A 104,082-nucleotide genomic window follows, 5' to 3' on the forward strand; every position below is an offset into this window, starting at 1 on the left:
GTGGCCAAATGCGCGTATCTCTGTGATGGGCGGTGAGCAAGCAGCCTCGGTATTAGCAACCGTCAAACGTGACAACTTCGACCGCAAAGGCGAGGAATGGAGTAGCGAGGACGAAGCAGCATTTAAAGCCCCAATTCTCGATATGTATGAAAAGCAAGGTCATCCATATTATGCCACTGCCAGACTATGGGATGACGGCGTAATTGATCCTGCTGATACCCGTAATGTATTAGCATTAGGGCTGAGCGCTGCCTATAACGCATCGATTGAAGAGACAACCTTTGGTGTCTTTAGGATGTAGCATTAAATGGAATATGAGCAAACATTTCACGTTTATAAAAAATAGAGAAGGTTATGCAAAAAAATCTGAATAATTATAAAAGCCTATTGGTTAATGTTGAGCAGCACGTTGCGACGGTAACGTTAAACCGTCCTGAGATACGTAATGCCTTTAATGATGAAATGATTGCCGAGCTGACGGACGCATTTGATAAGCTTGGCGCTGATGATGATGTACGTGTTATCGTCTTAGCGGCTGCAGGTAAAGCGTTTTGTGCTGGCGCGGATCTTAATTGGATGCGTGCGATGGCAGATTATAGCTATGAAGAAAATTTAGCCGATGCTGATAAACTCGCGCAAATGCTCAAGACCATTTATGAGTGCCCTAAGCCAACGGTTGCTGCTATTCAAGGTGACGTCTATGCAGGTGGCATGGGATTGGTGGCCGTTTGTGATGTGGCCATTGCGGTTAAGATCGCCAACTTCTGTCTCAGTGAAGTGCGTTTGGGATTGGCGCCAGCTACTATCAGCCCTTATGTCATTCGAGCGCTAGGTGCTAGAGCCTCGCAGCGTTATTTCTTAAGCGCGGAAGTGTTCGATGCCAAAAAGGCGCGGCAGTTAGGTTTTATTCATGAGCGTGTTAGTGAGGAATCACTTGATGAGGCAGTCGCTCTATTCTGCGCGACAGTGGTCAAAAACAGCCCAGATGCGGTTAAGACCTGCAAACGTTTATTGCATGAAGTCGCGGGCGCACCGATTACCGATGAGCTAATTGCTGACACCGTTAAAGGTATTGCTGATATTCGTTCATCACAGCAAGGCAAAGAAGGTGTGCAAGCATTTTTACAGAAGCGCAAGCCTGATTGGCTGACAGCAGATTAATAGTAGAAGAGACTTTCGGCAAATAGACGATAAATTAACAATAAATACCATTTAATTTAAACCAGTCGTATGTGAACATCAGCATATATTTTTATTATTTATCAATGTAAAAAACGATAAAAATGACAAGACACAGGGATAGTTATGTTTTCTAAAATTCTAATCGCCAACCGTGGTGAAATTGCTTGCCGAGTTGCCGCGACTGCCAAGCGTTTGGGCGTAAGTACCGTTGCTGTTTATTCTGATGCTGACCGTGAGGCTAAGCATGTCGCTGTCTGTGATGAGGCTGTTTATTTGGGTGGTTCGGCGCCTAAAGATAGCTACCTCAAGGGCGATGCTATCATTGCGATTGCCAAAGCAACTGGCGCACAAGCGATTCATCCAGGTTATGGTTTTTTAAGTGAAAATGCGGATTTTGCGCAAGCTTGCCAAGATGCTGGTTTGGTATTTATTGGTCCATCGGCTGACGCTATTCGCGCCATGGGCGGAAAATCTGAGTCTAAGCGCCTGATGGAAGCGGCTGGCGTGCCACTGATACCTGGCTATCACGGTGAAAACCAAGAAGCAGAATTCTTACAGCAGCAAGCAGACAGCATCGGCTACCCCGTATTGATTAAAGCCAGTGCCGGCGGTGGTGGTAAAGGCATGCGTATCGTCGAGCAAAGCAGCGATTTTATTGACCTACTAGACTCATGTCGCCGCGAAGCAATTACCAGTTTTGGTAATGATCAAGTACTGATTGAAAAATACGCCCTAAAACCACGTCATATCGAAATCCAAGTATTTGGTGATACCCATGGCAATTATGTGCATCTGTTTGAGCGAGATTGCTCGGTACAGCGTCGCCATCAAAAAGTATTAGAAGAAGCGCCAGCACCGGGTGTTGACGCGGCGATGCGTGAAGCAATGGGCACTGCTGCCATTGAAGCGGCACGTGCAGTCAATTATTTTGGTGCAGGCACGGTCGAGTTTATCGTTGAGCAACGCGCGGGTTCTATGAACTTTTATTTTATGGAGATGAATACCCGTCTGCAAGTTGAGCATCCGGTTAGTGAAGCCATCTCTGGGGTGGATTTGGTCGAATGGCAGCTATTGGTTGCGGCAGGTTTGCCATTGCCGAAAAAACAAGAAGAGCTAGCGATTAATGGTCATGCGATTGAGGCACGTATTTGTGCTGAAAACCCTGATAATGGTTTTTTACCAGCGACAGGTACTTTATTTACTTATCAGAAGCCTGAGCATAGTACTTTCGCCATAGATAAGAACAGCGCAGACGTGCGTATCGATGACGGCGTACGCGAAGGCGATGTGATCAGTCCGTTCTATGACTCGATGATTGCAAAGCTCATCGTTCATGCGCCCACGCGCGAGCAAGCATTAGCCAAACTTGACCGTGCACTCGCTCAAACGCGCATCGTCGGTCTGCCAAATAACGTCGCATTTTTGCGCTACATTATAAATACCGAGTCGTTTAGGCAGGCCAATCTTGATACGGCATTGATTGAGCGTGAGCATGATGAGCTCTTTAATCAGCATCCGCTTAAATTATCGACGCTTGCTGTGACAGCCATTGCTCAGCAGCTTGCCAGTGAAGCGACAACGCAAGGGTCAGATCCGTTTAGCAAACCGACGGGTTTCCGTGCTTATAGCGACTACACAAGATCGTTTGGCCTGGTTTACGATGAGCAATCTTACACTGCTCGTATTAGTCATTGGCACAATGCAAGTTGTTCTGACGGCAAAAAAGCTGCTGAAAATCTGAGTAGCTTTACGCTGGTCATTGAAAAAGAAATCGCTCACACTCAAGAGAATAGCAATGCTAATGTAGCCGCCCAAACAGCAAGGGTTTATGAAGGGCAAGTGAGTTATGCCAGTAGTGATGCACACAATCATACGTTATGGTTAGATGAGGCACGTATCAGTGCCCAAAGCTGGGTACATAATGAGACCGTCTATGTGTTCACCGATAGCGGTCGTGACGAAATTACGCTGATCGATATCATGGCGCACGTCGGCGAAGAGAGTGCGGCGGTTGGCAGTTTAAAATCACCAATGCCAGGTCAGGTCGTTGCGTTTAAAGTTGCCGTTGGCGATAGCGTGAAAAAAGGCGAGCCACTTGCGGTTATCGAAGCAATGAAAATCGAACATACCATTACCGCCCCGACTGATGGTGTGGTGGCAGAATTGTTATTTGTCGCCGGTGACTTGGTTGCCGATGGTGATGAGTTGCTGCGCATCGACAGTGAAAGCTGATAACTGAAAGGTGAATGATAAAAAGGATAATAAGCATGAATCACTCGTACCCAGAACACGTCACCATCGTCGATGTCAGTCCACGTGATGGCTTACAAAATGAAGCCATGACGGTACCAACGGCGGTTAAGCAAAGGCTTATCGATGATTTAATCGCAGCAGGTGTCAAAAAGCTTGAGGCGACTAGCTTTGTATCGCCCAAATGGGTGCCGCAAATGGGTGATAATCGCGCGCTGCTAGAAGCATTGGCGCCCACACGCCATGCGGACGTTTGCTATTCGGTATTAGTGCCCAATATGCGCGGTTTTGAAAATGCCATCATGCATCGTCCTGATGAAATCGTTATCTTTGGCTCTGCAAGCGAAACCTTTAGCCAAAAGAATATCAACTGTAGTATCGATGAGAGTATTGAGCGTTTCGCGCCTGTTGCTGCCGCTGCAAAAGCACAAGGTATCAAAGTGCGAGGCGTTATCTCTTGTACGGTCGGTTGCCCCTATGAAGGCGAGATTGACCCAAGCCAAGTGGCTTATGTCACTAAACGTTTGGTTGAAATAGGCTCAGAGCAGATTGGCATTGCCGATACCATTGGCGTAGGTACGCCGCTCAGGGTACAGCGCGCGCTGCAAGCCGCACTGGAGTACGCCGATATCAGCATGCTATCAGGACATTTTCATGACACCTATGGTCAAGCAGTCAGTAATACCTTAGCCGCCTTACAAATGGGGGTCAGTGAATTTGATACCTCAGTGGCGGGGCTTGGTGGTTGTCCATACGCCAAAGGTGCAACAGGTAATGTCGCCACTGAAGACGTCGTCTATATGCTGCATGGTATGGGCATCAGCACCGGCATTGATTTAGATAAGCTGGTCATAGCTGGCGAGCGTATTAGTGAGTTTCTAGGTCGTCGCAATGGTTCAAGCGTGGCTCGTGCGTTAATTAATAAGCGTCAGGCTTAACGAATGTTACTTTAAAAAATAAATCAAAATTCAAGATTTAAAACATCAAAATACAAGGAATGGTTATGAGTTTACCTGGATTGAATTTTCAGCTTGGCGAAGATATCGATGCCTTACGTGATATGGTGCAGCAGTTTGCGGCAAAAGAAATTGCCCCACGTGCTGCCGAGATTGACAGCAGCGACGATTTCCCAATGGATTTGTGGCAAAAAATGGGCGAGATTGGTCTACATGGCATCACCGTTCCCGAAGAGTACGGCGGCTCTGATATGGGTTACGTCGCACATATGGTCGCGATGGAAGAGATTAGCCGTGCCTCTGCCTCTGTAGCGCTGAGCTATGGTGCGCATTCAAATCTGTGTATCAACCAAATTAAACGTAATGGCAGTGACGCTCAAAAACAAAAGTATCTGCCAAAACTTATCAGCGGTGAGTTTATCGGTGCACTCGCCATGAGTGAAACTGGCGCTGGGTCAGATGTCGTTAGTATGAAGCTGAAAGCCGAAGAGAAAGACGGTTATTATGTGCTAAATGGTAGCAAAATGTGGATTACCAATGGTCCTGATGCTGACGTAATGGTGGTATATGCTAAGACCAATCCAGAGCTTGGCGGCAAAGGCATGACCGCTTTTATCGTTGAAAAAGGCATGGAAGGCTTTGGCACGGCGCAAAAGCTCGACAAACTTGGCATGCGCGGTAGCCATACGGGTGAGATGACCTTTAACAATGTTGAAGTACCCAAAGAAAATATCTTAGGCGGCCTCAACGAAGGCGTTAAGGTACTGATGAGTGGTCTCGATTATGAGCGCGCAGTATTAGCCGCCGGTCCTATCGGTATCATGCAAGCGGTAATGGACAATGTCGTGCCTTATATCCACGACCGTAAGCAGTTTGGGCAAGCGATTGGTGAGTTCCAGCTTATCCAAGGTAAAGTGGCCGACATGTATACCATTTTGCAAGCAGGGCGCAGCTTTTTATATACCGTTGGTAAAAACCTCGATATGCTAGACAAACGCGGCGCCGGTCATAGCCGAGAAGTACGTAAAGATTGCGCCAGTGTCATTTTATGGTGTGCTGAAAAAGCCACTTGGATGGCAGGCGAGGGCATTCAAATCTTTGGTGGTAATGGCTATACTAATGAGTATCCACTTGGTCGCTACTGGCGTGATGCCAAGCTGTATGAAATCGGCGCAGGTACCAGTGAAATTCGCCGTATGTTGGTTGGTCGTGAGCTATTTAACGAGACGAAATAGAAAATATTTAGGTAAAAGTATTTAGGTATTAGTTATAACAAAAAAGCAGTACGTTTTAAGCGTACTGCTTTTTTGGTTCTGTTTTATAAAGACTTTTAAGGAATTATGCCTGTTTACTATGGTCAAAATAGCGTGCCAGACCATTTAATAATAAATCATCACGGATACGCACTGGGCGATTAACGTGTTGGGCGATAATGGCTGCATCGCCACCGGTCATAATGACTTCAAAGTTGGGATGGCGATGGCTAATCTCGTTTATCGCGCCAACGATAGATAGTAATATGCCGCGATGTACCGCATCTTGCGTGGTAATGCCCTGACTGACACTATCAAAAGTGCCGTTAGAGATGGTGATTTGCTTGGTACCAGAAAATAGTGACTCACGCTGCAGGTAGATGCTAGGGAAAATATAACCGCCTAAATGCTCAGCGTGGTCAATCAAATCAATGGTCACCGCTGTACCGCAGCCTATCACACATTGACGTTTGGTTTTGTCCACCGCGCCCAGCATCTGCAGCCAACGATCACAGCCGAGCTGCTCTTCATTATAAGCGCTTTTCATCAGCGGATAATTGGCATCGACATGGACAAATTCAAACGGGATGTTAAGGCGACTTAAAGTCTCTGAAACTTTAGCATTGAGATCATCGCCTAGCACTGATGAGATACCGATAAAGTCAGGTGCATAACGCTCAAAGCGATCGGTCAGACCCATAAGTAATTCTGCTGGCGCTTGCAAATGTTGCTTGGCATCATGCGCGACTATCTGCCCGATATCGTCGGTCAGCCAGTATTTAAGACGGGTGTTTCCCAGATCTAACCAGAGCATAAAAATCCCTTTATATAGTGCCCGTTGGGTCTTTAATTTAAGCCTTATTAGTAACGTCAATGCGTCCGGTAAAAAGCGCAGAAATCTTACCGTTATCTTGACGCAATTGCAAACATCCGTTTGTATCAATACTGCAGGCGTCTCCGGTGACCACATGCGCTTTATCATCATGGTCTTGAGTGACCTGTAATCGCAGATCTGCTAGTGCATCCATCGTCGCAAACTCTTGCAAAAATCTATCCAAATAATAGGTATGTCCGGTCGGCTTCTCTATATCAAAGTGCTCAAAGCGCGTCATCGCTGCTAGTAATGCCTCACTAATTTGCTGATAAAGCGTTTGTAAGGTCGGTAGGCTATTAGTATTATCTGATTCCAGCACATGGTAAATATCTTGTAAGCTGATCGCTTGATAACTCATTCCTTCGCAAGTTTCTGCCGTCAGCTTTGGAGTGGCTTGTACATTGAGTCCAACCCCCATCACCACACCAACCAATTTTCCTGCCTTCCATACCGGTTCAATTAAAATACCAGCAAGCTTATTAAATTGAATAATTTGCGTATGCAGTTCAGCGTCATCTGATTTAGGTGGGTTTTGATAAAAGCCCAAGTCATTGGCCCATTTTACGCCAATAGGCGTTAAACCTTGTACGCGTAATTGCTTATTTAAGATTTGGATAACAGGCATTTTTGCCAGTTCAACGCCGATAACTAAGGACAACAAACCGCTTATCGGCATATGCACTGGATGATATAAGGACAGATACACATTGCCGCGCGGTGATTGCCATGAGCGTCCTCGCTGCCCCCGTCCTGCGCTTTGGGACTCAGCCGTTAATAGATGCAATTCCGTGGCGTTCAGCGTACCATCCTGTACCGCTTCTATCAGCTCGCTATTGGTAGAAGCGCTGCTAGTGACGTGACGATGGGTAAGCTCAGATAAATGGACAGATGGATTGGTTGGTGACGGCATAGATATAGGTAACGGCATAAATTTAGTCGCTGTGGTTCATATAATGTTTGATAGAGTCTTTGTTATCGCTTTTGATATACTAACGCGATTGTTAAGAATGATAGCCATCGGCAACATTGTCACGACTTGGATACTAATGACGTGAAGGCGTTAGTTATTATCATATAAAAACAGCCATAATAAAAGGTAGCGCTATGATGTTGTATGTGTGGTTTGTGATTGCAGGGGCATTTGCTGGGGTTAGCGCAGGTCTATTTGGCGTAGGCGGTGGCATGATTATCGTGCCTGCTTTGGTATGGATTTTTACTGCCTATCATTTTCCACCAGAAGTGGTAACTCATCTGGCAATCGGCACGTCACTGGCGACTATCGTAGTAACTTCTATTAGCTCGTTGACTGCGCACAATAAGCGTGGCGGTGTACGCTGGGAAGTATGGCGCAAAATGGCGTTGGGTTTGGTTATCGGTAGCCTCGTTGGGGCGGGTATTGCTGATATGATTGATGGTAAAGTATTGCAAGCTATCATCGGTATTGGCGCGTTATTAGTCGCTTTAAAGATGTTGTTCTTTTCTAATAAAGAGCAGTTAGGTAAACCATTACCATCAGCTGGCGTGCAATTTGGCGCGGGTACGGGCATTGGTATGGCATCGTCTATTTTTGGAATTGGCGGCGGTAGTTTGACCGTACCGTTTTTAAACTGGGCGGGATTGCCGATGAAACAATCGGTCGGCACTTCAGCAGCTTGTGGCTTGCCGATCGCATTGGCTGGCGCGGCAGGGTTTGCATGGTTTGGTCAAGACGTGGTCAATCTACCCGAGGGCACGATAGGCTTTGTCCATATTACGGGTTTCTTATTTATTTCCGTCGCTAGCTTTGCAATGGCAAAAGTTGGCGCTAAGCTTGCCCATGTATTGCCTGCGCTAACGCTTAAACGTGCTTTTGGGGTGTTGCTATTATTTGCAGGTGGGCAGCTATTGTTAAGTGGGCTTGGGGTGTTGTAAAAATCATCTTTTATGGAAAGTATTATTAACAATTAAGGATTAAAAATGGCTGTTTTTGATTTATTTCATAAAAGGCAGAAGAAGCTTCGAGGCGAATATCCTGATGTTTACCAAGATGAGGAGCTGTCTCAAACTATTAGAGTGCAAATAGTGCACCTCTGGAAAGAATCAATAGGCGAAGATTTTTCAGGAGGACAATGGAACCCAAGTAGTGAAAATCGGAAATATGTTGAAAAATGCTATAATATTTTGTGTAAGGAATTAGGTGTATTTGAGTTGGGCGAGGACGATACTTCGTTTGGAGTAACCATTAGCTACTTTAAAAATATTTCTAATTATTTTTTAAGAGAGAAAGATGTTGAAAAAGCGCTAAGCATTATCGAATTAATGTTAGGGATTACCAAGCTTTTTGCTAAAGATTATCGAAACAAAATCGATATTGAGGATGTTATAAATGAACTTAATCAAAGATTTAGTGAACATGGGATAGGTTATCAATACGAGAATGGTCAAATCATTAGAGTAGATTCTGAGTTTATCCATGCTGAAGCGGTTAAACCTGCTTTACAGTTATTGAGTAATCCAACATATAAAGGTGCACAAGCAGAATTTTTAAAAGCACATGAACACTATCGCCATGAAAGGTATAGTGAAGCCTTAATAGACTGTCTTAAAGCATATGAAAGTACATTAAAAATTATTCTAGATAAAAATAAATGGGAGTATAGCCCTAATGCAACCGCTGACGAGCTTACAGGTCGACTCATGCAATCGGGATTAGTTCCCGAGTTTTGGCAACAGTATTTTAAGTCGTTGAAAAATACTTTAACTTCAGGTGTTCCTACTGCTCGTAATAAATTGGCAGGTCATGGTGCTGCCAATGAAGTTAGAGAGATACCTGAGTATTTAGTTAGTTATATCCTTCATATGACAGCCTCTAATATAGTATTTTTAATCAGAGCAGATGAAAGCTTGAGATGATTACTTCTTATCAATCGCATCAAGCCCCAAACGCATCCACTTTCTTGCTACTTCATCATGGTCGCTGAGCATACTCCACAGCGCATCTTCACTAAAGATAGAGTACTCTTTACCCGAATGCTCAATGGGCAGATCCGCTTCACGGTCTGTCATCCATTGCGGGTTGAGGTAGTAATCTTTCAACTCATTTTGCAAGGCTTCAGCGCGCAAAAATTGCTGCTGCGCCTCAAGCTGTTGACGATGCAGCTCACACCATTCTTCATATTTTTGCTGTAATTCTTGCGGATTATAATCGGTCATTGTAAGGCCCTTAATTGTTATTATTTAGATGAATGGTGCAAATTTTCAGCCCTATTATAGCATCCTTCACAAACCCTAAAAACCTAGCCCAATTTCAGGTAGAATAGCCGCCTGTTTTTGCTAAGTTTATCGATTCTTCATGCGTCTAAAATCTCTCAAGCTGGCAGGCTTTAAATCCTTTGCCAATCCTACGACTTTTACCTTTCGCCATGGCATTACCGCCATTGTCGGGCCAAACGGCTGCGGCAAATCCAACGTCATCGATGCCATTCGTTGGGTGTTAGGCGAAACCTCTGCTAAGCAGCTGCGTGGTGGGGCGATGAGTGATGTTATCTTCGCCGGTACGCAAGATAAAGCGGCCAAAAGTGTTGCCAGTGTCGAGCTGACTTTTGAACATACGCAAGATGAGCAGACCGGTATTCGCCATGAGTTTAATCTCTATCAAGAGCTGTCTGTACGCCGTCAGGTCAACAAGGAAGGGCGCTCGGATTATTTCATCAATGGTACGCGCTGTCGTCGCCGTGATGTGGTCGATGTGTTTTTGGGAACGGGGCTTGGCGCGCGCAGTTATGCGGTCATCGAGCAAGGTATGATTGGGCGTATTGTTGAATCTAGCCCGCTGCAGCTGCGTGAGTTTATCGAAGAGGCGGCTGGCGTTTCTCGCTATCAAGCGCGCCGTGAAGAAACGCAAAAGAAGCTCGAGAAAACTCAAGATAATTTAGCCCGTCTGCACGATATGCAAAGCGAGCTGGTCAGCCAACAAAAACGATTATCTAAGCAAGCGGCCAGTGCTGAGCGTTATGAGGAAATAGCGGTAACGCTTGCTGATATCAAGCAGCAACTTGCCATTCAGCAGTTATATCAAGCTAAGCATAATCAGCAGCAGCAAAAAATAGCTTATGAACGCAGCGCTAATGAGGTCGCCACACTACAAACGAGCTATGAAACGCTAAAAGCTAAACAAGATAAGCTTGCTGCCCATATCAACCAAGAGCAGTGGCTCAAAGACGATGCTCAAAGCAACCATTATCAGCAGCAGCTAAGCTATCAACAAGCTGAGCATGAGCTTAGCGATGCCAAATCACAATTAAACGTTATCGCACAGCAACTTACGAGCTTAGAGCAGCAGCGTCAGCAAGCCGTGACTGAAATTGAGCGCTTAAAAACTGAGCAAGCTGAGCAGCAGAATATATTAGCAGAGTTGCGTCCGCAGCTGATTGAACTTAGCAACAAACGTGAATCGCACAAACGCAACGAGCAACCATTGCAGCGCGCTTACCATGACGCGCAAAATCAGCTATCAAGGCTGCAAGATACTGCTCGCTCGCTAGAACAGCAGCAAGCCATCAATAACCAAGCGCAAAAACGCCAGCAGCAAAATCATGAGAAATGGCAGCGCCGCCAGCAAAATTGGCAGGATTTATGGCAGCAATTACAACAGTCTGTATCTCTGAATAATAGTACTGATGGACAATCGCCAACGGATGCAAAAAACTTAAAGCAGACGTTAGAGACGCAAGTTACTGAGCTTAATAAACAGTTGCAGCAGATTGAACGCCAACAAGATAGTATCGATGAACGACTGTCTGAGCTACAACCGCAAGCGCATGAGTTACAGCAGCGTCTAAACACGCAGCAGCGCGAGTTAAGCGAGGATGAAAAACGTCACGCGGTATTGGCAGGTGAGTACGATACGCTACATAAGATATTGCATCCTAAGCCACTACCAAAATCGCAACAGCAAGCATCTATTTCAGGAACTGACAATTTAAAAGCTGATTTAGAAAGTAGCCACGTCAATGACTCTGTAAATAGCTCTAACGAATTAGAATTAGCCATTACCACCTTACGTGAACAGATTGAACTAAGCACAAAAGGGCAGCAGCACGCAGAATTACTCGATAGCGTATTGGCGTTATGGCTAGATAGTCATGTGCTGGTTTCTAGCCAATTGAGTGATGAGAAAACTAATGATGACTCTCAAAAGATAAATAGCTTATGGCAAGTGCTTGAATATGACTTAACAGATTTATTGACTTATCAGACTGCACAAAATGAGCGTAGTAATAGACAAGAGAATTCTTCAATAGAAACTGGTCATAGCTTATGGTTATCTGCTAAGCAAAGTGAGATTAGAGACCATTCATTTGTTAGCGAATTGCCAGATAGCTTAATTGATAAAGTATTTCCTTTATCAGAGCTGATTACTGCCCCTCACTTAGCGCTTTGGCAGCAATGCTATTTATATATTGTGCAATCTGAAACGAATAATCAGCAAACACTTGAATTGCTCACTGATATTTTAAAAGTATTGCCATCATCAGCTATTTTACTAACGACTGACGGTTGGCTTATCAGTCGTCAAGGTACGATAAATCTCAGCAAGTTTGCTAATGCGCAAAATGGGAGCAATAGTCAATTCTTAAGCCAGCGCTTACAGCAACGTAGCCGTCTGCAAGCGTTAGAAGCGTTGCTTGATGAGTTTGAGGTCAAAATACAAGACCAGCAAAAGGTGATTGCTGATAACCAGCGTAACTATGATGCCTTGACGGTCAGCTTAGAAGAAACGCGCGCGCAAGCGCAGCAATTGACCCGTGATAAACACCAATATCAGCAAAAGCTGACCACCGAGCGCGCCAATGTTGAGCGCATCCAAGCGGATAGCCAACGCCTCAATGCTGACAAAGTTGCCCTTGAACAAGAGCAGCAAGAGCTTGCGCAAGAGCAGCAAACGCTCAATCAAGAGCAGCAACATATCCAAAGCAAGATAGCATTATTAACGCCACAGATAGCGGATGCTCGTGCATTAAGTCAGCAATTGCAGTCCGAGCGTAGTGAACTAAATCGCGCGCGGCAGACGGATGATGATGCTTGGCAAGCTTTGCAGCTTCGTATTCAAAAAATCGAGATGGGCTTAGAACACAGCTTGAGTAGTCTTGCGCGGGCAACCGAGCAATATGAAAAATCACTACAAAGTGAGCAAAGTCTAAAAGCGCAGCATGAACAGCAGCAAAATAAATTGCCAGCACTGCAAGCCGAATTGCAGATAACACAGACAGCGCGTGATGAGCAGCAGGTTGTATTAACGACACGCGAGGAAGCATTAACGGCGCTTAAAAAGGAATATAGTCAGCAACAGGTCGAGTTAGATACTTTGCAAAATACTTTGCAAAATCAACAAAGTGAGCTTGCCCATCTTGCTACCGAGTTAGCATTAAGCGCGGCGCGATTAGAGGATGCGAGTAATCATACCCAAGAAGCACTAGATGCCTATTATAAAGTCAGCCATAAATATAAAGTGCAATCGGAGGTGTCGCAGCATCAGGAACAAGTGATGAGCGTCTCAAATTTATTGGCAGATTTTATTGCTCATGATCGTCGTGTGCGTCCAGATAAAATTGCTGAGTTTGAGTCTGAACGTATTAAGCTTGAGCAGCAGCTGGGTAAAGTTGGCGCGGTCAATCTCGCTGCTGTAGCAGAACTGGCTGAAGTTAATGAGCGCTTAGAACCACTCGCGCAGCAGACAGCCGATATTGCTGCCAGTATGCAGACGTTAACGGAAGCGATTGCCTCGATTGATGAAACCACCAAAACCCTATTTATGCAGACGCTCGATGCGGTCAATAACGAGCTTGCCAATTTATTTGCCAAAGTTTTTGGCGGTGGGCAAGCAAGCTTAACGCTAAATACTGATGATATACCTATTAATGCGCCAAAATCAGAACAGTGGCGTGCAGGGCTGACTTTAATGGCACAGCCAAAGGGCAAGCGTAATAGTCGCCTCGCTGTACTGTCAGGTGGTGAGAAAACCTTGACCGCGCTGAGCTTAATTTTTGCGATATTTAAGCAGCATCCAGCGCCGTTTTGTGTGCTCGATGAAGTCGATGCACCGCTTGATGACGCCAACGTCGCCCGCTTTACCAGTCTTATTCACGAGTTAGCAGACGATTTGCAGTTTATCTTTATCAGTCATAATAAGCTGACGATGCAGATTGCTGATGAATTAAAAGGCGTCACCATGCCAAGCGCGGGCATTTCTACTTTGGTTAGCGTCTCGCTTGACGAGGCGGCGCGTTACCTTTCTGATTAAGAGCAGCGCACAGTAGCAAAATAATTAATAACTGCAAGCGATTGTCAGTGGTATAGTTAGGTCTAGAATTTAAAGTCACGTAAGTAGTCAGTCAAGTATTTGGGGCTAATGATAAACGATGACTATATGGTGACGATATTCATTAGCCATGCTAGACTATTGCCATTTATTCCCTCTTATCTATTCCCTTTTGTCATATATTAGGATGTATTTCTCATGACCGCTATCCAGTTTATCTTGATCGCCATTGCCGCATTTATCGTGCTTGCAGGGCTATTTATGGTCATTCGCAGCTTTAAACGGCGCAAAACTGCTGAGGCTGCCGCGGTCAATTATGATAAAAATGGTATTCCCATTATTCCGCGTCATGAGCGTAATATCGTCGAGCAGCCAGACTTGGATGATACGGTCGCAGGCGAAACCAGTATCGCCCCTGATCGCAGTTATCTTAATGCCGTCGTTGAAGAAGAGCCTTTGACGCAAGCGCATAGCCCTGTCGATGCCCAGCTAACGGCTGCCCGCCATGATATTAATGATGATAGTAGTGGCATGATAGATGACGCCGACTATGCACGCTGGCAGGACGAACAGCAGCGCACTGACAACAGCGAGTTCACGGAAGTAGCTGAACACATGCATATCGAGCAAGAGCCTGATGCATTTTCAAGCCTCATGTCAGCTACTGACAGTCTGATGCCAGTGATTGATACCGCAGACGAGCCAAGCTTTGATAATAATAGTCCGATACTCGATCAGCATCTCTCAGAGCCGGTTGATGATGCGCAAAACGGTCCATTAATTAACGCTAAAGACAATATCAATATCACCATTTTGCCGCACCAATACCGTGACCGTCCAGCTGCGGTAATTCGTGGTCGCGATTTATTAGCGTTAATTGATAAATACGGTCTGCGTTATGGCGCGATGAATATGTTCCATCGCTATGAGCAAAAAGACGGTACAGGCATGCTGTGGTTTAGCATGATGGGCATCACTGATAGTGGTATCGCACCTTTTGATCCGCATAGCGTGGCGACCAATAATTATAATGGTGTAGTGGTATTTTTATCATTGCCACATCCACAAGCCTTGCGCAGCTTCGATAGTATGATGAGTATTGCTTATATGATGGCAAGCGATTTAGACGCCGTTATGCTAGATGAAGAGAATGATCCAATCACCCCTGAATACAAGCAACAACTACGCAACCAAGTGCGCGATTATGAAGGTTAGTTTTAACTGATTAACATAAGCTAAGTAATATTAATAGCAGTGAAAAAGGCAAATAGCGCTTGACGTTATTTGCCTTTTTTAGCTTTTGGTTTATGTGCGTTTCATTCGCCTGATTTTCTATAAACTTGGTTTTCAACAGAATCGGTTTTCAACAGAATTAGTTTTCAACAGAATTAGTTTTCTACAAAATGATATCCGCATATCCTGCAAACTTGTTATCATATCGGCATCTTGAATCGCAAAAAAAAAGACGCTGACTATGACTGATCCTATCGCACCGCTTGCCTCTAAAGACATTAATAAAGACATCAATACTGCAAAATCTGCAGACAATAATGCTGCTATCGTTACCCAAATGCGCACGTTTATTGATAATTTAAAGACGCATAATTATGCCTATTATGTGCTCGACAATCCGATCTTAGAAGACAGTGAATACGATCAATTACGTCGCTCATTGTTTGAGCTTGAAGAACAATATCCAGATTTGGTACAGCCAGATAGCCCTATTAATCAAGTCGGCGATATGCCACTGTCTGCCTTTACTCAAGTTACTCATGATATTCCGATGTTATCACTGGGCAACGTTTTTGATTATGACGAATTACATGGCTTTATGCGCCGCGTCAATGATCGTCTTAATGACGCGCAGAAAAATCCTGAATATGAGATGGAGCTAAAACTAGATGGTTTGGCAGTGTCACTCAAATATGCTTATGGAAAATTTACCCAAGCAGTGACACGCGGTGATGGTCAAACGGGCGAGGATATTACCCAAAATGCCAAAACCATTCGCAATTTACCGCTTTGGCTAGCCGCTGCCGCTGATATTGAGCTGTTAGAAGTACGCGGCGAAGTGCTGATGCCCAAAGCAGGTTTTGAGCGTCTGAATCGTCTTGCAGAGGAAAAGGGCGATAAAACCTTTGCCAATCCACGCAATGCTGCCGCTGGCAGTCTGCGTCAGCTTGACCCAGCGATTGCTGCCAGCCGTCCGTTAGCTTTTTATTGCTACTCAGTCAATCAAGGTCTACCTGAGACCATCGACACCCAATCAGCGGCATTGGTTTGGCTCGGTGACATTGGTTTTAGCGTCAGCGCTGTGAGAGTGGTAAAAAACCCACGCGAAGCACAAGCCTATTATGAGTCGATGATTGAAACACGTAGTAAGTTGCCGTTTGAAATTGATGGCATGGTGATTAAGGTCAATAGTTTGGCATTGCAGCAGCAGCTTGGTTTTTTATCGCGTGAGCCGCGTTGGGCAACCGCTTATAAGTTTCCGGCAGAAACTGTCATGACGCGTCTGCATAGCATCGATTGGCAAGTTGGGCGCACTGGCGCGATTACGCCCGTTGGTAAATTAGAACCCGTGAAAGTCGGCGGCGTCACTGTCAGCAATGTCACCTTGCATAACTTTGGTGAGATTCAGCGTTTAGATGTGCGTGCAGGCGATATGGTCAGCGTCCACCGCGCAGGCGACGTCATTCCCAAAGTCACTCGAGTTTGGACAGATCAGCGTCCAGCAGATTCAGAACCTGTTAAATTGCCATCGACCTGTCCGGTGTGCGACTCACCTGTGGTATTGCCCAAAGATGAAGCCTTAGCACGCTGTACGGGTGGACTGTTTTGCCCTGCACAGCAGCAAGAAGCACTTATTCATTTTGTCTCACGTCGGGCGATGGATATCGATGGCTTAGGCGCAAGTTGGTTGATTAGCTTTTTTGAGCACGGTTTGGTCAAGACTGTCGCCGATATTTATCAGTTGCATAAACATCAAGAAGAGCTGATTACGCTTGAAAAACTAGGGGAGAAATCGGTACAAAACATCCTCAGCGCTATCGAAGCCAGTAAGCAGACGACGCTCGCACGCTTTATCTATGCGCTGGGTATTCGCGGTGTTGGCGAAACCACGGCGCAGAATTTAGCGCAGCAATTTGGTGACCTCGATAGCCTCATGGCAGCGGATATCGAAAAACTACTGCAAACGCCTGACGTCGGTGCAATCACCGCTGAGCTAACTTATAAGTTCTTCCGTGCACCGCATAATATTGAAGTCATCACCGCACTGCGCGAAGCAGGCGTGCATTGGGATAAAGTCGAGCAAGTAGCATCAGAAGGCTTGCCGCTCGATGGGCAAACATGGGTCATCACTGGCGCGCTCGATAGTATGGCGCGTGATGAAGCCAAAGCCAAACTACAAGCACTCGGTGCCAAAGTTTCAGGCAGCATCTCAGCAAAAACCACCGCGCTACTGGCAGGCGATAAGGCTGGCTCGAAAATGGTGAAGGCGGAAAAGCTAGGCGTGAAAGTGGTGGGTGAGGAAGAGTTTTTGGTGTTGATAGAAAACTCTTAAATTTTGATTGATAAGGTGGGTTAGCGGTAGCTTACCCCATCTTATTAATTTAGCAAAGAAGCCGTATAATGCGTTTTGCGCACTTTTTAAAATATATTATTCTAATTTATTAACGTAATTTTCTTAGAATTTTACAAGATCAGTATTTTCATCTGACACATAAAAATCTTCTTTTACATACCACTGAGAAGTAAGATAGTGTTTGAGATACATTATTTCAATTCAGTGTTCTATCTATATCTATGTGGTGCATGAAGCATACCTTACCACCTGACCAAATTCATCAATTAATATGACGCGAGATATCTAAGCTATGGAAGATCTAATTGAAGAATTGAGAAAAGAATTACAGCGGGCCTTTCTAACTAAAACCTCGTATTGGAAAGATGAGGTCTATGATTCTCAACAATATCAGCAAGAAATAAAAAATATTCAAACAATTTCAATGGACTTTATCAATGCTGTTAGGCTCATTTCAATGTATTCAACAAGATATGCAGATATTTACGATAATTTCTTATGTATAAGGACTATTGACGATTTGATTCAATCAGCTATTGGAATTAAGGTAATGATTGAAAATGGCATTCATAATACAGCTAGAAGAGAGCTTAGATATTTAATTGAAATGACTACTAAGTATGTAATCGTTGATTATGCAAAAATGGGGTGTAGTTTCGACTCTAAAACAGAGTACTTAAAAGATAGTGTTCCAAATTCATCAATAAAAATTATAGATGACTACTCAACACCATTCTTGGGTGATTTAAAAAATACTTTCCGAAGTGAGGTTAAAGATTTTTTTTATGACGCTTGTGCTTATGTCCATCCATCAAAGAAACAGATAGACGAACAAATGAAAAACTACGGGAGAAATAATACAATTGGGTTTGAATCAGCTAAAATGTTTACGGATATAAATAAAGTGTTATTCAGAGCCTATGATATGATTTTGGTTATGACTTTTCATAGCTTCGGTCACTCAATGAGTAAGGATTTATTTGAGCAGGCATTTGATGAGAATCCTAGCTGGAAATTTCATAAAGGAAAATATGTTAAGGAATTTAGGAAAACACTTTTTAGCTAGATATCGAATAGCTAGCGTTAGGAATACCCTGCAGGATGTAAGTTTTCCTAGCATACATTTAAACTATTAGACTCTCTATTCCACCACCTCGCCATGCGCCTTAACCTCACCCTTCTTACTATCTGGCTGAATCACGATAGGCAATACCAGTCCTTTAGCAAAGTCATCGGACAGCACATAATCATAGCTACTGGCAGCGACATCAGGCGTGGTATGAATGACAAGCTTCATGTCTTTACTATCAATGATTTCATGTGAGGTATAGCTCTCGCTAAGCTGGTCGAGCACCTTTGACAGCGCTTCATTGCTTGCCATGCTTATTGTCAGGTTGTGCTGAGCAGTGGCGTTATCTAATTTAAAGTATTCCGCATAATCGCGCACATTTTGGCTATCAGGCGCAAATGGATATTTATAATTCGTACGGTCAACAGCTTTTTCGCCGCTTGCGACCAGTGACCAATCAATGGTGTTAGCTTTTGCCGCCTCAGACGCTGCTGTGACTGAGGTTTTATCAGAGCTATCAACGCTATCAGTGCCATTAGAATTGTCAGCGCTATTATCGCAGCCCGTTAGTGTCATCATGCCTGCACTAGCTATTATCATCATACTTAATAAGCGCTTTATCATTGAGTTACTCTCTTTATTAGTAGGTCATGAGCTGTTTTTATAGATGAACTATTTTGACAGCTTTTAACGTGCTTCTCTAGCTAAATGCTGCAAAAGGCGATTTCTTATTAATAACGAATGACAGTCGACTGATATAAAAGAAAAAAGGCATTAAGTAAGTTATTAAACAAGGCATTAGCGATGATACTGTTTGATTTTTGGCGATAAAAAAACAGCCATCAAATGATGACTGTTTATAATAATGCTAAGTTTAACAATGATAGGTTTATCATTATCAATTAACGATTAAACCAAAATCATTATCTACCTACCTGACAGTTTACTTGATATTCTTTACCGTTTGCCCATTTCATTGCAAAGATACCTTTGTCTTCTTTCATGTGCCATGCATAGACCACTTCAGAGTTTGATTCGTTGACATAGCTTGCCGTATCACCTTGGACGCCGCCATTTAAGATGATTGGCTGATTTGCCCAGTTCACTTTAGGTAAGGTCGCGTCTAGCATAACTTGTTTTTTATTGATTGACTGCTTTGCCAAGATCTTGCTGCCATCAGTACAAGTATAAGGTGCTGGTGCCATGCGATCATAAGCGACATCGGTTACGCTTTCTGAAGCAGGGGTTTTGTTTGGGGTAGTAGGTGCGGTAGTGGCACAGGCGCTTAGTAGAGCAAGAGTAGGTATGGTAATAGCGAATTTAGTTAGGGTGTTCATGGTTTTCTCCAAAGGTGTAAAAAATTTATGTGCTTTTTTGGCTGGGCTTTTTCTAATAATGTGCTTTTTAACGATGCGTTAAGCATATAGCGCATATGTTAACGAAAAGCCTTTCTAGATAATGTTAGAAATTGTTTGTTACATGTTCGTTAAGTTACTTAAACACTGACTAATGTAACGCTCCCCTTAAAAGCCTTTGTAAAATAGCTAAGCTTAAATGAGTCAAATGGCAAGTAGGTAGGCAGTGATGCAAAAAAGAATTAAGCCAACAAGATCAATATAAAAAATATAAAAAATCGCCTATCGACTGCTGAGCCGATAGGCGCTTTGGTTTGAGCATGGTTAAGACATAAAAGGGTCGACAGTAACTTAACCTATTTGGTCTTACGCGGTGGCAGACCAGTATGCTGAGTTTGGAAGTTGCCTTTGCTGACTCTTTTGCTATTTTTACCTAAAGTATTGTTGCTGGAGGTGTTTTTTGCAGCGCTAGGACTATTGTTGCTGCGTTTCACCGAGTCATTACCCAAGCGGCTATTCTTTTTACGCGCCGATTGATAGCTGTCTTGCGCGGCGTCGCGACCTTCTAAACTGGCGTTAAATGGCGGTATTAAACAGCCACGACCTTTACCAATCAAATCACTGCGTCCCATATCTTGCAGCGCTTTACGCAGCATTACCCAGTTTTTTGGGTCGTGATAGCGTAAGAAGGCTTTATGCAATTTACGCTGTTTGCCAGATTTGACGATATCCATATCACCTTCGTCACGGCTGATTTTATGCAGCGGGTCTTTATGGGTATGGTACATGGTGGTCGCGGTCGCCATCGGGCTAGGATAAAACGCCTGAACTTGGTCAGCGCGGTAGCCGTGACCTTTTAGCCACAGCGCAAGATTCATCATGTCCTCGTCTCTAGTGCCGGGGTGAGCGGCGATAAAGTACGGAATCAGATACTGCTCTTTACCGGCCTCTTGGCTGTACTGCTCGAACATGGCTTTGAATTTGTCATAGTTGCCCATGCCAGGCTTCATCATTTTTGACAATACCGCTTCTTCAGAATGCTCAGGGGCAATTTTTAGATAACCACCGACGTGATGGGTCACCAATTCTTTGACATATTCAGGGTCTTTAATCGCTAAGTCATAACGCAAACCTGACGCAATCAGGATTTTTTTCACGCCTTTGATATCACGCGCTTTACGATATAGCTGGGTCAAATTACTGTGATCGGTAATCAGATTATCGCAAACGTCAGGATAAACACAAGACGGCTTACGGCAGTTCTTTTCAATGGTTTCATCTTTACAGTTGAGACGATACATATTGGCGGTCGGACCACCAAGGTCAGAGATGACGCCGGTAAAGTTCGGCGCGGTATCACGAATCGCTTCGACTTCGCGCAATATAGACTCTTCTGAGCGGTTTTGGATAATGCGTCCTTCGTGCTCGGTAATCGAGCAAAAAGTACAACCGCCAAAACAGCCACGCATGATATTGACTGAAAATTTAATCATGTCATAAGCAGGAATGCGCGCATCGCCATAGCTTGGATGCGGCAGACGAGCGTACGGCAAGTCAAAGACGTAATCCATCTCTTCGGTTGAGAGTGGAATCGGTGGCGGATTGAGCCAAACGTCAATCGAGGTGTGCGAGTTACCAGCGCCGCTACTATGACGCTGTACCAAAGCACGCGCATTACCGGGATTGGTTTCAAGGTGCAAGATACGGTTGGCATGAGCGTATAAAACTGGGTCAGCTTTGACATGCTCATAATCAGGCAGGCGAATCACCGTTTGCTCACGCGCTGGCATTTTAATTTTATGCTTACGGGCAGTCATCGGCTTGTCGAAACCGCGCATTTGCACTACTTGCGTGTCTTCATCGACTTGGTCAGCATTCAATATTTTATTGGTCACTGGCTCAGATACGAAGCCCGGATATTGTGAAGCCATTCCTGAAAGTGCTTGCCCAACGGGTGAATCAGATGGCTTTTCTTGTTCGATTTTGCAGCTGTCAACGTCTTCAGTCATCACATACGGGTTAATAATCGGATCAACGCGGCCAACGGTATCGACATCATTACTGGCAACTTCCACCATGCCCGCTTGCCAATGGCGACGGGTTGGGGTCAATAGATATGACGTACCACGTAAGCTACTCATTTGCTCAAAGCTGTAACCTTTTGATAAACCATGGACCACATCGACGATGGCGCGCTCAGCATTACCATACAACAAGACATCGGCACGGGCATCCATCAAGATACTGCGGCGGACTTTATCTGACCAATAATCATAATGGGCGATACGGCGTAAGCTGCCTTCGATACCACCTAAAATAATCGGCACATCGGGATAAGCTTCGCGGCAGCGCTGGCTATAAACGATAGCAGCGCGGTCAGGACGTTTGTCAGCCACGTTACCGGGCGAATATGCATCATCGCTACGGATTTTGCGGTCAGCGGTATAGCGGTTAATCATGCTGTCCATGTTGCCCGCGGTCACGCCATACGCGTAAACCGGTTTACCAAGCTCCATAAAGGCGTCTTTGCTCTTCCAATCTGGCTGGGCAATGATGCCGACACGAAAGCCTTGCGCTTCTAATAAGCGTCCGATAATCGCCATGCCAAAGCTTGGATGGTCGACATAGGCATCGCCTGAGATGATGATGACATCACAGGCATCCCAGCCCAAATCGTCCATCTCTTTGCGGCTCATTGGCAAATAAGGCGCGGGCTCGTAGCAGCTCGCCCAATGTTTGTCGTAGTCGTAAAGTGGTTTGGTGCCTTGTTTAAAGGCGGTGCGGGCGATGGTATCGGCAGACATGAGCGGACCTGTTAATTAGAAAATGGCACTAAAAAATAGCCGTTATTGTTATTCATTAACAACGGCTTATTTAAAAGCGCTCATTTTAACATGAATTACGCTCAGGATGTGATAAACGCTGATAAAGGATTAGCGATAAGTTATTGATAGCGTGAGGTAATCTATATAAAAGAAGGATTATTAAAAGTTAAAAAATCCTTCTCTATTGATGCCGTTATTAATTGTAGAAATTATTGTTCTAATAGTTGGAAGGGAAAGGTAATAACATCAAAGGCTAAGGCAAAAGGCAGTAACACCAGCTTTTGAGCGGTATTGGCACCGCTACGAGACACTTGTTGTTGCTGATTTTGAGTATAAAAACTGACCATATAAGGTTTGCTCAAAGCGCGGTAATTAGATTGAATCAAGCTTAAATTACTGACTTGTGGATAGATAGCACCTTTGACAGGAACGCTAAAGCAAAAGCGCTGAGCGTTGATACGTAGATCGCTGGCTGAAGTACAATCGCGGCCATTATTTTGCAAAAAGAATTGATAATCTGAGCGTTGGAACTCATCTTTTAATTTGGCATAAGAAAGCTTCATTTCACCCTGAAAATAGCCATCGTTATTGGGTACAGAAAAACTCATGTCATTATCAACGTGGATGTTCTTTGGCGTCAGATTGCTTAATAAGGCAATCATTTCCGTCCCGCCTTGGGTCAGCACATAGCTGTTCTTTTCACCGACGATAACCATGGTCGCATTTGGCGTTTTTGGCAATGCTTGGGCAGGACGACCAAAGGCGACAATTTGGTCTTCAGATAAGACTTGCTTGCTACTGGTGGTGCTGACGTGATTATCACCTTCTAATAAAGAGCTGGTTGCGCAACCCGAACTGGCAAGCAATGCCGCAAGTGACGCACCCGTTAATAAAATTTTTGGATTTAATAACTTTGATAGGGTCTGAGTATTCTTATTTGTATCGATAGGCTGTATCTTTTTACTCATAATCAGGCTTCCTTGTCTGCTATACGGTTGATGGTTTATCTAGCATTTAATGCCAAACTTTCGTTGCTATCGTACCTGTTTTAGAGAGCACTTATCCACTCATAATTGATGATAAAAATTGAATTGGGTCTATAGCTATTATTAATCGAGCAAAATCTTAGTGCCGCTCTTAGTAAAGTTCATCACAAACTGGCTTTTAAAGCTGCGCACATTGTTCTCGTAAGTCAGCAAATTACGGGTAAATTCGTGATAGTCATTCATGTTTTTCGCATTGACCATGAGCATAAAATCGGCATCTCCTGACACTTCATAGCAGCTCATTACTCGCGGTTGCTCATGCATCAAGCGCTCAAATCGATGCTGCATCGAGGTATTTGAGCGCGACATCTCTATCATTACCACCGCGGTAAGCCCGTAACCGACCTTATTTGGGTCGACGATAGCGACTTGTTTGGTGATTATTCCGTTATCTATTAATGCCTGAATGCGCCGTTGGGCAGTAGCGATAGAAACGTGCACGCGTTCTGCTACGGCCTTTAGCGGCAAAGTCGCATCGTCCTGTAGCAAGTTTAAAATGGCTTTATCGGTATTATCTAAAATGTGGCTCACAATATATCATTCCTAAAAAAACATCGTTACTCAAGATTTTATTCTAAGATTCGATTATAAGTATTACCGTTATAACTCTAAATATAAGAAAAAATTATTACTTTGGTAGAAATTTAGATAAATTTATTCAAAGAAACTGTTAGATAGAAATAATATCTCATAAGACCTTAGTAAAATAGAGGCTATTAATCAAAGCTTGTTAATAATTGCTGTTAGCAAAAATAAAAATAATCGCTAACGCTTCTAACGTCTATTTATATTTACGGTGCTTATCATGTCCAACTCAACCCTATCTCAAGTTTTTGCTAGTACGTTAGAAAATACGGTTTCGCGTCTGCCATTGCCTGCGATATGGACAGCAGGTAGTGCTCAGCAACGGACAGTGATAATGGGCGTGGCGTTAGCGATATTATCAAATCTATTGTTTGGCGTGCTTTACACCTATAGCAGTTTTTTAGCGCCGCTATCTGGCACGCAGGTTTTTATCTGGCGGATGCTAGCAATGTGGGCAGCACTCATAGGATATTTGCTCATTAGTGGGCGCTTGGGTTTGCATCTTGATAAGTTAAAGGCGCTCCAAACCGTTAAGCAGTGGGCGTGGCTATTATTGCCAATACCGATATTTCTCAGTCAGTTTTGGCTGTTTATGTGGGCGCCAGTCAATGGTCAGGGCGTACAAACCGCGATGGGTTATTTTCTATTTCCACTGATGATGGTGATATTTGGCTGTGTTCTTTTTGGTGAAAAGTTAAGCCGTCTACAATGGTTGGCCGTTGCTTTTGCCGCTGTCGGCGTAGGCAGTGAGATTGTGCGCACGCAAAGTGTTTCTTGGGCGACGCTTTGGGTTTGTGGGACTTATCCTATTTACTACATTTTACGCCGCCTACAAGGTATTGGCGCTATTACAGGTTTGTTGGTCGATTTAACCATCTTTGTACCTTTTGCTGTAGCCTATTTATTTTTGTTTGCACCGAGTAGTCTAAGCTTGGTTGGCGGTTCAAAATTCTTTATTATGATGCTTGCAGGACTAGGTGTGCTTAGTGTGCTGGCAATGAAAACCAATGTTGATGCCAGTCAGATGCTGCCAGTAAATGTTTACGGTATGATGAGCTATATAGAGCCAGCGCTATTGTTTATCTTAGCAATTACCGTTTTGGGCAATCCTTTTGAGTCAGCGATGATTTATAGCTATGGCTTGATTTGGCTAGGAATTGCTTGCTTAATTGCGCATGGTATTCGTCAATTGCGCCGCGCTCATAAACACTCGAAAATGACAAAAATTTCTCATGCAGCTTAGTACTTTATACAGACAACAAGTGATGCAAATAAAAAAAGGACGATGCAGCATAAGTTGCATCGTCCTTATAAGTTGCATCGTCCTTTTTTATCGCGCTAAAAATAATTAATTTAAGACAGTAGTCTTAAACCAATGAATTTAGTCGGCATTTTTAAAGCCGCGCTGCTTATCACGTTCCCAATCACGGTCTTTCAATGTTTTACGTTTATCGTGCTGTTTTTTACCTAGCGCTAAAGCAATTTGGCATTTCACCAAAGAGTTTTTCCAATAGCAAGATAACGGCACGCAAGCATAGCCTTTTTGATTGACCGCACCCATGAGTTTTTCGATTTCTCGGCGATTGAGCAGCAGCTTACGCGTACGAATGCTATCAGGACTGACATGTGTTGAGCTTGAGAGCAGCGGCTGAATATGAGCGCCAAATAAAAATGCCTCATTATTACGGAAGATAATATAAGCCTCCGTAATGGTCATTTTGCCCGCACGAATAGCCTTAACTTCCCAACCTTGTAACGATAGACCTGCCTCAAACGTCTCTTCAATAAAATACTCGTGACGAGCTTTTTTATTGGCACAGATTTGATTTTCCGGTTTTTTTGATTTTTTTGACATAATTTCTCCGTAAGGACTGCAATATACATTGTTTGTATAAACTGTCCCAGTCTAACTGTTCCTCATCCTAACCCTCAAATATAGAGAGTTTTTTCGTCATGCTGGTTTGTCATATCAAGCACGGCAAATCAAGCATGGCAAAAGGGATGAGTCGAACCGACTATTGTAGCAAAGCGCACAGCGAAAAGGTAAATCGGCTGTTAGGACAAATGTAGCAGATAAGTATGAAGTTTGAGTAAAATTTGCTAGCATATGGGTCATTATCATTAACTACATTAGCCCTGTTATGAGCCCTTCTGCTACTTCTTCAAAATTGCATACTAAAATTTTATACCCGGGTACCTTTGATCCCATTACGAATGGTCATGTAGACTTGGTTAAACGCGCAACGAAACTGTTCGATGAGGTGGTCATTGCAGTCGCCTCAGGTCATCATAAAAAGCCTTTATTCGATTTTGAAGAGCGTGTTGCCTTGGTCGAAACGGTATTTGCTGATTTACCGCAAGTGTCGGTGATTGGCTTTGAAGGGTTGTTGGTCGACTTTATGCGTGAAAAAAACGCCACCGCAGTCTTGCGTGGTTTGCGTGCGATGTCAGACTTTGAGTATGAGTTTCAATTGGCGAATATGAACCGCGAGCTTGATGAAAACTTTGAAGCGGTATTTTTAACCCCGTCACAAAATTACTCGTTTATTTCGTCAACGATGATTCGTGAAATCGCCAAACTTGGCGGTGATGTGACGAAATTTGTGCCACCTTGCGTCTCAGAAGCTTTTATAAAAAAACTCAGCAGCTAAATTTAGTTAAACGCTTAGTAAGTTAAGCTTTAAATATGGGCTGATTGTTCAATATTAAGTGTAATAATAAACAACAGACGTACTCATTTATTATCAACTGCTAGCAAATAAGGAGCAGTTTATGGCTTTATTAATTACTGATGAATGCATCAATTGTGATGTGTGCGAGCCTGCTTGCCCAAACGAAGCGATCTCAGAAGGCGATGATATTTATGTCATTGATCCTGATTTATGCACGGAATGCGTCGGTCATTTCGATGAGCCGCAATGCGTGGTCATCTGTCCTGTCGACTGTATTCCGCATGACCCAAACCACGTCGAAACCCAAAGTGATTTGATGTCAAAATATAAGCGTATCACTGGTCAATAAAACATGACAATATCCAACCTCTCAACGAGTAATTTCTCAACAAACGACTTCGACCAGCACCATCTTTGGCATCCTTATGCCAGCTTGCCGCCCACCTATCCAAATATCATTATTGATGAGGCCGAGGGTATCTATATCGTCACTAATGATGGCACGCGCCTGATTGATGGTATGTCGTCATGGTGGGCGAGCGTGCATGGTTATAATCATCCAGTGCTCAATGCAGCGATGATTGAACAATTAGGCAAAATGGCGCATGTGATGTTTGGTGGTTTGACCCATCAGCCAGCGATAGATTTGGGTAAAAAGCTGCTAGCTATTGTACCTGCTGAACTGGATGCGATATTTTATGCTGACAGTGGCAGTATCTCGGTAGAAGTGGCACTAAAAATGGCACTGCAATATCAAATTGCCGCTAAGCGTCCGCAAAAATGTCAGTTTGCCTCAACGCACTCTGGTTATTATGGTGATACCTGGCACGCGATGAGTGTCTGCGATCCGCTTGCTGGCATGCATAGCCTTTATGGTAAGCAATTACCTTTACAGCATTTTGTGCCTGCACCACCGTTAGGGTTTGAGCGTCAGCTAACTCAAACTACGCGTGATGAATTAGCCGCATTTTTTGCTAAAAATGGCCATCAACTTGCCGGTTTTATCATTGAGCCCATTATTCAAGGCGCAGGTGGTATGCGCTTTTATAGTCCTCAGTATTTACAATTATTGCGTCAGCTGTGTGATGATCATGAAGTGCTGCTCATTGCTGATGAAATCGCTACTGGCTTTGGTCGTAGCGGCAAATTATTTGCTTGCGAGCATGCCAATATTAGCCCTGATATTATGACCATTGGTAAGGCAGTCACAGGTGGCTATATGACTTTTGCGGCGACATTATGTACACGCAAAGTCGCCGACACCATTCATGACAGTGATTATCCGGCGCTCATGCATGGTCCAACCTTCATGGGCAATCCGCTGGCATGTGCCGTTGCTTGTGCCTCGATTGATTTAATTCTGTCCTACGATATCGAAGTCCGCACAGCAAATATGCAAGCCGTGATGGAACAACAGCTTGCGCCTGCAGCGACGTTAGCTGGCGTTAAAGAGGTACGTTGTTTGGGCGCAGTGGCTGTCATTGAATTAGAGGCAGCCGTTGATATGCCGGTTTTCCAATTATTATTAATTGAACATGGCATTTGGGTGCGACCGTTTGGTAAATTGGTCTATATTATGCCGCCATATGTGATTACGGATGAGGAACTGGTGACGTTATGTCAGGCGCTAATAACCGTCGTCACTGCTTATTTGAATCAAATTTCTACTACCAATAGAGTTTCACTATGAGTGTGCTATTTATTTCAGGCATTGATACCGATATTGGCAAAACGTATGCCACTGGCATGATAGCAAAAGCTTTAATGCAACAAGGTGTTAATGTCATTACCCAAAAATTGGTGCAGACTGGTGTCGCAATAAATCTAGATAACGGTGAAATGAATATTGCCTATGATATTGTCACTCATCGTCAGTTGATGGGGATGGCGATGCAGCCTTGTGATATTGATAGCACTACTTGCCCGTATCGCTATGAGAAACCCGCGTCGCCGCATTTGGCAGCGAAACTTGCTAATGGAGTGTTAAATCCTGATGTGATTACCAGCGCCACAAAAAGTATGCAAGCGGATTATGAGGTGGTGTTATTAGAAGGGGCAGGTGGCTTGCTTGTGCCTATTACTGAGCAGCTATTAACCTTAGATTATATTGCCACTCAAGGTTATCCGGTCATTTTAGTCACATCAGGTCGGCTTGGTAGCATTAATCATACCTTGCTTAGCTTGGAAGCAATCCGAGCGCGCGGTTTAACGATGCATAGCGTGATTTATAATCATATTCATGATACTGCTGGTAATACCGATACTGAGATTGCTAATAGTAGCATTGATTATTTAAAAAACTATCTGGCGCAAAATTATCCAAATGCCCATTGGTTGCAGCTACCGTATCAAAATGAAAATAAGTCTGAAGAAGAAATGAATGATGATTTCATATTGCCGCAGCGTTTTATTGAAGCCGTTATTTAAATTATTTGGTATAAAATCGAAATAAGCACAAAAGACATCCCCACGCCGCCTTTAGGTTTGCTATACTAGCGCGCTTGGTAGACTAGGCGATCGCCGCTGCACACTGGCAACAGATGAGCAGGGGAGGAAAGTCCGGGCTACATAGGGCAGCGTGCCAGCTAACGGCTGGGCAGGGTAACTTGACGACAAGTGCAGCAGAGAGGAGACCGCCTTTGGTGTCGCAAGACATTATCGGTAAGGGTGAAAGGGTGCGGTAAGAGCGCACCGCGTGGCTGGCAACAGTTCACGGCATGGTAAACTCCACGCGTAGCAAGACCAAATAGGCATCGGCATGGCGCGGCCCGCGTTCGATGCGGGTAGGTTGCTTGAGCGTATCAGCGATGATACGCCTAGAGGAATGATCGTCCACGACAGAACCCGGCTTATCGGTCTACCAACTTTTTTATTGTTCGTTTTTATCGTTAGTATTATGCATATTTGCTATTAATTTGAATAAAATTCCTATTTTTTGCAAATAAACGATAATTAGGGGTTGACGACAGTCATCTCTATCGGTATTATACCGAGCCTTAAATGGCGATGTAGCTCAGCTGGTTAGAGCGCATGACTCATAATCGTGAGGTCAAGAGTTCAAGTCTCTTCATCGCCACCATTTATAGTAAGACTAGCAGTATTAAAAAATGCCAATCATTCTGTGATTGGTTTTTTTTTGCCTAATTTTTGCCAAGTAGCGTCTAGCTCAGCGGCTTTATCTAGCTTCTCAGTGAGCAAAGTTTTTTGTATTTTAAGAGTAGCTTATTGCCATCATATATCACGCAACATCTTGCTAATAAAATCGCCTTACTTTACAGTGGAAAACTGCTAGAATACCCTCACATGCCTGCGCGTATTAATCACTAACCAATTGAGTTAGTCAGTAGTAATAAGCGCCATGAGCTTTTACCTTAGATATGATAGTTTACTTACTTATTACAACGATATTGGCGTATTGGCTGATACCGTAATATGAGTAAGCATTTTATTGATTCTATCTAACAGCATTTATTTTCGTTATTCAATCCTCCATTATTTAGTAGGCGCTTTGTGACTGCATTAGCCAATATTCGTAACTTTTCTATTATTGCCCACATTGATCATGGCAAGTCGACCCTTGCCGATCGTTTTATTCAAATGTGCGGTGCGCTGCAAGATCGTGAAATGCAGGCGCAGGTCCTCGATTCTATGGACATTGAGCGTGAGCGCGGCATCACTATTAAAGCCCAGTCCGTGACCTTGTTTTACGACCATCCTAACGGTGAGCGTTATCAGCTTAACTTTATTGATACCCCTGGTCACGTCGACTTCTCCTACGAAGTATCGCGCTCACTAGCCGCTTGTGAAGGCGCGCTATTGGTCGTTGATGCTGCGCAAGGCGTAGAAGCGCAATCGGTTGCCAACTGCTATACCGCAGTAGATCAAGGCTTGGAGGTGATGGCAGTCTTAAATAAGATTGACTTGCCACAAGTTGAGCCTGAGCGTGTGATTCAAGAGATTGAAGACATCATTGGCATTGATGCCGTTGATGCACCGCGCGTATCAGCTAAGTCTGGTCTTGGCGTCGATAAGCTGCTAGAAGCCTTGGTCGAGTTTATTCCTGCGCCAACTGGCGATCGTGAGGCGCCGCTACAAGCATTGATTATCGACTCATGGTTTGATAGTTACTTAGGCGTGGTCTCGCTCGTACGTGTGCGTGAAGGAACGGTCAAAAAAGGCGATAAAATTTATATCTTATCGACTAAAGAAGCGCATTTGGTCAGCTCGATTGGTGTCTTTACGCCGAAGCCTCTAGATACGGGGATTTTAGAAGCCGGTGAAGTTGGCTTTATCATTGCTGGTATCAAAGACATCGCAGGCGCTCCCGTGGGTGATACAATTACCCATTCCAAGACCCCTGACGTTGATCGCATTCCCGGTTTTAAACAGATTACCCCGCAAGTTTATTCTGGCATGTTCCCAGTTGACTCTACCGATTTTGAAAAATTCCGTGAAGCGCTGCAAAAACTACAGATCAACGATGCCTCATTATTCTTTGAGCCTGATACCTCCGATGCGCTTGGCTTTGGTTTCCGCTGCGGCTTCTTAGGTATGCTGCACATGGAGATTATCCAAGAGCGCTTAGAGCGCGAATATGACTTGGATTTAATCACCACTGCGCCATCGGTTATCTATGAGATTGAAAAGAAGAACGGCGAAGTCATTTATGTTGATAATCCATCAAGATTGCCTGAGCCAAATAATATCGAAGAGTTCCGTGAGCCGATTGCGCGCTGTCAGATTTTAGTACCGCAAGATTACTTGGGTAACGTGATGACGCTTTGCATTGAGCGCCGCGGAGTTCAAGTCGATATGCGCTTTATGGGTCGTCAAGTGCAGCTGATTTTTGATATTCCGATGGGCGAGGTGGTCATGGACTTCTTTGACCGTCTAAAATCAGTCTCGCGCGGATTTGCGTCGCTGGATTACAACTTTGAGCGTTATCAAGTAGATAAATTGGTAAAAGTTGATGTACTGATTAATGGCGAGAAAGTCGATGCGTTAGCCATGATTGTGCATCAAGACCAAGCGCGCTATCGTGGTAATGCATTGGTTGGTAAAATGAAAGAGCTGATTCCGCGTCAGATGTTTGATGTAGCGATTCAGGCCGCGATTGGTAGCCAGATTATCGGCCGCAGTACGGTGAAAGCCATGCGTAAAGACGTACTAGCCAAATGTTATGGTGGCGACGTTTCGCGTAAGAAAAAGCTGCTCTCAAAACAGAAAGCCGGCAAAAAACGTATGAAGCAAGTCGGTAATGTGGAAATTCCACAAGAAGCCTTCCTAGCTGTTTTGCAAGTTGAATAAATCACCGATAAATGATCAAACGTCATCTGTCTTAATATCTTTTTTAATATCTCATTTATTAATAATAAAGACTGGCAGATAAGTAGCTCGCTAATAGGCAAATAAGTATGGATTTTGATTTTAATTTGATTCTAGTACCCTTAACCATTGGTTTAGGTATTATTTGGCTATTAGATAAGCTGACGCTGAAACAACGTAAAACACGGGGTCGTGGTAAAGAAAGTTTATTGGTACGCTGGGCGTACGACTTCTTCCCAGTGTTGGCGGTAGTATTAATTGTACGCTCGTTCTTGATTGAGCCGTTTAATATTCCCTCATCATCTATGGTGCCGACTTTATATACTGGCGACTTTATCGCGGTCAATAAATACGCTTACGGTGTGCGTCTGCCGCTCACTTATAATAAAGTACTTGATACAGGCGCGCCTGAGCATGGCGATGTGGTGGTTTTTCGCTACCCTGAAAACCCAAGTATTTATTATATCAAGCGTGTCATTGGTCTACCGGGTGATAGCGTTAGTTATAACAAAGGTACGCTCGCGATTAATGACAAACCAGTTCCTACCAAAGCGGTAAATTTTGCCGCCGATGCTGAACTGACCTCACAGTTATACCCAGCAGGACAAGTTGCACCAGGGCAAGTCTTGACTGAAGACAATGCTATACAAATGGGTCAACAAGAAGAAAACGCAGCGCAGTATTTCGAAGAAATACAAGGCGACAACAAACACTTGGTGCGCTACTTACCTAATATGAATAGTTCGCAATATGCGCCATTTTTACAGCAAGAGTCACCAGAAGTGGTCAGCTCTGAAGGAACAGAATGGCGTATCAGTGTCCCAGAAGGTCACTACTTTGTGATGGGTGATAACCGCGATCGCAGTGCTGACGGGCGTTTTTGGGGCTTCGTTCCTGATGACAATTTAGCCGGTAAAGCGGTCTATATTTGGATGCATAAGCCGCCTGGTCTTAATTTACCAACTTTTAAACGTAATGGCAGTATTGATTGATATCATCGCTGCGCTAAAGATTGATTTACCGATAATAGTTTGTGCTAATATTATGGCTATCTAATAAACTGCTGAATGACTTAAAAATATCAACTATTAAGCAATCATATTAATAGTATGGCGGTTTACCTATAGCAACTTAAGCAAGTTACCCTTTGAGAGGTATTATAGTGCAACAATTATCAGGTTTGTCTTCGCAGCGCGGTGCTAGTGTGACTAGTATCGTTTTTATCATTATCGTTTTGGGTGTGGCTGCTAAATTGATTGTCGCTATCGTACCGGCGCAGATTGGTGATTATCAGCTGACTAAAACGTTAAGTGAGCAGCTTAAAGAATCCAATGCTAATAAAGAAACGGCTAAACAGTTTGTTGAACGTGTCAATAAGCAGCTTTCTATTAATGCTGATTATGATACTAAAGCAGAAGAGGTTTTTACCTTTACTGATAAAAAAACAGGCCAGCTTGCTATTCATAAGGAATACGCAGTAACCAATAACCTTTTTGGTAATATCGATATCGTTAATCGCTTCGAAGGCGATATTGATGCAACTACTGCCGAATAATCTGTACTCTACATTATAGAAAAGTGAATATTCATGATTGATATTTACTTTTTTAAGAAATTTAAAAGATTCTAACGCACCAAAAGTTAGCCATATTCATTAATGCAAAAAAAATGCAACAAAAGGGATAATCACAAGCCACGCATGAAACCAACTTCGCAGTATCCTCAGGCGGTTCCTAATCACCAAAAAAGTAGCATCTCTGATGACACGCTTATTATTAGCTCAGAATTTATTCAACGCTTAGCGATATTGACGCGCAAGTTGGGTTATGTGTTTAATGATTTGAGTTTGCCTAAGCTGGCGCTCACCCATCGCTCGTTTGATAGTAAGAAAAACTATGAACGTTTAGAGTTTTTGGGCGATGCGCTACTAGGTATGATAGTCGGTGAAGCGTTATATCATCGTTATCCGACGCAAAACGAAGGTCGTCTGACCCGGATGCGCGCAACTTTAGTCCGCCAAGAATCACTAGTTATTATTGCGCAAAACCTAGAGCTTTCTAACCAATTGATATTGGGCGTTGGTGAGCGTAAAGGCGGCGGGCGCAATCGTGCTTCTATCTTAGCGGATGCCGTAGAGTCATTGATTGGGGCGATTTATCTAGACAGCCAAGACATGGATATTACCCGTGACTGCGTGCTTTCTTGGTACGGCGACCTTATTGATAATGTTAATGATCAAAAAGCGCTCAAAGACGCCAAAAGCCGCTTACAAGAATGGTTGCAATCTAAGCAGTTTGATTTGCCGCATTATGAGCTGATGGAAACACGCGGCAATGCCCCACATCAAATTTTTGTGGTGCGCTGTCAGGTAAATATTAATAACTGTCCTGATATTACCGAATCGGGTGAAAGCCGCCGTATCGCTGAGCAAAAAGCTGCAGAGCTGATGATTAACCAATTGCATAAATTGCCAGGTCAGCCTAAAAAACGCTCATAGCTCATTTTTCAAACGTATTTTACAGCGCTTTTTTAAAGTCCATTTATTGAAATGTTCCGTTTTCTAAGTACTAATTTTTCGATTGTTTCAATAAACGATTATTCGAAATACCAAATATTCTTAATATGATCAGATTTATGCTACTTTCCTTCAAACGACTAACAAGTGGCATGACTGATGACAACCTCCATAGGATTAACCCATGAGCAATCACAACGACTTGCCATTAAATAATGAAGATAATGCCAAAAATATGACCGAAAACACCAATACCAGTTCAACCCAAAATAATGTTGAAGCAAATGACGTTGAACAAAACCACGCTGAATTAGGCAGTACTAGATTAAATGATGCTAAGCTAAATGTTGATAACACAGAAGATACTGCGTTAGAGAATAACGCAATAGAAAATGACACGGCGATCGAAGAGTTCTTTTCACCAAATAACAATGTACATATAGCTGATGGTTTTAAAACGGGTTATGTGGCCATTGTTGGTCGCCCGAATGTGGGTAAATCAACCTTGATGAACCACTTGTTGGGTCAAAAGCTGTCTATCACCTCGCGTAAACCACAAACGACCCGCCATCGTATTCACGGTATTTTATCTAACGATGAGATGCAAGCGGTGTTTGTTGATACCCCAGGTATTCATCGTAATGAAGTACGTGCTATCAATGAGCGCATGAATAAAGCGGCCGTCTCTGCCTTGGTAGATGTTGATTTGGTCTTGTTTGTCGTTGATTCTGACCAATGGCGCGACGATGATTTGCTTGTTTTACAAAAGCTTGGCGATACCAATTTAACTGTGGTACTGGTTATTAATAAAGCCGATACTTTAAAAGATAAAGGTAGTGTATTGCCATTGATCGAAACCTTTAACGACAGTTTTGATTTTGCTGATATTGTCCCTGTTTCTGCTTTAAAGAATCAAAACTTGGATCGCTTGCAAGAAGTGATCGCCTCACATTTGCCAATCGCCGATCCTATCTATGATACCGAGCAGATTACCGATCGCTCAGAGCGCTTTTTGGCCAGTGAAATTATCCGCGAAAAAATCATGCGTAGTGCAGGTGATGAAGTACCATACGATTTAACGGTACAGATTGATGGTTTTAAAGACGAAGCCGCGCATATAGATCCAAAAACTGGTCGTCCCCGTAAAGCTTGCACCTTTATCGATGCGACCATTTATGTCGAACGCAGTGGGCAAAAAGCGATCGTTATTGGTGATAAAGGCCAGCGTATCAAACAAGTGGGTATGGATGCGCGTAAAGACATGGAACAGCTGTTTGATAAGAAAATCATGTTAACGTTATGGGTAAAAGTGAAACGTGGTTGGTCTGATGATGAGCGTGCTTTGACCAGTTTGGGATATTAATAGCGCTTTAAAAGAAATTGCATGGCGTCATCTATGTTTGTCGCCATGCATTTATATCATCATTGCTGAGGTAATAATCCATGCGTAACGAAGCGTTAATCGGTTATTTATTACATCAGCGTCCTTACCAAGAAAAGCGCGCTTTATACTATTTATTTTCTCAGCACCATGGTGTCATCCATGGGATTGGCAAAAAAGGCGCGCCGCTCTTTATGCCGCTGCAACTTTTTGCAACTGGTAAACGCGATTTAAAAACATTCAGTCAGATTAATATTGCGCCTTTAAGCTCAATTCAAGGTTCTGTAACACAAGATTTTTTGGCGCCAGAGGACAGTAACGCGAACCTAGCAGAAGCGTTGCACCACGAGAGTATCGGTGGGCAACATCAGTACGCTGGCCTTTACTTGAATGAGATATTATGGCGGCTACTACCTACTGAAGATCCTATGCCAGTATTATGGCAACACTATCAAAACAGTCTACAGCAGCTTAAGCAGCCTTTAACTGCTGATGAGTTGCGTTTGTGTTTGCGCCAGTTTGAGACGTATTTGTTTAATGAGTTAGGCTTTGCTTTAACGTTAAAACATGACAGTTTAGATCAGCCTATTGAGTCCGACTGCTCTTATCGCTTCTTACCTGATGTGGGCTTGGTACCGATTATTCATAATGACGATAATAAAAATGCAATAGCGCAAACTGTTTTTAAAGGTAGTGAGATTTTAGTGATGGTAGAGCAGGGCATATCTGCTGTTACCCTCAATACTTGGTCACGTTTGCATCGACAACTGATTGATCATCTACTTGATTACCAGCCATTACAAAGTCGCCTTCTTTGGCAGCAGCAACAGCGCTATCAATCCTAGGGTTTATAAAGGTTTTATACCCCACTTTTTAGTAAATGATCTGGATATTATTGAAAGGATTTTTTATGACTAACACAACGGTAGTACAGATAGCTAACTCAGTAGAAACTTCAAACATTAGCTTAAAAAAACCTCTATTAGGGGTCAATATTGACCATGTAGCGACTTTACGCCAAGCAAGAGGTGTCAGCTATCCAAGCCCATTGGCAGCGGCTCTTTTATGTGAACAAGCGGGAGCAGATGGTATCACGATTCATTTGCGTGAAGATCGTCGCCATATTCAAGATGCCGACGTGTATGAGATTGCCGAGCAGCTGACCACAAGAATGAACCTAGAGATGGCAGCAACGACTGAGATGCTTGAGATTGCTCGCGAGGTTAAACCATTTTGGGTATGTTTGGTGCCTGAAAAGCGCGCCGAATTAACTACCGAAGGTGGTCTTGATGTTGCGGGTCAGATGCCTTGGTTGACGGATTATATCGGCAAGTTACAAGCAGTCGGTATTAAAGTCTCTTTGTTTATTGATCCAGAAGACAAGCAGATTGCTGCAGCGGTAAGCTGCGGAGCCGATGCGATTGAACTACATACAGGTGCTTATGCTGAGGCAGGTCTGGCCGGTAACGTCGATAAGATGAGCGCTGAACTTACAAGGATTAGGCAAGCGGTACTGACTGCAAAAGATGCTAATTGCCATATGCTAATTAATGCTGGTCATGGTCTCACGCGTGACAATGTTAAGGCGATTGCCCAAATTGACGGCATATATGAGCTAAATATTGGACATGCCCTTATTGCCGATGCCATCTTTGTTGGGTTAGAGCAGGCAGTTATTATGATGAAATCTGCTATGCATCAAAGTGTTTAACTATTTTAACCTTAGCATCGTTTTCTATTGCCCACAGTCAGTAGGGTGGCTTTCGTTAGGTTTATAAGTAATACGACCGATTTGGCTAAATGAGATTTGATACATGGTGTGATTGTAGGTCGAAGTTGGACAGTATTTAAAATGTCCGAAATGACCGCGCGGTTTACCGCTATCACCCCAAAATTTAGTGTAATGGCGCTTATCTCCTACCCGTAAATGCAAGGTGCTGTATTTAGGATCTAATGCCTGTTCTTCTAATAGGTCGTCAACTCCTAAATCGAAGTTCTTATTATTGTTCTTGTCTAAGAATAATAACAGCTTCTTCTGACTGTCCCTATCACAGATGCCGCCATTATTAGACAAGCAAACCAGTAAGTCTTGTCTTCTGATATAACTTTCCGCTTTAGCTAATGTGAGTGTATTCTCAATTTGATTTTCAATACGTCTTGCTTCCATACGGGCTAATTGCTCCAGGATATAAGGTGTCGCAATCATTGCCATGATAACTAAGACGGCGACGGTAACGATTAACTCTACTAAATTAAAGCCATGTTCATTATGTGGTCGAAGGTGTCTTTGCTTATTTGAGGATACTTTATATAATTCAATCATGATGGACTGTTGCCTATATAAGAGGTATGGCGATATAGAAAAACAACTTATAAATGGAGCTGACTTCACTGCCAAAGTTTTTTACTACCAATGTTGAACATGAGGATTAATAGAGTAACGAATCTAGTAGATTTATATAGCTATACAAAGAATATAGAATTTAGTAAAAATCCAAGTAATTAAATAAAAAATGAAATAATGTTTACTAATTAAATATAGACTAAATATATATCTAGTGTCAAATAATGTTTCAATTCGTGAATGAGCAGTTTTATCAATAGAGAAAACTAAAGATTTGTATTAAAATAGGCTCAAACAATAGGTATGATTCGTTTCATCATCTATTGCGACCTAACATACAAAAGATAAAAAGTGTAAAGTGTGTTAGTTATCGGTAAGTTGAGCTGACTAATGTGTTTTGGTTATGACATTATCGTGTAATAATGTGTAGCTGGTTAACGAAAAAAGTTGTAAACTGAGTTGATAATCGCTAAGCTAATCCTTAATTGGTTTTGCTTTGTAACTTAAAATTTGTAAAGGATGTCTATTTTTAGACATTTTGAGATGCAGTTTTGCTTAACGCATTACTAAAATTATCCTTTGGAGGAAGTTCATGAAATTAAATAAAATTGCTTTGGCATTGTTTGCCATTACAGCGGCTCCACTAGCAGCAAACGCTGGTGTTACTATTAGTCCACTATTACTTGGTTATCACTGGACAGAAGACGGTGAAGACCAACGCGACCTGTTAGCAAACTATGGTGATTCTGCAGAAAACTACTATGTAGAGAATGGTTTATATACTGGTGCTGCATTAGGTATCGAGCTAACTCCTTCTACTCAGTTCCAAGTAGAGTATGGTGTATCTAATACTGATGCTATAAGCAACAGAGGTGCAGCATACGATTCAGACGCCGAACAAGAAATGATTTCTGGTAACTTCTTAATCGGTTTTGAAGAGTTCAGTGGCTATACAGACAGTGCATTTAAACCTTATGCATTGATTGGTGCTGGTCAATCTAAACTTAAAATCGAAGATGCTAGCGGCAATATGGTATCAGGTACTAAAGATACAATCGGTAACCTAGGTTTAGGTGCTATGTATCGTATTAACGATGCATTAAGCCTACGTGGTGAAGGTCGTGCGATTCATAACTTTGACCAAAACTGGTGGGAAGGCATGGCTTTGGCCGGTCTAGAAGTTGTATTAGGTGGTCATTTAGCTCCTACTGTTGCTGTTCCACCGATGCAAGAGCCATTAGTTGATAATGCTCCAATCGTTGTTGTTGAATCTGATCTTGATTCTGACGGTGATGGCGTACCTGATAGCATCGATGCATGCCCAGGCACTCCAATGAACGTAGTGGTTGATGAGCGCGGTTGCCCAGTACCAGTAGACATTACTGATGAGCTGAAAATGGAACTACGTGTATTCTTTGATAACGATAAATCAGCTATCAAAAACCAATACAAACCAGAAATCGCTAAAGTAGCAGAGAAGATGCGTGAGTATCCTAACTCTACTGCTCGCGTCGAAGGTCATGCTTCTAAAACAGGTCCTTCAGCACGTTATAACCAACGTCTATCTGAAGCCCGTGCTGTTGCAGTGAAATCTATGTTGACTAACGAATTTGGTATTGCTCCAAACCGTCTATCAACAGTTGGTTATGGTTATGATCAACCAATCGCTGATAACAACACTGAAGAAGGTCGCGCTATGAACCGTCGTGTATATGCCATCATCACTGGTGACAAAACCATGACTGTTGAACAAACTAAAGATATGGTTGTTCAATAAGTAATAGCTGCTAATTATCTTATAAAGTAATTAGTTACAAAAAAAGTCATCCCTTGGGTGGCTTTTTTTTATTTAGGCAGTGAGAAAAGCAAGTTATTGCATAAATTCATGATGCAATAATGTTATACTAGCGACCCAAACACTTTGTAAATTGACAAGGTGTACATTAGCATAGCTATCTGTACGATGGATTTATCAGCATAGGTATTTGATTTCGTTAATATTAAATTGTTGTACGTATTGTGCAATTATTTAATCCTAAGCCAATCATGTCTATCTGGTTGATGTTAACAGTTTATCCAGCGGCGCTTACTGCTACTGCATTTTTTTAAGACAAAACGAGCATTTTATATGGCGAACGATATCAAACACCTGCGTAACATTGCAATTATTGCCCACGTTGACCACGGTAAAACCACTTTGGTTGACAAGCTATTACATCAATCTGGTACTTTTGGCGATCGTGCAAACATTGCTGAGCGTGCAATGGATTCAGGTGATATTGAGCAAGAGCGTGGTATTACCATCTTAGCAAAGAATACTGCTATCCGCTGGACAGATGATACTGATGGCACTGAGTATCGTATTAATATTGTCGACACCCCTGGTCACGCCGATTTTGGTGGTGAAGTTGAGCGTGTCATGTCAATGGTTGACTGTGTACTATTAGTCGTTGACGGTGTTGATGGCCCAATGCCACAAACCCGTTTCGTGACTCAAAAAGCATTTGAGCAAGGCCTGAAGCCGATTGTTGTTATTAACAAAATCGACCGTCCTGGTTCACGTCCTGATTGGGTAATGGATCAAATTTTTGATTTGTTTGACAACTTAGGCGCTACTGATGAGCAGTTAGATTTCCCAGTTGTTTACGCCTCAGCATTGAATGGTATTGCCGGTTTAGAAGCTGATAACTTAGCTGATGACATGACACCACTGTTCAAAACTATTGTTGATGTCGTACAGCCACCACAGGTTGATGCTGATGCTCCGTTCCGTATGCAAATATCAAGTATCGATTATAATAGTTTTGTAGGTGTTATCGGTATTGGTCGTATTCAACGTGGTCGCATCTCTACGAATACGCAAGTAACTGTCATCGATAAAGACGGCGAAACACGTAACGGTCGTATATTGAAGATTATGGGTTATCATGGCCTTGATCGTATTGAAGTAGATGATGCACAAGCAGGTGATATTGTCTGTATTACTGGTGTTGACGCGCTTAATATCTCAGATACTATCTGTGATCCTAATCATGTTGAAGCTTTGCCACCGTTAACGGTTGATGAACCAACGGTATCAATGACTTTCCAAGTGAACAACTCTCCGTTTGCTGGTCGTGAAGGTAAGTTTGTTACTTCACGCAACATTCGTGAGCGTCTTGAGCGTGAACTGATTCATAACGTTGCGCTACGTGTAGAAGATACTGAGTCTCCTGATAAATTTAAAGTATCAGGTCGTGGTGAGCTACATCTGTCTGTATTGATTGAAAACATGCGCCGTGAAGGGTATGAGCTTGGTGTGTCACGTCCAGAAGTTATCGTTAAAGAAGTGGATGGTAAGCTACAAGAGCCGTATGAAAATGTAGTGTTTGATATTGAAGAGCAGCATCAAGGTTCAATCATGGAACAGGTTGGCTTGCGTAAAGGCGAGATGACTAACATGGAGCTTGATAGTAAAGGTCGTATGCGTATTGAAGCAACCATGCCAGCTCGTGGTTTGATTGGTTTCCGTTCTGAGTTCTTAACCTTGACTTCAGGAACAGGCATCCTAACGTCAAGCTTCTCGCATTACGGTCCACAAAAAATTGGTGATGTCGGTGCTCGCTCTAATGGTGTACTTGTTTCTATGACCAAAGGCGTTTGCTTAGGCTTCGCACTATTTAACCTACAAAAGCGCGGCAAGATGTTTGCTGAGCCACAGCTTGAAGTTTATGAAGGTATGATTGTTGGTTTAAACTCACGTAACGATGATATGGCCGTTAACCCAACAACCGCCAAACAGTTGACCAACGTTCGTGCTAGTGGTACTGACGAAGCGTTGACTCTAACGCCTGCGATTAAGTTCACTCTTGAGCAGGCGCTTGAATTCATTCAAGATGACGAGCTGGTTGAAGTAACACCAAAATCTATCCGTCTGCGTAAGCGTTACTTGACTGAAAGTGAGCGTAAGCGTTTTGGTCGTAAGAAAGGTGCATAATATCGATATGTAAATTACTTCGTAATTTATATTATTATTAAAGAAGCACGCAATGCTGGTTATTTTTTAGTAGCATTGAGAGATATAATTGGCAGTATGAAGTGAGCTGAATATGGTTCACTTTATATTGCTTTTTTTTGTGTCTGTCTTTTTATATAATAGAAAAAATAATCAATCTAACTGTACTATTTAGAATAAATTGTATTATCCTTAAGTAACAATAACCATTTAATTATTTACCTGACCATAGGTAAAACTTTCAAGGAGTGACATTATGAGTATGGTATCTGAGTTCAAGGAATTTGCTTTAAAAGGTAACGTGATGGACTTAGCAGTCGGTGTCATCATTGGTGGCGCTTTTGCGACTATCACGACTTCTTTAGTTGAAGACATTATAATGCCAATCGTCGCTTTTATTGCTGGCGGCGAAATTAACTTTAAAAATATGTTTTTCATACTAGGAGATGCACCCGAAGGCGTTGCGATGACTTATGATGCACTCAAGGCAGCAGGTGTGCCGGTGTTGGCTTATGGTAGTTTTATCACGGTGTTGATTAACTTCCTGATTTTGGCGTTTATCATCTTTATGATGGTCAAAATGGTTAATAGATTACGCCGTGAAGATGAGGTAGAAGAAGCCGTAGCAGAGCCGTCAGAAGAGGTGCAATTACTGCGTGAGATTAGCGCAAAGCTGAGCAATACTCACATTACGAAATAAAGTCGTATAACTTGCTTACAGAATCAAAAAAGGCTAACGATAAGTTAGCCTTTTTTATTGTCGATTGATAAGCTTAAAGCTTATGGCGTAACTACCACATAGTCATTGGTATTAATTAGGATTTCTGAAGGACCATCTACAACGATACGCACAACATTATTATCAATGACTTGTGATTTGTAAAAATTATCTTCAGCAACGGTGCAACCTAAGCAGCGTCCCATCGCATCCCATGGCTCAACGAATAACTTTTGCTGTGCTTGGTCAGCATTACCACCGATGAGTGAGAAGGGTAGACTTACAAGATAAGCTGCTGTGCCTGCTACAGCGGCTACTAATTGTAATGGCTTACCGACAATCGTATCGACTGCCATAGTCTCATAAGAGGGACCAAAATCAGTCTCATCGATTTCTATCGCTGCTAACGCCGGCTGCATGCTAGCACAAATTAAGCTTACGCTTGTCATTATGGTCAGTAGCTTATATTGAACGGTACGTTTCAGTTTAGTTGGAGCACTCATAATAATATCCTAAAACTCATAAGTAGTATGATTAATAGCTGCTGCTATTTGCATACAGAGACAATTTCTCTATAGAAACAAGGCGACAACGATAGATGTTTTTTATTATTACAGATAAATAAACGCTTTGCACTATTTATGTAAATATTAGCGCTATTAAAGCAAGATGTCAGCTAATAAGCAACAAAAATGCGCACTATATTGATATTAGCAGGATATTTCTCAATATAGATAATTGTAGGAGTTGCCCTAGATAATTTTTCTTATCTAGAACAGCTCTTAATTACAAAGAAACTTATGAAGAATCTTAGATATCAGATACGTGACTAAAATAACCATATTAATATTATCATCTTAACCTATAGCTTATTAATATTGACCATTGATTAGTTAATATTAATAGGCTGACAATCAGGACAAAAAACGCTAGCCCGTCCATTAAGCTTAATGTTTTCTAATGCTGTGTCGCAATGTGGACAAGTTTCGCCTTGTCTGCCATAGACATTTAATGTTTGTTGAAAATAGCCGGTTTGACCGCTGGCGACGGTAAAATCGCGTAATGTAGAGCCACCTAGCGTTATCGCTTTTTTTAGAATTGCTTTGATATGTTCAATCAAGGTCATTATTTGCTCGTATGAAACCTTATGAGCGGGCGTTGCCGGATGGATGCCTGATAAATAAAGGCTTTCAGTAGCGTAAATATTACCAACACCGACTACGATTTGCTGTTCCATAATGACTGATTTTATGGCGCGCTTGATAGGCTGCTTGGTAGTATTGGCTTTACGCGTATCGGTTGTTGTGGTGCTGACATTATTGGTTAAAGCATTATCAGAAGTTTGATTTGGGTTATCTGAGCGCTGAATTAAATGATATAAATAATCAGCGGTAAATGCTTCTGATAGGGGTTCAGGACCTAAATGATCTAATAGTTTATGACCATAATCATCAAACCATAACACCGAGCCAAAGCGCCTTGGGTCATAATAATGCAACTGTGTTTGGGTATCATCAGCGCCGCTGAATGTGACCACCAGATGGTCATGTTTACGCTTATCAGTGCCATAACTGTGCTGCTGCAAGCTACCTGACATACCCAAATGAATCAACAGTTGGCGCGTTGTCAAAGTATTAGGCTGAATAGGAGTGCTATTATTGGCAGAAATGATCGGTATAAAATTCAATATCAAGTACTTTGCTCGGCGCTCGACACTATCCAAAGTATAATTAATCAGTTGGTTTAAATCATCAGGCATTGACCAGCGTAGTTTGGGTTGGAAAACTTTGACATCGACCACTTGTTGACCTAATAAGGGGTTGAGACTGGTTTTAGTGGTTTCTACTTCAGGCAACTCAGGCATAGTATTTTTTATAAACACTCTATTATGATTATGGATTAACGGTATGAGAGAATAGTTTTAATGGTTATAATGTCAAAAATGGATCAAACAACGGCGCGGCGAGCGTGTAAGATGCCGTGCTGCTGCTCAAGCTTAGCAAGCAGCTTAGATAAATGTGCAAGCCCTGAAACTTCAATATGAAACTTTAAAAAAGCGATGTTATCATCATTACTCAGCGTTTCAACTTGGCGAATATTGACGTTTTCTTTATCAATAATCTGGGTCAAATCACGCAGTAACCCACGTCTATCATACGCTTCTATATGAATATCTACCGGTTGATAACGCCCAGCTTTAACTGTCCAAGCGGCATCAATTTCACGTGCTGGGTCATTTTCAATCAAGCGTAAATATTCGGGGCAACCACGATTGTGTACGCTGACGCCACGCGATAAGGTAATGTAGCCGGCGATGGGTTCGCCGTGGACAGGATGGCAGCAGCCTGCTAGGTTAATCTCTATATTATCCAAGCCATCGATATGGATTTTATAAGCATCGAGTTTTCCTGCGTCTTTTGCATTAATAGTAGGGGAAAAATCTTCTTCAGGTTTTTCAGGCTCTAGATGCAATTGACGAGAAATATGACTGGTAAGCTGATTGAGACCAATATCACCAGTCACCAAACCGACCACGATATCATCGGTATTGTTAACGTTAAAATACTGCGTATAGTCGTTTAAGTCGATACTGTTTGGATGCACTGATAAACGCTCAAGCTCTTTACTGAGCATTTGGCGACCTATCTCAATATTTTTATCACGGTCCTGCTTGTTAAACCATTGACGCAGTTTTGAGCGCGCGCGGTTGGTATGAATATAACCGAGCGAGGCGACCAACCAATCGCGGTTAGGTTCACGCGATGCTTTGGTGATAATTTCAACTTGTTCGCCCGTCTTTAACTGATAAGTCAGCGGCACATAGCGCTGGTTGACCCGCGCCGCTTGCGCACGGTTACCGACTTGCGTATGTACATAATAGGCAAAATCCAGTACCGTCGCGCCTTTGGGCAGTTCAGTAATATCCCCATCACGACTAAAAATATAAATACGCTCAAGCTCATCAAAATCAACAAGTTGCTCTTCTTCGTCAAACTCGATTTCTTCTAGCTCTTCGCCTGTTAATAATGTTGAGCGCGGTTGATTGCGCGTCTCATTATTGATAGAAAGCAGTTGCCGTAGTGAGCTGATTCTTTGGTTAAGATAATTGTCCTTTTTATTCTTCAAACCTTCTTTATAATTGACGTGCGCGCACATGCCAAGCTCTGCTTCAAAGTGCATTTCTTGGGTGCGTATCTGAACTTCTAGCGATTTATTCTCAGCAATAACCGCTGTATGTAGCGAGCGATAACCGTTAGATTTAGGATTGGTAATATAGTCGTCGAATTGTTCAGGAATGTAGCGCCATAAACCGTGTACCAAGCCTAAAACGTGATAGCAGTCTGAAGGACTATTGACTAATACGCGCAGCGCGCGAATATCATAAAGCTGATCAAAAGATAAACCTTTGAGCTTCATTTTCCGGTAAATGGAATAGATGTGCTTCACGCGTCCTGAAACCTCGCCCTCAATACCAGCTTCGGCTAAGGCTGCATTAAGCTTATCTTGTACGCGCTGAATATAGGATTCACGTTCGCTACGCTTTTCTGATAGCAATTTGGCGATTTCTTTATAACGCTCAGGCGCAAGATAGCGAAACGCTAAGTCTTCAAGCTCCCATTTTAATTGGGCAATACCGAGCCTATGAGCCAATGGTGCATAAATAGTCATAACCTCGCGCGCGACTCGATGTTGCCGCTCTTCACTAGAAAAGGTCAGTTCACGCATTGCAAAGGTACGCTCAGCCAATTTAATCAGCACGACGCGGACATCATTGGTAACGGAGATGAGCATGCTATAAATGTTGGATAGCTGGTCACGTTGATTATTGACAAAGTGGTCTTCTAAGCGCTTATTGCTTTCGATAATCTCCGACAGTTTACCCATCGCCAATGTATCTTTGACTAAGGTTGAGATATCGGCACCGAATTTTTTTTCAATTTCCGCTAAGCTAATAATCGATTTACGGGCGCTACGATAAAGCATCGCTGCGACGAGCGCATTTTCATCTTGATACAGGTAGGTTAGGATATCGGTCATCGCAATACCGGTGACATAAGCGCCTGAGCGTTCAGATTCACTGGTATTCATGTGACTGCGGATAAACTCGCAAGCGGCGGCAAGATTGGGTACAGATTCTTGACCGATACGCTTGGCGACATTATCAAGCCAAGTAGGCACGTCGATATTTATTTGGTCTAAATCAATCTCTTCTAGCTCTTTTGCTGAAAGCGCATGCGTATCATCAAGCAGTTGATTGTCTAAATACTCATCTTTGAGGTTGGGGTCATGACTATGATAAGCATACTGAGCAGAGCGATCAAAGGTAGTGTGTAGCTTATGGGTAGACAGCTGGTATTTGATATCGTGTGGAATTTGGGCATAGCTATTGGCAGACTGATGAGAACGCTGACTTGCGACCAGTTGTGCTGCCAATGTTGCGCTATCGGCTTGCGTGGTTTGTCCATCTACCAGAGGTAATCCTTCACGAATTTTTACCATAGCCCACTCCTCTTAGCTATTCAGAATTGATTAAAAGCATAGTTACTTAGAAAGATATATAGTTAGAAAAATATAAATTTTCGATAAGTAAGCGGTTAGCTATAAATCAATTCAGCCGCTAAAAAATCCTTTTTTAGCAGCTATAAAATGATAGAGATAAATAATATATAAAGCGATGAGTAAGGCTACTCATCATATCTTGATTAAGAAAGCTTCAGTATATTGGTTATTATTATCTCATTTTAAAATGACAAATCAAGCAAGGCTCTGTAATGATCGTGTCGGTTTCGATAACAGAACGCCTTATTAACCTTATCGCTTAATCCGTTTTTACATAAAGCAATGCGGTTAAAAATGAGCGTTAGGATTCTTGCAAATGTTATGCTAAAAAATGTCATATTCAAAAAAACCATGCGTTAATATTGGTATTATTAAAACTAATATTAAGCTGGGATTTTCTCAAAACGCGCGATTGACTCGACGTGACCTGTATGACAGAACATATCCATCACGCCCGCATGCGTTAAGCGATAACCTTGTTCTAACAAGGCTTTGGTATCACGCGCAAGGGTAGCAGGGTTACAGGATACATAAACAATGCGTTCGGCATTAAACTTCGGCAGATACTGCATAATTTCCCATGCGCCTGAACGCGGTGGGTCAATCAATAACGCATCAAAGCCTTGATTCGCCCAAGGTTTATCAGTGCAATCTTGGGTTAAATCTTGGCTATAAAACTCCGTATTATTAATGCCATTGCGACGCGCATTATCGGCAGCACGGGCAGTCATGGCTTCACTGCCTTCAACGCCAACCACTGAGCCAGTTTCGCCAACTAAACGTGCTAGTGGTAAGCTGAAGTTGCCCAAACCACTGAATAAATCTAGCACGCGCTCGCCTGCTTTTAAGTCTAGTAAGTCGCAAGCAAGTTTGGTCATTTGACGATTGACCGATAAATTGACCTGAGTAAAGTCCGTTGGGATGAATTCAAACGTCAAATCATACTCTGGCAATTGATAATATAAGCGCCCAAACTGTTCACTCATGTCATCATGCTCAGTCAAGGCAATACGCTGAATGCTATCGGCGCCTTTTGACTGTAAATATAACTGCCAATTGCGTGCCGCAAAGAACGTTTTTAATTTCTCGATATCCGCATCTGATAATGGCGCTAAATTACGCACAATAAGCGCAACAGGCTGATTGCCATCAGGCAGCTCTGGCATCGCTTCACCCATAGCGAGTTCAAGCTGGGCAATCTTGTCACGACTCTCGAGCGTGCTAATAAGTGCTTTTAAATTTTCAATCTCAAAACCAATACGCGGATCTAAGATATGACACTCATTTAACTCCGCTAAAAAGTTACTTGAGCGCTCACGGAAACCAACCAAGGCGGTTTCTTTTTTGGCGACATAACGGACACCCAATCTTGCTTTGGTACGGTAACCTAAGCGATCGCCAACCACTGGCGCGAGCCAATGATCCGGCTCGACATTGGCTTGATGGATAAGCATTTCAGCAAGCACAGATTGCTTAAAGTTGATTTGACCGTCTGGCTGCCAATGTTGCAGATTACAGCCACCGCAAACGCCAAAATGCGGGCAGGGCGGTACCACGCGCTCAGGGTTTGGATTGGCAGTAATACTTACGGCATCACCTTCTTCAAAACTGGTGCGACTATTGGTAATTTTGACTAAGGCGCTTTCGCCCGGTAGCGCAAAGCTGACAAAAATCTTTTTGCCATGTTTGTCTTCGATATGACCGTCTGCTTCACCAAAGCCATTGCCATATACTGCAACGCCGCGACCATCATGTGACAGGCCATCGATATTAAAAGGTAGCGGCTCGGCATCCTTTAAACGGCGACGGGTTTTTGATGAGGGCTTAGATTTTTTTTTGCTTGGCGGGATAGTGATGGTCTGAGTCTCGTTAGGCTGTTGGTTGGCGTTTAAATTGATAGAATCTTTTGAGTCGGTGGGCTGCATAAACCTGCCTTAATAATAAATAGTAAGTAATAAATGATAAATAACGATAAATGAGGGCGAGACGTTAGTTGTTAAAACGTCATCTTTATAAAGACGTTTTTATGAAAAAGCTTTTATAAAGACAGCCGTTAGATAAAAATGTCTGCTATGGTGCAGGCGCAGATGACCAATCGGCAATAAATTCATGATGGCGTGGACTGCCATCTGCTTGGGTATATTGTGCCAAATAATCACGGCTTTGCTGCTGCCACGCATCAAAATCTGGCGAGGATAATTGACCAGTCAAACGCAACCAGCGCAGATATATCAGCCAGGTATTCATCACATCTGATTCGCAATATATCGATAGCGTTTGCCAATCGCCATTGCTGACCAGCTCACCGACCATGCTGCCATCGACATCGGTTTTGCCGGGCAAGCCATAAAGACTAGCGACGACATCCATAGCTTCGCGGCGGCTGGCACCGTATTGGCTAAATCTGTCCATCAAATCAAGATGGCGACTGTGGAAACGATTGACATAGTTATCAAAGCGCATGTTTTTGATACGTTCGCCTTCTTCAAATAACCACGGCGCTGATAAGTCATACTGCATCGCGCGATAAATAAGCACGGGGATATCAAAGCCTGAACCGTTCCAGCTAATCAGCTGTGGCAGCTTTTCAAGATCACTAAAGGCGCGAAAAAATTTGCTAAGTATTTCTTTTTCGCTAAACTTATCGGCAGTCAGAGAAAATAAAGAAAATTTACCGTCTTTAATATAAAGCGCAGAAATACAGACAATGCGCTGCAATGGCAAACGCATAAAATCGTGCCCTGCTTCTTGGAGTCGCAGCGCCGTCAATGCGCTTAAGGCATCGGCATCGTTTAGCTCAGCCAATTGCGGATAAATGCGGCGGGCAGCATCGGTATCGGCAACCGTCTCAATATCAAAGACCAATAGAGGTTTGGACGAAAGGGCGTTTGACATAAATAATCTTACCTAGCTATTGGCTTTGAATGATGATTGGTAAACTTATAATTGCTGAGCTTAAGATTTATGAGCTTATGCTACTGCATTGAGCGTATTTCTTACTTTCTACTGCCTACTTTTTATTGTGCACAGTCTAGACTGTCGTCAACATTATATAAGCCCGTCGATAAATAACGATCACCGCGATCACAAACGATAAAGGCAATAACTGCATCTGGATTTTCTTTTGCGACTTCGGTGGCTGCCCATGCCGCTGCGCCTGATGACACACCAGCAAAAATGCCTTCGGTTTTGGCCAATTTACGCATATAAACCTCAGCAACACGTTGATCAACATCCATAATATCGTCAACCAAAGCTGCTTCAAAAATACCCGGCATATAGGCGGCAGGCCAGCGGCGAATACCAGCAATAGACGCTTCTTCGTCAGGTTGCAAACCGATGATTTTGACCTCAGGATTTTGCTCTTTAAGGTATTGCGCGACGCCTGTAATAGTACCTGTGGTGCCCATAGAGCTAATAAAGTGGGTGATTTTACCGTCCGTTTGCGCCCAAAGCTCAGGACCAGTGGTCAAATAATGCGCTTGTTTATTATCAGGGTTATTAAACTGATCGAGAACAATACCTTTACCGTCCGTTTGCATTTGCAGTGCCATATCACGCGCCGCTTCTATACCTTCGTCTACTTCGATAAGCGTGGCGCCATAAGCTGCCATCGCGTCTTTACGCTCTTGGGTCGAATTGGTTGGCATAAATAAAGTGATTGGATAACCGCGCATCGCCGCCACCATGGCCAAAGCAATGCCCGTATTGCCGCTGGTCGCTTCAATCAACATATCGCCCGGTTTAATATCACCGCGCAGCTCAGCCTGATAAATCATATTAAAGGCAGGACGGTCTTTTACCGAACCGGCAGGATTATTGCCTTCAAGCTTGGCGAGTAATACCGCGCCATTAGCAATCTGCTCTTGCTCAGGCAGGCGGTTTAACTTGACCAAGGGCGTCTTACCCACGCAATCGGCAAGGTCAGTGATTTGCGTAATAAAATTGGCGTTTGACTGGGCCGTAGCGGACATAAGGTATCCTTATTAATGATTAAGTTTTTAATTGGCACTGTTTATGAATTGGTACTGTTCATTAATTGACGCTGTTTAAATGATAGTTACTAAGACATTATCAATAATAGGTCAGTACTTTATAACTGTTGGATGTTTATCGTGGTCAATAAAAATTTGCGTCATTATATCATTTTGTTTTCGGCTGCGCTTAATGCATAAATTTTTATTGAGGATAGGCAGTTTGTTTATACTTATAAAAAAATATTAAGAACTGACTACTTAGCAATAGGCTAATAGCTTTGGAACAATGAACGTGCATTAGTAAGGGAAGCAGTAAAAGTTTGCCAATGAATGGTTAACCGTCTTCACTAGAATCCTGCTAAGATAATCTCAATCTATCAACGATGGCTTGCCTTTAGTGATTAGTAAGTAATGAGCACCTAACCGCACCAATAATATTTATCACCAATATCAGTGGAGAGTAAACCCAGCATGGCTTACAAAAAACGTTTTGATACCAGTAGTGCTTATGGTCAGCTGATTATATTGGTGTTTTTGCCGATTTGTTTATTGGCAGCGGTCGGTGGCATGTTGGTGTTTTATGAAACCATGCGTGCTAGCAATTCAGAGCAAGAAGCGTTAGCAGAGGCGGTGCTGATTCGTTACACGCCAACGATTGCGGAGCTGGTTCCGGAGCTATTGGTAGAGAAAGAGAAGCAGCAAGCAGAAAATAGCAATAGTAAAAGCAAGACAAATACTAAGTCGCAAGCGGCGATAGAAACCCTGGAAAGTATTCAAGATAGGCTAGGGCGCATGCAGTCGGAGCAGCATGTCCAGCGTATTGCCATTATTAATCAGGATAATAAATTGCTAGCAAGCGTCGGTTATGGCATCGATGAAACTTGGCCACTGATAGAATCGTCAGAGCGTTTTTTATCGCAAAAATCAACGCCCATTGGCACAGCTTACGGCAGTAGCTTGGGTGAGTTTGATGGGCAGCAATTGTGGCTCATGATCGATATGGATAACGAGCCGCTTTATATCGCCCGTTATCGTATTGCAATGGCGCTGGCGATTACTGGCTTATTTACGATTTTAATTTTGTTATTAAGCTTAAATATCTATTCAAAACGTTGGATTGCGCCAATTTACGAGCTGCGCCTACAATTACAACGTACCCATGTCGACAATCTTTATCAGCCTATTCCAGTTGAATCAAATGGTGAGCTGAATTTATTACAGCAAGATTTGGTCAAGACCTTACGTCGTCTACATGTAAGCTTCCAAGATTTGAAAGACCATGCCGAGCAAACCGAAGATGATTTGCGCTTGGCATTTGATGAGATGGAAATGCAAAACATTTCTATCCGTAATGCCCGTGATGCCGCAATCTCAACCAGCCAAGCAAAATCGGCGTTTTTGGCCAATATCAGTCATGAATTGCGTACACCCTTAAACAGTATCGATGGCTTTATTAATTTACTCGCGCGTCACGGTGAGCTTAATCCTGAACAAGACTTGTACGTACAAACTATTCGTAAATCGTCGGCGCATCTATTAGCGTTAGTCAACGACGTATTAGATTTTTCCAAGATTGAAGCAGGCAAGCTAGTACTTGATCGTCACGAGTTCGACCTTTATGACACTATCTATGACGTGGTCGATATGCTATCGCCGGTTTCGGCAGAAAAAGGTCTGCGCATGGCAGTGCTGTTTTATAACGATGTGCCGATGCGCATCAACGGCGATGCTTTGCGCCTTAAACAAGTACTGACCAATATCGTTGGTAATGCCATTAAATTCACCGATAGCGGGGACGTGGTCGTACGCGTCAGCTTGGATGATCATCGTGATAATTATTTGATGATTAGCGTGCAAGATAGCGGTAAAGGGATTTCATTATCTGACCAAAAAATGCTTTTTCAAAGCTTTAGCCAAGGCGATCCATCGATTACGCGTCAATACGGTGGTACTGGTTTGGGTCTGGTCATCTCAAAGCAATTGACGCGGCTGATGGGCGGCGATATTGGCTTTTATGACAATGTGCAAGAAAATATCTCTAATCAGGGAGCGACGTTTTGGTTTCGGATGCCAGCGCATGTCGATGTCTTAGAAGCGGCGACTGGACAAACGATTGAGTTGCCAGTACTTGCGCCGCTTGCCAGCGATACGGACGAGTTTAATGTGCTGGTTTGGATTAATCATCCTGCCTCGATACAAGTGCTTAAAGCCAGCTTGCAACATTTACCGATTACCCTGACCCAAGCGAACTCTTTACCGGGCGTACTCGAGTCGCTCAAAGAGCGCGGCAACTATTGGGATTGGGTCATCGTTGATGATGATACGCAAGACGATATGATGGCGCTACTCAAACAGATTCGCCTGCATTATCAGGGTAAGCTGGCGGTATTTGGCTACCAAGTTGCCGCCGACCAAGCGCTACTCAATCGTTATCATGCCAATATTTTGTATGAGCCATTGGATAAAAGGCAGCTCTATGCGATGCTTGATACGCAAAAGCGCAGCGCTCCAAGTGGCGTTCAAGAGCCGCGCTGGAAGGGCGTTACCGTCTTAGCCGTCGACGATCATCTGCCAAACTTACTGGTGCTTGATGCGCTATTAAGTGAGCTTGGTATCCATGTGATTACCGCCAGTAGTGGTTTTGATGCGATAGAAATCATCAGTAAACAGCAAACCAAACATATCAAAACTGCTAAAACTGAAAAACAAAGTCTGTCGAAAAAGACCCAAATATCTAAAGCCGAAGCCCGCGATGATGTGAGTAAATCGGCGGTTGGCTCATTACATCTTGACGATGCTACGACAGATGATAAAAGCAATGCGGCGGACAAAAATAGCATCGATTTGATATTTATGGATATTCAAATGCCGCGTATGTCAGGGCATGAAGCAGCGCGCCAAATCCGTAATATCGAAACCCCTGATAATCATATTCCGATTATTGCCTTGACCGCTCATGGCCTAGCTGATGAGCGCGATAAGTTGATTGCGAGCGGCATCAATGATTATGTGGGTAAACCTATTAGCCAGCCACAATTATTGCAAGTGCTACAAAAATGGCTTGGTCGTACCACTTCAGTACCGCCATTGAATGCCCTTGCTAATGATGATTTACACGCTGAAAATTCGTCTAGCTCGGATTTACCAAGTTCTAATTTCAATCATTCATTAACGCAAGACTCTTTAGCGGCGTATACAGATCTGACAGCGCCGACTTATCCGATGGTTAAAGGAAATAAGGGTAATCGAGGTGCTGAAGCGATGAGTCTGGCAAAAATTACCCGACCTTTATCGCTGAAGAAAATCCGTGATGACTACTTGCGTGATAGTCAGCCGCGTGAAGATTATAGACGCGAGACACCGCGTGAAACCCAACCACGCTATGAGAATTTGCGCTATCAAGAGCAGGGTCAAGCACGATTAATTTATCCGCCCTATCAAATGATAGATAGTGCTAAAGATGAGCAAATTATAGAAACAACGCAAGGGCAAAGTAATACGAACTTGGGCGCAAACTCTCTTAATACTTTGGAGATTTTAAATTGGCAAGATGCCTTGACGCGTTCAGCCAATAAACCCGATTTAGCTGCCAAGCTGATTATTATGATGCTCGATACTATCAATGATGAAAAGCAAGCATTGATGCAAGCATGGGAGAGCCGCAACCGCAGTGCGCTTGCGCAAATTGCCCATCGTATCTTAGGTGGCAGTCGCTATACCGGCGTGCCGCAATTACGTCAGGCCAGCCAAGATTTAGAGGATAAATGCTTATTAAATATCCAACATACCACGCCCGCCCAATTTGCGATGCTTGAGCCTTATTTTAACGCGCTATTGACCGCGTTAAATAACTTACAAACACTGGATTTATCGGCTTATCCGCAGCTTAATTATCACCGCCTAAGTGAAAATGATATGACGTGGAAAATGATTTAGGACAGTTGGTTTTATAGTTAATTTACTTTAAAACCGATACAGTACTTAGACAGAGATTAAAGAGTGCGAACGGTAAACGATACCCTAGCAGTCAGTTATTGATAAGGAAGGGTTCGTGCAAGGCTGTTAATATTAATCTGAGCACCAACCATGACAGTTGTTTTATTTATTATTAAGGATGATTATGCACGCTATTGCCACTTACCAGTATGAGACATTACAAGTCAGCGCGACCGACAATATAATAACGGTGACCATCAATCGACCGGAAAAAAAGAACGCCATGAGCTTTAAAGTGGTCGAAGAGTTGATAGCAGTCGCCGGTCGTATCAGTAGAGATAAAAGCGTACGCGCGGTGATCCTTAATGGCGCGGAAGGCACGTTTTGTGCTGGTATCGATTTGGGCGATTTAAACCATCCTAAAAATCAAGCCTTTGCGCTATGGGAGCTGGTTAAACCTTGGCAAAGTCTATTTCAACGCGTCTGCTTGGTTTGGCGTGATGTCCCTGTGCCAGTGATTGCCGTGCTAGAAGGCTACTGCATTGGCGCAGGCTTACAACTGGCGCTGGCCTGTGATGTGCGTATCAGCCATCCTGATTGTGAACTGTCGATTATGGAGGCCAAGTGGGGGCTGGTACCTGACATGGGCTTAACGCAATCAGGGTTTGGCGTGGTACGCGCTGATATCTTAAAAGAGCTGGCAATGACGGCTCGTACCGTGAATGGCGAAGAAGGCAAAGCGCTTGGATTGGTCAGCCATTGTAGTGAGACGCCACTTGAGGAGGCGCAAAAGCTTGCTGCCGAGTTTGCTGAGCGTTCACCCGATGCAGTGCTGGCAAGTAAGCGCGTTATCAATGCCATGTTCCAACAGCCAGCTACGACACTATATAAAGAAAAATTCTGGCAGTTAAAAATGATGTTCGGTCGCAACCGTAAACTGGCGCTTAGAAAAGCCAAGCAAGCCAGTACCGCTTTTGGAAAACGTCAATTCCATTAGAAAAATGAGTCATATTTAGCCACTGTATTTGAGTGATACAGGTTTATTTTATTCACATCAAGCATCTATTGAATTATAAGCAGATAGTGCAATATAGCATTATCTGTTTTTCTAGACGGCTTGCGTCGCAGCCTGAATGTCTGCTTGCGTCGCTGCTTGTCAGTATGCATGATTGTTTGTAGAAGTTATTTTTAACAAAGCTTGGTTTAAAATAAAAGCTTATTAAAATTACAAAACAAACCCCGCATCAATAATAAAATAATCATCACTCTATCATATGGTCTAACTATGTCTGCTCCAAAATCCTCCCTGCCTAATAAACCAAATGCTGCTGACCGAGTCCGTTCTGCTGATTTACCCGTTGCATGGATTATGATGCTTGGGCTTATCGTAGCAGTCGGACCATTATCAATTGATATGTATCTGCCTGCATTACCGTCGATGGCAGATGATTTTGGTGTCTCAACTGCATTTATGGCCAACTCTGTTCCTGCTTATTTTGTCGGTTTAGTATTTGGTCAACTGTTTTATGGTCCCTTTAGTGATCGCGTCGGTCGCGTTAAACCTTTATATATCGGTATGACCTTATATGTGATTGCCTCGATTGTTTGCGCGACTACCGATAATGAATACGTATTGTTTGTCGGTCGAACCTTTCAAGCGCTTGGTGCGTGCGTTGGTGCGGTTGTGACTCGCGCGGCAATCAGGGATCGTCTGACAGCCAAACAAACGGCCAAAGCTTTTTCCATTATGATATTGGTGATGGGCTTAGCACCGATATTAGCGCCATCCCTTGGTGCCTTATTTTTACAGTTCTTTAGTTGGCATTCTATCTTTTGGTTTTTGGCGGCTTTTGGCACGCTAAACTTATTACTCACCAAGTTCTTCTTTTTTGAGACGCTTACTGAAGAAAACCGAAATGTTCGTCCTGCCAAAGAAGTACTCAGTCAATATTGGGATTTATTAAAAGACCCGACTTTTAACTATCCAGCGATTGGCGGCGGCTTATTAATGGGGGCTATGTTTGTCTATATTAGCTCGGCTTCTGAATTAATCATGGATACTTATGGTGTCTCAGCCACGCATTTTGGATGGTTATTTGGTATGAATGCGGCAGGGTTTGTAGGATTAACCCAGCTGAATCAATGGCTGACTAATCGTTTTCGTATTTTAAGTATCCTGCGGTTTGGGGCGATGATGCAGGTCATTTCTGCCGGGGCGTTATTTGTAACAGGTATAGTCTTTGGTACGGATGCATGGTTGCCGCTGGTTTTAGCCTGTATTTTCTTCTGTATTGCGGGCTTAGGTCTGACGCAGCCAAACGCATCGGCGATTGCACTCGCTTTTCAAAAGCGCCGCGCTGGCATGGCAAGTGCGATGCAAGGCTCGTTGATGTTTTCGGTTGGTATTTTTGGCGGTCTATTATTAAACTTATTTCCTGTCAATCCGGTGCTAAAAATAGGTATCGCGATGTTTGCGCTGATGAGTCTTGGCACTTATTTAATTTGGCAAATAGACCGTAATTTGAATTTGGATAATGCGGATTGATTAATCGATAAATTTCATTCAATTTTAGTTTTCGTAAAAAAGTATTCAGTGCGTCGCAAACGCTTGGATACTTTTTTTATGTCTGTCATTTCCTTTGGTTTTTCCTGCATTATCGATTTTTTACTCAATAAATACATTTCTAATGAATATTTGTTTGTTAAATCTTTAAGTAATGACTTCGTTCGCACCTACCGTTCTATATACGTTTATTGTTATATATGAAAATATGTGCGGTATAACCAAACAAAAAAGTTGCAATAGTTGAGTTGCTCAATTATCATCCAACGTAATTTTCTGTAATCAAATGTTGTTAATGTATTAAGTAGATTTTAAAAGGCAATTTTCACCCGTTCTCAATCGCATATTGGGACTTAAGGATAGGATATGAAGCAGTTATATAGAGTATTGCCAATTGTACTTAGCGTCGGTTTGTTTGGATGCGGTAACTCTGCAACTCAAGACAACGCCAATACAAAGAGTGTTACCGATAATAAAGATAATTTTGTCAGTCAGCTACCTGATACAGCACCAGTGATAAAAGTTGCGACTACAGGCACGACACCGCCATTTTCCTTCCAAGATGACTACGGCAACATGCAGGGCATTGATATTGATGTGATCCGTGCTATCGGTGAGGAACAAGGATTTAAGGTCGAGTTTTATAAAGAAACCTTCCAAAATATGTTTGATAGCGTGGAATCAGGCAATCGTGATATGGCGCTTGCTGGTATTTCTTATAAAGATGAACGAGCGACGCGATACGGCCTATCGAAACCTTATTTCTTTAACCCATCAGCCATTATGTATGCTAACAATAATTTAAAAATCAATAGTTTAGAAGACTTAAGAGGTATGCGTGTTGGTGGTATGGAAAATGGCAAGTCGGTAGATGATATCAAAAAAGTTGGTAGCTATGGCGAGCTATCTACCAGAGAAACGGCGTTTTTATTATATGAAGACCTCATGCAAGGGAAGGTCGATGCCATTCTCCATGATTTACCTATTTGGCAGTATACGGCAAAAATCCATCCTGAATATAAGGTCACTATTGTGCCTTATGAAGGGGAAGATGTGCCTGAAGCACAGCAAGTAATCATGATGGCAAAAGGCAATACTAAGCTTATCAAGAACGTTAATGAAGGTATTACCAAGCTTAAGACCAAAGGTAGATTCAAAGAAATTGAAAAGCAGTGGTTAGGTGACAGCATACCAGCTATCAATAGCACTTCTACCACTCCCACTCAGCAAGCGAACTAAGGAATACTGAAGATGGCTACCCCTTATAATACTGACAATAAACGCTATCGCAGTCTAATTATTTCAATTGCACTGTTTTTATCCTTGATTGGCGCTTTGCTGGCATTTACTTTCTATACCTCGAGTCTCTTAGAGCGAAACACGGTCTTGATTGATCGAACTAACCAAGTTGCAAACAGTGCGCAAGCAGTAATTAAAGACTTGTTTGACTTAGATAACAGCTACGGTGAAGACACCAACTCTCCACATATTCAGCGAGTTTTAGAGCGTTTGGAGCAGGACACGGCATTAATTACAAGCTCTATCGCTGCTCTTGAACAAGGCGGTACGATTACTAGCGTCGATGGCAAAAGCTATGATCTTCCAAAAGTTAATCGTCAGTCTCAAATTAAAGTAACTGAAGCCAATAATGAATGGAGACTTTTAGAACCCAAAATTCAAGCTTATCTAAAAGATGCTGATAACGTCATGGTTGACTCTTCAGATAATTTGACTCAGGCGGTTGAACAGGCAAAGACTTCAAGTTTGTTTATTAACGAGTCGTTAGACCAACTTACCGATGAAGTGTTTATCAACGCTGAACGCCAAGCAGATACCATTCGTCTGATTCAGATATTGGGTGTTGCGGCTATTTTTGCTTACTTCCTAATTTTCGTATTCTTCTTTGTACGTCGTCTGCGTGATACCGATGCTGAAGCATTGGCTGCTCGTCGCGAAACGCAAGAAATTATGGAAACCGTCAATACCGGTCTATTCCTGTTAGATAAAGACTTGAATATTGGTCAGCAGCATTCACGTGCTCTAAACGGCATTATTGGTGAAGAAAGACTGTCAGGTGAAAACTTTGCCGATGTACTACGTGGCCGTATTTCAGACAAAGATTTGAAAACCACGCGTCAGTTTATCGAGCAGCTGTACAACCCACGTGTCAAAGAGAAATTGGTTGATTCTTTAAACCCATTGCATAAAGTTATGCTGCACAATGCTTCTGGCGAAGAGAGCACCACAAGCCGCTTCCTAGACTTTAAGTTTTCACGCGTTTATGAAGACAAAGACATTGCCCGCATTTTGGTCAACGTTAATGACGTCTCAGATGCTGTTTATCTAGAGCAGCGCTTAGAAAAAGAGCGTTCGCAAAATGACATGCAAATTGAGATGTTGACCACCATCTTAAACGTCAATCCAAAAATTATTAATGAGTTTATTAATAACACCAAAGCTCATATCGATAAGATGAACAACATTTTGAAAAACCCTGGTAGCTCGCAGTTTGAGCTTGAAGGTAAGCTGAATGCGATTTATCGTGAAATGCACAGCTTAAAAGGTGAAGCGTCGGCACTTAAGCTGCACAGCTTTACTAAAATCGCCTCAGACGCTGAAGACAAACTGGATGCATTGCAAAATCAGGGCAAACTATCAGGTAATAATTTCTTACCACTGGCTGTCCATTTGGATGACTTACTCAGCCTCTCGAATACTATTGAGACATTAGGTGAGCGCATCAACCAAGCTGCGCCAAAGAATAATGCTAGCACTCAGCCGATGACAAAAGCACCTGTGGCCGCGAGTTCATCAATCGCTACCCATGCGCCAACAGCAAATAAATCAATTGAGACTGCGTCTTTTGCCGGTGGCAATAACATTGATTTGAGTGATGATTCAGCGGATGAGCAGTTAGCCTACTATCAAGATTTTGCGCAAGATATCGCGGTTAGACAAGGCAAACAAGTACAGCTAAATGGTCATAATTTAGCGCACGTTACTATCCCTGAAAGTCTTAAAAAACCGGTTCGGGAAATCAGTATTCAATTGTTACGTAATGCGGTGGTACATGGGGTTGAGTCTCCTAAAGCGCGTCAGGCTGTTGGTAAATCTGCGATTGGTAGTATTGACTTAGAGATGCAGCGTGACGCTCAAAACTTAATGATCGTGTTACAAGATGACGGTCAGGGTATCAACTACGAAGGCATCCGTAATAAATTAATCGCCGATGGTCGCTTCAGTTATGAAGAGGCAAGCGCCCTTACTGAGGGTGATTTGCTTAAAACGTTATTTTCTTCAGGGTTCTCGACCAAAGAGCATGCGGATGAAGATGGTGGACGCGGCGTGGGCTTAGATGTCATCAAGGCTTTAGTAAAAGAATATGACGGTAAGCTTAATGTAAACAGTAAGCTTGGCAAAATGACCCGTTTTGTCATTACCTTACCGATCGCGTAATTAAGGATAAAGAGACATTATGTACAAATTAATGATTGTTGATGATTCAAATATCATTCGAAACCGTATTCAGCGTGCTTACGATTCAGGTAAGTTTATGCTAGTTGCGACGGCGACCAGTGGTGTGCAAGCGATTGAGAAATTTAATATTCATCGTCCGGATGTGATTACTATGGATTTAACCATGCCGCAAATGGATGGTCTTGAATGCATTGCAAAAATCATTGCGATAGATCCTGAAGTACGGATTTTAGTTGTATCGGCGTTGTCTGATAAATCGACTGGTATTGAAGCTTTGTCACTGGGCGCGAGCGGATTCTTGTGCAAGCCTTTTTCAGAAGAAGAGCTGGTAGAGTCTTTGTATGAGCTTGTACAAGACTAACCTCTAGGGTGTGTCCGCCATTTAACTCATGAACTTAGCTCGTTTTTATGACTATGTTTAAAATGAAGACATACCCTAATCAATTTAGTAAATATATTATGAAAGAACACATATTATGAAAGAGCAAAAGTTACAAATTTTTGTGAGTATCATTACCAATTATTTTAATCAGTTTGGCAATGAAGAGCTGGTCGTTGATACCCCTTATTTACTAGAAAACCAACAGCCAAAAGTCCATGACTATACCGGCGTTATTGGTATCTCGGGGGTGCAAAAAGGTGTGGTTTATTTTTCTGCCACCAGCGCGTTATTGGATAGTATTCTAGATAGTATGGGCGAAACGGATAAAAGCGAAGATAATTTGGTCGATCTTGCAGGTGAGGTTGCCAATACCATATCCGGTAATGCTCGCAACGAGTTTGGCGCGGAGTTTCACATCTCTGTACCGCTGGTATTTAAAGGCTCACCGCAAAGCATTATCCTACCTAAAAATGGGCGTTCTTTTATCATTCCAGTCAGTTGGCGCGGTCAAATTGGCGAGATTGTGGTTTGTTTGCAAGATTGAATACAATCCCTCATGAAGATCAATATGGACGATAAACGATTATGGTTAATGTAGATAAATTAGGCGTCTTTTTAAGCTCGATCAGTGCGTTTTTTGCACAGATTGATGATGAGTCAGTAGTGATTGATACGCCGTATTTGAATAGTAATAAAAATGCCGTGGGTTATGACTATAGCGGTATGATTAAAATCTCTGGACCGCTTGAAGGCTGCGTTTATGTCAGCGCTCCGAGCACTCTTTTGCGTGAAATCATCAAAGTAATGGGCGAGCCTGATTCCTCTATTACGATGATGAAAGACTTATTAGGTGAGATGGCAAATACCATTTCAGGTAACGCCCGTACTGAGTTTGGCGCTGATTTTATTATCTCACCGCCTAAAATCATCGAAGGCATACCTAGCATTCCTTATTTACCAAAAGACCGCCAAAGCTATGTTACGCCTTTTACATGGCGCGGATACAAGGCAGTCATCGGTATTTCTATCGCTTAATTTAACCTGCCGTATAGATTAACCCGCTGTATAGATAGTGAATAATGCTGTAAATAACGATGAGAAGCAAAAACGACGTTAATACGTCGTTTTTTTATGCGTTATCATCCACTTAAGTCTTATAATAGCGCTAGCAGTCACTTAGACTTATATGGTAAAATACAGCGCAGCTATTTTCATAATTTAGGTTTAGACGTTTTGTCTAAATTTAAAGCTTAGCTCAATTTTTAAACCAACCCATCAAACAATGACACACACATCATGGCAAAAAATTGCTGGGTGTTTGGCGACTTGATTAATTTGCGTCTAATAGATAGTTACGGTGCTGCGTTATAAGCATTAACTATCAGCAAATGCGTGTCGCTAGATAGGCAGTTTTTGTGATGTGGAGGCATAACCCAACCAATAGGAATTTCACATGGCTTCAAACAATCCAACCAAAATCGAAATGCGCGACTTATTACAAGCAGGCGCTCACTTTGGTCACCAAACACGTTTTTGGAATCCAAAAATGGGTCCATACATCTTTGGCGCCCGTAACAAGATTCACATCATCAACCTTGAGCACACAGTAAAAGCGTTTAACGAAGCATTGACTTACGTAAACGGCCTAGCTGCTAAGAAAAACAAAGTATTATTTGTTGGTACTAAACGCGCAGCTAGCGGCGTTATCGCTGAGCAAGCAGCACGCGCTGGCATGCCATACGTTGACCATCGCTGGTTAGGTGGTATGTTGACTAACTGGAAAACTTTACGCCAGTCAATCAATCGTCTAAAAGAGCTAGAAAAACAAGCTGAAGACGGTACTTTCGCTAAGCTTACTAAGCGTGAAGCGTTAGAGCGTACTCGTGATATGGAAAAACTTGAGCGTTCACTAGGCGGTATCAAAGACATGGGCGGTCTACCTGACGCAATCTTCGTTGTAGACGTAGATCATGAAGCGATTGCTATCAAAGAAGCTAAAAATCTAGGTATCCCAGTTATCGGTATTGTTGATACTAACTCTAACCCAGATAACGTTGATTACATCATCCCAGCTAACGATGATGCTATCCGTGCGGTAACTTTGTATGTAACTTCTATGGCTGATGCAATCATCGCGGGTAAAGAATACGCACAAACTCAAGCGGGCGGTAAAGTTGACCAAGAAGCACCTGCTGCTGCTGAAGAAGCGCCAGTTGAAGCTAAAGCTGAAGAATCTGCTACTCCAGCAGAATAAATCGCTGACCGCAAAGGTTTAACTTTGTAAAGGCGTCTTGATAGTTGTCTTATCAGCACTCATATAAGGTTATTAACAGCTTATAAGCTCATAAAAGGCATGATGTAGTTTTACTCGTCATGCCTTACTGTTAATGGTTTATGGTCAAAATTAATAAGCGTGTCATGATTGGGCGAGTATTATCGTCTATACGAGCCATATTGCTTTTTTGATGATATAAATAATCGTTAACGATGAGTGGTTATATGAAGGCTTAAGTCTAATGTTATAAGTCTAATATTAAGAGTAATGTTGACTTAATATTAATCAAGTTATCGAATAGATTTTAAGCATACCTCTACATAACAATATTCATGTACATAATAAAAGGTAACTCTTATGTCAGAAGTAAAAGTATCTGCCAAAATGGTAAAAGAATTGCGCGACCGTACTGGTCTTGGCATGATGGAATGTAAAAAAGCGTTAGAAGAGTCAAATGGTGATGTTGAAGTTGCCATTGATAACCTACGTAAATCAGGTCAAGCGAAAGCGGCTAAAAAAGCGGGTAATATCGCAGCTGACGGCGCTATCATTATCGCTCAAGGCGACAACAAAGCATTCTTGTTAGAAGTGAACTGCCAAACTGACTTCGTTGCAAAAGATGAAAACTTCACTGCATTTGCAGAAAAAGTAGCAAATATCGCCCTAGAAAACAATGAGACTGACGTTGCAGCTATCTCTGCATTACCATATGGCGGAGGTCAAACGATTGAAGAAGCTCGTGTATCTCTAGTACAAAAAATCGGTGAGAACATCCAAATCCGCCGCGTTGAAGTACTTGAAGGCGCTAACATTGCTGCATACCGCCATGGTCTACGTATCGGTGTGGTGGTTTCTTATGAAGGCGGCAGTGCAGACACCGGCAAAAACCTTGCCATGCACATTGCAGCATTCAACCCTGTGGCAGTAGATGATGAAGACGTAGCGGCTGACGTACTAGCACGCGAAAAAGACATCATCGAAGCAAAAGCGAAAGAGTCTGGTAAGCCTGACAATATCGTTGAAAAAATGATTGAAGGTGGCTTACGTAAGTACCTAGACGAAGTCACGTTACTTCGTCAACCATACGTCATGGACAACGAGAAAAAAGTTGGTGACGTATTAAAATCTGAAGGCGTAAAAGTAGTTGGTTTCAAACGTCTAGAAGTCGGCGAAGGCATCGAGAAGAAGCAAGAAGACTTTGCTGCTGAAGTTGCTGCAACCCAAGCACTAGCGAATAAGTAAGTTTTAAAATGTAGTGAGTGCTTTATTGATTATTTAATATTAATGACTTAATAAAGTGCTCAAAGCTTTTAAAGTAGCTTTGTTTGAACGCAAAAAAAGCCCATTATTAATTTAACGGGCTTTTTTGTGGTTGTTGTCTTTTGAATTAGCGCAATGCTAAATAAGCAGAGTTAGCATAGCTTGCATTATTGCTACTGGTGCCATAACTGACGTTTTGGAGGCCGCCACTATTATTGGTATTGGCAGTATTACTGTTATTCGCATTCATGGTAGTACCCGATAGTGCTGAATCATTTTTATATAAACTATGATAGCGGCTCATCACGCTTTTGACATAGTTACGGGTTTCTTTAAACGGAGGAATGCCATTATATTTATCGACATTTCCTTCGCCAGCATTATAACCAGCCACGGCAAATTCAACATTATTATTAAAGCGTTTCATTAGCCAAGCGATATATTTCGCAGATCCTTCGATATTATCGGCAGGATTCCAAGGATTACTCACTTTAAAGCGGCGAGCAGTCGCTGGCATCAGCTGCATCAAACCTTGCGCACCGACAGGTGAGCGTGCATTAGGATTAAAGGCAGACTCCGTATGCATCATGGCTTTCATCAGCGCAGGATCTATGCCATGGCGATCAGCAGAGGCACGGATATAGCTATCGTAAGAGTTACGACTGCCGCTACTGCTCGCCGCGCTGCTACCATAATCTGCATTAGTATTGCTACCAGCATTGTAAGCACCAGAGTCTTTATAATAAGTCGTTTTTACTTTTTTACTAAATTTATCAAAATTGCCACTAGGATTGACGTTAGTGAGGAGAACTTGTCCACCTTTGTCTTTGTAGATATACATATTGCCTGCTTGAGCGGCGATAGGTAGGCTAGAGAAGGCAATAGCAGTAAATAAAACGGGAGACAAGCAGCGTGTCATTAAGGGTGTAATATTTATCATAGGGTTATCACTTTTTATCGAGTAATAGCAAATTGCTTTGTCTATAAGCGCGTGATGTCGCGCGTCAAAGCGGTTATCGCGTCTGTAGGATTTTATAGTGAGCCAATATCAGTATGGCGACTACCTACGAATTCACGTCTAACAAAACCACTTGCAATAGATACAAAAAATAATAGTTGCTTACTATAACACAAAATAAGTTTTTGCCATATCTGAATGCGTGCACGCGCAGTCAAAAGGCCTTTTAATTTGTAAAAAAGCTCAATGAAATCAAGATAGTAATAAAATAAGGGTGATTAAGCGGCTTATAACGGCGAGGTTTCCCCCTTTATCTTTGCATTAAAAATAAGTAAAAGATACCGCTAGAAATGCTATCAAATGAAATTGGTTCAGGTGAAAAAAATCCCATCAAGGAGGATGGGATTTAAGGTATTTACATTTAACTTAAAGCATTTTATTAGGATAACGCACTGATAAAAATAGGCACCCAAACAGCGGTAACCAACCCGTTGACTGCTAAGCCAAAGGCGGCATAGCGTCCAGCCGTATGACTGATTTGCCACGCTTCTACGGTGCCAAATGCATGCGCTGCTAAACCAAGGGCTAAACCTTTTGCGCGGTCATCATCAATACCGCGAAATAAGAAGCGCGCTAACGTACCACCAATAAGCCCTGAAACAATAATAATCAAGTTTGCCATCGCCAGTGGCGCTTTAATCAAATCAGCGACGCTTAGACCAATCGGTGTGGTCACTGAACGGGTAGCAAATGCCAAAATAGTCTCATTACTGAGTGAAAATAGATAGGCTAACGACATGGGTAGCAAGGCACCAACTACGCTGGCTAGCGCCACAATCATGGTGAGCTTTTTGACTGGCAAGCCTTTAAAATTCATCGCTGCCAATGGTACGGCCAATAATACCGTCACATAACCTAATAAATGGTCAAATACGGGTTTTGCCACGCTGTAATAATTATTGTAATCCCATTGCAAAATAAACAAAAACAGCAGTACCAATGCCAATGCGGTGATGACCATCGGTAACCACGATAGCTTGCGCGCAAGGACGCGGGCAGTGATGTGGGCTGCCAAGGTTAATAATATTGCAGCAAGGGTTGCGATAAATACACTATTAAAACTCATAACGTTGCCTTGTTCCTACAGCTTAATGCTGTCCCTTGTGCTTGTTGGTCGTATTCGCATTGTCACTGTTATCTGTAGCGCCGCTATTATTAAGAGAGCGATTGGCAAGGATAGCCAGCCCCCAAAGCGGAATAAGCGTACTGATAATCATCGTCAGCATCACACCCCAAAACTCATCACCTAACGCAAATAGCAATAAGCCGGCTCCAGCAGAAACCGGCAAAAAGGCAAAACCACTATCAACCAGTAACGTGTTGCTTGCTTGGGTTAGCCAGTGCGGTAGCCCTTTTACCAGTCGCCAAATAATCAAAATAACAAACATTGTTAGCAAACCAACGATATTTGCGGCTTTTTCAATACCTGCCCATTGGCAAACAATGACGGCGGACTCACGAACCACCACCACCATGATCAGCGTCAATATTAACGCCATCCATAAGGGTATGTTGGAAGTAGAAGTGGAGTTCATAAGTAATCCTAGCCAAGTCAGATATAGTTAGTCTTTAATAAAATTGATGCAGAAACGTACTGTTTATATGAAAAATCCATAAGGCGTTAGTGATTAAGCTTATTAATAAATGTGGCGTTCAGTAGTTAACTAACGACAAGCACTGGTTAAATGTATTCAAACACACGCATAGAGGCTGATTATATAGAGAGTGGGCAAACTAATAAAGCCTAAGCGCGGATTGCAGCTATTAAGCTGTTTCTAAATATCTCGTATAATAAATGTTAAGCGCTATAAATATAAAAAGGACGCCATCGTTTGATAGCGTCCTTTTATTAAATACCATGTAGATTACATAATATAAGAAGTGTTTATTTAACTTTTCGAATCAGATTCTTCTGTCGCAGAATTTAACGCTTCAAATTCAGCAAAGGCGTTCTCTTCTTCTGCCGTTAGAGACGCTTCTTCATGATGACTGTCATCTTCATCAATCTGCTCAAACTCTTCAAGTATCGGCATCAGCAATGTTGCTTGTGCCAACGGCAAGACATCTAATGGTTTTAAATTGGCTTGCCCCAATAGCTGCTTGAGCCTATCACTTGGCAGGCGAATGGTTAAGCATTCATGACCATTGTCATCATAGCTCTCTTCCTGAATAACGCCCAACTCATATAAGGAGTTTTTTAACTGACCGGCATTATAAGGTAGCGTTAATTCAAACGTCGTCAGTGTGCCAGTCAGTAACTGCTGGACGGCTAATGACAGCTCTTCCATACCTAGGTTTTTACTAGAAGAAACATATACACGGTTAGGCTGACCTTCTTTAGCATAGCCAATGTGTGCAGGCTCATCGGTCAAATCAATCTTATTATAAACGTTGAGCACTGGCACATCGTTATCAATTTCAGCTAAGACAGCTTTAACCGCCTCGATTTGCTCGTGCATATCTTCACTAGAAGAGTCGATGACATGTAACAATAAGTCGGCTTCTAAGGTTTCCTCTAATGTCGCATGAAACGACTCAACCAGCTCATGTGGTAGATGACGGACAAAACCTACGGTATCAACCAGTACCACGCGTCCAACCCCTTGCCAATCTAAACGGCGCAGGGTAGGGTCGAGCGTGGCAAACAGTTTATCTGCCGCGTAAATATTTTCATCAACCAAGCGATTGAACAGTGTTGATTTACCAGCATTGGTATAACCAACGAGTGAAATAGTCGGTACGTCTGATTTTTGGCGGCGTGCTCGACCTTGTGCGCGTGTCTGTCTGACTTTCTCGATTCTACTTTTAAGCTGAGTCACACGTACTTGTAGTAAGCGACGATCGGTCTCAAGCTGGGTTTCGCCGGGTCCACGTAAACCAATACCGCCTTTTTGGCGCTCCAAATGCGTCCAACCACGCACCAATCGCGTCGATAAATGATTTAACTGCGCAAGCTCAACCTGTAGCTTACCTTCGTAAGTACGGGCGCGCTGGGCAAAAATATCTAAAATTAAGCCGGTGCGGTCAAGGACGCGGCATTGTACCAAAGCTTCAATATTACGCTCTTGTGATGGCGATAGATTGTGATTAAAAAGGACGATATCAGCGTCGTGTTCACGCACCAATTCTGCTATTTCTTGTGCTTTACCGCTACCAACAAAGTATTTGGCATCGGGACGTGCACGTGAGCCTGTGACGAGTGCTAAGCGATCGGCACCTGCCGAATCTGCAAGCAACTCAAATTCGTTCAGATCATCAGGATCTTGAATTTGGCGGATGTCTAAATGTACGATAATGGCGCGCTCGCCACCTTCATGTCTTTCAAAATATTCCAAAGAGTATCACCTATGTCATTAAGTAAATAGATGGCGGTTATCGATTTATTAACTGTCGATATAGCCTTCGTATGACCCTCTATATGTGGTCTTATCACTTGATATTAAAGCGTATTAACGCAATTAGCCATGCTTTTATGTTACAGGGTTTATTATTAAATATTCTAATAATAAAAGTATGAGGATTGTTGAAAAGAGGTTATTAATGGCAAGGTTGGCATTTTTTAAATGCATTAATCTGTTAGGTAGTAACAGCAGTAAAAATGAACTGTGTAAAAATGAGCTGATAGCTAATTATTGCAAAATATTAACAAAAGCCACTCATAACTCAGTGAACAATTAGTCACTGAGTAAATAAATTTTGTTATACTCATGACGCTCGTTTAAGAGATATAATCATACGTTTTTTAAGCGTTAAGCGTTAAGCTTTTTAAGTAATAGGCTTTTTAATCACTAAGCTCTTTAATAAAGAATTTTTTAACCCATAAGTTTTTAACCACGAGGGATACAGATGAGCCAATCTAAGTCAGGCTTTTCACTCAAACAGCAGTTAGGTCGCGGCAAACAAATCGCTGGCATGACCACCACCATCGCTGGCGGCCTGCGCGCCGCCCAACGTATCGGTGCCTTTAAGCAGCCACCACGCGAAACACTGCCACGTTATATTCAAGCCTTTTGCCGAAAAATGGCAGGCTCTTTTGGCGTAAAAGTTGTGGCAGTCGAGCGTGTAGAGCAACACCACGGTTTATGGGTTTCCAATCATGTGTCATGGATGGATATCCCCGTGGTTGGTACGGTGAGTCCAGCTTTTTTCTTATCGAAAGCCGAAATTGGCGATTGGCCGATATTTGGTAAGTTGGCGCATGCCGCAGGTACGGTATTTATCGAGCGTGGTTCCGGTGATGCTGGCACAGTCGCCGCCCAAATTGCCAATTTTTTAACCAAGGGCTTTTCGGTTATCTTCTTTCCAGAAGCAACGACGACTGATGGTAAAAAAATTAAGCGTATCCACGGCACTTTATTACAAGCGGCGATAGATGCTGATGTACCGGTGCGCCCGCTGGTGATTGCCTATGTAAATAAAGACGGCACTTTAAGTGAAGAGTTGCCTTACTACGGTAAGCTGACGATGAAAGATAGCCTAAAAAAAGTGCTTGATAGTAAAGACGTGACGGCTTTTGTCTTACCGCTTGAGCCAATAGATCCTAAAGGTTTGAATAAAAGCCAGCTCACCGATTTATTACAAGCGCATATGCAAGAAGGCTTGGCTGAATTACATTCGCGTGTCTTAACGAAAGCCGCTAAAGTATAAGCAAGTATAAAACTGTTTAAAATAGAGCCGCTTTAATAGAAAAAGTAGTAGCAGAAAAGTAGTCATAAAAAAGGCGCAAATCTTAGTAATTAATACTAACGATTTGCGCCTTTTTATTTGCTATGCAAATACTGGCAGTTCAGTCTATTAAAACCTGAAAAGAATTAGAATTTTGCGACGTAACGTTATGGCGATGGATTAGGATGCTGGGTATGTACCGCCTCAATAGCTTTTAGGACGTCTGCGCTTAAGGTTAAGTTGATACTTTCGATATTCGATTGTAGCTGTTCAGTGGTGGTTGCTCCAATGATATTACTGGTGACAAACGAGCGTGAATTGACAAAGGCCAATGCCATTTGTGCCATATCCAAACCAGCATCGGCAGCAATTTTAGCGTATTGAGCGGTGGCGGCTTTAGCCTCTTCATTGGTATAGCGAGCAAAGCGGTCATACATTGTTAGGCGTGCGCCAGTAGGGCGTTTGCCATCAAGGTATTTACCAGACAGTACGCCAAAGCCAAGCGGCGAGTAGGCAAGTAGACCGACATTTTCACGATGAGCAATCTCTGCCATGCCCACTTCATATAAACGGTTGAGCAAACTATAAGGATTTTGTACCGTGATAGGCGCGATTAAGCCATTTTTATCTGCTTCCCATAGATAGCGCATTAGACCCCAAGCGGTATCGTTTGACAGGCCATAAGCACGAATGCGGCCTTTTTTGATCTCGTCATTTAATGCTTGGATGGTTTCTAAAAAAGGCGTCAAATCATCTAGTGATTGCGCTGCCATCTCTTTGCTATAACCACGCTGACTAAAAAAGTTCGCTTGACGTTCAGGCCAATGCAGCTGATAAATATCGATATAATCAGTTTGCAAACGTTCAAGATTGCCATCGATAGCGCTGCTAATTTGCTCAGCGGTATAACGCGTCTGGCCATCTCGCAAAAAATCCATCGGTGACATTTTGCTGGCAAGAATGACCTTGTCGCGCTGTTTGCTTTTGTTAAACCACGTGCCCATAAAGCGTTCGGTATCGCCTTGCTTGTCTTTATCAGGCGGCGACGGATACATCTCAGCGGTATCCCAAAAGTTCACGCCTGCGTTAAGCGCCATGTCCATCTGGGCATGAGCATCGCTTTCACTATTTTGCTGTCCCCAGGTCATTGTTCCTAAGCAAATTTTTGAGACTTTTTCATTGAGTTGTGGCAGTGTCTGATATTGCATTTGTTTATCCTTTTTATTTTAATATAGATTTATTTTGATACTACATCAGCTTGATACCTGTGACGCCCGGTGGGGTGACTTGGAATATCTTCACTTTAAAAAATACCGACTGTCCAGCAAGCGGATGGTTAAAATCGACTTCTACTTCATCGTCATTAATAGCGCTGATGGTACCGGGCAGGGTGTTTTTACCTTTGTCTTCAAACTCGACCAGCATGCCGATTTCAGGATTATCAGCGATCAGGGCAAATTGGGTACGACTAAAATGCTGGATGTTATCAGGGTTCCACTCGCCAAACGCTTGCTCAGGCTCAAGGTGAGCTGTGCGTGTATCGCCAGCTCTTAGGTTCATCAGCACCTGCTCAAAACCCGGTAAAAAGCTCTCATCGCCAATCGTCAGCGTTACGGGCGCATCACGGTTAAAGGTTGAGTCAATCACTGTACCGTTTTCTAACGACACTTCGAAATGCAGCTTAACAAGGCTGCCGTGGGTGATACGAATGTCTTCGTTAGGAGTGATAAATTGAGAGTCGGTCATAGTAAAAGCCACCTATTGCGAGATTTAGAAAATAATTAAAAATATGGTTGAAACAATATCAGAAATGATAAGTCATATGGGATAAGTTGTAAGCCTAAATAGTGTAACGCAAATAGTGTAATATATTTGACGAATCTAAAAGAGAGCGAAGTATTTATGGCAAAACCGATGGCAAATAAACAACAAGGTCATATTAAAAAATGGCAAGATGATAAAGGCTTTGGTTTTATCGAAACTGCTGCCGGCGAGTCGCTATTTTTTCATGTCAGCGCGTTTAAAGCCCAGCGTCGCCCCGAAGTTGGCGAGCAAGTAGTTTTTACAGTAGGGCAAGACAATCAGGGGCGCTTGCAAGCAAAGGATGTGCAAGAACTTAGCTTTGTGCAACAAAAAATGGCGCAAAAGAACAGTCAAATCCGCCAGCGAAATCATAAACGTAGCGCTCAAGCAGAATTTGAAGCAGGGCAGAAGAAGCGTTTATTCCTTGGAATTGGCTTTTATGCGGTTTTAGTTTTATTGACGGTCATGAATAAGCTAAGCTGGCTGGTACTTGCTTGGTATGCAGTATTAGGCATCATTACCTATGGCATGTATGCTAAAGACAAGGCCGCTGCCCAAAGTGGCGATTGGCGAACGCCTGAATCAACGCTACATCTGTTAAGTGCACTTGGAGGCTGGGTCGGTGCGATGGTGGCGCAAACCTACTTGCGGCATAAGTCACAAAAGCCTGAATTTCGTATCGCTTATTATTTAACCGTTATTATTAATTTGGCAGGGTTATTGTTTATATTAGCGGGTGGTGGTTTAGACGCTTTAAAAGGGTTGCTATAACTTATAGGTTTTAGATTATAAAAATACAAGCCAAAAAAGGTGGATTACGAATACGTAATCCACCTTTTCTATTGATAGATAGAAATAATAATACTATTTTAAATTAAGGCCGTGGCATTTCACGCTTCTTTTCTAAAAACAGCATATCAATGACAATCAGCGCCACACCAATACAAATACCAACATCGGCAATGTTAAAAATTGGGTAATGCCAAACGTCGGCATAGTGCACATGAATAAAATCAATGACGTGACCATGCAGTAAGCGATCGATTAAATTACCAATGGCACCGCCAAGTACTAAGGCTAAACCCAATGATAACAGCTTAGCTTTACGTGGCGCTTTGATCAAATAGCCAATTAAAAACAGCGACATGATTAGAGCTAATCCAGCAAAAAACCACTTTTGCCAACCAGCTTGATCTGCCAAGAAGCTAAACGCCGCGCCGTAGTTATAAGCAAGCGTCCAATTCAAAAACGGCTCAATCACGGGTACTGGCTCGAGGAAATTAAGCTTGGTTTCAGCCAACCACTTCGTCCACTGGTCAATAATAATCACAACCAACGATAGCAAGTACCACATAAATGCGCGACTGCCATTAGCGACCGTTTTTGGGGTCTTATTTAAACGACTCTTAGGCGTGGTTGAGCTGCCCGTGGTCGCATGCGCAGGAGTAGGCGAATGGTAAACCTCAACCTGCGGCTGCTTATGTTCCGATGAGTCTGTCGGATTAGGTGTAGAATTAGGCATAGTGGCGCACCTCACCGTTACCGCTGACGTTGGTTGCACAGCGGGCACATAATTCTGGGTGTGTGCTATCTGTACCAATGTCATCGCGGATATGCCAACAGCGTACGCACTTGGTGCCCGTTGCAGCGCTGACTTTGACCACTAAGTCGACTGATTCATCTTCATTGCTATCGGCTTTTTCGTTGGCTTTATTAGCAGGTGCGTCGCTCATTGGCTTTAACGTTGCACTACTGGTAATAAGGACAAAACGCAGCTCTTCACCAAGCTTGGCCAAGCTTTCATGCATCGCGCCGTCGGCATATAAGTCAACGCCAGCAGATAAGTTGGCATTGATAATTTTTTCACCGCGTGCGGTTTCGATATGCTTATTGACCATATCTTTTGCCTGCATGATACGTTGCCAGTCATCAGTACTGATGGCGCTTAGCTCAAACTCTGGGAAGGTATACCATTCTTCCGTAAATACATATCCTGCTTCATTGCCATTTTTACCTTCTAATACTTCCCATGCTTCTTGTGCCGTGAATGATAAAATCGGCGTAATCCAGCGAATCAACGCATGGGTGATATGGTAAATCGCCGTTTGCGCAGAGCGACGCGGCTGTCCATCAGTCTGAGTGGTGTACTGACGGTCTTTGATAATATCTAAATAGAAGCTACCCAAATCCTGCGAGCAAAACGCAGTGACATGCTGGGTGACTTGGTGAAAGTCCATCGCATCATAAGCACTGATGATTTGCGCTTGTACCGCTTGGGCACGCTCAATGATGAATTTATCAAGGCTGACCAGCTCATTAATATCAATGCTGTTGGTCGCTGGGTCAAAGTCATCTGTATTTGCCAGTAAGAAGCGTAAGGTATTACGGATACGGCGATACATGTCGATTGCGCCTTTAAAGACCGTTTTACCCGCGCTCATCTCATAACGATAATCGCTCGACGCAATCCACAAACGCAGCATATCCGCGCCGGTTTTATTAATCTCATCTTGCGGGGTGATGATATTGCCAAGTGACTTACTCATCTTACGACCGTTTTCATCGACGACAAAACCATGGGTCAATACTTGCTTAAACGGTGGACGCTCATACATCGCCTCAGATGTTAATAGTGACGTCTGGAACCAACCGCGATGCTGATCAGAACCTTCTAAATACATATCAGCAGGATTGGTTAATTCATCGCGCTGCTCAAGGACGGCAAAATGCGTCGTGCCTGAGTCAAACCAAACGTCTAACGTATCAGTCGCTTTATCATAATCAGCGGCCTCGCTGCCTAAGAAATCTTCACAGCTGGCATCAAACCAAGCTTCTACGCCACCCGCATCGATTTTTTGTGCAGCCACTTCCATCAGCTCAAGCGTATTTGGATGCAGCTCACCTGTTTCTTTATGAATAAAGAAAGTAATTGGCACGCCCCACGTACGCTGACGTGAGATACACCAATCAGGGCGACCAGTCATCATCGCTTCAATGCGGTTTTGTCCCCAAGCAGGCGTCCAATTGACCGAAGGAATGTCAGCAAGCGCACGCTCACGCAAGCCTTTGGTTTCCATATTGATAAACCACTGCGGGGTTGCGCGGAAGATAATCGGCGACTTATGACGCCAGCAATGTGGATAACTGTGCTCAATTTTAGTATGGCTGATTAAATGGCCGTTATCATGCAGGGCGGCAATGATTTGCGGATTGGCTTTATAAATGTGCTCACCGGCAAATACCGCCGCGCTTTCTAGATAAACGCCCGTACCACTGACTGGGTTTTCAACCGGCAAGTTATATTTAAGACCAACGATATAATCGTCAAGACCGTGACCGGGTGCGGTATGGACGAGGCCAGTACCGCTATCAGTGGTCACATGATCGCCTAAGATAAGTGGCACTTGACGCTCTGTAATCAATGGATGTTGGGCACGCAGGCCTTCAAGCTCGCGTCCTGATACGGTAGCTAGGATGCCATCGCTACTCAGTTTAAAATCGCTCAATGCGCTTTCAACCAAGTCAGTCGCTAATAACAAGTTACCTTTTTCAGTCGCGACCACGCTATAGTCATGCTCAGGGTGTACCGAAATGGCTTGGTTAGCAGGTAAAGTCCAAGGCGTCGTGGTCCAGATAATCGCGGCGATGTTACCTTCGATGTCGCTTAGTGCTGCAACCTTGTCAGTATCAAGCACATCAAAGCTCACGTAGATAGCGTCAGATACTTTATCTTGGTATTCCACTTCGGCTTCAGCCAAAGCAGAGCTACAATCCAAGCACCAGTTAACCGGCTTCATACCGCGAGTCACATGACCATTATCATAAATTTTGGCAAGGGCGCGCACGATATTGGCTTCTTGATGGAAGTTCATCGTTAGATAAGGGTTATCCCAATCACCAAATACGCCTAAACGTTTAAAGTCCGCCTTTTGCAATGCAACTTGTGTGCTCGCATATTCGCGGCATAGACCACGGAATTCAGTCGCAGAGACTTTTTGACCAACTTTACCAACTTTGGCTTCGACTTTTTGCTCGATAGGCAGACCATGACAATCCCAACCCGGCACATAAGGTGCATCAAAGCCTGACAACGTTTTTGACTTGACGATAATGTCTTTCAATACTTTATTGACCGCGTGACCTAAGTGAATCTGACCGTTGGCGTATGGAGGGCCGTCATGCAAAATATATTTGGTCGCACCCGCACGCGCCTGACGAATTTTGCCGTACACGTCATCCGCTTCCCACGCAGCAAGCCAATCTGGCTCACGTTTGGCAAGGTTTGCACGCATCGCAAAAGGCGTATCGGCAAGGTTTAGGGTATCTTTATAATCCTGGTTTGGTGTATCAGTACTTTTATCAGTCATAGAAGGTGTCTTATAAAATGGTGGTTAGAGGTTGCGTTTGAAATTCAGGCGTAAGGTTAAATATAATATGGGGTCAAATATTTGATAATCGATGCTGGTATTTCACTTAGAAAAAGTTGCTTAGAGAGCGTTGCTTACAACTTGTTTCTTATGAATTGCTTATAACTTGATTGTAAATAGTCACGTCCATCATAAATACTAATGAGACGATTGCAATAAAAAATGTCTTTAAAAGATAGCAGAATAATTAGAAAAGTGAATATGATAACGGCAGCTATTATATGACAAAACGAGTAGGGTAAAAAGAGCTGACCAGTATCGTCCTATTTTTAACCAAAACCAGTCACTTGTATCAATATAAATACCTTGTCTATTAAATCATAGGTCTCACAAATTTGACTGTCTATTTATTAGATTATACCTAATTGGCTAAGCGTTAAAAAACTTCTGACAACCACAAGCGCAATTTCAGCGACCAAAGTGGCTGCATACCAGTCAAGCCTTGCGTCATCTCACCATCTTTTAGAACGACATAAGACGGCGTTACTTGACCCTGCCAATCGGCTAATATTTCACCTTCTTGGTCATTGACGGTGGTAAAGCGATAATTGTGTTCGTTAAGGTAACTGTGTAGCTCTTGGTCAGAGCCTGATTTAATCGCAATGGTCACCACAGGATAGTCATTTTCCGCCGCAAGCTTATCTATGGTCGGTGAAGTCACCCGACAAACCGGACACCAAGTTCCCCAAAAATATACCAGCGTTGGCTTATCCCGACTCAGCGCTGCTAAGTCAACGCTCTGCCCTTGATAGCCAATCAGTTGTAATTGCGGATTGGCCGGCATGACGGGTTGGCGCCACCAGTTAATAGAAATATAAATGACCGCAAATACCAAGCCATATATAAGTAGATTTTTAGCAAAAGAGAATATCTTTTGCTTGGGTGTTTTCTTTGGCGTCTCAATAGTCTTTTTAATATTAAAATTAGAATCAGTCGTCATAGTGGCTGCTTTTTTTGCTCTTAAAGTTTTTGATAGATAAAAATAAACGGCTGAATGGTCAGCCGTATTATTTTAATTCTTACGTTCTTATTTTTAAAGCCTATTTCTTAAAATAAGCCCTTACAGCTTTTGTGCGCGGTCTTGCAATGGATCGCCAATAAGGACGCTGCCTGAATTTTCACTACGCTCTTCATCAGTCAATTTGCTAGCTGGAATTTTGGCTTTTCTCTTCCATTTTAAGCTAAATAAATCATCACGGCGGTCAAGTAGATTATGCACCGAGCCTTCATTACGAACGTGAATCAGCTTATCTAAGTTCAAATCTGAGAAGAATACCATCTCGGTATTAGGCGTGGTTTCCGCCATAATCGCATCGTGCGGGAAAGCAAAATCCGATGGTGAGAAAATAGACGACTGCGCATACTGGATATCTAAGCTTTCAACTTGCGGTAAATTACCGACAGAACCGCAAATCATCACATAGCATTCATTTTCAATCGCACGCGCTTGGGCACAGTGGCGTACGCGCAGATAGCCATTTTGGGTATCTGTCCAAAACGGTACAAATAAAATATCCATATCATCAAGCGCCATCAAGCGCGCAAGCTCTGGGAACTCAACGTCATAGCAAACCAAAATGCCAATACGACCAGCATCGGTATCGAATACTTTGACTTCATCGCCACCTTCAATCACCCACGCGCTGCGCTCATGCGGAGTAATATGAATTTTGCGCTGCTCTTCAACTGTACCATCACGGCGGCATAGATAGCTGACGTTATACAAGGTATCGTCGTCGTCCAAGAACGGCATAGAGCCGCTGATGACGTTAACATTATAGCTAACCGCCAAATGCGAAATCTCATTTTTAAACCATTCGGTATAACCGGCTAAAAAGCGAATCGCAACGTTTTGATCAGTCGATTCACACAGACCCATTAACGGCGCGTTAAAAAATTCTGGTAAACAGGCAAAGTCAGAGTTGTAATCGGCCATAATGTCGACAAAGAACTCAACTTGTTGCAGCAGCTCTTCAGGTGACTCAACTTCACGCATCTGCCACTGGATACCACCGATTCTGACCTCGGATTTACGCGTATTGGGCTTATAATCTTGCGGCTCATAATAAATATTTGCCCACTCGAGTAAGGTCGCAAACCCTTTAGATTGAGCATCATCAGGTAAATAGGCGGTTAAAATACGTTTAACGATAAAGCCATTTGATAACTGGAAAGACAGCGCGGAGTCATGAATTTCACGAGCTTCAACGGCTTCGATATATTCACCAGGGGTCAAATCTTGATGGTTATGATAATTGGGAATACGACCACCGGCTAAGATAGCGCGGAAGTTTAACTGACGGCACAGCTCTTTACGCGCATCATAAAGTCTGCGACCTAAACGATAACCACGATATTCAGGATCGATTAACGCATCTAAGCCATAAATAGCATCGCCATCAGGGTTGTCTCTGATAATTTCTTTATGACCAATTAAGTCATCATAAGTATGCGGATTAGAGAACTTGTTGTAATCGACGCGCATCGATAGCACGATGCCAATTAGCTCGTCATGGTCAAACAAGGCAATCTGTCCTTCAGGAAAGGCATCAATCAAGGTATTAATGGTGTTTTTTGACCAGGCGCCGCCCAAGTTGACATAGACACGATCCATCAAGGCTTTAAGTTGCGGATAATCTTTTTTCTTAATCTCAGCAATGGTGAGGTGAAAGTCGTCTAATTTTTCTATCTTGCTCATAATGTTCCTGTCTGTCGTTTCTGTAAATCAGTGATAATAAATCAATAATATTCAATCGATGTTAATGTTATTTTGATAAGGGTGTTCATAAAAAAATAGTGATAAAAAATAATAGTTGTAAAAAGGCAATTATTAAAAGTCGTAAAAAAGATTCTTAATAGATGTTTTTGCATAGATGCAATTGCGAAAAGTAAACGCCGGCGCCCAATTTTTAGGTAACTTTTCAGTTAATAATGTCGAGAAAAGCATATCTATAGGCTGATATAATCGTTACAATCAATTATCTTTGCATTTACAATGAGTTATAAACATTGTCTCTCTCATTATTTATTGTAATGAGACGATTTAGCCTGTTTACAAGTGCTTATGTTGGCACTGTATTTTGCCTCGATTTCCTATTGCTTATTATGACAAATCACTTTTGAGCAATCTACCGATTTAATAATGCTTTTTATCACGCCCTTTATCAAGGTAGCTATGCAAGGTGGTTATGATAGCAAGTCTCGTAGTCAATCACAGTCAAACGGCGTAACTATTTGCTAGGTTTTTGTGACTCACTATCACTTGTGAACGAAGTTTTTATTCGCTTAAGCGTCATTTTATGTGGCGTATTTTTGGCTACTTTTAACGGTAACCTTTTAGGATTTTAATTATGCCCCTAACTCATACTAATGCATTCAGCAAATTAGATGAAATAGCAGACACTGCATTGGTACAGTTGGTTTATGTCAGCACCCTGACGCTTGCTTCACGCTTAAATGCGGCGATATTTGATGAAGTAGAGGCTCATGCGCGTGATTATAATGAGCAGCATGGCATCACAGGTACGCTATGTTATGGCAATGGTCATTTTTTACAATGTATAGAAGGCGAAAAAGCCAAAGTTGGGGCGCTGACGCAGCGTATCTTTGTTGATAGCCGCCATAAAGACTTGCAAGTGCTAGTATTACAAGTTATTAAGCAGCGTAGCTTCTCAGACTGGCGGATGCGTTTGCTGTTTTTGGAGCGTTGGTTATGGTCGCCTGCCACCAAAAAACAAGCAGCGCAACTGTCGCCCTATTTGCCCTTTGCGCCGCACGGTTGGTCAGCTGAGCGTACCGAGCAATTTTTGCAAATTATCAAAACCTTTGATACCGCGCCACATATCAAAGCGGCAGGTATTACCTATAATGCGCTTGGCAATATGGTGCGCCATGTCGCCGCGCCGCATCAAGCCTTTTTAGTGGTGCAAGGTTTTTTGAGTGTGTTGTTAGTTGTTGGTTTGGTGCTGCTATATTTATAAGCCATAGGATTACGATGGTAAAGCATACTGCTTCATTTTATGACTGATGATAAGAATTCTTATAAAAAAGACGCTAGACTTAATGTTTAGCGTCTTTTTTTATGCAATTAAAATTATTACGATAATAATAAATTGAACCAATTACATATCAAAAATCTTACCACGGTTCATAATGTTATTCGGGTCAAAGACTTTTTTAACTTCGCGTAAATAACCAATCTCAGTTTCGCTGCGACTATAATTTAGATACGGTTTTTTAGTCATACCAACACCATGTTCCGCAGATACTGAGCCGCCGTATTTTTGTACCGTCTCAAACACGTGTTTATTGACGATTTGACACTCGGCAAAGAAATCATCTTTGCTCATGTTCTCAGGCTTTAAGATATTCAGATGCAAATTGCCATCACCGATATGACCAAACCAACACACTTCAAAGTCAGGATAGTTACTGCTGACGATATGATCAATCTCAGCGATAAACTCAGGCACATAGCTGATAAGTACCGAGACATCGTTTTTATAAGGGGTAAATACTGAGATGGTCTCAGAGATATATTCGCGCAGCTTCCATAGCTCTTCTGCTTGCGTGAGACTCTGACTCATCACACCATCGACCACCCAGCCTTGCTCCATACAATCCTCAAATATCGCCATGGCTTTATCCATGATAGGCTCGTATGGCGCTTCAAACTCTAGTAGGGTATAAAACTTGGTACGCGATTCAAACGGCTCTTGTACTTGACCATGAGCCATGAGCTTATCAATCGCCACATCATCAAAGAACTCAAATGCCGTTAAATCAATCTGCGCCTGAAAGGCTGATAGCACATTCATGACATCATTAAAGCTGTCCATACCGAGCACCATGACGTTTAAGTCTTGCGGCTGACGCTCAAGTTTGATTTGTGCATGGGTTACTAGACCAAGTGTGCCTTCGCTACCGATAAATAGTTGACGCAAGTCATAGCCCGTCGCATTTTTGACCATACCGCGATTGAGCTGCAAGATATCGCCTTTACCCGTGACCACAGTCAGCCCCATAATCCATTGACGGGTCATGCCATAACGAATGACTTTGATACCGCCAGCATTGGTGCCGATATTACCACCGATTTGACTAGAGCCAGCTGAGGCAAAGTCGACAGGGTAGTATAGGTCTTTTGATTCGGCAAACTGTTGTAGCTGTTGAGTCACCACACCGGCTTCAATCTCAACCAGTCGGTCAGCGGGGTAAAACTGTCCGATATGATTCATTTTATCCATGCTAACGACAATCTCGCCATTGGCGGCAACTGCGCCAGCAGACAAACCCGTACGCCCGCCACTTGGGGTTAGCACGACATTGTGCTCATTGGCGAGCAAAACGATAGATTGCACTTGCTCAGTCGTCTTTGGAAAGACGATAGCAGCAGCGGCAGGGGCGAAATGCTTGGTCCAGTCTTTGCCCCAATGATCTAGGCTTTCGCTATCGGTTTTGATTTGGCTGGCGTCAAATTGATACACATCAAGCAAGCTGCTCAAGATGCTTTGGACAGCAGCGGTATGGGTTGTAGAGTTGTTTTGGGCGTTAGTGTTGCTTTGGCTAGCTAAAGAAGTCATGGTCAAATCTCGGTAGAAACGTAAGCGCTATGCATAAAAGGGATTATTATATCGCTAAATGGATATAACTCAGCGGTGTTAACTGTGTTTATATAACTAATTAAGTTTATATAAATCACTTGGTTTATATAATTGATATAAGTATAAGTGAGCACGTGTTGTAATGATAGATGGATATGAGTTCATGCGCCTATGTATGTAGCTATCTCGCCTAAATCATTAAAAAACAGTTTAATAAGGTTTGGCTATAAGGTTTATATATCATGATTCACTATAGCATAAAAAGTTTTCAGGCTTGATAAGCAATAATTCATCTAATCTGCTAACATAGCTGCCAAATTTTGTGTAAGATATCCAGACTGTTTTCGTTTCATCCATCAGACTTATCCCACTGATGATTTTTATAAGACAATTATAGGACAGTTCTCACATGGCGTTATCACTACAAAAAGATAAAATCCGGTTTTTATTGCTTGAAGGTCTACATGACAATGCGTTAAAAGTATTGGAAGGGGCCGGTTATCATAATATCGAGAATATCAGTCACGCCTTAGATCAAGATGAGCTGATCGAAAAGATTAAAGACGCTCACTTTATCGGTATCCGTTCACGTACGCAATTGACGCGTGAAGTGCTTGAGCACGCCCACAAGCTTATCGGTATTGGCTGCTTTTGTATCGGTACCAACCAAGTAGACTTGGACGCCGCTCGTGATTTGGGTATTCCTGTCTTTAACGCGCCATATTCGAACACCCGTTCGGTCGCTGAGCTGGTATTGGCCGAAGCCATTATGCTATATCGTGGTATCCCTGAAAAGAATGCTACTGTACACCGTGGCGGTTGGGGCAAGTCTGCGACCAACTCGCATGAAGTACGTGGTAAGACGATTGGTATCGTCGGTTACGGCTCTATCGGCTCGCAATTGTCGGTATTGGCTGAAAGCTTCGGTATGAAAGTCATTTATCATGATGTTGTGACTAAATTACCACTGGGTAACGCCGTGCAAGTAAGTAGCTTAGAAGAACTATTATCAACCGCTGATATCGTCACCTTGCATGTGCCTGATGTGCCAAGCACGCGCTATATGATGAAAGCTGAGCAGTTTGCCCATATGAAAGACGGCAGCTACTTTATTAATGCGGCACGCGGTACTTGTGTTGAGATTGATGATTTGGCGGCAGTGCTTGAGTCAGGTAAAGTATTGGGCGCAGCGATTGACGTGTTCCCGAAAGAGCCAAAATCTGCTGATGAAGAGTTTGAGTCGCCACTGCGTAAATTTGATAACGTTATCTTGACGCCGCATATCGGTGGTTCAACGCAAGAAGCGCAAGCGAATATCGGTCTTGAAGTTGCAGATAAGTTCGTCAGATACTCTGACCAAGGCGATACTGCGACTGCCGTAAACTTCCCAGAAGTTTCTGTGCCGTTTAAAGAAGGCTCGCATCGTCTGCTGCATATCCATAGAAACGTCCCAGGCGTATTGTCACAGATTAACCGTCTGTTTGCCGAAGCGCATATCAACATTTTAGCGCAGAGCTTAATGACGGAAGGTGATGTGGGTTATCTGGTGATGGATGTTGATTATAACGATTCAACCGCTGCACTTGATCAGCTAAAAGACGTCGAAGAAACGATTCGCGTGCGTATCCTGTTCTAAAATTAAGCATTATCATTTAATTTTACGACTGGTATAAAAAAAGAGATGCTCTATTAATAGAGCATCTCTTTTTTATGGCTAATACTTTAAACGTCTAATGTCTAATGTCTAAAGTCAAAATTGAAAATTAATTATTACGCTTTGGCTTTATTCGCAGCTTCCGCTTGACGACGTGCTTCAATCTTAGCGGCTTTACGCTTTTCAATCACATCAATCACATCGCTACCGATATGCACTTCGCCACGTTTTTTTGCCAGCTGCATTTGATGCTCGCGCTCACGGAAACGGGCTTTTTGTTCTTCGGTCGCCTTATCGATACAGTGCGGGCATGACTCGCCTTTGATATAGGCGGCGCTTTGCATTTCCTCATGAGTAATCGGCATGCGGCAAGCAAAGCATTGCTCATAGTTGCCTTTCTCTAGGTTATGATTGACCGAGACGCGATTGTCAAAAACGAAGCAATCGCCTTGCCACATAGACTCGCTGGCTGGGATTTCTTCTAAGTATTTTAAAATGCCACCTTCTAAATGATAGACCTCTTCAAAGCCTTGCTCGCGCATAAATGCTGTAGATTTCTCACAGCGGATACCGCCGGTACAGAACATGGCGACTTTTTTATGCTTAGCAGGATCTAGCTCTTTTGCCACGTACTCTGGAAACTCGCGGAAGGTTTCGGTATTTGGATTAACGGCATTTTGAAAAGTACCGATTTGAACTTCATAATCATTACGAGTATCGATTAGGATAACTTCAGGGTCTGAGATAAGCGCATTCCATTCGCTTGGCTTAACGTAGCGACCAACCGATTGTAATGGGTCGATATTCTCTACGCCCATCGTGACGATTTCTTTTTTTAGCTTCACTTTAGTGCGATAAAAAGGCTGCGCATCAGTATAAGACTCTTTAAAGGTAAAGCTGCCAATCGCTTCGATACTACGCAGATAGTCTAAGACATTATCGATACCTTGGCGACTACCAGAAATCGTGCCATTAATGCCTTCGCTCGCGATTAATAAAGTGCCTTTGACGTCATGCTCAAGCATGGTATTTAAAATTGGTTCACGATATCGCTCAAAATCGGCAAAGCGCGTGAACTTGTAGAGTGCGGCAACGACGATGTTATTGGTGACACTATCGTATTCGGTGGCATGGTTTGGTGCTTTGACGTCAGTAATTTGTGAGGTACTCATGTTTTCTCCTGCTGGCTAGGTCGCAAACCTAGTGCATTGGGTTTAAGGTGTTTTTTAAAATTAACGGTTAAAGAAATTCATAAAGCTCATAACACTAGCGCAATTGTGGAATTGGCTAATGCGCGCGTAGTGTAGCAAATTTTAAGAAATTTTTGGAAGGTTTATCGTTCTAAATTATCACAGAGATATGAGAGATAATAAAAACGGCAAACAAAAAAGCCCAGTACGATACTGAGCTTTTTTTATATTCAATGCGTAAAATCGAAGTTTAGTTTATTGTTTAAAGTTACTTACTCTGAAACCAAGTATCGGCTTTGCTACGAGCACTAGCGATATCAGAGCTTGATAAGTTCAATGCCAATTGACCGATTTTACCGCGAGCTTTGTTACGGACTTTTTCGTCTAACATACCATCACGGGCAGCCAAATCGTACCATTTATAAGCATCGACTAGATTTTTTTGCTTTTCGTCTAGCAGAGCAAGCGTATAGCTGGCACGGTTATCACCGCGCATTGCCGCTTTTTCTAACCAACCGCGTGCTTGCTGTAGGTTTGGTTGCACACCTTCACCGCGCAAGTACATGATGGCAAGATTTAACTGAGCAGGGGCAACGCCTTGCTGAGCTGCTTTGGTATACCACTGGACAGCTTGTTGGGTGTTTTTGGCAATACCTTCGCCTTTTTGCAAACGCTTGGCTAGGTAAAATTGAGCGTGATTGTTACCTTGGGCAGCGCTGGCAGACAGCTCACTGATAGGCATTAGCTCAAAACGTGAAGTGTCAAGTGGCACGTTTGATATTAACTCAGCGTTGGCAAGGCCCGCACAAGAAAACAGGGCAGTGAACAACGCAGCTTTTAATAATTTCATAGCAGCTCCAAAATTAGGCAGTTAATAAGCAAAAGAAAAGTTGCACCGCTAAAAATTGTCTCGCTAAAGACAGTTAGACGGCGATAACAATTAGGTGAATTCTTGCAGTACCAACTTACCTAATTATTAGCAATATAATTAATAATGGTCGTGTGACAGTTGCGCTAACCGAGCCGATAAACGGTCATAATCGGGGTGCGACTGACACTATTTTGCTAGCTTAACACCCAAACTTACGAAACTCAAATACTAATTACACGATTTAATGCTTAGCTATACCCCATTGTCCTCAATAAAATCATAGAGTTACTTTAGCGTAAGGATAAATTAACATTCTATTAAGGTTAAAATTATTACCTATTGAGTTAAATTGTCGTTAATAACAAGGGCATAAACCCTGGTGTTAATCAGGTTTTTGTTTACTGACCCGATAAATAGCGACGTCTGCTAGCAGGTTGGGCGCTTGTCTGATTAATGCTGTCATCAGTGAGCTATGACCTTTTTCAGAATCACTGACCGCAAAGCGGTTGATGATATGAATATCATGCTGCGCGCAAAGTTTTTCGAAATCCTTAAAGGTACACAAATGGATGTTTGGGGTGTTATACCACTCATAAGGCAGCGCTTCTGACACCGGCATCAGACCTTTTAAGCCCAAATGTAGGCGGTTTTGCCAGTGCGCAAAGTTGGGAAAGGTGATGACGGCTTCGCGGGCAACGCGTAGCATATCAAGCAGCAATACATCAGGTGCTTTTACCGCTTGTAGTGCTCGCGCCATAACGACGGTATCGAAGCTATTATCTGCAAAACGACTTAAGCCATCATTGAGGTCTTGCTCGACGATAGATAAGCCTTTAGTAATGGCTTCATTAATTTTATCTTCGTCAATCTCAAGTCCATAGCCAGTCACGCCTCGATTCTGCTGTAAATGTGCCAGCAGCTCGCCATTACCGCAGCCTAAATCCAGCACATGTGAGTGCGGCGCAATCCAACGCTCAGCCAATTGATGGTCCATTCTCATGAGCGTACTCCTTTGGCTTTTAAGCGATTAGCAATAAATGGTGCGGTCAAAAAGCCTTTAACAGCCCCCATATAACGCGGAATATCAAACAAAAACGAATCATGACCGTGCGGGGCATCGACATTGATGTAGCTGACCGGTTTGCCAGTCGCCATCAGCGCATCGACAATTTCTTGTGAGCGCTCGGGAGCAAAGCGCCAGTCAGTAGTAAATGACACCACTAAATACTGACACTGCGTATGAGCAAAAGCGGCTTTCAGCGCGCTCAGCTCTTTTGCATTGGCTATATTAATATGCTCAATATCCGCGCTATTGTTTAACGTTTTCTCAAGCTCATTCTCGGTAGAATCGGCTTTTACTGATTCTGCGAGAGAGGTTTCTAACGCTTCTGATGATTTTGTTGATAATTCTACCGCTGACGGATAATCACGCGTCGGGTCAAAATAATCCAACGCTTTGGTCATGAGCAAATAAGTATTGGCATCGAAGTTTTCACTAAAGCGTTCACCTTGATAGCGTAAATAGCTCTCGACTTGAAACTCGACATCGTAGCCATACATAAATTTGCCAGATTTTAAATCACGGCCAAACTTTGCCTTCATCGCATCATCAGTCAAGTAGGTAATATGACCGACCATCCGTGCAAGGATAAGCCCGCGCCGAGGATAAGTGCCTGCCTGCAAGTAACGTCCCTCTTTAAAATCGGGGTCAGAGAGAATGGATTGACGCGCGACTTCATTAAAGGCGATGTTTTGTGCAGAAAGCTTTGGCGTACTGGCAATAACCACGCAGCGTTTTAAGCGTTCTGGATAATCGACCGACCATTGCATGGCTTGCATACCGCCCATAGAGCCACCGACAATGGCATGCCAAACATCTATGCCCAAACGGTCTGAGAGCATGGCTTGGGTTTTTACCCAGTCTTTGATAGTAACAAGTGGAAAGTCGGGGCCATAAACCTGCGGTTCACCCTCATTGCTTATACTCTCTGGATTGATGGTCGTTGGACCAGTAGAGCCAAAACAGCTGCCGATGTTATTGACACAAACGACAAAAAATTGGTTGGTATCGATGGTTTTATTAGGGCCAATCATATTGTCCCACCAGCCAGATTTTTTATCGTCGTCACTATGAAAGCCTGCCGCATGATGGCTACCTGATAAGGCGTGACAAATCAGAATGGCATTTGATTTGTCGCTATTCAGCGTGCCATAAGTTTCAAAGGTTAAATCGAATGAGGGCAGGGTGCGATTGCACTCCAAGGTCAACGGCTCAGCGAAATGAAAAGTCTGCGGCGTGACGATGCCAACTGAACCTACCGAGCCGACGATATCGGTTGTATTAGCAGAATGATTGGTGGAATGCTCACTGGTACTATCAGAACGTGCGCTCAAAGCTACCTCACAAAACAACAGTTATGGATAAAACGAATCTAGAATGGCGACAGTAACGGGTCTAACTACTTTCTTATTATAAGCTATTCTATTGTATGGCGATGCGCCTAGGAGTACAACCTTGATAGGCAGTCTTTCAAGTAAAGTGAAAATAGCTAGCGCATTAACGGTATAGCAATACCAAAGCTCAAGCGTTTTGCCCTGCGTTTTTGATAGATAAAATGCTACACTGATGACAAATATAGGCCTTTTTATTTAACCATGATTTGGTATTTGATTGACTGTCATCTGCTTAGTATATTTTGATAATTGCCAAGCGTGGTTAATTAAGGCTTAATAGTACTATTGTTAAATTAGCTGCTTAATAATTTTAGTCTTTACTATTTTAGCGCAGTACTCTCTTTTACATTAATTGACGCATTTCTTGCTTGTTAAGACTTAGAATCCAACCATAACGTATCCCAATAATAGTAACCTGATAATAGATAATGCCATTATGAAACCTGAATTGCCGCCACGTATTGCCGTCTTATTAATCAATCTAGGTACGCCTGATGAACCTACTGCGCCTGCAGTACGTCGCTATTTGCGTCAGTTTTTATCAGACACGCGAGTGATTGAGATTCCTAAATTATTATGGGCGATTATCCTTAATTTGTTTGTATTACCGAGTCGCCCGAAGCGGGTAGCAGCAGCCTATGCCAGTATTTGGGATGGCGACTCGCCAATGCGCAATATCCTGAACCAACAAGTAGCGATGTTAGATACGCGTTTGGCTGAGCAGGCTGCGCCATTTCGCGTTTCTGTCCATTCTGCGATGAGCTATGGTAATCCGGGTTTGCCTGATGTGATGGACAAACTGCGTAGCGAAGGCGTTGACCATTTTGTGATGTTACCCGTATTTCCGCAGTATTCAGCGACTTCAACTGGCGCAGTGTATGATGCGATTACCAAGTGGTCGCTTAAGCAGCGTAACTTGCCTAATATTACGATAGTTAAAGACTACTTCGCGCATCCTTTATATATCAAAGCATTAGCGGATAGTATTCGTCGCTTTCAAGCGGTACATGGCAAACCTGAAAAGCTTATGTTTAGCTTCCACGGTATTCCGCAGCCGTATATGGATAAAGGTGATCCTTATCCTAGACGTTGTAAATGTACCGCCGCGCAAGTGGCACAGGAACTGGGATTAGGACCTGATGAATGGATTATCAGCTTCCAGTCACGCTTTGGTAAGCAGGAATGGGTTAAGCCTTATACCGACGTCATACTCGATGAGTGGGCTAAATCAGGTGTAAAATCAGTACAAATTCTCAGTCCAGCGTTCTCAGCGGATTGCTTAGAAACGTTAGAAGAATTGGCGATTGAGAACCGTGAGAACTTTCTTCATGCTGGCGGGCAAGAATACCACTATATCCCAGCACTAAATGCTGATGATGCGCACATAGATTTATTAGAAGCGATGAGCGCGCCATTGGTAAGAGGTTGGGCAGGCACACTCGATGGCTGGGCTTAACTATCCTTTTAAGTCAAAAAAATACCGGACATTATGTTCGGTATTTTTTTCTGAATTATTTTCTATTTTACAAATATATAATTTCTAAAAATTATCATCATTAGAAATCTTTGCCGCATCTCTATCGGCAATATCAACGATACTAGGATAATCTTTATCGTCTAAATTGTCTTCGACCAACACTTCATCAATCCGAGATTCATCGATATTTTGGCGATGCATCGGCGTTAGTCCTTGAACTGCATCCGTACCAACTTCAGAATTATGAAATCCTGCGCTATTATCGATCACATCGTCATTATCAAAGGTATGCAGCATAGGGTTGTTTAAATCAATCTCTTGGCTACCGTCTCCATTATCATCAATATTGCTATCGCCTTCGATATGATCCATCTCTTCTGGTAGTGGGGTTTTTGCATTGTCCATGGATATGTCCTCATTATAGTTATAAATGCTATGAAAATGATCGTTACTAATTATCAAAATGATACATGCAAGTTTGCCGCGTTATAATCGCAACTAATAGTAGTAAGGTGTCACAGGATGTGCAAAAAATGTAAGGATTGAAAGTAAAAAAACGGCTGCCAGCAGTATTAGTTAGGTAGGCAGCCGTGTGTAGGTTTTTAGCTTCAGCGAAGCGTTTTATAGCTAATTAATAATCTTTCTAGTTGGCTTTACATGGTTCATGAGGCTGTAGCTGATATGAAACATGACTTTCAAAATCAACAAGCTTAAAACGCCACAAGTAAATTAAAGCAATGGCATAAACACTGGTTTCTGCGATTTCTTCTACTATTTCACCCATATTTTCAGGGATGAAAATGGCGTTTTCACCCATATACTCTAACAATGCCAGTGCAACCACGGCGATATATAGGGACACTGGCACCTTTTTTAATACTGTCCATAGATAACGCCAGCTGTAGGCCAACAAGCCCACAATCAGCAGATAGACCGTTAATAGTACAGCGTCTTCCCACCAAGCATAAGGGTGGTTCAAAAATGAAAAATTACTGGGAATGAAGAGTTCAGGCACGTAATTTAACTCACGACGTATCACAGCAAAAAATACTAATACGGATGCCAACCAAAAATATTGACCTAGTTTGAGCTGGCTTTGTATCACATATTGAGCACAGCGAAATATGCAGGCGAATAATATGATGATACCTGGTAGTTCGATTACGCCATCTGAAGTCAAAATAAATACTCCTGGTTTTTACAAATGAAAAAGTGAGCGCAAAGGCTCACTTTAAACCGAAAATCGTTTAATCATTAACGTTGATTAGTCGCTATTATAACGCTAGCTTTAGCCTAATATCGTTATCAATTCATACTAACTGGTCAGCCGCAAGTATAAATAACGTAAGTTTAATCAGTTAAATGCTTATACGGGATACTATCTAACGTGTTGATCATCACTAATAACCATTTATTTATGAGCTGTTTATGAGCTATTCATAAGCACTGTTAAGCATTAAAAAAAGCATTAAAAAAAAGCTTCCATGCGCAGTAGAGCAGCGAGGTAATGGTCTTTATTCTCAGTTTTATCATTATAATAATTTAGCTCTGTTTGCACATATAACCACTCTCGCCAAATAGGTTGACGGTAGCTGATAGCAGGGCCATAGCTGTTTAAAGACGACTTATCCTCATCAAAATAACCACTGCTAGAGATACCGTATGCCAGCTGCTTCTCATTACCTAAATAGTTTACTTGTCTGAGGTCATTGGCCCAATCGGTACTTTCTTCATCATCTTGATTGCGATAGCTGATGGTGGTGCGATTATTGATAAAGCGGTTGGCATCGCTGCCGTATTTCAAAGTAATGCCGCCTCGAGCATAGTGTTCACTATCGAGACCATAGCGATAGAAATTGTCGTTGCTCACCGTCCATTTATCGCTCTCATACCAATTTTTATCCACACTGAGTTTGACATAAACATCATCGAGAGAACGAATACCAACATCGACATCAGTTTTCACTCCCAGTTGATTTTCGATCTCATCACTAAAGCGCGACCAACGCAGGGCAATGGAGGCATTTTCTTCTCTTGTTTTTCTGGTGTTAACGAGCCTGTCTGAGTTTGTTTGATAACTATCTCCTGTAGTGCTTTGCTTCAAGAAAGCATCTTCATCCAAATCTTCATCACCGATAATCAAGCTTAAACGTTTCTCTAACATAGGCAGGCGTAAGCGCCCACGAATTCTGGGTTCAATGCTAACATCACTACCTGATTGCGGATCATTAGCCCAGCGCGTATCTAGCACTACTCGTAGACTGGCGGTGGCAGGCTTTTTTGCATCAGGTTCACCAAACCAGCCATCCATTTCATCAGCCCATTCATTCAATTGCTCCTGAGCCTCTTGGTACTTTTCGTCTGCCCAGCCCCAGTCTGTATTGGATGCTTGAGCGTATTGTTCATTATCTTGATGGATAGATTGACCATCATTTTGGTTAGCAGTTTGCTCATCGGTTTTAACGGTAGCTTGATAACCAAATTGGTTAAGGCTTTTGTCATTAATATCTGACTTATTACTATCAAGCGGCGCGGCAGCTGCTATATTTTTCTTATTCTCTGTGTTTTCTAAAGCTTCTATATTTTTTAATGACTCTGACTCTGATGACGTAGTAGGAGCATTGTTAGCCATTGCTGGCGTGTATGGGCTTAGACTAAGGATAAGATAACAGGCAATGTTATTAAGCTTAAATGGATTGGTCATAGAGCGTTTCAATTTTTTCGCCAAGTGAAGATGGATGGATTATGCGATGCTGAGATTATTATTGATACAGTTAGCTGAATATGAAATACGCCTATTTAATCTAGCGTGCTGCTGAGATACGGTCATTATTCAGTAAATTTAAAACAACAAAAAGGCTTGGCAAAATGCCCAGCCTTTTCTGTCAAAAAATTCGTAGAGTAAAGTCTATATTTTAATCATTAATGCGCTTCGTCCCAATTGCTACCAATATCGGTTTCAACCAATAACGGTACCGCAAAGTCAACACTCCAACCTTTTGCAACAGCCGTTGTGGTCAGGACATCTTGCATAGCGTCGGTAATCAGTTGGCGAATATCAGAAACTTTATCAGCATCAACCTCAAACACCAATTCATCATGGACTTGTAGCAGCATTTTTGCTTGCGCTTTTGGCAATAATTTATCGACTGCTATCATCGCAAGCTTGATCAAATCAGCGGCTGAGCCTTGGAGTGGGGCGTTAATCGCTGCGCGTTCAGCGCCTTGCTTGACCATACGATTACTATGATTGATATCAGGCGTATAAAGCTTACGACCCAATATCGTCTCGACATAACCTTTTTCATAAGCACTGGCACGAGTATTAATCATGTAGTCTTTGACACTTGGATAACGCTCAAAGTACATATCGATATAATCTTGCGCCTCGCCGCGGCTCATCTGTAGCTGCTTCGCCAGACCAAAGGCACTCATACCATAGAGCAGACCGAAGTTAATGGCTTTAGCGTTGCGGCGCTCAGTGGCGCTGACCTCTTCAACGGCTTTGCCTAATACTTCAGCAGCCGTTGCCGTGTGAATATCTAAGCCTTCGTTAAAGGCGCGAGTTAAGTTTTCATCGCCTGAGAAATGCGCCATCAGACGTAGCTCTATTTGTGAATAATCCGCGGCTAAAATAACGCGACCTTCTGGGGCGATAAAGGCTTGGCGAATCAGGCGACCGGTCGCGGTACGAATCGGAATATTCTGCAAGTTAGGATCGGTTGAAGATAAGCGTCCGGTGCTGGTCAATGCTTGATGGTAGCTGGTATGCACACGATCAGTCTCCGCATCTGCTACATTATCAAGCGCATCGGTATAAGTGCTTTTAAGCTTCGATAAGCCACGATATTCAAGCACAATTTCAACCAACGGATGATCAATTTTTGACAATACTGCTTCGCCAGTCGAGTATTGACCTGACTTGGTTTTTTTACCGCCCGGAACGCCTAGTTTCTCAAACAGCATTTCACCGAGCTGCTTTGGTGAGCCAAGATTAAATTCTTCACCAGCGACTTCATAAGCGCGTTTTTCAAGTGCGATAATCTCTTCATCAAAACGTTTGGATAGCTCGTTTAAAAACGGGCGCTTGATTAAAATGCCATTTGCTTCCATTTGACAGAGTATCTCAGCCGTTGGAATCTCTAACTCATGCAGTAGTTTGGCATTATTTTCATCCTCGGCAAGTTGCTTACTGAAGACATCGAACAGCTGATAAGTAATATCGGCATCTTCACAAGCATAGTCACTGGCAATATCAATGACCACTTGATCAAAGCTAACTTGTTTCGCGCCTTTACCAGCGACATCTTCGAAGCTAATAGTTTGGGTTTGCAAATAATGGCGTGCCAAATCATCCATACCATGACGAGTAGCTGCCGCGTTAATCACATAGCTGGCAAGCATGGTGTCCATCGCCCAGTTATTAGGATTTTCATGAATATTGCCTAATAAATCGATATCGTAAAGGCTAAGAATATGGGCATCATATTTTAAATGTTGACCGATTTTACCGATTTTTGGATTTTCTAAGATAGGTTTTAAGCGTGTCAAAACTGTATCGCGGTCAAGCTGCTTAGTAATCAGTTCATCGCCTTCTAAACTATGAGTCAGCGGCACGTAATAAGCCTCATGGGCTTTTACCGCAAAAGACAAGCCAACCAATTTAGCCTGACGCCAATAAACGCTAGTGGTTTCGGTATCGATGACAAAATGTGGTGCGTCTTCTAATAGTTTTACCAAGCTATTAAAAGCAGGCTCATCTAAAATCGTATGCCACGCTTTATCATGACTTTTACTGTCGGTGACATTATCGATGATGCTTGATTGTAGAGATTTGGCGATTTGCGCTTGTGATTCGGCATCCGCCTGACTGTCGGCAACACTTTGCGCGCCGTTCCCATTAGCTGGATGATTGGGATGGTCAAGTGATGCCAGCTCGTTTCTAAATTCAAGCTCAGTATAGAGCGCGCGTAGCTCATCGATATGGGCACACGGGTCGGTATTGATTTTTAAATCTTGCCAGTCTTGACCAATTTCTAAGTCGGTAACGATAGTCGCTAGCTGGGCATTAAAAGGAATGTCGTCAGCATATTCGACCAGATTTTTGCCAGCGCGTCCTTTGATGTCGGCGACGTTTTTAAGCATATTGTCGATATTGCCATATTCATTAAGTAAATCTTTGGCGGTTTTTTTACCAATACCGGGTACGCCCTTGATGCCATCAGAGGAGTCGCCCATTAATGTTAGAAAATCAATCATTTGCTCAGGATTGATGCCGAATTTTTCCACCACACCTGCGCTATCGGTGATTTTCCCCGTGAAGCTGTCCTCTAATATGACGCAATCATTAATCAGCTGCATCATGTCTTTATCACCGGTCGAGATAACCACGTGATGACCTTCGGCAACGGCACGATGGGCGAGGGTGCCAATAATATCATCGGCTTCCGCGCCTTCAATACGTAATAACGGGATTCCTAGGGCAGCAACTAAACTGTGGATATAAGGAATTTGTTCGGCAAGCTCGACATCCATTTTTGGACGATTGGCTTTATAGTCTTCCGACATCGCATGGCGAAAAGTCGGTGACTTGGTATCAAAACAGACTGCCATATGAGTTGGGTGATAGCGACGCATCAGCTTTAGGAGTGCATTTAACGTGCCGCGTATGGCGTTGGTTATCAGACCTTGAGAGTTTTGCATGGTTTTTGGCAAGGCATGATAAGTGCGAAACAGATAGTAAGAGCCATCGACTAAAATAAAAGGTGGCTGCTCTTTTTTGACATGGCTGGTATCCATGGTCGCTACATTTGGCATGGTCGCAAAGTTTGGTAGCGTATTGGGATTAATGGGCGAGTGCGAGTTGTGATCGTTGTCGGTCATAATAAGTCACTTATCAAATATTGGGCAGCAAGTATTGGGTAAAAACAGATTTTGAGTGAAAAATTGGATAAAAAGATACCTTCATTATAACGATAAAATACCTTCTTGCCGAATGGATGACGAACTAATAAATGGATGGTGAAAATAGTAAACAGTTACTATGCGTACTAACGTAAATCACGGTCAATTCATAGGCAATAAAAAAGAACCCAGACCAGCTGAGTTCTTTGATTAATTTTCTTCTTACTAACTAATATTTTTATGACTTATTTTACTTCTGAGGTTACTTCACTATCGATATTACCGTGTGTGGCTTTCGAGTATGGGCAAACTTTATTGGCTTTTTCGACCAACTTTTGAAATTCATCGGCTGATAGTTCTGTATTTTCACCAGTAACATGAATCTTCACTGCCAATTTAAAGTCTAGACCTTCGCCTTTCATTAAATCTACTGATACTTCAGTAGTAGAGTCAAACTTTGCTTTTTCTTCACCTTTCACTGCCGCAAGCGCGCCATCAAAGCAAGCCGCATAACCCATGGCAAATAATTGCTCTGGATTATTACCGTCTTTACCAGAACCCGGTGCGACCATATTAATCGTCAAATCACTATCTTGCAGGCTTGCTTTACCAGTACGACCGCCAGTGACGGTTGCTTGAGTAGAATACAATGTTTTCATAACATATCCTTTGTTGTTGGTTTTTATAATCAATTTACATTATTCACTATGCAGTTTTTTACTATGCTTTTCTGATATAGAAAAGCACTCTCACATAGCAAACCATTAGATTAGCATAATGGACAGCGCTAAACGTATACCGCAAGTTTGCATATGGTAACTTGCTAAAAATGCTTGATAAGTAGCTATGGTAGCGACAGCAACAGGACTTTAGTGTATAAATAACGACTGTATTAATGTAAAATAATAATAAATAGTCTTAGACTAAAATCTTCAGGATGGGTGATAAAGAAGCCTAACCATAAAGACACTTAATCATAAGGACACCTAATAAGGATACTGTTTAATGAATGGCTGGCTGGATAAACTAATTGTGATACCGAGTATGGTTTCTTTAATGGCTTTTGCGCTCGTCGGCTGCGAAGAAGAGGACGTATTCTTTGGCTCAGGCGGTAGTAATAATATAACGCTGACGAGCTTTGCTAATAGCTATGACAGCCAAGCTAGTGCTACTGCCATTGCACGTATTGATGAAACCTACCGTACTGGCAAGTATGAGATTCAGAGCAGAAATCTTGTCAATAGTTATAGCAATCAGAGTTTGAACACCTTGGATAAAACAGTATTGGCGGATAAATTTGAAGGACGACTGGAACATAAAAATATTGAAGTTAATGGTCGCACCGTTAAGCGCCCAATCTATGAAAAAAACACCAATAACAAGTTTAACTATGAAACCACTTATAAAACCTTGGATTTATCAGGTTTGAAGTCGGATAGCTATAATGCAGGTAATACGGTAAACAGCAGTCGCGGCATCATTACTGGCTTAAACAATTATCCTAACATTCCAGCCACCCTAGAATTTCCAACAGGCTCAGTTTGTTATATTCCAGTCGTCACCAGCGAGCGCGCTTTTTTAGCGTTTAATGAAAAAGACAAAACCGGATATACCACGCTTGATAAGTGGGTTGAAGCAGCCGAAGCGCGTTTTAATGATAATAGAGATTATAGTACCTCAAACTTTGGCGTCGGCATAAATAACAAGCAAAAAGCGGCGCAAGTGATGTTTTTTGAATATAAAAACCAACCGGCTTATCAGTATAATGGTGTGGAATATAGTAAAGATATTTATGAAGCCGTTTATGTGGCCAAAGGTAGCAGCAATCCAAATACTAACAGCTTTCGCGGTGTGGTCGATTGCACGATAGTCAATGATGTCGCGGCTGACTTTTTAGAAAGAGAAATCAAGCGCTATTATTGAATATAAAACCATCTAAAGTTTAAAAATATCTAAAGTTTAAAAATATCAACACTCTCTACTTAGCTTTCAGAGAGTGTTTTTTTATGCGCTAATTCTGCAACCAGACGCTAAATCCGCTACAATACGCCCATTATTTATCCTATTTATTTAGATTGATTTCTAAATCACACAACCGTTGAAGCCGAAATTATGAGCGTAGATCCAAAGAAATTAAGTAAAGAAGTCGCCAAGCGCCGCACCTTCGCCATTATCTCGCATCCCGATGCGGGTAAGACCACCATGACCGAAAAACTCCTATTATGGGGGCAAGCGATTCAGGTGGTAGGTGAAGTTAAAGGGCGCAAAACCGACCGCCATGCGACGTCTGATTGGATGAGTATGGAACAAGAGCGTGGTATTTCTATCACCACCTCGGTCATGCAGTTCCCTTATAAAGAACATATGGTTAACCTGCTAGATACACCGGGTCACGCCGACTTTAGTGAAGATACCTATCGTACTTTGACCGCTGTAGACAGTGCGCTGATGATGGTCGATGGCGCAAAAGGTGTCGAAGAACGTACCATCAAATTGATGGAAGTTTGCCGGATGCGCGATACGCCCATCATCTCATTCGTCAATAAGCTTGACCGCCAGATTCGTGAACCGCTTGAGCTACTCAGTGAAATCGAAGCCGTATTAAAAATTAAATGTATTCCGGTCACTTGGCCTATCGGTATGGGGCAAGATTTTGTTGGCGTCTATCATTTAACCGAAAACAAGACTTATCTATATGAAAAAGGTCACGGCGGTGACATGACGGTCGCTGAGACGCGCGAAGGCTATGATTATCCTGATATTCGTGAGCGTTTGGGCAAGCTGATGTTTGATTCTTTTGAGGAGTCACTTGAGCTGGTACAAATGGCGCTTGAAGAGTTTAGTGTTGAAGCGTTCTTAGCGGGCGAGATGACACCAGTATTGTTCGGTACGGCGCTGGGTAACTTTGGCGTCAATATGGTACTTGATACTCTCATCAAATATGCGCCGCCGCCAAAATCGCACCCGACCAATGAGCGCGAAGTGGCAGCAACCGAAACCGAATTTAGCGGCTTTGTGTTTAAGATTCAGGCCAATATGGACCCGCGTCACCGTGACCGTATTGCTTTCTTACGTGTTTGCTCAGGTAAATATGAGAAAGGCATGAAGATGAAGCATGTGCGTTTGGGTAAAGACGTGCGTATTGCGGATGCGCTGACTTTCCTTGCCGGTGACCGTGAAACGCTAGAAGAAGCCTATCCGGGTGATATCATTGGTTTGCACAACCACGGAACGATTTCTATCGGTGACAGCTTTACCGAAGGCGAGGAGCTGAATTTTACGGGTATTCCGCATTTTGCTCCTGAACTGTTCCGCCGTGTCATTCTAAAAGATCCGCTTAAATCGAAAGCGCTACAAAAAGGTTTGCAGCAGTTAAGTGAAGAGGGCGCAACACAGGTCTTTATGCCGCAGATTAATAACGATTTAATCTTGGGCGCGGTCGGTGTCCTACAGTTTGAAGTGGTCGCGCATCGTCTAAAAGAAGAGTACAAAGTGCAATGTATCTTTGAGCCAGTATCTATCGCCACTGTACGCTGGATTCATTGCGATGATGAAGTGGCATTGGCGAAGTTTAAGAAAAAAGCACATGACCAATTATCGATAGATGGCGGCGGCTATTTGACCTATTTAGCACCATCACGGGTAAATTTGCAGTTGATGCAAGACCGCTATCCAGAAGTGAGCTTTAGTAATACACGCGAGCATTAAAATCAGTTTTTTAATCTTCCTGCTTACCTTGAAAAGACACGCTATCGTGTCTTTTTTATTATAAGAGATTTCAGTTGCAACTAAACATCAGCTTTAGCATCAGCATTAAGTACTTAAAAACACAAACAGTGTAGCTACAATACTACAGAATGGTTACGGTAGAATATCAATAAACCTTATTTGTACGTTAAAGAGGCTATATGAAATCTGCAACTCAAGTTTATAGTAATCATTCGCAACTCTCTCAACCATTCCCATCTGAGAGCGGCTGGGGGCGTTTAATAACTGTGTTAAGCAGTGGATTGCTGCTTGGTGCATTAAGCCTATCAGCGCACGCTGGGAGCCTCATTAGCCATACTGAGTATTTAGAGTATGAGCTGCCAAAAAAAATAGAAGAAAAATGCGCGGCGCGTGATAATTGTCCAGAGATTAAAGTAAAATATCTTAATACCAACCATGCTTGGATAAATACGCTGACCAATGCGCGTATCAATCATTTGGTCGTTAATAGTAAACCAACTGAATCCGCGTCCATCACTAAGAAAAGTAGCTCAGCAGAAGTTAAAGCTGCTATCGACGGTTTTGTTAACTCGCAATTTTCTGATTTGCCGCAAGACAGTGTTTTCGTCTATAGCTTAATGGTTACGCCGGAATATTTGGGTCATGTGAATGATTTCGAGATGTTTGAGATAAACTCCTATGTCTTTACGGGTGGCGCTCACGGCATGCCATATAGTGAATATCTGATATTTGACCAGCAGAGCAAAAAACAAATCCAATTAGCGGATATGCTGCAGCCCAATAAAAAACCTCGCTTTAAAGCCTTAGCTTATGATGCTTATAAAAAGTGGGTGAAAACGGTCGATAACGACGTCAAAAATTATGAGAAGAACTGGCCGTTTACTTTAAGTGATAATGTGACTTTGACCGATAAAGGGGTTGATATTCGTTACCAGCATTACTCTATTAGTCCCTACGCATATGGTATGCCGGTGCTGAGCATTCCTTACGAGAAACTTGGCGGTATTATAAAACCGCGCTTTATACCTAAATAATGCAAACAATAAATTTTAGCTAATATTGAACTTATTATTTAAAAAATAGCCATTTAAAGAAAGTGGTTAAGTAAAGACAGCCATTGAACATTTAATAAAAATAAGGAGTGATAGTATGACGAACCATACAGAAAATGCCAATACACCAGTAGCCACAGATGGCGCAGCATGGCATCTAAATGCCTTAACCGAAGCCTTGGGTGCTCTGACATTGACAGTCAGTGATAGCCTGTCTGTGGGACGCGGTAGCGATAATGATGTGGTGCTCGGCAGCAAGCAGGTATCACGCAATCATGCGGTGCTGAGCGTATTAAACGGTAAGCTGTACGTTAAGGACTTAGAATCATCAAACGGTACCTTTATCAACGACCAGCGTATTGAGGCCAATAAATCTACAAACCTTGCTGCTAATGATACGCTAGGTTTTGCAAGCTTTAGCTTTCAGGTAAGCGCGCCAGTGGCTGCTATGGATAATGAGGAAGTAGTTGCAGATAAACCAACTTTGATGTTGAGTCCTGATACTGAAATAGCGCCTATTGTTGAAGCGGAGCCGGTCGTTAAAAAAAATGTTATCGAAGAGATATTGCCTATTGAGGACAATCTAGAAGCTACCCCTAGCGCAGCAGTTGTGCAAACTGCAAATACATCAGACAAGCCAGTCGTTAAAGAAACAGGAATTAATGAAGTCTTGTCAGCGACATTGACTGAAGCGAATCCCGTTATCACTGAGTCAACTGAGCACACAGTAGTGACGCCTAAAGAAGCACCAGCTCCAACGAGCGCCTCTATTGTACAGGAACCAGAACCAACACAGCCTGCAGCTCGTCAAGCATCAGAAGAAGCAGACGCTGATATGCATGATAAAACCACCAAAACGGCCCTACAAGAAGAAGCAGACCCAGATGTGTTACGTGCCAAGCAAGCTGCTACTGGGCAGTTTTCAGGTACTGCCAATTTGGGACAACCTCGCGACCTTGGCACAACGGGTAATAATGCCATGGATCAAGCCATTGATAACCCTGCTAATGCGGGACAGATTGAGAAAAAGCCCAGCGGCAGTTGGTTTATATGGGTATTTGTGGCAGTTTTAATTATTGGCCTAGCATTATGGTTATTTAATATGGGCGTCGTATAATTGCTTTAGTGCCACCAATCGCTTATAAAATTCCTTAAGAAAGGCATCTGTCAGCTGAATACTATTTATTTAACTTCTAAAGGTTATTAAATTATCACTGGCAGTTTGCCAATTTACTGCATAAATTGTCCGTTTATAGATTAACTTTATGAATCATTTGTTAGAAGTCATAAAATATAAAGTTAATTAAAAGGTTTTATTATTGATTTAGGTAGTAAAAATAATCAGTAGTAGAGAAGATAGCGGTAAGCTAGTTAGCTTGCTGATTAGCTGATAATATTAATTAAGATAAAAAGTGCGATTTAATGCTAGAAAAAACAGTAACGTAATCAAGTGTTTGACGGTTATTATGAAAATAATGCTAAAAAAACCAAAAAATAGCTTGCATCTGTCAAAATATTTGATAGAATAGCCACCACTTTGAGAGAACAAGCCGACTTAGCTCAGTTGGTAGAGCAACTGACTTGTAATCAGTAGGTCGCCAGTTCGATCCCGGCAGTCGGCACCATCTCTTTCAAAGTCGCTTTTTATGAACTTGCTTTAAATCAAAGTGATTTTATATCAAGCAATCTAGGTGGGATTGGGGAGCGGTCAAACCCAACAGACTGTAAATCTGTCGCGAAAGCTTCGAAGGTTCGAATCCTTCTCCCACCACCATATTTTTTTCAAAGTTTGTCCTAGCGCCAAGCATACTCTATATCTTTAACGACTCGCTATTAGAGTCAAACAGCATAAGAGTAAATGCGGGTGTGGTATAATGGTAACACCTTAGCCTTCCAAGCTAATGACGCGGGTTCGATTCCCGCCACCCGCTCCATATATGCACCATCGCAGCAACTATCAATCATCACGACAGTCAGTTATTATTGCTGTATCGTGATATTTTTTTTAGTGCAACCCAGTGGTTGGCTAGAATATGCTCATATAGCTCAGCGGTAGAGCACTCCCTTGGTAAGGGAGAGGTCTTGAGTTCAATTCTCAATATGAGCTCCATTTATTATTCAAGTGTTTTATCGAAATTATAGAATATTGAAAATTATAAATAGAGTGTGGCAGATAATGATTTAAGGGTGACACTGAGGTGTTGCCTTTTAGTGCTGTCAGTTTATTAATAAACTCAGTTATTAATAAGAAGTTTGAAAATAAAGTAGCTTGCCAATGTGCGTTATAATACGCGGCAATGTGCAAGAGATTGAAAAGCAAGTATAATGTCTCTATATAAAGTTGTAGGCGTTATTACCGCTATCAACATTACCGCTATCAATCCTTGTTAATAAATAAGCTTTAGTAGTAAAACCATAGCGTCAACGGTTTGATGGTTTTTATGCATCATGAGCCGTCAAACAGCTATTTACCGATCTTTGATTGTTAAAGATTCATCAAAAAAAGAGGAAATACCCATGGCAAAGGCCAAGTTTGAACGCAGCAAGCCACACGTCAACGTCGGTACCATCGGAC

Annotated in this window: 81 protein-coding genes, 5 tRNA genes and 1 other RNA gene (1 of these 87 cut by a window edge); 51 read left to right on the forward strand and 36 right to left on the reverse strand. The window is 42.7% G+C overall.

Annotation, left to right across the window (positions count from 1 at the left end):
- From JMX13_RS04740 to JMX13_RS04760, 5 genes are all read left to right on the forward strand, one after another.
- Positions 1 to 301, forward strand: the 3' end of a protein-coding gene (locus tag JMX13_RS04740; protein ID WP_201610168.1) for a carboxyl transferase domain-containing protein. 1,310 nt of this gene lie to the left of the window's left edge; 301 of the gene's 1,611 nt are visible here — the last part of the coding sequence; the start codon falls outside the window, past its left edge; the stop codon is at positions 299 to 301.
- Between the two features lie 53 nt (positions 302 to 354).
- Positions 355 to 1,161, forward strand: a complete 807-nt coding sequence (locus JMX13_RS04745; protein ID WP_201610170.1) for an enoyl-CoA hydratase/isomerase family protein — start codon at positions 355 to 357, stop codon at positions 1,159 to 1,161.
- Positions 1,162 to 1,305: 144 nt separating this feature from the next.
- Positions 1,306 to 3,414: an acetyl/propionyl/methylcrotonyl-CoA carboxylase subunit alpha gene (locus tag JMX13_RS04750; protein ID WP_201610172.1), complete on the forward strand. Its 2,109-nt coding sequence runs from the start codon at positions 1,306 to 1,308 to the stop codon at positions 3,412 to 3,414.
- A 35-nt stretch (positions 3,415 to 3,449) separates the two neighbouring features.
- The gene (locus JMX13_RS04755; protein ID WP_201610174.1) at positions 3,450 to 4,370 is read left to right on the forward strand and encodes a hydroxymethylglutaryl-CoA lyase; all 921 of its coding nucleotides are present in this window, start codon (positions 3,450 to 3,452) and stop codon (positions 4,368 to 4,370) included.
- A 65-nt stretch (positions 4,371 to 4,435) separates the two neighbouring features.
- Positions 4,436 to 5,623, forward strand: coding sequence for an isovaleryl-CoA dehydrogenase (locus JMX13_RS04760; protein ID WP_201610176.1), 1,188 nt, complete (start codon positions 4,436 to 4,438; stop codon positions 5,621 to 5,623).
- 103 nt (positions 5,624 to 5,726) lie between these two features.
- Here JMX13_RS04760 and JMX13_RS04765 read toward each other — a convergent pair whose 3' ends face one another.
- Together JMX13_RS04765 and JMX13_RS04770 are read right to left on the reverse strand one after the other, a co-directional pair.
- On the reverse strand, positions 5,727 to 6,455 hold the full coding sequence (locus tag JMX13_RS04765) for a pantothenate kinase (RefSeq protein ID WP_201610178.1): 729 nt from the start codon (positions 6,453 to 6,455) through the stop codon (positions 5,727 to 5,729).
- Positions 6,456 to 6,492: 37 nt separating this feature from the next.
- A complete protein-coding gene (locus JMX13_RS04770; RefSeq protein ID WP_201610181.1) occupies positions 6,493 to 7,443 on the reverse strand; it encodes a biotin--[acetyl-CoA-carboxylase] ligase in 951 nt (316 codons plus the stop codon).
- A gap of 179 nt (positions 7,444 to 7,622) precedes the next feature.
- On the opposite strand from JMX13_RS04770, the gene JMX13_RS04775 reads away from it, so the two are divergent.
- Both JMX13_RS04775 and JMX13_RS04780 read left to right on the forward strand, forming a co-directional pair.
- Entirely contained in the window at positions 7,623 to 8,426 is an 804-nt protein-coding gene (locus JMX13_RS04775) for a sulfite exporter TauE/SafE family protein (RefSeq protein ID WP_201610410.1), read from the forward strand.
- A gap of 45 nt (positions 8,427 to 8,471) precedes the next feature.
- Positions 8,472 to 9,407 (forward strand): STM4504/CBY_0614 family protein, encoded by a 936-nt coding sequence (locus tag JMX13_RS04780; RefSeq protein ID WP_201610183.1) that lies wholly within the window; start codon positions 8,472 to 8,474, stop codon positions 9,405 to 9,407.
- Here JMX13_RS04780 and JMX13_RS04785 read toward each other — a convergent pair whose 3' ends face one another.
- Complete coding sequence (locus JMX13_RS04785) at positions 9,408 to 9,707, reverse strand: DUF4298 domain-containing protein (RefSeq protein ID WP_201610185.1); 300 nt, start codon at positions 9,705 to 9,707, stop codon at positions 9,408 to 9,410.
- 139 nt (positions 9,708 to 9,846) lie between these two features.
- Here JMX13_RS04785 and JMX13_RS04790 point away from each other — a divergent pair, with 139 nt between their 5' ends.
- The 4 genes from JMX13_RS04790 (at position 9,847) to JMX13_RS04805 (ending at position 18,467) form a co-directional block, all read left to right on the forward strand.
- Positions 9,847 to 13,797 (forward strand): AAA family ATPase, encoded by a 3,951-nt coding sequence (locus tag JMX13_RS04790; RefSeq protein ID WP_201610187.1) that lies wholly within the window; start codon positions 9,847 to 9,849, stop codon positions 13,795 to 13,797.
- A gap of 216 nt (positions 13,798 to 14,013) precedes the next feature.
- Entirely contained in the window at positions 14,014 to 15,030 is a 1,017-nt protein-coding gene (locus JMX13_RS04795) for a cell division protein ZipA C-terminal FtsZ-binding domain-containing protein (protein ID WP_201610189.1), read from the forward strand.
- A 259-nt stretch (positions 15,031 to 15,289) separates the two neighbouring features.
- Positions 15,290 to 17,380 carry an NAD-dependent DNA ligase LigA gene (gene ligA / locus JMX13_RS04800; protein WP_201610191.1) on the forward strand — a complete coding sequence of 697 codons (2,091 nt, stop codon included), beginning with the start codon at positions 15,290 to 15,292 and terminating at the stop codon, positions 17,378 to 17,380.
- A gap of 313 nt (positions 17,381 to 17,693) precedes the next feature.
- Positions 17,694 to 18,467: a hypothetical protein gene (locus JMX13_RS04805; protein ID WP_201610193.1), complete on the forward strand. Its 774-nt coding sequence runs from the start codon at positions 17,694 to 17,696 to the stop codon at positions 18,465 to 18,467.
- A 75-nt stretch (positions 18,468 to 18,542) separates the two neighbouring features.
- Here the strand turns inward: JMX13_RS04805 and JMX13_RS04810 are convergent, their stop codons facing one another.
- From JMX13_RS04810 to JMX13_RS04830, 5 genes are all read right to left on the reverse strand, one after another.
- Entirely contained in the window at positions 18,543 to 19,073 is a 531-nt protein-coding gene (locus JMX13_RS04810) for a hypothetical protein (protein ID WP_227686220.1), read from the reverse strand.
- Between the two features lie 320 nt (positions 19,074 to 19,393).
- Positions 19,394 to 19,807: a hypothetical protein gene (locus JMX13_RS04815; RefSeq protein ID WP_201610197.1), complete on the reverse strand. Its 414-nt coding sequence runs from the start codon at positions 19,805 to 19,807 to the stop codon at positions 19,394 to 19,396.
- A gap of 374 nt (positions 19,808 to 20,181) precedes the next feature.
- Entirely contained in the window at positions 20,182 to 22,629 is a 2,448-nt protein-coding gene (locus JMX13_RS04820) for a YgiQ family radical SAM protein (RefSeq protein WP_201610199.1), read from the reverse strand.
- A 230-nt stretch (positions 22,630 to 22,859) separates the two neighbouring features.
- Positions 22,860 to 23,618, reverse strand: coding sequence for a hypothetical protein (locus JMX13_RS04825; RefSeq protein WP_201610201.1), 759 nt, complete (start codon positions 23,616 to 23,618; stop codon positions 22,860 to 22,862).
- Positions 23,619 to 23,759: 141 nt separating this feature from the next.
- Positions 23,760 to 24,227 (reverse strand): Lrp/AsnC family transcriptional regulator, encoded by a 468-nt coding sequence (locus tag JMX13_RS04830; protein ID WP_201610203.1) that lies wholly within the window; start codon positions 24,225 to 24,227, stop codon positions 23,760 to 23,762.
- Positions 24,228 to 24,501: 274 nt separating this feature from the next.
- Between JMX13_RS04830 and rarD the strand changes: the two genes are divergently transcribed.
- Complete coding sequence (rarD, locus tag JMX13_RS04835) at positions 24,502 to 25,524, forward strand: EamA family transporter RarD (protein ID WP_201610206.1); 1,023 nt, start codon at positions 24,502 to 24,504, stop codon at positions 25,522 to 25,524.
- Positions 25,525 to 25,662: 138 nt separating this feature from the next.
- Here the strand turns inward: rarD and smpB are convergent, their stop codons facing one another.
- The gene (smpB, locus tag JMX13_RS04840; RefSeq protein ID WP_201610213.1) at positions 25,663 to 26,136 is read right to left on the reverse strand and encodes an SsrA-binding protein SmpB; all 474 of its coding nucleotides are present in this window, start codon (positions 26,134 to 26,136) and stop codon (positions 25,663 to 25,665) included.
- 286 nt (positions 26,137 to 26,422) lie between these two features.
- On the opposite strand from smpB, the gene coaD reads away from it, so the two are divergent.
- From coaD to JMX13_RS04905, 13 genes are all read left to right on the forward strand, one after another.
- Positions 26,423 to 26,932, forward strand: coding sequence for a pantetheine-phosphate adenylyltransferase (gene coaD, locus JMX13_RS04845; protein WP_201610221.1), 510 nt, complete (start codon positions 26,423 to 26,425; stop codon positions 26,930 to 26,932).
- A gap of 121 nt (positions 26,933 to 27,053) precedes the next feature.
- On the forward strand, positions 27,054 to 27,302 hold the full coding sequence (locus JMX13_RS04850; RefSeq protein WP_149490624.1) for a YfhL family 4Fe-4S dicluster ferredoxin: 249 nt from the start codon (positions 27,054 to 27,056) through the stop codon (positions 27,300 to 27,302).
- A gap of 3 nt (positions 27,303 to 27,305) precedes the next feature.
- Positions 27,306 to 28,643, forward strand: coding sequence for an adenosylmethionine--8-amino-7-oxononanoate transaminase (bioA, locus tag JMX13_RS04855; RefSeq protein WP_201610224.1), 1,338 nt, complete (start codon positions 27,306 to 27,308; stop codon positions 28,641 to 28,643).
- Complete coding sequence (bioD, locus tag JMX13_RS04860) at positions 28,640 to 29,380, forward strand: dethiobiotin synthase (protein WP_201610226.1); 741 nt, start codon at positions 28,640 to 28,642, stop codon at positions 29,378 to 29,380. Before bioA ends, bioD begins: the two co-directional genes overlap by 4 nt.
- A 74-nt stretch (positions 29,381 to 29,454) precedes the next feature.
- Positions 29,455 to 29,821, forward strand: an RNA gene (rnpB, locus tag JMX13_RS04865) — RNase P RNA component class A.
- A gap of 134 nt (positions 29,822 to 29,955) precedes the next feature.
- Positions 29,956 to 30,032 (forward strand) — tRNA-Met (locus JMX13_RS04870).
- Positions 30,033 to 30,463: 431 nt separating this feature from the next.
- The gene (gene lepA / locus JMX13_RS04875; protein WP_201546234.1) at positions 30,464 to 32,260 is read left to right on the forward strand and encodes a translation elongation factor 4; all 1,797 of its coding nucleotides are present in this window, start codon (positions 30,464 to 30,466) and stop codon (positions 32,258 to 32,260) included.
- Between the two features lie 107 nt (positions 32,261 to 32,367).
- On the forward strand, positions 32,368 to 33,270 hold the full coding sequence (gene lepB, locus JMX13_RS04880; protein WP_201610228.1) for a signal peptidase I: 903 nt from the start codon (positions 32,368 to 32,370) through the stop codon (positions 33,268 to 33,270).
- 170 nt (positions 33,271 to 33,440) lie between these two features.
- Positions 33,441 to 33,833, forward strand: a complete 393-nt coding sequence (locus JMX13_RS04885; RefSeq protein ID WP_227686221.1) for a DUF4845 domain-containing protein — start codon at positions 33,441 to 33,443, stop codon at positions 33,831 to 33,833.
- Between the two features lie 144 nt (positions 33,834 to 33,977).
- Positions 33,978 to 34,775, forward strand: a complete 798-nt coding sequence (rnc, locus tag JMX13_RS04890) for a ribonuclease III (protein ID WP_201610230.1) — start codon at positions 33,978 to 33,980, stop codon at positions 34,773 to 34,775.
- Positions 34,776 to 34,977: 202 nt separating this feature from the next.
- Positions 34,978 to 36,156, forward strand: coding sequence for a GTPase Era (gene era, locus JMX13_RS04895; RefSeq protein ID WP_201610232.1), 1,179 nt, complete (start codon positions 34,978 to 34,980; stop codon positions 36,154 to 36,156).
- Positions 36,157 to 36,236: 80 nt separating this feature from the next.
- Positions 36,237 to 37,019, forward strand: coding sequence for a DNA repair protein RecO (recO, locus tag JMX13_RS04900; protein ID WP_201610241.1), 783 nt, complete (start codon positions 36,237 to 36,239; stop codon positions 37,017 to 37,019).
- Between the two features lie 65 nt (positions 37,020 to 37,084).
- Positions 37,085 to 37,885 (forward strand): pyridoxine 5'-phosphate synthase, encoded by an 801-nt coding sequence (locus tag JMX13_RS04905; protein ID WP_201610249.1) that lies wholly within the window; start codon positions 37,085 to 37,087, stop codon positions 37,883 to 37,885.
- 24 nt (positions 37,886 to 37,909) lie between these two features.
- On the opposite strand, the gene JMX13_RS04910 is transcribed toward JMX13_RS04905, so the two are convergent.
- Positions 37,910 to 38,497, reverse strand: coding sequence for a Tfp pilus assembly protein FimT/FimU (locus JMX13_RS04910; protein ID WP_201610257.1), 588 nt, complete (start codon positions 38,495 to 38,497; stop codon positions 37,910 to 37,912).
- 613 nt (positions 38,498 to 39,110) lie between these two features.
- Here JMX13_RS04910 and JMX13_RS04915 point away from each other — a divergent pair.
- The 3 genes from JMX13_RS04915 to mscL all read left to right on the forward strand — a co-directional run bounded on the left by JMX13_RS04915 (position 39,111) and on the right by mscL (position 43,212).
- Positions 39,111 to 40,295 (forward strand): OmpA family protein, encoded by a 1,185-nt coding sequence (locus JMX13_RS04915; RefSeq protein WP_201610259.1) that lies wholly within the window; start codon positions 39,111 to 39,113, stop codon positions 40,293 to 40,295.
- 351 nt (positions 40,296 to 40,646) lie between these two features.
- Positions 40,647 to 42,494 (forward strand): translational GTPase TypA, encoded by a 1,848-nt coding sequence (gene typA / locus JMX13_RS04920; protein ID WP_201546241.1) that lies wholly within the window; start codon positions 40,647 to 40,649, stop codon positions 42,492 to 42,494.
- 274 nt (positions 42,495 to 42,768) lie between these two features.
- Positions 42,769 to 43,212: a large conductance mechanosensitive channel protein MscL gene (gene mscL, locus JMX13_RS04925; RefSeq protein WP_201546242.1), complete on the forward strand. Its 444-nt coding sequence runs from the start codon at positions 42,769 to 42,771 to the stop codon at positions 43,210 to 43,212.
- Between the two features lie 80 nt (positions 43,213 to 43,292).
- Here mscL and JMX13_RS04930 read toward each other — a convergent pair whose 3' ends face one another.
- From JMX13_RS04930 to cysM, 6 genes are all read right to left on the reverse strand, one after another.
- Positions 43,293 to 43,733, reverse strand: a complete 441-nt coding sequence (locus JMX13_RS04930; RefSeq protein ID WP_201610261.1) for a hypothetical protein — start codon at positions 43,731 to 43,733, stop codon at positions 43,293 to 43,295.
- A 386-nt stretch (positions 43,734 to 44,119) separates the two neighbouring features.
- Positions 44,120 to 45,094 (reverse strand): bifunctional DNA-formamidopyrimidine glycosylase/DNA-(apurinic or apyrimidinic site) lyase, encoded by a 975-nt coding sequence (mutM, locus tag JMX13_RS04935; RefSeq protein ID WP_201610263.1) that lies wholly within the window; start codon positions 45,092 to 45,094, stop codon positions 44,120 to 44,122.
- Between the two features lie 83 nt (positions 45,095 to 45,177).
- On the reverse strand, positions 45,178 to 47,730 hold the full coding sequence (locus JMX13_RS04940; RefSeq protein WP_201610265.1) for a RelA/SpoT family protein: 2,553 nt from the start codon (positions 47,728 to 47,730) through the stop codon (positions 45,178 to 45,180).
- Positions 47,731 to 48,173: 443 nt separating this feature from the next.
- Positions 48,174 to 49,715: a 23S rRNA (uracil(1939)-C(5))-methyltransferase RlmD gene (gene rlmD, locus JMX13_RS04945; RefSeq protein ID WP_201610275.1), complete on the reverse strand. Its 1,542-nt coding sequence runs from the start codon at positions 49,713 to 49,715 to the stop codon at positions 48,174 to 48,176.
- Positions 49,716 to 49,860: 145 nt separating this feature from the next.
- Complete coding sequence (locus JMX13_RS04950) at positions 49,861 to 50,685, reverse strand: 3'-5' exonuclease (protein ID WP_201610278.1); 825 nt, start codon at positions 50,683 to 50,685, stop codon at positions 49,861 to 49,863.
- Between the two features lie 122 nt (positions 50,686 to 50,807).
- Entirely contained in the window at positions 50,808 to 51,764 is a 957-nt protein-coding gene (gene cysM, locus JMX13_RS04955; protein WP_201610280.1) for a cysteine synthase CysM, read from the reverse strand.
- 474 nt (positions 51,765 to 52,238) lie between these two features.
- On the opposite strand from cysM, the gene JMX13_RS04960 reads away from it, so the two are divergent.
- The 10 genes from JMX13_RS04960 to tsf all read left to right on the forward strand — a co-directional run bounded on the left by JMX13_RS04960 (position 52,239) and on the right by tsf (position 65,642).
- Positions 52,239 to 55,703 (forward strand): ATP-binding protein, encoded by a 3,465-nt coding sequence (locus JMX13_RS04960; RefSeq protein ID WP_201610282.1) that lies wholly within the window; start codon positions 52,239 to 52,241, stop codon positions 55,701 to 55,703.
- 184 nt (positions 55,704 to 55,887) lie between these two features.
- Positions 55,888 to 56,700, forward strand: coding sequence for a crotonase/enoyl-CoA hydratase family protein (locus tag JMX13_RS04965; protein ID WP_201610284.1), 813 nt, complete (start codon positions 55,888 to 55,890; stop codon positions 56,698 to 56,700).
- A gap of 288 nt (positions 56,701 to 56,988) precedes the next feature.
- The gene (locus tag JMX13_RS04970; RefSeq protein WP_201610286.1) at positions 56,989 to 58,248 is read left to right on the forward strand and encodes a multidrug effflux MFS transporter; all 1,260 of its coding nucleotides are present in this window, start codon (positions 56,989 to 56,991) and stop codon (positions 58,246 to 58,248) included.
- A gap of 384 nt (positions 58,249 to 58,632) precedes the next feature.
- The gene (locus JMX13_RS04975; RefSeq protein WP_201610295.1) at positions 58,633 to 59,505 is read left to right on the forward strand and encodes a substrate-binding periplasmic protein; all 873 of its coding nucleotides are present in this window, start codon (positions 58,633 to 58,635) and stop codon (positions 59,503 to 59,505) included.
- Between the two features lie 12 nt (positions 59,506 to 59,517).
- Positions 59,518 to 61,722, forward strand: coding sequence for an ATP-binding protein (locus tag JMX13_RS04980; RefSeq protein WP_201610305.1), 2,205 nt, complete (start codon positions 59,518 to 59,520; stop codon positions 61,720 to 61,722).
- Positions 61,723 to 61,741: 19 nt separating this feature from the next.
- Positions 61,742 to 62,104, forward strand: coding sequence for a response regulator (locus JMX13_RS04985; RefSeq protein WP_201610307.1), 363 nt, complete (start codon positions 61,742 to 61,744; stop codon positions 62,102 to 62,104).
- Positions 62,105 to 62,219: 115 nt separating this feature from the next.
- Complete coding sequence (locus JMX13_RS04990) at positions 62,220 to 62,669, forward strand: chemotaxis protein CheX (RefSeq protein ID WP_201546255.1); 450 nt, start codon at positions 62,220 to 62,222, stop codon at positions 62,667 to 62,669.
- A gap of 41 nt (positions 62,670 to 62,710) precedes the next feature.
- Complete coding sequence (locus tag JMX13_RS04995; RefSeq protein ID WP_201546256.1) at positions 62,711 to 63,160, forward strand: chemotaxis protein CheX; 450 nt, start codon at positions 62,711 to 62,713, stop codon at positions 63,158 to 63,160.
- A gap of 418 nt (positions 63,161 to 63,578) precedes the next feature.
- Positions 63,579 to 64,379 (forward strand): 30S ribosomal protein S2, encoded by an 801-nt coding sequence (gene rpsB / locus JMX13_RS05000; protein WP_201610309.1) that lies wholly within the window; start codon positions 63,579 to 63,581, stop codon positions 64,377 to 64,379.
- Positions 64,380 to 64,757: 378 nt separating this feature from the next.
- Complete coding sequence (gene tsf, locus JMX13_RS05005) at positions 64,758 to 65,642, forward strand: translation elongation factor Ts (RefSeq protein ID WP_201610311.1); 885 nt, start codon at positions 64,758 to 64,760, stop codon at positions 65,640 to 65,642.
- A 145-nt stretch (positions 65,643 to 65,787) separates the two neighbouring features.
- Here tsf and JMX13_RS05010 read toward each other — a convergent pair whose 3' ends face one another.
- The 4 genes from JMX13_RS05010 to hflX form a co-directional block, all read right to left on the reverse strand.
- The gene (locus tag JMX13_RS05010; protein WP_201610313.1) at positions 65,788 to 66,600 is read right to left on the reverse strand and encodes a lytic transglycosylase domain-containing protein; all 813 of its coding nucleotides are present in this window, start codon (positions 66,598 to 66,600) and stop codon (positions 65,788 to 65,790) included.
- A 457-nt stretch (positions 66,601 to 67,057) separates the two neighbouring features.
- A complete protein-coding gene (locus JMX13_RS05015) occupies positions 67,058 to 67,744 on the reverse strand; it encodes an LrgB family protein (protein ID WP_201610321.1) in 687 nt (228 codons plus the stop codon).
- Positions 67,745 to 67,766: 22 nt separating this feature from the next.
- Positions 67,767 to 68,213 (reverse strand): CidA/LrgA family protein, encoded by a 447-nt coding sequence (locus tag JMX13_RS05020; protein WP_201610323.1) that lies wholly within the window; start codon positions 68,211 to 68,213, stop codon positions 67,767 to 67,769.
- Positions 68,214 to 68,567: 354 nt separating this feature from the next.
- Positions 68,568 to 70,013, reverse strand: coding sequence for a ribosome rescue GTPase HflX (hflX, locus tag JMX13_RS05025; protein WP_201610331.1), 1,446 nt, complete (start codon positions 70,011 to 70,013; stop codon positions 68,568 to 68,570).
- Positions 70,014 to 70,524: 511 nt separating this feature from the next.
- On the opposite strand from hflX, the gene JMX13_RS05030 reads away from it, so the two are divergent.
- The gene (locus tag JMX13_RS05030; protein ID WP_201546263.1) at positions 70,525 to 71,325 is read left to right on the forward strand and encodes a lysophospholipid acyltransferase family protein; all 801 of its coding nucleotides are present in this window, start codon (positions 70,525 to 70,527) and stop codon (positions 71,323 to 71,325) included.
- 185 nt (positions 71,326 to 71,510) lie between these two features.
- Here JMX13_RS05030 and JMX13_RS05035 read toward each other — a convergent pair whose 3' ends face one another.
- Together JMX13_RS05035 and fkpB are read right to left on the reverse strand one after the other, a co-directional pair.
- Positions 71,511 to 72,551, reverse strand: a complete 1,041-nt coding sequence (locus JMX13_RS05035; protein WP_201610333.1) for an aldo/keto reductase — start codon at positions 72,549 to 72,551, stop codon at positions 71,511 to 71,513.
- A gap of 40 nt (positions 72,552 to 72,591) precedes the next feature.
- A complete protein-coding gene (gene fkpB, locus JMX13_RS05040) occupies positions 72,592 to 73,089 on the reverse strand; it encodes an FKBP-type peptidyl-prolyl cis-trans isomerase (protein ID WP_201610335.1) in 498 nt (165 codons plus the stop codon).
- A 156-nt stretch (positions 73,090 to 73,245) separates the two neighbouring features.
- Here fkpB and JMX13_RS05045 point away from each other — a divergent pair, with 156 nt between their 5' ends.
- On the forward strand, positions 73,246 to 73,917 hold the full coding sequence (locus tag JMX13_RS05045; protein WP_201610337.1) for a DUF1294 domain-containing protein: 672 nt from the start codon (positions 73,246 to 73,248) through the stop codon (positions 73,915 to 73,917).
- A 103-nt stretch (positions 73,918 to 74,020) separates the two neighbouring features.
- On the opposite strand, the gene lspA is transcribed toward JMX13_RS05045, so the two are convergent.
- The 4 genes from lspA to JMX13_RS05065 form a co-directional block, all read right to left on the reverse strand.
- Positions 74,021 to 74,668: a signal peptidase II gene (gene lspA, locus JMX13_RS05050; RefSeq protein ID WP_201610339.1), complete on the reverse strand. Its 648-nt coding sequence runs from the start codon at positions 74,666 to 74,668 to the stop codon at positions 74,021 to 74,023.
- Positions 74,661 to 77,513 (reverse strand): isoleucine--tRNA ligase, encoded by a 2,853-nt coding sequence (gene ileS, locus JMX13_RS05055; protein ID WP_201610346.1) that lies wholly within the window; start codon positions 77,511 to 77,513, stop codon positions 74,661 to 74,663. The genes lspA and ileS overlap by 8 nt, the downstream gene beginning before the upstream one ends.
- 436 nt (positions 77,514 to 77,949) lie before the next feature.
- The gene (locus JMX13_RS05060; protein WP_201610348.1) at positions 77,950 to 78,513 is read right to left on the reverse strand and encodes a protein disulfide oxidoreductase; all 564 of its coding nucleotides are present in this window, start codon (positions 78,511 to 78,513) and stop codon (positions 77,950 to 77,952) included.
- A 120-nt stretch (positions 78,514 to 78,633) separates the two neighbouring features.
- Positions 78,634 to 80,271 (reverse strand): carbon-nitrogen hydrolase family protein, encoded by a 1,638-nt coding sequence (locus JMX13_RS05065; protein WP_201610350.1) that lies wholly within the window; start codon positions 80,269 to 80,271, stop codon positions 78,634 to 78,636.
- A gap of 652 nt (positions 80,272 to 80,923) precedes the next feature.
- Here JMX13_RS05065 and JMX13_RS05070 point away from each other — a divergent pair.
- On the forward strand, positions 80,924 to 81,553 hold the full coding sequence (locus tag JMX13_RS05070) for a BLUF domain-containing protein (protein WP_227686222.1): 630 nt from the start codon (positions 80,924 to 80,926) through the stop codon (positions 81,551 to 81,553).
- 141 nt (positions 81,554 to 81,694) lie between these two features.
- On the opposite strand, the gene JMX13_RS05075 is transcribed toward JMX13_RS05070, so the two are convergent.
- A complete protein-coding gene (locus JMX13_RS05075) occupies positions 81,695 to 83,155 on the reverse strand; it encodes an FAD-binding oxidoreductase (protein WP_201610352.1) in 1,461 nt (486 codons plus the stop codon).
- A gap of 430 nt (positions 83,156 to 83,585) precedes the next feature.
- Here JMX13_RS05075 and serA point away from each other — a divergent pair, with 430 nt between their 5' ends.
- Positions 83,586 to 84,812, forward strand: a complete 1,227-nt coding sequence (serA, locus tag JMX13_RS05080) for a phosphoglycerate dehydrogenase (RefSeq protein WP_201610354.1) — start codon at positions 83,586 to 83,588, stop codon at positions 84,810 to 84,812.
- Positions 84,813 to 84,946: 134 nt separating this feature from the next.
- Here the strand turns inward: serA and JMX13_RS05085 are convergent, their stop codons facing one another.
- The 4 genes from JMX13_RS05085 to metX form a co-directional block, all read right to left on the reverse strand.
- Positions 84,947 to 86,002, reverse strand: a complete 1,056-nt coding sequence (locus JMX13_RS05085) for a rhodanese-related sulfurtransferase (RefSeq protein ID WP_201610362.1) — start codon at positions 86,000 to 86,002, stop codon at positions 84,947 to 84,949.
- A 286-nt stretch (positions 86,003 to 86,288) separates the two neighbouring features.
- Entirely contained in the window at positions 86,289 to 86,870 is a 582-nt protein-coding gene (locus JMX13_RS05090; RefSeq protein WP_201610370.1) for a tetratricopeptide repeat protein, read from the reverse strand.
- Positions 86,871 to 87,273: 403 nt separating this feature from the next.
- Positions 87,274 to 87,891, reverse strand: a complete 618-nt coding sequence (gene metW / locus JMX13_RS05095) for a methionine biosynthesis protein MetW (RefSeq protein ID WP_201610372.1) — start codon at positions 87,889 to 87,891, stop codon at positions 87,274 to 87,276.
- Positions 87,888 to 89,222 (reverse strand): homoserine O-acetyltransferase MetX, encoded by a 1,335-nt coding sequence (gene metX, locus JMX13_RS05100; RefSeq protein ID WP_201610417.1) that lies wholly within the window; start codon positions 89,220 to 89,222, stop codon positions 87,888 to 87,890. The genes metW and metX overlap by 4 nt, the downstream gene beginning before the upstream one ends.
- 559 nt (positions 89,223 to 89,781) lie before the next feature.
- On the opposite strand from metX, the gene hemH reads away from it, so the two are divergent.
- Positions 89,782 to 90,801 carry a ferrochelatase gene (hemH, locus tag JMX13_RS05105; protein WP_201610374.1) on the forward strand — a complete coding sequence of 340 codons (1,020 nt, stop codon included), beginning with the start codon at positions 89,782 to 89,784 and terminating at the stop codon, positions 90,799 to 90,801.
- 84 nt (positions 90,802 to 90,885) lie between these two features.
- On the opposite strand, the gene JMX13_RS05110 is transcribed toward hemH, so the two are convergent.
- The 5 genes from JMX13_RS05110 to JMX13_RS05130 form a co-directional block, all read right to left on the reverse strand.
- The gene (locus JMX13_RS05110; RefSeq protein WP_201610376.1) at positions 90,886 to 91,227 is read right to left on the reverse strand and encodes a hypothetical protein; all 342 of its coding nucleotides are present in this window, start codon (positions 91,225 to 91,227) and stop codon (positions 90,886 to 90,888) included.
- Positions 91,228 to 91,465: 238 nt separating this feature from the next.
- On the reverse strand, positions 91,466 to 92,002 hold the full coding sequence (locus JMX13_RS05115; protein ID WP_201610378.1) for a hypothetical protein: 537 nt from the start codon (positions 92,000 to 92,002) through the stop codon (positions 91,466 to 91,468).
- 288 nt (positions 92,003 to 92,290) lie between these two features.
- Positions 92,291 to 93,526, reverse strand: a complete 1,236-nt coding sequence (locus JMX13_RS05120) for a hypothetical protein (RefSeq protein ID WP_201610380.1) — start codon at positions 93,524 to 93,526, stop codon at positions 92,291 to 92,293.
- A 218-nt stretch (positions 93,527 to 93,744) separates the two neighbouring features.
- Positions 93,745 to 96,705 (reverse strand): DNA polymerase I, encoded by a 2,961-nt coding sequence (gene polA, locus JMX13_RS05125; protein ID WP_201610382.1) that lies wholly within the window; start codon positions 96,703 to 96,705, stop codon positions 93,745 to 93,747.
- 266 nt (positions 96,706 to 96,971) lie between these two features.
- Positions 96,972 to 97,385 (reverse strand): organic hydroperoxide resistance protein, encoded by a 414-nt coding sequence (locus JMX13_RS05130; protein WP_201610384.1) that lies wholly within the window; start codon positions 97,383 to 97,385, stop codon positions 96,972 to 96,974.
- 346 nt (positions 97,386 to 97,731) lie between these two features.
- Between JMX13_RS05130 and JMX13_RS05135 the strand changes: the two genes are divergently transcribed.
- From JMX13_RS05135 to JMX13_RS05170, 8 genes are all read left to right on the forward strand, one after another.
- Positions 97,732 to 98,649, forward strand: a complete 918-nt coding sequence (locus JMX13_RS05135; RefSeq protein WP_201610386.1) for a hypothetical protein — start codon at positions 97,732 to 97,734, stop codon at positions 98,647 to 98,649.
- Positions 98,650 to 98,838: 189 nt separating this feature from the next.
- Positions 98,839 to 100,434: a peptide chain release factor 3 gene (locus tag JMX13_RS05140; RefSeq protein ID WP_201610394.1), complete on the forward strand. Its 1,596-nt coding sequence runs from the start codon at positions 98,839 to 98,841 to the stop codon at positions 100,432 to 100,434.
- Between the two features lie 200 nt (positions 100,435 to 100,634).
- Complete coding sequence (locus tag JMX13_RS05145; RefSeq protein ID WP_201610396.1) at positions 100,635 to 101,489, forward strand: RsiV family protein; 855 nt, start codon at positions 100,635 to 100,637, stop codon at positions 101,487 to 101,489.
- 115 nt (positions 101,490 to 101,604) lie between these two features.
- Positions 101,605 to 102,624 carry an FHA domain-containing protein gene (locus JMX13_RS05150; RefSeq protein WP_201610405.1) on the forward strand — a complete coding sequence of 340 codons (1,020 nt, stop codon included), beginning with the start codon at positions 101,605 to 101,607 and terminating at the stop codon, positions 102,622 to 102,624.
- A gap of 432 nt (positions 102,625 to 103,056) precedes the next feature.
- A tRNA-Thr gene (locus JMX13_RS05155) sits at positions 103,057 to 103,132 on the forward strand.
- Positions 103,133 to 103,197: 65 nt separating this feature from the next.
- Positions 103,198 to 103,281, forward strand: a tRNA-Tyr gene (locus tag JMX13_RS05160).
- A gap of 86 nt (positions 103,282 to 103,367) precedes the next feature.
- Positions 103,368 to 103,441 (forward strand) — tRNA-Gly (locus tag JMX13_RS05165).
- A 101-nt stretch (positions 103,442 to 103,542) separates the two neighbouring features.
- Positions 103,543 to 103,617, forward strand: a tRNA-Thr gene (locus tag JMX13_RS05170).
- Positions 103,618 to 104,082 lie beyond the last annotated feature (465 nt).

Source organism: Psychrobacter immobilis (assembly GCF_904846285.1).
Taxonomy (GTDB): domain Bacteria; phylum Pseudomonadota; class Gammaproteobacteria; order Pseudomonadales; family Moraxellaceae; genus Psychrobacter; species Psychrobacter immobilis_D.

What these genes read in the sequence shown, in the direction of transcription:
- bioA (WP_201610224.1), top strand. Translation starts at nt 27,306, where the DNA reads ATGACAATATCCAACCTCTCAACGAGTAATTTCTCAACAAACGACTTC.
- JMX13_RS04795 (WP_201610189.1), top strand. Translation starts at nt 14,014, where the DNA reads ATGACCGCTATCCAGTTTATCTTGATCGCCATTGCCGCATTTATCGTG.
- JMX13_RS05135 (WP_201610386.1), top strand. Translation starts at nt 97,732, where the DNA reads ATGAATGGCTGGCTGGATAAACTAATTGTGATACCGAGTATGGTTTCT.
- bioD (WP_201610226.1), top strand. Translation starts at nt 28,640, where the DNA reads ATGAGTGTGCTATTTATTTCAGGCATTGATACCGATATTGGCAAAACG.
- mscL (WP_201546242.1), top strand. Translation starts at nt 42,769, where the DNA reads ATGAGTATGGTATCTGAGTTCAAGGAATTTGCTTTAAAAGGTAACGTG.
- metW (WP_201610372.1), bottom strand. Translation starts at nt 87,891, where the DNA reads ATGAGAATGGACCATCAATTGGCTGAGCGTTGGATTGCGCCGCACTCA.
- lspA (WP_201610339.1), bottom strand. Translation starts at nt 74,668, where the DNA reads ATGCCTAATTCTACACCTAATCCGACAGACTCATCGGAACATAAGCAG.
- JMX13_RS04775 (WP_201610410.1), top strand. Translation starts at nt 7,623, where the DNA reads ATGTTGTATGTGTGGTTTGTGATTGCAGGGGCATTTGCTGGGGTTAGC.
- JMX13_RS04905 (WP_201610249.1), top strand. Translation starts at nt 37,085, where the DNA reads ATGACTAACACAACGGTAGTACAGATAGCTAACTCAGTAGAAACTTCA.
- JMX13_RS04910 (WP_201610257.1), bottom strand. Translation starts at nt 38,497, where the DNA reads ATGATTGAATTATATAAAGTATCCTCAAATAAGCAAAGACACCTTCGA.
- JMX13_RS05140 (WP_201610394.1), top strand. Translation starts at nt 98,839, where the DNA reads ATGAGCGTAGATCCAAAGAAATTAAGTAAAGAAGTCGCCAAGCGCCGC.
- JMX13_RS04915 (WP_201610259.1), top strand. Translation starts at nt 39,111, where the DNA reads ATGAAATTAAATAAAATTGCTTTGGCATTGTTTGCCATTACAGCGGCT.
- smpB (WP_201610213.1), bottom strand. Translation starts at nt 26,136, where the DNA reads ATGTCAAAAAAATCAAAAAAACCGGAAAATCAAATCTGTGCCAATAAA.
- rpsB (WP_201610309.1), top strand. Translation starts at nt 63,579, where the DNA reads ATGGCTTCAAACAATCCAACCAAAATCGAAATGCGCGACTTATTACAA.
- hemH (WP_201610374.1), top strand. Translation starts at nt 89,782, where the DNA reads ATGAAACCTGAATTGCCGCCACGTATTGCCGTCTTATTAATCAATCTA.
- tsf (WP_201610311.1), top strand. Translation starts at nt 64,758, where the DNA reads ATGTCAGAAGTAAAAGTATCTGCCAAAATGGTAAAAGAATTGCGCGAC.
- JMX13_RS04975 (WP_201610295.1), top strand. Translation starts at nt 58,633, where the DNA reads ATGAAGCAGTTATATAGAGTATTGCCAATTGTACTTAGCGTCGGTTTG.
- JMX13_RS04780 (WP_201610183.1), top strand. Translation starts at nt 8,472, where the DNA reads ATGGCTGTTTTTGATTTATTTCATAAAAGGCAGAAGAAGCTTCGAGGC.
- JMX13_RS05090 (WP_201610370.1), bottom strand. Translation starts at nt 86,870, where the DNA reads ATGAAATTATTAAAAGCTGCGTTGTTCACTGCCCTGTTTTCTTGTGCG.
- JMX13_RS05035 (WP_201610333.1), bottom strand. Translation starts at nt 72,551, where the DNA reads ATGCAATATCAGACACTGCCACAACTCAATGAAAAAGTCTCAAAAATT.
- JMX13_RS04995 (WP_201546256.1), top strand. Translation starts at nt 62,711, where the DNA reads ATGGTTAATGTAGATAAATTAGGCGTCTTTTTAAGCTCGATCAGTGCG.
- JMX13_RS04850 (WP_149490624.1), top strand. Translation starts at nt 27,054, where the DNA reads ATGGCTTTATTAATTACTGATGAATGCATCAATTGTGATGTGTGCGAG.
- coaD (WP_201610221.1), top strand. Translation starts at nt 26,423, where the DNA reads ATGAGCCCTTCTGCTACTTCTTCAAAATTGCATACTAAAATTTTATAC.
- JMX13_RS05065 (WP_201610350.1), bottom strand. Translation starts at nt 80,271, where the DNA reads ATGAGCAAGATAGAAAAATTAGACGACTTTCACCTCACCATTGCTGAG.
- JMX13_RS04825 (WP_201610201.1), bottom strand. Translation starts at nt 23,618, where the DNA reads ATGAGTAAAAAGATACAGCCTATCGATACAAATAAGAATACTCAGACC.
- JMX13_RS05150 (WP_201610405.1), top strand. Translation starts at nt 101,605, where the DNA reads ATGACGAACCATACAGAAAATGCCAATACACCAGTAGCCACAGATGGC.
- rnc (WP_201610230.1), top strand. Translation starts at nt 33,978, where the DNA reads ATGAAACCAACTTCGCAGTATCCTCAGGCGGTTCCTAATCACCAAAAA.
- typA (WP_201546241.1), top strand. Translation starts at nt 40,647, where the DNA reads ATGGCGAACGATATCAAACACCTGCGTAACATTGCAATTATTGCCCAC.
- era (WP_201610232.1), top strand. Translation starts at nt 34,978, where the DNA reads ATGAGCAATCACAACGACTTGCCATTAAATAATGAAGATAATGCCAAA.
- JMX13_RS05120 (WP_201610380.1), bottom strand. Translation starts at nt 93,526, where the DNA reads ATGACCAATCCATTTAAGCTTAATAACATTGCCTGTTATCTTATCCTT.
- JMX13_RS04745 (WP_201610170.1), top strand. Translation starts at nt 355, where the DNA reads ATGCAAAAAAATCTGAATAATTATAAAAGCCTATTGGTTAATGTTGAG.
- ligA (WP_201610191.1), top strand. Translation starts at nt 15,290, where the DNA reads ATGACTGATCCTATCGCACCGCTTGCCTCTAAAGACATTAATAAAGAC.
- polA (WP_201610382.1), bottom strand. Translation starts at nt 96,705, where the DNA reads ATGACCGACAACGATCACAACTCGCACTCGCCCATTAATCCCAATACG.
- JMX13_RS04930 (WP_201610261.1), bottom strand. Translation starts at nt 43,733, where the DNA reads ATGAGTGCTCCAACTAAACTGAAACGTACCGTTCAATATAAGCTACTG.
- JMX13_RS05130 (WP_201610384.1), bottom strand. Translation starts at nt 97,385, where the DNA reads ATGAAAACATTGTATTCTACTCAAGCAACCGTCACTGGCGGTCGTACT.
- JMX13_RS04965 (WP_201610284.1), top strand. Translation starts at nt 55,888, where the DNA reads ATGCACGCTATTGCCACTTACCAGTATGAGACATTACAAGTCAGCGCG.
- ileS (WP_201610346.1), bottom strand. Translation starts at nt 77,513, where the DNA reads ATGACTGATAAAAGTACTGATACACCAAACCAGGATTATAAAGATACC.
- fkpB (WP_201610335.1), bottom strand. Translation starts at nt 73,089, where the DNA reads ATGACCGACTCTCAATTTATCACTCCTAACGAAGACATTCGTATCACC.
- JMX13_RS05045 (WP_201610337.1), top strand. Translation starts at nt 73,246, where the DNA reads ATGGCAAAACCGATGGCAAATAAACAACAAGGTCATATTAAAAAATGG.
- JMX13_RS04765 (WP_201610178.1), bottom strand. Translation starts at nt 6,455, where the DNA reads ATGCTCTGGTTAGATCTGGGAAACACCCGTCTTAAATACTGGCTGACC.
- JMX13_RS05015 (WP_201610321.1), bottom strand. Translation starts at nt 67,744, where the DNA reads ATGAGTTTTAATAGTGTATTTATCGCAACCCTTGCTGCAATATTATTA.
- rlmD (WP_201610275.1), bottom strand. Translation starts at nt 49,715, where the DNA reads ATGCAGCCCACCGACTCAAAAGATTCTATCAATTTAAACGCCAACCAA.
- JMX13_RS05075 (WP_201610352.1), bottom strand. Translation starts at nt 83,155, where the DNA reads ATGACTTCTTTAGCTAGCCAAAGCAACACTAACGCCCAAAACAACTCT.
- JMX13_RS05110 (WP_201610376.1), bottom strand. Translation starts at nt 91,227, where the DNA reads ATGGACAATGCAAAAACCCCACTACCAGAAGAGATGGATCATATCGAA.
- JMX13_RS04950 (WP_201610278.1), bottom strand. Translation starts at nt 50,685, where the DNA reads ATGTCAAACGCCCTTTCGTCCAAACCTCTATTGGTCTTTGATATTGAG.
- JMX13_RS04810 (WP_227686220.1), bottom strand. Translation starts at nt 19,073, where the DNA reads ATGATGATAATAGCTAGTGCAGGCATGATGACACTAACGGGCTGCGAT.
- JMX13_RS04940 (WP_201610265.1), bottom strand. Translation starts at nt 47,730, where the DNA reads ATGGTAAAAATTCGTGAAGGATTACCTCTGGTAGATGGACAAACCACG.
- JMX13_RS05010 (WP_201610313.1), bottom strand. Translation starts at nt 66,600, where the DNA reads ATGATAAATATTACACCCTTAATGACACGCTGCTTGTCTCCCGTTTTA.
- JMX13_RS04805 (WP_201610193.1), top strand. Translation starts at nt 17,694, where the DNA reads ATGGAAGATCTAATTGAAGAATTGAGAAAAGAATTACAGCGGGCCTTT.
- JMX13_RS05145 (WP_201610396.1), top strand. Translation starts at nt 100,635, where the DNA reads ATGAAATCTGCAACTCAAGTTTATAGTAATCATTCGCAACTCTCTCAA.
- JMX13_RS04770 (WP_201610181.1), bottom strand. Translation starts at nt 7,443, where the DNA reads ATGCCGTTACCTATATCTATGCCGTCACCAACCAATCCATCTGTCCAT.
- mutM (WP_201610263.1), bottom strand. Translation starts at nt 45,094, where the DNA reads ATGCCTGAGTTGCCTGAAGTAGAAACCACTAAAACCAGTCTCAACCCC.
- JMX13_RS04785 (WP_201610185.1), bottom strand. Translation starts at nt 9,707, where the DNA reads ATGACCGATTATAATCCGCAAGAATTACAGCAAAAATATGAAGAATGG.
- JMX13_RS04960 (WP_201610282.1), top strand. Translation starts at nt 52,239, where the DNA reads ATGGCTTACAAAAAACGTTTTGATACCAGTAGTGCTTATGGTCAGCTG.
- rarD (WP_201610206.1), top strand. Translation starts at nt 24,502, where the DNA reads ATGTCCAACTCAACCCTATCTCAAGTTTTTGCTAGTACGTTAGAAAAT.
- JMX13_RS04985 (WP_201610307.1), top strand. Translation starts at nt 61,742, where the DNA reads ATGTACAAATTAATGATTGTTGATGATTCAAATATCATTCGAAACCGT.
- JMX13_RS04980 (WP_201610305.1), top strand. Translation starts at nt 59,518, where the DNA reads ATGGCTACCCCTTATAATACTGACAATAAACGCTATCGCAGTCTAATT.
- JMX13_RS04990 (WP_201546255.1), top strand. Translation starts at nt 62,220, where the DNA reads ATGAAAGAGCAAAAGTTACAAATTTTTGTGAGTATCATTACCAATTAT.
- JMX13_RS05085 (WP_201610362.1), bottom strand. Translation starts at nt 86,002, where the DNA reads ATGAGTACCTCACAAATTACTGACGTCAAAGCACCAAACCATGCCACC.
- JMX13_RS04755 (WP_201610174.1), top strand. Translation starts at nt 3,450, where the DNA reads ATGAATCACTCGTACCCAGAACACGTCACCATCGTCGATGTCAGTCCA.
- JMX13_RS04820 (WP_201610199.1), bottom strand. Translation starts at nt 22,629, where the DNA reads ATGTCTGCCGATACCATCGCCCGCACCGCCTTTAAACAAGGCACCAAA.
- lepB (WP_201610228.1), top strand. Translation starts at nt 32,368, where the DNA reads ATGGATTTTGATTTTAATTTGATTCTAGTACCCTTAACCATTGGTTTA.
- JMX13_RS04790 (WP_201610187.1), top strand. Translation starts at nt 9,847, where the DNA reads ATGCGTCTAAAATCTCTCAAGCTGGCAGGCTTTAAATCCTTTGCCAAT.
- cysM (WP_201610280.1), bottom strand. Translation starts at nt 51,764, where the DNA reads ATGTCCGCTACGGCCCAGTCAAACGCCAATTTTATTACGCAAATCACT.
- JMX13_RS04970 (WP_201610286.1), top strand. Translation starts at nt 56,989, where the DNA reads ATGTCTGCTCCAAAATCCTCCCTGCCTAATAAACCAAATGCTGCTGAC.
- JMX13_RS04815 (WP_201610197.1), bottom strand. Translation starts at nt 19,807, where the DNA reads ATGAACACCCTAACTAAATTCGCTATTACCATACCTACTCTTGCTCTA.
- JMX13_RS05030 (WP_201546263.1), top strand. Translation starts at nt 70,525, where the DNA reads ATGAGCCAATCTAAGTCAGGCTTTTCACTCAAACAGCAGTTAGGTCGC.
- serA (WP_201610354.1), top strand. Translation starts at nt 83,586, where the DNA reads ATGGCGTTATCACTACAAAAAGATAAAATCCGGTTTTTATTGCTTGAA.
- JMX13_RS04760 (WP_201610176.1), top strand. Translation starts at nt 4,436, where the DNA reads ATGAGTTTACCTGGATTGAATTTTCAGCTTGGCGAAGATATCGATGCC.
- JMX13_RS05020 (WP_201610323.1), bottom strand. Translation starts at nt 68,213, where the DNA reads ATGAACTCCACTTCTACTTCCAACATACCCTTATGGATGGCGTTAATA.
- JMX13_RS05070 (WP_227686222.1), top strand. Translation starts at nt 80,924, where the DNA reads ATGCCCCTAACTCATACTAATGCATTCAGCAAATTAGATGAAATAGCA.
- recO (WP_201610241.1), top strand. Translation starts at nt 36,237, where the DNA reads ATGCGTAACGAAGCGTTAATCGGTTATTTATTACATCAGCGTCCTTAC.
- JMX13_RS04750 (WP_201610172.1), top strand. Translation starts at nt 1,306, where the DNA reads ATGTTTTCTAAAATTCTAATCGCCAACCGTGGTGAAATTGCTTGCCGA.
- JMX13_RS05060 (WP_201610348.1), bottom strand. Translation starts at nt 78,513, where the DNA reads ATGACGACTGATTCTAATTTTAATATTAAAAAGACTATTGAGACGCCA.